Origin of the sequence: Tardiphaga sp. 866_E4_N1_4, from assembly GCF_052076075.1 — a bacterium.
GTDB lineage: Bacteria > Pseudomonadota > Alphaproteobacteria > Rhizobiales > Xanthobacteraceae > Tardiphaga > Tardiphaga robiniae.
In genome coordinates this window covers 6,479,232-6,594,574 of the sequence record NZ_CP197242.1, presented here as the reverse complement: position 1 = coordinate 6,594,574, position 115,343 = coordinate 6,479,232, and the positions used below count along the sequence as shown (strand labels likewise).

At 59.0% G+C, this 115,343-nt stretch carries 88 protein-coding genes and 6 pseudogenes; 43 read left to right on the top strand and 51 right to left on the bottom strand.

Going from position 1 to position 115,343, the window contains the following annotated elements; translation table 11 throughout:
- Positions 1-539 precede the first annotated feature (539 nt).
- Positions 540-977, bottom strand: a complete 438-nt coding sequence (locus tag AB8B20_RS31530) for a helix-turn-helix domain-containing protein (RefSeq protein ID WP_439071000.1) — start codon at positions 975-977, stop codon at positions 540-542.
- A gap of 191 nt (positions 978-1,168) precedes the next feature.
- Here AB8B20_RS31530 and AB8B20_RS31525 point away from each other — a divergent pair, with 191 nt between their 5' ends.
- Entirely contained in the window at positions 1,169-2,098 is a 930-nt protein-coding gene (locus tag AB8B20_RS31525; protein WP_439070999.1) for a glycosyltransferase family 2 protein, read from the top strand.
- 29 nt (positions 2,099-2,127) lie between these two features.
- On the opposite strand, the gene AB8B20_RS31520 is transcribed toward AB8B20_RS31525, so the two are convergent.
- The 5 genes from AB8B20_RS31520 to AB8B20_RS31500 form a co-directional block, all read right to left on the bottom strand.
- Positions 2,128-3,645 (bottom strand): tripartite tricarboxylate transporter permease, encoded by a 1,518-nt coding sequence (locus tag AB8B20_RS31520; protein WP_231077509.1) that lies wholly within the window; start codon positions 3,643-3,645, stop codon positions 2,128-2,130.
- Positions 3,646-3,655: 10 nt separating this feature from the next.
- The gene (locus AB8B20_RS31515; RefSeq protein WP_439070998.1) at positions 3,656-4,198 is read right to left on the bottom strand and encodes a tripartite tricarboxylate transporter TctB family protein; all 543 of its coding nucleotides are present in this window, start codon (positions 4,196-4,198) and stop codon (positions 3,656-3,658) included.
- 239 nt (positions 4,199-4,437) lie between these two features.
- On the bottom strand, positions 4,438-5,445 hold the full coding sequence (locus AB8B20_RS31510; RefSeq protein ID WP_439070997.1) for a tripartite tricarboxylate transporter substrate binding protein: 1,008 nt from the start codon (positions 5,443-5,445) through the stop codon (positions 4,438-4,440).
- A 191-nt stretch (positions 5,446-5,636) separates the two neighbouring features.
- Positions 5,637-6,434, bottom strand: coding sequence for an enoyl-CoA hydratase/isomerase family protein (locus tag AB8B20_RS31505; RefSeq protein WP_439070996.1), 798 nt, complete (start codon positions 6,432-6,434; stop codon positions 5,637-5,639).
- Positions 6,435-6,562: 128 nt separating this feature from the next.
- A complete protein-coding gene (locus AB8B20_RS31500; RefSeq protein WP_439070995.1) occupies positions 6,563-7,762 on the bottom strand; it encodes a pyridoxal-phosphate-dependent aminotransferase family protein in 1,200 nt (399 codons plus the stop codon).
- 233 nt (positions 7,763-7,995) lie between these two features.
- On the opposite strand from AB8B20_RS31500, the gene AB8B20_RS31495 reads away from it, so the two are divergent.
- The 7 genes from AB8B20_RS31495 to AB8B20_RS31465 all read left to right on the top strand — a co-directional run bounded on the left by AB8B20_RS31495 (position 7,996) and on the right by AB8B20_RS31465 (position 16,909).
- Complete coding sequence (locus tag AB8B20_RS31495) at positions 7,996-10,965, top strand: FAD-binding and (Fe-S)-binding domain-containing protein (protein ID WP_439070994.1); 2,970 nt, start codon at positions 7,996-7,998, stop codon at positions 10,963-10,965.
- Positions 10,966-10,977: 12 nt separating this feature from the next.
- The gene (locus tag AB8B20_RS31490; protein ID WP_439070993.1) at positions 10,978-11,409 is read left to right on the top strand and encodes a GlcG/HbpS family heme-binding protein; all 432 of its coding nucleotides are present in this window, start codon (positions 10,978-10,980) and stop codon (positions 11,407-11,409) included.
- Between the two features lie 7 nt (positions 11,410-11,416).
- Positions 11,417-12,382, top strand: coding sequence for a metallophosphoesterase (locus AB8B20_RS31485; protein WP_439070992.1), 966 nt, complete (start codon positions 11,417-11,419; stop codon positions 12,380-12,382).
- A 115-nt stretch (positions 12,383-12,497) separates the two neighbouring features.
- Entirely contained in the window at positions 12,498-13,511 is a 1,014-nt protein-coding gene (galE, locus tag AB8B20_RS31480) for a UDP-glucose 4-epimerase GalE (RefSeq protein WP_439070991.1), read from the top strand.
- A gap of 2 nt (positions 13,512-13,513) precedes the next feature.
- Positions 13,514-15,076 (top strand): hypothetical protein, encoded by a 1,563-nt coding sequence (locus tag AB8B20_RS31475; protein WP_439070990.1) that lies wholly within the window; start codon positions 13,514-13,516, stop codon positions 15,074-15,076.
- Positions 15,077-15,218: 142 nt separating this feature from the next.
- Positions 15,219-16,211, top strand: a complete 993-nt coding sequence (locus AB8B20_RS31470) for a glycosyltransferase family 2 protein (RefSeq protein WP_439070989.1) — start codon at positions 15,219-15,221, stop codon at positions 16,209-16,211.
- Positions 16,212-16,225: 14 nt separating this feature from the next.
- The gene (locus tag AB8B20_RS31465) at positions 16,226-16,909 is read left to right on the top strand and encodes a class I SAM-dependent methyltransferase (protein WP_439070988.1); all 684 of its coding nucleotides are present in this window, start codon (positions 16,226-16,228) and stop codon (positions 16,907-16,909) included.
- Here AB8B20_RS31465 and AB8B20_RS31460 read toward each other — a convergent pair whose 3' ends face one another.
- The 4 genes from AB8B20_RS31460 to AB8B20_RS31445 form a co-directional block, all read right to left on the bottom strand.
- Positions 16,910-18,301 (bottom strand): hypothetical protein, encoded by a 1,392-nt coding sequence (locus AB8B20_RS31460; protein WP_439070987.1) that lies wholly within the window; start codon positions 18,299-18,301, stop codon positions 16,910-16,912. It abuts the gene before it with no gap.
- Between the two features lie 156 nt (positions 18,302-18,457).
- Positions 18,458-19,237 carry an enoyl-CoA hydratase/isomerase family protein gene (locus AB8B20_RS31455; protein WP_439070986.1) on the bottom strand — a complete coding sequence of 260 codons (780 nt, stop codon included), beginning with the start codon at positions 19,235-19,237 and terminating at the stop codon, positions 18,458-18,460.
- Between the two features lie 44 nt (positions 19,238-19,281).
- Positions 19,282-19,932 (bottom strand): glutathione S-transferase family protein, encoded by a 651-nt coding sequence (locus tag AB8B20_RS31450; RefSeq protein ID WP_439070985.1) that lies wholly within the window; start codon positions 19,930-19,932, stop codon positions 19,282-19,284.
- A gap of 106 nt (positions 19,933-20,038) precedes the next feature.
- The gene (locus tag AB8B20_RS31445) at positions 20,039-20,317 is read right to left on the bottom strand and encodes a hypothetical protein (RefSeq protein WP_439070984.1); all 279 of its coding nucleotides are present in this window, start codon (positions 20,315-20,317) and stop codon (positions 20,039-20,041) included.
- A gap of 331 nt (positions 20,318-20,648) precedes the next feature.
- Here AB8B20_RS31445 and AB8B20_RS31440 point away from each other — a divergent pair, with 331 nt between their 5' ends.
- Together AB8B20_RS31440 and AB8B20_RS31435 are read left to right on the top strand one after the other, a co-directional pair.
- Entirely contained in the window at positions 20,649-20,816 is a 168-nt protein-coding gene (locus AB8B20_RS31440) for a hypothetical protein (protein ID WP_439070983.1), read from the top strand.
- Between the two features lie 2,113 nt (positions 20,817-22,929).
- Positions 22,930-24,039: a helix-turn-helix transcriptional regulator gene (locus AB8B20_RS31435; RefSeq protein ID WP_439070982.1), complete on the top strand. Its 1,110-nt coding sequence runs from the start codon at positions 22,930-22,932 to the stop codon at positions 24,037-24,039.
- A 62-nt stretch (positions 24,040-24,101) separates the two neighbouring features.
- Here AB8B20_RS31435 and AB8B20_RS31430 read toward each other — a convergent pair whose 3' ends face one another.
- The 3 genes from AB8B20_RS31430 to AB8B20_RS31420 form a co-directional block, all read right to left on the bottom strand.
- The gene (locus AB8B20_RS31430) at positions 24,102-24,722 is read right to left on the bottom strand and encodes a hypothetical protein (RefSeq protein WP_439070981.1); all 621 of its coding nucleotides are present in this window, start codon (positions 24,720-24,722) and stop codon (positions 24,102-24,104) included.
- A gap of 114 nt (positions 24,723-24,836) precedes the next feature.
- Positions 24,837-25,400: an acyltransferase gene (locus AB8B20_RS31425; RefSeq protein ID WP_439070980.1), complete on the bottom strand. Its 564-nt coding sequence runs from the start codon at positions 25,398-25,400 to the stop codon at positions 24,837-24,839.
- Between the two features lie 137 nt (positions 25,401-25,537).
- Positions 25,538-26,014, bottom strand: coding sequence for a hypothetical protein (locus AB8B20_RS31420; RefSeq protein WP_439070979.1), 477 nt, complete (start codon positions 26,012-26,014; stop codon positions 25,538-25,540).
- A gap of 672 nt (positions 26,015-26,686) precedes the next feature.
- Here AB8B20_RS31420 and AB8B20_RS31415 point away from each other — a divergent pair.
- Entirely contained in the window at positions 26,687-32,047 is a 5,361-nt protein-coding gene (locus AB8B20_RS31415; RefSeq protein ID WP_439070978.1) for a DUF4082 domain-containing protein, read from the top strand.
- Positions 32,048-32,121: 74 nt separating this feature from the next.
- On the opposite strand, the gene AB8B20_RS31410 is transcribed toward AB8B20_RS31415, so the two are convergent.
- The gene (locus tag AB8B20_RS31410; RefSeq protein WP_439070977.1) at positions 32,122-32,661 is read right to left on the bottom strand and encodes a hypothetical protein; all 540 of its coding nucleotides are present in this window, start codon (positions 32,659-32,661) and stop codon (positions 32,122-32,124) included.
- 218 nt (positions 32,662-32,879) lie between these two features.
- On the opposite strand from AB8B20_RS31410, the gene AB8B20_RS31405 reads away from it, so the two are divergent.
- The gene (locus AB8B20_RS31405) at positions 32,880-33,785 is read left to right on the top strand and encodes a metallophosphoesterase family protein (protein ID WP_439070976.1); all 906 of its coding nucleotides are present in this window, start codon (positions 32,880-32,882) and stop codon (positions 33,783-33,785) included.
- Positions 33,786-33,823: 38 nt separating this feature from the next.
- Here AB8B20_RS31405 and AB8B20_RS31400 read toward each other — a convergent pair whose 3' ends face one another.
- From AB8B20_RS31400 to AB8B20_RS31385, 4 genes are all read right to left on the bottom strand, one after another.
- Positions 33,824-35,137 (bottom strand): HlyD family type I secretion periplasmic adaptor subunit, encoded by a 1,314-nt coding sequence (locus AB8B20_RS31400; protein ID WP_439070975.1) that lies wholly within the window; start codon positions 35,135-35,137, stop codon positions 33,824-33,826.
- Positions 35,134-36,879, bottom strand: a complete 1,746-nt coding sequence (locus AB8B20_RS31395; protein WP_283808862.1) for a type I secretion system permease/ATPase — start codon at positions 36,877-36,879, stop codon at positions 35,134-35,136. Before AB8B20_RS31395 ends, AB8B20_RS31400 begins: the two co-directional genes overlap by 4 nt.
- A 329-nt stretch (positions 36,880-37,208) precedes the next feature.
- Positions 37,209-40,232, bottom strand: a complete 3,024-nt coding sequence (locus tag AB8B20_RS31390; RefSeq protein WP_439070974.1) for an Ig-like domain-containing protein — start codon at positions 40,230-40,232, stop codon at positions 37,209-37,211.
- A gap of 805 nt (positions 40,233-41,037) precedes the next feature.
- The gene (locus AB8B20_RS31385) at positions 41,038-42,102 is read right to left on the bottom strand and encodes a glycosyltransferase family 2 protein (protein WP_439070973.1); all 1,065 of its coding nucleotides are present in this window, start codon (positions 42,100-42,102) and stop codon (positions 41,038-41,040) included.
- A 572-nt stretch (positions 42,103-42,674) separates the two neighbouring features.
- Here AB8B20_RS31385 and AB8B20_RS31380 point away from each other — a divergent pair.
- Positions 42,675-43,283 carry a hypothetical protein gene (locus tag AB8B20_RS31380; RefSeq protein ID WP_439070972.1) on the top strand — a complete coding sequence of 203 codons (609 nt, stop codon included), beginning with the start codon at positions 42,675-42,677 and terminating at the stop codon, positions 43,281-43,283.
- A gap of 38 nt (positions 43,284-43,321) precedes the next feature.
- Here the strand turns inward: AB8B20_RS31380 and AB8B20_RS31375 are convergent, their stop codons facing one another.
- Positions 43,322-43,639 (bottom strand): hypothetical protein, encoded by a 318-nt coding sequence (locus AB8B20_RS31375; RefSeq protein WP_439070971.1) that lies wholly within the window; start codon positions 43,637-43,639, stop codon positions 43,322-43,324.
- 96 nt (positions 43,640-43,735) lie between these two features.
- On the opposite strand from AB8B20_RS31375, the pseudogene AB8B20_RS31370 reads away from it, so the two are divergent.
- The 9 genes and pseudogenes from AB8B20_RS31370 (at position 43,736) to AB8B20_RS31330 (ending at position 50,660) form a co-directional block, all read left to right on the top strand.
- Positions 43,736-45,086: pseudogene (locus tag AB8B20_RS31370) on the top strand (IS3 family transposase).
- Between the two features lie 73 nt (positions 45,087-45,159).
- A pseudogene (locus tag AB8B20_RS31365) lies at positions 45,160-45,519 on the top strand (transposase); the annotation flags it as partial.
- A gap of 377 nt (positions 45,520-45,896) precedes the next feature.
- Entirely contained in the window at positions 45,897-46,361 is a 465-nt protein-coding gene (locus AB8B20_RS31360) for a hypothetical protein (protein ID WP_439070970.1), read from the top strand.
- Positions 46,361-46,606: a hypothetical protein gene (locus AB8B20_RS31355; RefSeq protein WP_439070969.1), complete on the top strand. Its 246-nt coding sequence runs from the start codon at positions 46,361-46,363 to the stop codon at positions 46,604-46,606. Before AB8B20_RS31360 ends, AB8B20_RS31355 begins: the two co-directional genes overlap by 1 nt.
- Positions 46,607-46,753: 147 nt before the next feature.
- On the top strand, positions 46,754-47,770 hold the full coding sequence (locus tag AB8B20_RS31350; RefSeq protein WP_439070968.1) for a glycosyltransferase family 8 protein: 1,017 nt from the start codon (positions 46,754-46,756) through the stop codon (positions 47,768-47,770).
- A gap of 54 nt (positions 47,771-47,824) precedes the next feature.
- Positions 47,825-48,012 (top strand): annotated as a pseudogene (locus AB8B20_RS31345) (IS701 family transposase); the annotation flags it as partial.
- A 149-nt stretch (positions 48,013-48,161) separates the two neighbouring features.
- Positions 48,162-49,470: pseudogene (locus AB8B20_RS31340) on the top strand (IS3 family transposase).
- 73 nt (positions 49,471-49,543) lie between these two features.
- A pseudogene (locus AB8B20_RS31335) lies at positions 49,544-50,086 on the top strand (urocanate hydratase); the annotation flags it as partial.
- 274 nt (positions 50,087-50,360) lie between these two features.
- On the top strand, positions 50,361-50,660 hold the full coding sequence (locus tag AB8B20_RS31330) for a hypothetical protein (protein ID WP_439070967.1): 300 nt from the start codon (positions 50,361-50,363) through the stop codon (positions 50,658-50,660).
- 32 nt (positions 50,661-50,692) lie between these two features.
- Here AB8B20_RS31330 and AB8B20_RS31325 read toward each other — a convergent pair whose 3' ends face one another.
- The 5 genes from AB8B20_RS31325 to AB8B20_RS31305 form a co-directional block, all read right to left on the bottom strand.
- On the bottom strand, positions 50,693-51,418 hold the full coding sequence (locus AB8B20_RS31325; RefSeq protein WP_439070966.1) for a polysaccharide deacetylase family protein: 726 nt from the start codon (positions 51,416-51,418) through the stop codon (positions 50,693-50,695).
- Positions 51,415-52,476, bottom strand: coding sequence for a glycosyltransferase family 4 protein (locus AB8B20_RS31320; RefSeq protein ID WP_439070965.1), 1,062 nt, complete (start codon positions 52,474-52,476; stop codon positions 51,415-51,417). The genes AB8B20_RS31325 and AB8B20_RS31320 overlap by 4 nt, the downstream gene beginning before the upstream one ends.
- 185 nt (positions 52,477-52,661) lie before the next feature.
- Positions 52,662-53,639: a glycosyltransferase family 2 protein gene (locus tag AB8B20_RS31315; RefSeq protein ID WP_439070964.1), complete on the bottom strand. Its 978-nt coding sequence runs from the start codon at positions 53,637-53,639 to the stop codon at positions 52,662-52,664.
- 72 nt (positions 53,640-53,711) lie between these two features.
- Positions 53,712-55,124, bottom strand: a complete 1,413-nt coding sequence (locus tag AB8B20_RS31310) for an O-antigen ligase family protein (RefSeq protein WP_439070963.1) — start codon at positions 55,122-55,124, stop codon at positions 53,712-53,714.
- A 139-nt stretch (positions 55,125-55,263) separates the two neighbouring features.
- Complete coding sequence (locus AB8B20_RS31305; protein ID WP_439070962.1) at positions 55,264-56,271, bottom strand: glycosyltransferase family 2 protein; 1,008 nt, start codon at positions 56,269-56,271, stop codon at positions 55,264-55,266.
- Between the two features lie 853 nt (positions 56,272-57,124).
- Between AB8B20_RS31305 and AB8B20_RS31300 the strand changes: the two genes are divergently transcribed.
- Positions 57,125-57,433, top strand: coding sequence for a glycosyltransferase family 8 protein (locus tag AB8B20_RS31300; protein ID WP_439070961.1), 309 nt, complete (start codon positions 57,125-57,127; stop codon positions 57,431-57,433).
- A gap of 292 nt (positions 57,434-57,725) precedes the next feature.
- Here the strand turns inward: AB8B20_RS31300 and AB8B20_RS31295 are convergent, their stop codons facing one another.
- From AB8B20_RS31295 to rfbB, 17 genes are all read right to left on the bottom strand, one after another.
- Positions 57,726-58,679 (bottom strand): glycosyltransferase, encoded by a 954-nt coding sequence (locus AB8B20_RS31295; RefSeq protein WP_439070960.1) that lies wholly within the window; start codon positions 58,677-58,679, stop codon positions 57,726-57,728.
- Positions 58,680-58,753: 74 nt separating this feature from the next.
- Positions 58,754-59,893 carry a DegT/DnrJ/EryC1/StrS family aminotransferase gene (locus AB8B20_RS31290; protein ID WP_439072992.1) on the bottom strand — a complete coding sequence of 380 codons (1,140 nt, stop codon included), beginning with the start codon at positions 59,891-59,893 and terminating at the stop codon, positions 58,754-58,756.
- 182 nt (positions 59,894-60,075) lie between these two features.
- Complete coding sequence (locus AB8B20_RS31285; protein ID WP_439090634.1) at positions 60,076-60,567, bottom strand: glycosyltransferase; 492 nt, start codon at positions 60,565-60,567, stop codon at positions 60,076-60,078.
- A gap of 38 nt (positions 60,568-60,605) precedes the next feature.
- Positions 60,606-61,103, bottom strand: coding sequence for a UDP-N-acetylglucosamine--LPS N-acetylglucosamine transferase (locus tag AB8B20_RS31280; protein WP_439070958.1), 498 nt, complete (start codon positions 61,101-61,103; stop codon positions 60,606-60,608).
- Positions 61,104-61,414: 311 nt separating this feature from the next.
- Complete coding sequence (locus AB8B20_RS31275; RefSeq protein WP_439070957.1) at positions 61,415-62,275, bottom strand: glycosyltransferase; 861 nt, start codon at positions 62,273-62,275, stop codon at positions 61,415-61,417.
- A gap of 106 nt (positions 62,276-62,381) precedes the next feature.
- The gene (locus tag AB8B20_RS31270; RefSeq protein ID WP_439072991.1) at positions 62,382-63,377 is read right to left on the bottom strand and encodes an NAD-dependent epimerase/dehydratase family protein; all 996 of its coding nucleotides are present in this window, start codon (positions 63,375-63,377) and stop codon (positions 62,382-62,384) included.
- A gap of 76 nt (positions 63,378-63,453) precedes the next feature.
- Positions 63,454-64,563 (bottom strand): DegT/DnrJ/EryC1/StrS family aminotransferase, encoded by a 1,110-nt coding sequence (locus tag AB8B20_RS31265; RefSeq protein WP_439070956.1) that lies wholly within the window; start codon positions 64,561-64,563, stop codon positions 63,454-63,456.
- A gap of 143 nt (positions 64,564-64,706) precedes the next feature.
- Positions 64,707-65,213, bottom strand: a complete 507-nt coding sequence (locus AB8B20_RS31260) for an acyltransferase (protein WP_439070955.1) — start codon at positions 65,211-65,213, stop codon at positions 64,707-64,709.
- Between the two features lie 37 nt (positions 65,214-65,250).
- On the bottom strand, positions 65,251-66,723 hold the full coding sequence (locus AB8B20_RS31255) for an oligosaccharide flippase family protein (protein ID WP_439070954.1): 1,473 nt from the start codon (positions 66,721-66,723) through the stop codon (positions 65,251-65,253).
- A 26-nt stretch (positions 66,724-66,749) separates the two neighbouring features.
- Complete coding sequence (locus AB8B20_RS31250; protein WP_439070953.1) at positions 66,750-67,838, bottom strand: Gfo/Idh/MocA family protein; 1,089 nt, start codon at positions 67,836-67,838, stop codon at positions 66,750-66,752.
- A 237-nt stretch (positions 67,839-68,075) separates the two neighbouring features.
- Positions 68,076-69,254 (bottom strand): hypothetical protein, encoded by a 1,179-nt coding sequence (locus tag AB8B20_RS31245; RefSeq protein WP_439070952.1) that lies wholly within the window; start codon positions 69,252-69,254, stop codon positions 68,076-68,078.
- Between the two features lie 11 nt (positions 69,255-69,265).
- Positions 69,266-70,693, bottom strand: coding sequence for an HlyD family type I secretion periplasmic adaptor subunit (locus AB8B20_RS31240; protein WP_439070951.1), 1,428 nt, complete (start codon positions 70,691-70,693; stop codon positions 69,266-69,268).
- A gap of 2 nt (positions 70,694-70,695) precedes the next feature.
- The gene (locus AB8B20_RS31235) at positions 70,696-72,915 is read right to left on the bottom strand and encodes a peptidase domain-containing ABC transporter (protein ID WP_439070950.1); all 2,220 of its coding nucleotides are present in this window, start codon (positions 72,913-72,915) and stop codon (positions 70,696-70,698) included.
- Positions 72,893-73,231: a hypothetical protein gene (locus AB8B20_RS31230; protein ID WP_439070949.1), complete on the bottom strand. Its 339-nt coding sequence runs from the start codon at positions 73,229-73,231 to the stop codon at positions 72,893-72,895. The genes AB8B20_RS31235 and AB8B20_RS31230 overlap by 23 nt, the downstream gene beginning before the upstream one ends.
- A gap of 11 nt (positions 73,232-73,242) precedes the next feature.
- Complete coding sequence (locus tag AB8B20_RS31225; protein WP_439070948.1) at positions 73,243-75,912, bottom strand: DUF4082 domain-containing protein; 2,670 nt, start codon at positions 75,910-75,912, stop codon at positions 73,243-73,245.
- Between the two features lie 586 nt (positions 75,913-76,498).
- Positions 76,499-77,377 (bottom strand): glucose-1-phosphate thymidylyltransferase RfbA, encoded by an 879-nt coding sequence (gene rfbA, locus AB8B20_RS31220; protein ID WP_439072990.1) that lies wholly within the window; start codon positions 77,375-77,377, stop codon positions 76,499-76,501.
- A gap of 96 nt (positions 77,378-77,473) precedes the next feature.
- Positions 77,474-78,526, bottom strand: coding sequence for a dTDP-glucose 4,6-dehydratase (gene rfbB, locus AB8B20_RS31215; protein WP_439070947.1), 1,053 nt, complete (start codon positions 78,524-78,526; stop codon positions 77,474-77,476).
- Positions 78,527-78,860: 334 nt separating this feature from the next.
- Here rfbB and AB8B20_RS31210 point away from each other — a divergent pair, with 334 nt between their 5' ends.
- From AB8B20_RS31210 to AB8B20_RS31195, 4 genes are all read left to right on the top strand, one after another.
- A complete protein-coding gene (locus AB8B20_RS31210) occupies positions 78,861-81,155 on the top strand; it encodes a polysaccharide biosynthesis tyrosine autokinase (RefSeq protein ID WP_439070946.1) in 2,295 nt (764 codons plus the stop codon).
- A gap of 247 nt (positions 81,156-81,402) precedes the next feature.
- The gene (locus AB8B20_RS31205; RefSeq protein ID WP_439070945.1) at positions 81,403-82,539 is read left to right on the top strand and encodes a polysaccharide biosynthesis/export family protein; all 1,137 of its coding nucleotides are present in this window, start codon (positions 81,403-81,405) and stop codon (positions 82,537-82,539) included.
- 158 nt (positions 82,540-82,697) lie between these two features.
- Positions 82,698-84,692: a hypothetical protein gene (locus AB8B20_RS31200; protein ID WP_439070944.1), complete on the top strand. Its 1,995-nt coding sequence runs from the start codon at positions 82,698-82,700 to the stop codon at positions 84,690-84,692.
- Positions 84,693-84,815: 123 nt separating this feature from the next.
- Positions 84,816-86,273, top strand: coding sequence for an undecaprenyl-phosphate glucose phosphotransferase (locus tag AB8B20_RS31195; protein ID WP_439070943.1), 1,458 nt, complete (start codon positions 84,816-84,818; stop codon positions 86,271-86,273).
- A 29-nt stretch (positions 86,274-86,302) separates the two neighbouring features.
- Here AB8B20_RS31195 and AB8B20_RS31190 read toward each other — a convergent pair whose 3' ends face one another.
- Both AB8B20_RS31190 and AB8B20_RS31185 read right to left on the bottom strand, forming a co-directional pair.
- Complete coding sequence (locus tag AB8B20_RS31190; RefSeq protein WP_439070942.1) at positions 86,303-86,497, bottom strand: hypothetical protein; 195 nt, start codon at positions 86,495-86,497, stop codon at positions 86,303-86,305.
- A gap of 117 nt (positions 86,498-86,614) precedes the next feature.
- Positions 86,615-86,995, bottom strand: coding sequence for an H-NS histone family protein (locus AB8B20_RS31185; protein WP_439070941.1), 381 nt, complete (start codon positions 86,993-86,995; stop codon positions 86,615-86,617).
- Between the two features lie 488 nt (positions 86,996-87,483).
- On the opposite strand from AB8B20_RS31185, the gene AB8B20_RS31180 reads away from it, so the two are divergent.
- The 5 genes from AB8B20_RS31180 (at position 87,484) to rfbD (ending at position 93,507) form a co-directional block, all read left to right on the top strand.
- Positions 87,484-87,882 carry an H-NS histone family protein gene (locus AB8B20_RS31180; RefSeq protein ID WP_439070940.1) on the top strand — a complete coding sequence of 133 codons (399 nt, stop codon included), beginning with the start codon at positions 87,484-87,486 and terminating at the stop codon, positions 87,880-87,882.
- Between the two features lie 1,362 nt (positions 87,883-89,244).
- Positions 89,245-90,378 carry a PqqD family peptide modification chaperone gene (locus AB8B20_RS31175; protein ID WP_439070939.1) on the top strand — a complete coding sequence of 378 codons (1,134 nt, stop codon included), beginning with the start codon at positions 89,245-89,247 and terminating at the stop codon, positions 90,376-90,378.
- A complete protein-coding gene (locus AB8B20_RS31170) occupies positions 90,365-91,435 on the top strand; it encodes a nucleotidyltransferase family protein (protein ID WP_439070938.1) in 1,071 nt (356 codons plus the stop codon). Before AB8B20_RS31175 ends, AB8B20_RS31170 begins: the two co-directional genes overlap by 14 nt.
- Positions 91,436-92,042: 607 nt before the next feature.
- On the top strand, positions 92,043-92,600 hold the full coding sequence (gene rfbC / locus AB8B20_RS31165) for a dTDP-4-dehydrorhamnose 3,5-epimerase (RefSeq protein WP_439072989.1): 558 nt from the start codon (positions 92,043-92,045) through the stop codon (positions 92,598-92,600).
- A gap of 1 nt (position 92,601) precedes the next feature.
- On the top strand, positions 92,602-93,507 hold the full coding sequence (rfbD, locus tag AB8B20_RS31160) for a dTDP-4-dehydrorhamnose reductase (RefSeq protein ID WP_439070937.1): 906 nt from the start codon (positions 92,602-92,604) through the stop codon (positions 93,505-93,507).
- A gap of 49 nt (positions 93,508-93,556) precedes the next feature.
- Here the strand turns inward: rfbD and AB8B20_RS31155 are convergent, their stop codons facing one another.
- Together AB8B20_RS31155 and AB8B20_RS31150 are read right to left on the bottom strand one after the other, a co-directional pair.
- On the bottom strand, positions 93,557-93,793 hold the full coding sequence (locus AB8B20_RS31155) for a hypothetical protein (protein ID WP_439070936.1): 237 nt from the start codon (positions 93,791-93,793) through the stop codon (positions 93,557-93,559).
- Between the two features lie 1,574 nt (positions 93,794-95,367).
- On the bottom strand, positions 95,368-95,814 hold the full coding sequence (locus AB8B20_RS31150) for a class I SAM-dependent methyltransferase (RefSeq protein WP_439070935.1): 447 nt from the start codon (positions 95,812-95,814) through the stop codon (positions 95,368-95,370).
- A 910-nt stretch (positions 95,815-96,724) separates the two neighbouring features.
- On the opposite strand from AB8B20_RS31150, the gene AB8B20_RS31145 reads away from it, so the two are divergent.
- Entirely contained in the window at positions 96,725-97,087 is a 363-nt protein-coding gene (locus AB8B20_RS31145) for a hypothetical protein (RefSeq protein WP_439070934.1), read from the top strand.
- Positions 97,088-97,627: 540 nt separating this feature from the next.
- On the opposite strand, the gene AB8B20_RS31140 is transcribed toward AB8B20_RS31145, so the two are convergent.
- Complete coding sequence (locus tag AB8B20_RS31140; RefSeq protein WP_439070933.1) at positions 97,628-97,816, bottom strand: hypothetical protein; 189 nt, start codon at positions 97,814-97,816, stop codon at positions 97,628-97,630.
- 10 nt (positions 97,817-97,826) lie between these two features.
- On the bottom strand, positions 97,827-98,621 hold the full coding sequence (locus AB8B20_RS31135) for a Crp/Fnr family transcriptional regulator (protein ID WP_439070932.1): 795 nt from the start codon (positions 98,619-98,621) through the stop codon (positions 97,827-97,829).
- 714 nt (positions 98,622-99,335) lie between these two features.
- On the opposite strand from AB8B20_RS31135, the gene AB8B20_RS31130 reads away from it, so the two are divergent.
- The 4 genes from AB8B20_RS31130 to AB8B20_RS31115 all read left to right on the top strand — a co-directional run bounded on the left by AB8B20_RS31130 (position 99,336) and on the right by AB8B20_RS31115 (position 103,851).
- The gene (locus AB8B20_RS31130; RefSeq protein WP_439070931.1) at positions 99,336-99,533 is read left to right on the top strand and encodes a hypothetical protein; all 198 of its coding nucleotides are present in this window, start codon (positions 99,336-99,338) and stop codon (positions 99,531-99,533) included.
- Positions 99,534-99,897: 364 nt separating this feature from the next.
- Positions 99,898-100,155 carry a hypothetical protein gene (locus AB8B20_RS31125; protein WP_439070930.1) on the top strand — a complete coding sequence of 86 codons (258 nt, stop codon included), beginning with the start codon at positions 99,898-99,900 and terminating at the stop codon, positions 100,153-100,155.
- Between the two features lie 2,724 nt (positions 100,156-102,879).
- Positions 102,880-103,029, top strand: coding sequence for a hypothetical protein (locus AB8B20_RS31120; protein ID WP_439070929.1), 150 nt, complete (start codon positions 102,880-102,882; stop codon positions 103,027-103,029).
- A gap of 612 nt (positions 103,030-103,641) precedes the next feature.
- Positions 103,642-103,851 (top strand): hypothetical protein, encoded by a 210-nt coding sequence (locus tag AB8B20_RS31115; protein ID WP_439070928.1) that lies wholly within the window; start codon positions 103,642-103,644, stop codon positions 103,849-103,851.
- A 1,452-nt stretch (positions 103,852-105,303) separates the two neighbouring features.
- On the opposite strand, the gene AB8B20_RS31110 is transcribed toward AB8B20_RS31115, so the two are convergent.
- Both AB8B20_RS31110 and AB8B20_RS31105 read right to left on the bottom strand, forming a co-directional pair.
- A complete protein-coding gene (locus AB8B20_RS31110) occupies positions 105,304-105,597 on the bottom strand; it encodes a hypothetical protein (protein ID WP_439070927.1) in 294 nt (97 codons plus the stop codon).
- Positions 105,598-107,766: 2,169 nt separating this feature from the next.
- On the bottom strand, positions 107,767-108,075 hold the full coding sequence (locus AB8B20_RS31105; protein WP_439070926.1) for a PilZ domain-containing protein: 309 nt from the start codon (positions 108,073-108,075) through the stop codon (positions 107,767-107,769).
- 570 nt (positions 108,076-108,645) lie between these two features.
- Between AB8B20_RS31105 and AB8B20_RS31100 the strand changes: the two genes are divergently transcribed.
- Positions 108,646-109,017 carry a hypothetical protein gene (locus AB8B20_RS31100; protein WP_439090635.1) on the top strand — a complete coding sequence of 124 codons (372 nt, stop codon included), beginning with the start codon at positions 108,646-108,648 and terminating at the stop codon, positions 109,015-109,017.
- Between the two features lie 458 nt (positions 109,018-109,475).
- On the top strand, positions 109,476-109,802 hold the full coding sequence (locus AB8B20_RS31095) for a lipocalin-like domain-containing protein (protein ID WP_439070924.1): 327 nt from the start codon (positions 109,476-109,478) through the stop codon (positions 109,800-109,802).
- A gap of 441 nt (positions 109,803-110,243) precedes the next feature.
- On the opposite strand, the gene AB8B20_RS31090 is transcribed toward AB8B20_RS31095, so the two are convergent.
- Positions 110,244-110,507, bottom strand: a complete 264-nt coding sequence (locus AB8B20_RS31090) for a hypothetical protein (RefSeq protein ID WP_439070923.1) — start codon at positions 110,505-110,507, stop codon at positions 110,244-110,246.
- Positions 110,508-111,173: 666 nt separating this feature from the next.
- Here AB8B20_RS31090 and AB8B20_RS31085 point away from each other — a divergent pair.
- The 4 genes and pseudogenes from AB8B20_RS31085 to AB8B20_RS31070 all read left to right on the top strand — a co-directional run.
- Complete coding sequence (locus AB8B20_RS31085) at positions 111,174-111,542, top strand: hypothetical protein (protein ID WP_439070922.1); 369 nt, start codon at positions 111,174-111,176, stop codon at positions 111,540-111,542.
- Positions 111,543-111,838: 296 nt separating this feature from the next.
- Complete coding sequence (locus AB8B20_RS31080) at positions 111,839-112,771, top strand: hypothetical protein (RefSeq protein ID WP_439070921.1); 933 nt, start codon at positions 111,839-111,841, stop codon at positions 112,769-112,771.
- A gap of 259 nt (positions 112,772-113,030) precedes the next feature.
- Positions 113,031-113,297 (top strand): transposase, encoded by a 267-nt coding sequence (locus AB8B20_RS31075; RefSeq protein ID WP_439073081.1) that lies wholly within the window; start codon positions 113,031-113,033, stop codon positions 113,295-113,297.
- A gap of 49 nt (positions 113,298-113,346) precedes the next feature.
- Positions 113,347-114,377: pseudogene (locus tag AB8B20_RS31070) on the top strand (IS3 family transposase); the annotation flags it as partial.
- 166 nt (positions 114,378-114,543) lie between these two features.
- On the opposite strand, the gene AB8B20_RS31065 reads toward AB8B20_RS31070, so the two are convergent.
- Positions 114,544-114,705 carry a Flp family type IVb pilin gene (locus AB8B20_RS31065; protein WP_439070920.1) on the bottom strand — a complete coding sequence of 54 codons (162 nt, stop codon included), beginning with the start codon at positions 114,703-114,705 and terminating at the stop codon, positions 114,544-114,546.
- Between the last annotated feature and the right edge of the window lie 638 nt (positions 114,706-115,343).

Genomic DNA, 115,343 nt, shown 5'->3' with positions numbered 1-115,343 from the left:
GATCACCTCTGGCGCGACGCCCCGGTCAACAAGTTCGCGGAGCCGATCGTCGTCTCCTTTTGTCCATTGGTGGCGAATTTGACTGGGCATCCTGCTTCTCTAATTTTCAAGATGCGCATCTGCATAACAGGTGGGTCTTCATAGGCAAGTCTTTGGCTTACCTCTCATGACATGTGGAGAACTTCAAATGACAATCGCCGCACTCGTTTACGGGGAACGTCTGTCTCATCCGGCGTGGCCATGAAGAACTCGGCATCCAACGTCAACGCTGCATATGTCGGAATAGCTGGGCCAACGTGGGAGCTTCACTAGGATAGGCTGGCGTGAACGATGCGATGGTCCGCACCGACCCCCGAGGTGTCGCCGAGGAGTAGCTTCGGGAGAATATCAAGCGACTGCTTGACACTGACCCGCCCGATCGGAGCAACTGCGGGTAATCATGCATGAGGGTACTGCCTCGCCCCGCCATCGAGATTTGAGGAAACGCTGCGCTTGAAGAGCATGTCGATACGACGCACGGCCAAAGGCATCGGCCTGCATCAGGCCCACATAGCCGGCAAGATGGCCTCGCGCCGATGCAGGTTCAGCCGCATCGCGCCGATGATCGGCGCGAACAGAAGCCGCTCTCCATTCGACAAAGCCGAAGCTGGCCATCTTGTCATGGGTTTGAAGCGTGGGAATCCCGCCATCGAGCCGCGTTTTACGCGGCCGAAGAAGCCGGTCATGGCGTCATCGACGCGGGCGATGGCCCAGCGGGACAGTACGGGCATGGCCCGATGCGTCTCGCCTTCGGCTCGGATCTTCGTCAGGGACTTGTTCTGATCGATCTTCGAGATCGAGACCTTGGCCTTCCGCCACGCCTCGATCCTGTCCTGCAGGGATGCGTTGAACAGCAGACCCTGTGATTCAAGAATCCGATCCATGGCGCGATACTGCGCCCGGGTCGGCATGAGCTTGTAACAATAGGTCAGCAGCATCGCGACGACGGTTGTTCCTAAAACGTTCCTGGGAAAGAAGGCCCTGGAATGCTTTTAGGTGTCAACCAGCGTCAATCTTGATGACGGATGGCCGAAAATTAACGCCAGATGCTGCATTGATGGGATCGCATTTTCGTCCAAGGGCGGTCAATCGGAGATCGTGCTGCCCTTCGAACCCGCAGGAAGGCTCCATGACCGCCCCACCCCGCGTTGCGATCCTAATTCCCTGCTTCAATGAAGAGGTCGCAGTCACAACAGTCGTGAACGATTTCCGCAAGGCGCTGCCAGCCGCCAGGATCTTTGTCTACGACAACAACTCGACAGATCGCACGCGCGAAGTGGCGTCGCAGGCGGGGGCGATTATTCGCAGCGAGCCCCGTCAGGGAAAGGGTCATGTCGTCCGCCGCATGTTCGGTGACGTCGATGCCGATATCTATGTTCTCGTCGATGGCGATGCGACCTACGACGCGACATCCGCACCAGCCATGATCGAAGCGCTGTTAAACGATCGCCTCGACATGGTCGTGGGCCAGCGCATTGAACAGCAGGTCGCCGCCTATCGCCTGGGCCACCGTACGGGCAACTCACTGCTCACCGGCTTTCTGTCTATGACGTTCGGTCAGAACTTCAAAGATGTGCTGTCGGGCTATCGCGTATTCTCAAGACGCTTTGTCAAATCCTTCCCGGTGCTTTCCGATGGATTCGAGATCGAGACCGAACTGAGCGTTCATGCGCTGCAGCTCGCACTGCCGGTCGCTGAAATCGAGACGCCGTATTTCGCGCGGCCGCAGGGCTCCATCAGCAAGCTCAACACGTGGAAAGACGGCTTCCGGATCCTCGGCACGATCATGAAGCTCTATCGTTCGGAAAAGCCGCTGCGCTTCTTCGGCACAATTGGCCTGTTTTTCGGCATCGTCTCCATCGGCCTCGCGATTCCCATCACCGTCACCTATCTGGAAACAGGGTTTGTGCCTCGGCTACCCACCGCCGTGCTCTCGACTGGCCTGATGATCGTCGGCGTGCTCTCATTTTCGTCGGGCCTCGTGCTCGACACTGTCACCCGCGGACGCCGCGAGATAAAGCTGCTGGCGTATCTGGCGCAGCCGTCACTGCAGGCTTAGGCCTTCATCTAGCCAGATACGAGCACGACTTACGTCGTCACCGGCGTCGGCCGCCAGATGCGTGCAACGGCCGTAAAGGCACGATCGATTACCGGCCAGAACAGCAACGTAATCGCCAGCGTGGTGATGGTGCCGACGAGGCCATTGGACCAGAACACACCGACGCTGCCACCGGAGCCGATCATGGCGAGGCGGAACGCATCTTCAGCACGGCTGCCGAGCACCAGCGCAAGCGTGAATGGCGCGAGCGGAATACCGATCTTCTTGAACACATAGCCGACGACGCCGAAGCCCAGCATCAGCCAGATGTCGAACATGGCATTCTGGATCGCATAGGCGCCGATGGCACAGGATACCACGATCATCGGCGCCACTGCCGCAAACGGCACGCGCAGGATCGAGGCGAAGACCGGCACGGTCGTCAGCACGATGACGAGACCAACGACATTGCCGAGATACATCGAGGCGATCAGGCCCCAGACGAAATCCTTGTGCTCGACGAACAGCAGTGGGCCTGGGTTTAGGCCCCACACCATCAGGCCGCCGAGCAGGATCGCCGCGGTGCCGGAACCTGGAATGCCGAGCGCCAGCATCGGCAGCAGCGCCGCCGTGCCTGACGCGTGCGCCGCGGTTTCCGGCGCGAACACGCCTTCGATGCGGCCCTTACCGAAACTCTCGGGATCCTTGGAAAAGCGCTTGGCGAGATTATAGCCCATGAAGGACGCCGCAATGGCGCCGCCCGGCGTGATGCCAAGCCAGCAGCCGATCACCGAGGAGCGCAGCAGCGTCACCCAGTATTTCGGCAGATCCATCCAGACCTTCAGCACCGTGCGCAGGCTGATCTTGGCGGCGTGGCCGCGCAGCGCGAGGCGCTCTTCCATGGTGAGCAGGATTTCGCTGATGCCGAACAGGCCGATCACCGCGACGAGGAAGTTGATGCCGCGCAGGAGATTGTCCGAGCCGAAGGTCATGCGCAGATTGCCCGATACCGTGTCCATGCCGATGCCGGCGATCAACAGCCCCAGCGCCATCGAGATGACGGTCTTGTGCTTGGCCTCGCGGCCGAGACCGACGAAGGAGCAGAAGGTCAGAAGATAGACCGCAAAGAATTCCGGCGGGCCGAATTTCAGCGCAAAGGATGAAATCATCGGCGCCAGAAATGTGATCAGCATCACTGCCACCAGCGAGCCGATAAAGGACGAGGTAAACGCCGCCGTCAGCGCTTCCGCGGCCTTGCCCTGCTGCGCCATCGGATAGCCGTCGAAGGTGGTGGCCACCGACCACGCTTCGCCGGGGATATTGAACAGGATCGAGGTGATGGCGCCGCCGAACAGCGCGCCCCAATAGATGCAGGACAGCATCACGATGGCCGAGGTCGGATCCATGGTGAAGGTCAGCGGCAACAGAATGGCGACGCCGTTGGGGCCGCCGAGGCCCGGCAGCACGCCGACAAAGATGCCGAGCACGAGACCGACGACCATCAACGAGATGATCTTCCAGGTCATCAGCACGGCAAAGCCGTGCATCAACAATCCAAAGGCTTCCATCGTTAAAGTCCTAGCGACCGAGAGCCGATTCGATCGGCCCCTTCGGCATGATGACGTCGAACGCGACATCGAAGGTGACGAACATGATCGCGGTGAACACGAAGGCGGTGAGCAGCGACTTCCACAGCGCGATCTTGCCAACCATGCGCATGAAGCCGGCGATCAGCACGAAACTCGCGACATAGATGCCGAGGAATTGCGTGGCGAGACAAAACAGTGCGGTAGGAATGAACACCAGCCCCACGCGCCGCAATTGTGCGCGGGTGACGAAAGTGTCGGAACCGCCACTGCGGGCGAAGAACGTCGTGATCAGCCCGTAAAGGCTGGCGCCGCCGAGAATGACCGAGAGATAGAACGGGAAGTAGCCGGGCTGAGGCCCGGTGGAATCCCAGGCGATGCCGGTGCGCCAGTTGTCAAAGCCAAGAACGATGGCCAGTGCCAGCAGGACCAGCGAGACGATGATCTCGATGGTGCGCGTGCTGACGACGGAGGGCGAGTCTTCCTCCGGAGCGGTCGGATCTTCGACGATGATTTCGAGGTCGGTGTTGGACATTGGGTCTCGCATATGGGAGCTGGCGGAATGATGTGGTGCTAACCTCTCCCCGCTCCCGTGCACACCGGAGTTGTGCTAGGCGGGGAGAGGTCGAAGCCTGAGCGAAGCGACGGCTTCGGGTGAGGGGCGAGGCACGAACGCAAAGCAAATCGCCGAGCCTGCGGATCGAAGAGCCCCTCACCCCACCCCTCTCCCCGCAAGGGCGGGGCGAGGGAGAAGAGACGTCGCTTCGCAGTTACTTACTTCGCCACGAATCCCGCTTCGGTCATCAGCGACTTGTTGAGCGCATCGTCCTCTTCGAGGAACTTGAGCATCTCCGGCCCCTTCAGGAAGATCGGCTTCAGCGCCTGCTTCTCCATGTAGTCCTTGTATTCGGCCGTCTTGGTCACCTTCTCGAACAGGTCGACATAGAAAGCCTGCTGCTCGGGCGTCACCTTGCCGGGCAGGAACATGGCGCGCAGCATCAGATACTGCACGTCGAGGCCCTCTTCCTTGCAGGTCGGGATGTCGTTCCACGACTGCGTCTCGGTGACCTTGGTCTTATAGGAGATGCGTTCCTTGTCGAACACGCAGAGCGCACGCACCTGACCGGCGCGCCAGACTTCAAGATTCTCGCTGGGGTTATTGACGTTGGCTTCGGTGTGATTGCCGACCAGCTGCGTCGCCGCCTCGCCGCCCGACTTGTAGGGCAAATAGGAAAACTTGGCGCCGGTCTGCTTTTCCATGAACACCGTCAGCACATGGTCTTCACGCTTGGATCCGGTGCCGCCCATCTTGAACGGCGACGATGCAGCCTTGGCCGCCGCGATGAATTCCTTCACCGACTTGGCGCCTGATGCATTGTCCCACAGCACGAACTGGTCCATCGCGACGACGGACACCGGCGTGAGATCGCGCCAGTTGAACGGAATCTTCGCGGAAAGCGGCAGCATGTAGATCAGCGAATAGGCGATCAGCACCTTGTTGGCGTCGCCGTCGCTGGATTTCATGTAGATCAGCGCTTCCGCACCGGATGCGCCACCCTTGAGCGACACCACCACCGGCGCCTTCATCAAATTGTTCTTCTGGATGGCGGCCTGCATCATGCGCGCCATCTGGTCGGAGGCGCCGCCCGCGCCCGCTGCCACCACGATCTCGACGGGCTTCGTCGGCTCCCAGGCCATGGCCGGCGACGTCGCCGATGAGAGGATGGGAACGCTGGCAAGCACGGCCGCAAGCGCAGCTGTGGCCCTGATCGACTTGGACATTGGTTTCTTCCCTGTAGAGATCGGCGGGCGTTGGATGCCCGCCGTTTTTCATTGGTTCTATTGTGCGGGGTATTGACCCCGACTTCAAGCGCGTCCCGCGCATGCGAAGGCCGACTTTGGTCAGGGGCGGCAGCCCCGTCGAATAGCAGACGGCGGAATATCCGCCCGCCGCATTGCTTTCTTTTTCCTCGTTATTTGCCCTGCCAGTTCGGCTTGCGCTTGTTCAGGAAGGCGTCCATGCCCTCGCGGAAATCCTCGCTCATATAGGCCTTGAGCACGAGGTCCTTGCCCTCTTCGCGGGTCAGGGTCGGGCGCAGCCGGCGCACGGCCTCCTTGGTGACTTCGAGAGTGATCGGGGCGTGGCTGGCGACCAGTTGTGCCGTCTCCAATGCACGGCGCTGCAGTGTCTCGACATCGGGCACGATCTCGTTGATCAGACCCAGCGCCAGCGCCTCATCAGCCTCGATGAGGCGGGCGGTGAAGATCATGTCCTTGGTGCGGGCCGGGCCGACCAGAGCCATCACGCGGCTGATATTGGACATCGACAGGCAGTTGCCGAGGGTGCGGGCAATCGGGAAGCCCATGCGCGTGGCAGCCGTACCGATGCGCAGGTCGCAGCAGGCGGCAATGCCGGCGCCGCCGCCGGTGCAGGCACCGGCGATCGCGGCGATGGTCGGCACCCGGCAGGTCTCCAGCGCGGTGAGCACGCGGTCGATCCGGGCCTCGTAATCGAGCGCATCCTGCGCCGTCTTGAATTCGCGGAACTGCGAAATATCGGTGCCCGAGGCGAAGGCCTTGTCGCCGGTGCCGGTCAGGATGATCGCCTTGATCGAGCGGTCCTCATTGGCCGCCTGGCAGATCTCCGCCATTCGTTCATACATCGAGAACAGCATGGCATTGCGCGCCTGCGGACGGTTGAAGGTGATCTTTGCGATCCCGTTATCGACGGAATACAGCAGGTCTTCAGTGGCGGGCGTCGGCGCGTTCATGTGATTCGTCCTCTGGTGCAGCATTCCACCGCAACATGTTGAAAAGGCTGGAGCGATTATGCTCCAGCCTCCAGTAGATTGTTAGGCCTCAAAGACGGGAATTCGTGGGCTTCAGGCCATCGCCGCCGCTATGCAACGGCAGCCTTGGTCATCGGCACCACGCTTTTGCCGGTCAGCACATCCATCGCTGCCATCACGCCGCCGGCGCGGTGCGGGACCTTGGCGAGTTCGAGACCCATCTCGACGCCGGCCAGCGTGCCCATCAGCATCAAGTCGTTGAAGTGACCGATATGGCCGATGCGGAAGATCTTGCCCTTCCACTTGTTGAGGCCGGTGCCGAGCGACATGTCGAAGTTTTCGAGCACCACCTTGCGGAACTTGTCGGCATCGTGCCCTTCCGGCATCAGCACAGCGGTCAGTGCCGGCGAGTGATCATGCGACTCGATGGAAACGGTCTCGAGGCCCCAGGCCTTGACGGCAGCGCGGGCGGCGGCGCCATGGCGCTTGTGGCGCGCGAATACGTTATCGAGCCCCTCCTCCTCCAGCATCGCCACGCCTTCCTTCAGCGCATAGAGCAGATTGGTGGCGGGCGTATAGGGCCACGAGCCGAGCTTGTTGGCGGCGATGATTTCAGCCCAGTCCCAATAGGACCGGAACGAGCTGTTGGCCTTGGAGGCGGCCAGCGCCTTGTCGGACACGGCATTGAAGCCGAGGCCCGGCGGCAGCATCAGGCCCTTCTGTGAACCAGCGACGGAGACGTCGATGCCCCAGGCGTCATGTTCGTATTCCAGCGAGCCGAGACCCGAGACGGTGTCGACCATCAGCAGCGCGGGATGCTTCACGCGGTCCAGGATCTTGCGGACGTCCTGCGGATGGGTCACGCAACCGGTCGAAGTCTCGTTATGGACGATCATCACGGCCTTGATGGCGTGCGACTTGTCGGCAGCGAGACGCTTCTCGATCTCGGCGAGATCGGCGCCATGGCGCCAGTCGCCCGGCACGAAATCGATATCGAGCTTGAACTTCTCGGCGAGGCCACGCCACAGCGTGGCGAACTGGCCGGTCTCGGCCATCAGCACCTTGTCGCCCGGCGACAGTGTATTGACGATAGCGGCTTCCCAGGCGCCGGTGCCTGAGGAGGGATAAATGATGACCGGCTGCTTGGTCCGGAATACACGCTGCATCGCAGCGATGACATGGAGACCCAGTTCGGCGAATTCGGGACCGCGATGGTCCAGCGTGGGCATATCCATCGCCCGCAGCACCCGGTCGGGTACGTTGGTCGGGCCAGGAATCTGCAGGAAATGCCTTCCGGTGTGCACGGTCATGTCTCGTCCTTCCCAGGGAGTCCATTTTTAATTGAAACGCCCGGATAGCACCTTTCAAACGGCTTGTCCCGCGTCTGGTATACCAGAGCGCCGAAGAAAAGCGTGGGGCAGCCATGAGGATTTCTTATCCCTCCCGTATCCCCTCCTTGCCACCGCCGGAGCGCGGCACCTCCGGGTTGCCAAGCCGGAATCCGGATGCAAGACAGGGCGATAGAGGGATAAGGCTGGAATCCATGACGAAGGCGGCAATCATTCGGAGCACGGCTGCAGACAGCGCGCTGGCGGCAAAGCTCGCGCGTGAAGTCTCCGGCGACGTCTTCTTCGACCCGTTCAATCGCGGCCGTTATGCCACCGATGCCTCGTTCTACCAGATCGTACCGTTCGGTGTGGTCGTGCCGCGCACCATCGACGAAGCCTTGCGCGCGCTGGCGATCTGCCGCGACGACGGCCGCATCGTCACGCCGCGCGGCGGCGGCACCTCGCAATGCGGCCAGACCGTCAATGACGGCATAGTCATCGACCTCTCCAAACATCTCAACAAGCTCATCTCGCTCGATATCGAGAACCGCACCTGCATCGTCGAGCCCGGCATCGTGCTGGACGATCTCAACCGGCAGCTCAAGAAACACGGGCTGTGGTTTCCGGTCGATGTCTCCACCGCGTCGCGCGCCACCATCGGCGGCATGGCCGGCAACAATTCATGCGGCGGTCGCTCGCTGCGCTACGGCACCATGCGCGACAACACCATCGCGATGGATGCTGCACTGGCCGACGGCAACCTGCTGCATTTCGGCGAAGTAAATTCCGGGGACGATGCGCCTGCTTTGTTTCGCGACATGCTGGCGCTCGGCGAGCGTGAAGCCGCGGAGATCGCTGAGCGCTTCCCGCAGGTGCAGCGCCGCGTCGGCGGCTACAATCTCGATGCGCTGACGCCGCGCAACACCGCCAACAACCTGGCGCATCTCCTCATAGGCTCCGAAGGTACCCTCGCCTTCACGACGCAGATCGAACTCAAGCTGTGGCCGCTCATCGGCAGCAAGGCGCTCGGTGTCTGCCACTTCGGTAGCTTCTATGAGGCGATGGATGCCACCCAGCATCTGGTCAAGCTCAAGCCCATCGCCGTCGAACTCGTCGACCGCACCATGATCGCGCTCGGCCGCGACATCGCGATGTTCCAGCCAATCATCAAGAGCGCCGTGCGCGGCGATCCGGATGCTCTCCTGATCGTCGAATTCGCGGAAGAGGATCAGGCCGCCAATGCCGCCAAGTTGAAAGAGCTGGGCGCATTGATGGGCGATCTCGGCTTTGGCTGGAATAACCCGCCGCGCAAATGGGGCGGTGTCGTCGACGTCACCGAGCCAGCGCTTCAGGCTGGCATTGCCGAGTTTCGCGCGGCCGGCCTCAATGTCATGATGTCGATGAAGCAGGACGGCAAGCCGGTCTCCTTCATCGAGGACTGCGCGGTGCCGCTACCGCATCTCGCTGATTACACCGACCGCCTGTCCGCGATCTTCAGGAAGCACGATACGACCGGCACGATGTATGCACACGCCTCGGAAGGCTGCCTGCATGTCCGCCCGGTGCTGAACCTGAAGCTCGACAAGGACGTCAAGGCGATGCGCGCCATCGCCGAAGAGGCCTTCGCGATGGTCCGGGAATACAAGGGCTCGCATTCCGGCGAGCACGGCGATGGACTCGTGCGTTCGGAATTCCATGCGGAGATGTTCGGCGATCGGATCATCAGCGACTTTGCCGAAGTGAAGCATCGCTTCGATCCGCAGAATGTTCTCAATCCCGGCAAGATCGTCGATCCGCCCAAGATGGACGATCGTTCGCTGTTTCGTTACGCGCCGGACTATCGCGTCGGCGAATTGAAGACCGCGCTCGACTGGTCCGCATGGCCCGGCGCCGGCGGCGGTTTCCAGGGCGCCGTCGAGATGTGCAACAACAACGGCACATGCCGGAAGCTCGAGGGCGGCGTGATGTGCCCGTCCTATCGCGCCACGCGCAACGAGAAGGACGTCACCCGCGGCCGTGCCAACACGCTGCGGCTGGCAATCTCCGGCCAGCTCGGCCCGGATGCGCTGACGTCGGATGCCATGGCCGACACAATGAAACTCTGCGTATCGTGCAAGGCCTGCCGCCATGAATGCCCGACCGGCGTCGATATGGCCAAGATGAAGATCGAGGTTCTGGCCGCGCGCGCCGCGAAACATGGTCTCACCCTGCGCGATCGCCTCGTCGGCTATCTGCCGCGCTATGCTGCCCTAGCCGCACGCGCCGCACCGCTGGCGAATTTGCGCAACAAGAGCCCGCTGCTGCGCAACCTGCTGGAACGCTATGCAGGGATCAGCGCCAAGCGCAGCCTGCCGGAATGGCGCGGCGACGTGTTTCACAGGGATGCCGACGCCGTCGGCCCGACCGATGGCCGCGAAGTCGTGCTGTTCGCCGACACCTTCAACCGCGCCTATGAGCGCGAGAACCTCGACGACGCACTGCGCGTGCTCACCGCCGGTGGCTATCGCGTGCATCTGCCGAAGCCGGTGGATTCCAGCAGCCGCGCACTCTGCTGCGGCCGTACGTTTCTCTCGGCCGGCCTCATCGATCAGGCCCGCGCCGAGCTGGATCGCCTCGTTGCCACCTATGCGCCTTTCGCGGCACGCGGCGTCCCCATCGTCGGGCTGGAGCCGAGTTGCCTGCTGACACTACGCGACGAGCTACTGTCGCTACGTTCCGACGACAGCGCCAAAGCCGTCAGCGCGCACGCCATGCTGTTCGAGGAATTTCTGGTGCGCGAGGCCGAGGCCGGCCGACTGCAACTGCCGCTGAAGCCGATCGCGCCGAAGGCGATGGTGCATGGCCACTGCCATCAAAAGTCATTCGGTGCGTTCAAGCCGGTCGAACAGGCCTTGCGCCTGATCCCGGATCTGAAGGTCGAGACCATCGAATCCAGTTGCTGCGGCATGGCCGGCGCGTTCGGCTATGGTGCCGACACCTATGACGTCTCGATCCGGATGGCCGAAGCGTCCTTGCTGCCCGCCGTGCGCAATGCCGACGCCGATACGCTGATCGTCGCCGACGGCACATCCTGCCGGCACCAGATAGCTGACGGCGCCTCGCGCCATGCGCTGCATGTCGCGCGCGTGCTCGCCATGAGCCTCGACGGCGCCGCAACAAACGTCAATTCTTCCACGCTCAACTAGGAAACAACCGATATGGCCGACCTCACCCTCGACACAGCCCGCAAGATCATCGATGGCGCTCTCGCCAAGGTGATCGAGATGAAGTTCAAGCCGATGGTCATCACCGTGCTCGACGCCCGCGGCTGCGTAAAGGCCACCATCGCGCAGGATGGCACCAGCCTGATGCGCGGCGAAGTCGCCCACGGAAAAGCCTATGGCGCATTGGCCATGGGGCTCGGCTCGAGGGCTTTGTTCAAACGTGCCGAGGAACAGCCGTTCTTCATTGATGCCGTGAATACCATGGCGCGCGGCGCGCTGATCCCGGTGCCGGGCGGCGTTCTCATCCATGACGCATCGGGCAGCCTGCTCGGTGCTATCGGCATCTCCGGCGATACATCGGACAATGACGAGATCGCAGCCGTCGCGGGCATCGAGGCGGCCGGCCTCAAGGCCTCGACCGGCTAGATCGACATTGACTCAGCCACCGCATCCCCCGATCGACGAAAGCGCCCTACGCCCGCTGATCGACCGTATCGGGGATGCGCATGTGAATGCACGGCTGGAGATCGAGACCCATCGCGATCACCAGCTGTTCGGCCAGGGCCGCCTGTTCTTCAATCTGGAGAACTGGCTCACCGCGCCGCCGATCGTCCGCACCGCGCTGCAACTTACCGGCCTCTATGGCCGCGCCCGCCGCGAGGCCGACCGCGTGCTGGTCCGCGAGAATATCGTCGCCTCACCGCGCCTGCCCCCCGCGTTCGACGGCTTCACGATCCTGCATATCAGCGATCTCCACGTCGATCTCAGCGAGGATGCGCTGCGCCACCTGATCTCCTTCGTCGGCGATCTCGATTACGACATCTGTGTGCTGACCGGCGACTATCGCGGCAAGACCTATGGGCCGTATCAGCGCGCCACCGAAGGGGTCGGTGAACTGCGCGCGAGCCTGCGCGATCCCGTCTATGGCGTGCTCGGCAATCACGACAGCATCCGCATGACACCGGCGCTGGAAGCCATGGGCATCCGCATGATGTTCAACGAATGCGAGGTGATCACCCGCGGCGATGAGCACATCTATCTCGCCGGTGTCGATGATCCGCATTTCTATCTTGCCGACGATATCCCAAAAGTCGCGTCGCAAATTCCGGAGGATGCCTTCTCGATCCTGCTGTCGCACACGCCTGAGACCTATGCCGAGGCGGCCGAGCACAATTTCGACCTCATGTTGAGCGGCCACACCCATGGCGGCCAGCTCTGCCTGCCCGGCGGCTACGCTATCAAGCTGGAAGCCGTGCTTCCGCGCCGAATGGGCAACGGCGCATGGCGCCATGAAGGTATGGCCGGCTATACGTCCGTCGGCGTCGGCACCAGCCTGCTCCCGGTACGGCTGAACTGCCCACCCGAAGTGACGCTGCACCGGCTGAAACGCACCGGGTAATTTCTGGATAAAACCTACCAACCAAGGCGGCTATTGCCACGAACTGCCGTTTTATTAAGCTGACGGAGCTAGTCTCAATGCTCACCCGACCGCTTCCAGGCAGGACAATTCCGATATGACGGTGATGATTACAGGCGGCGCCGGCTTCATAGGTTCGCATATCTGCGTGGAACTGATCCACGCCGGTCGCAAGGTCGTGGTCTATGACAATTTCTGTAACGGCCATCCCGAAGTCATCGATCGGGTCCGGCGGATCACCGGCACGGCGCCGGAGGTCGTCAAAGGTGACGTACGCGATGTAAATACGTTGATATCAACCCTGTCAGCGCATGGCTGCAGCGCCGTCATTCACCTTGCCGGACTGAAGTCGGTTGCGGATTCCGTCAGCAAGTCGGCTGAGTATTACGATTGCAATGTGGTCGGAACGCTGAGGCTGGCGCAGGCCATGCAGCAGACCGGCGTGCGCAATATCGTCTTCTCATCGTCGGCGACCGTCTACGGCGAGCCGGAAGTGCTGCCGTTGCGGGAGGACCACAAGCTCGCACCGTTCAGCCCCTATGGTCGCACTAAAATGCAGGCCGAGGAATTGCTCATCGATATTGCCCACTCCCTGAGCCCATTGAATGTCGCGATTCTGCGCTATTTCAATCCTGTCGGCAGCCACGAAAGCGGGCTGATCGGAGAAGACCCGAATGGTGTTCCTAATAATTTGATGCCCTATATCTCGGGCGTCGCTATCGGGCGACTGCGAGAGCTCAATGTCTACGGCAACGATTACGCGACATCGGACGGCACAGGGATACGTGACTATGTCCATGTGGTCGATCTCGCGGCCGGCCATATCGCCGCCCTGGACTGTGTCGACAAGCAGAGGGTCCTTAAGGTCAATCTGGGAACCGGACAAGGCACCAGCGTGCTGGAGTTGGTTGATGCCTACGCGCGTGCGAGCGGAAAGATGATTCCTGTCACTTTTGCGCCGCGGCGCCCCGGCGATATCGCCAGCTACTACGCAAGCGTAGAGCTTGCTGCAGATGTTCTCGGATGGCGCGCAAAGCGCGGCATTGCAGAGATGTGTCGCGACGCCTGGAACTGGCAGCGGAACAATCCCGACGGCTATCTCGGCCGGTGAACATGACCACGCGGGACTTGAAGGCCATGCCTTCGCAGACGCAGGCAACATCCGACCGGTCCGCAGGAATCATCGTTTTTGTGCTGCTGACGGCAGCATCGCTTCTTCCCACAGTCCTCACTCCGATTCCGGCGATGGTGGATTATCCCAATCACCTCGCCCGCATGTATCTTCTGGCCCAGAACGGGGATCCCGGAGCCAATCCATATTACGAAGTCCGCTGGGCGCTGTATCCCAATCTCGGGATGGATTTACTCGTCCCGCGGCTAGCACAATGGGTGGGCGTCGAGAGTGCCACCCGGCTATTTCTGCTCTGCAGCCAAATATTGATTATCGGCGGCGCACTAGCCCTCGAACGAGTCGTGAAGGGCCGCGTTCAGATCGGCGGGTTCGTCGCGCTCTTGTTCCTCCACTGCCTGCCCTTCAGCTGGGGTTTTCTGAACTTCGAATTCGGTCTTGGCGTCTCGCTTTGGGGTATCGCGTTCTATCTGATGGTCATCGAGCGTTCGTTCCTGACGCGGCTCGTTGTCAACGCTTTCTTCGTCTCGGCGCTCTTCACGGTTCATTTCTTTTCGCTCGGCATCTACGGCGCAGCGATCGGTCTTTATGAGCTATGGCGCGCCCGACAACGGAGGGCGCCGTATCACGTCACCGCATTGCGACTGGTGCTTCTCGGCCTGCCGGTCGCTCTGCTGCTTCTGGTGATGCGCGCCACCGCCGGTTCTGTCGGCAGCGAGGGGACGGAGTGGCTGTTTCAGTACAAGCCGCTCTGGCTGTTTCGCATCATGAACGGCTATAATTTGACTGTGTCCGCCGCCAGCGTCCTGGTCTTAGTCATCTCGTTGTATTTCGCGTTCAAGCGCAACGTCTTGAAGATCGAACCGGTCGGCATTTGGCTCGCCGCCGGTTTTGCGCTTCTTTACCTCCTCATTCCATCGAAGCTTCTCGGCACGTCATTTGCCGATCTCCGGATTATCCCTGCCGCAATGATGATCGTTGCTGCGTTTTGCTCGCTATCGCTACCGAACCGGAAATGGTTGGCTACCGTATTGCTGGTCGTCAGCGGCGTCATCATCGCCAATCTCGCAACCGTATTTGCGGTCTGGCTCTCTTATCGCGCAGACTATGCGGCGCTGATCGCTTCGTTTCAAAAACTTGACCGCGGTTCGCGGGTACTGGTGGGGACAAGCGGCGATGGCGACGACCCCCCATTCAAAGACCTTACGCAGTATCCGATGGCCTATGCCCCGACGCTGGCCGTGCAATACGCGAATGCTTTCGTCCCCAACGTGTTCACTGAAATCGGCAAGCAGCCCATTCGTCCCCGTGCCGACATGCAGCGGCTCGCCATTCCATATGGCGGCCCCGTGCCGATGCGGCTGCTCAGCACGATTGCGGCCGGCGGTACGACAGCAGCCGTGCCGTCGTTCATCCGGAACTGGCACCGAGATTTCGACTATCTCTATGTACTGGGTCCCGCTTCGGCGAACCCGCTGCCCGGCAGACTGCAAGAGGTGGACAGGTCAGCACGATTTGTCCTGTACAAGATTGACAGGCGGCCATAGCCGCGCGGTCTGGTTCGCACCTGGGCCTGCCTGATAGAACCGCGCAAAGGCGGCTCAAGGCGCCTGATTTCAAGGCTCTTTGCAAGGCCGCCTTAACCATCAGGGTCTAGGATCCCGCCATTCAGCAGGGCGGAACTCCAGAATGGCGATTGATGGCGGGCAGATCATCTACAGCATCGTCGTGCCGGTCTATAACGAGGAGGCCGTGCTGCCTGTGTTGGTCCGCCGGCTGGGACTGCTGATTGACCGCCTTGGTGCACCCGCGGAAGCCATCTTCGTGGACGACGGCAGCAGCGACACCAGCCCCATCGTGCTGCAGGCACTCGCCAGGAGTGATCCGCGCTTCCGTTACATCGGCCTGTCGCGCAATTTCGGGCACCAGGTGGCCATCACCGCCGGCATGGACGCCGCGCAAGGCGACGCGATCGTCGTCATGGACGCGGATTTGCAGGACCCGCCTGAAGTCGTCGAACAACTGATCGCCAAGTGGCGCGAAGGCAATGACGTGGTCTATGCGCGCCGTCTGTCCCGCGCGGGTGAAAGCGCGTTCAAGCGCGCCACCGCCCATGTGTTCTATCGGGTGCTTGGCCGTATGACCTCGGTTCGTATCCCGGCAGACGTCGGCGACTTCCGACTGATCGACCGCAAGGTGTTGGACGCGTTGCGCCAGATGCCGGAGCGTGATCGCTTCGTGCGCGGTATGATCGCCTGGCTCGGCTTCCGTCAGGCCGAAGTGAGCTTCCATCGTCTCGAGCGCGCCGCCGGCGAAACCAAATATCCGCTGTTCAAGATGGCCCGGCTCGCCATGTCGGCCGCTCTCGGCTTTTCCGATGCACCGTTGCGGCTGGCGATCTGGTGCGGTCTCGCGGTGTCGGGCATGGCCCTGCTGTACGGCGCCTGGGTGTTGCTGCTGTGGATGACGAACGACCCGCATCTGGTTGCCGGCTGGTCGTCGATCATCGTTATCGTGTCGCTGCTCTGCGGGTTGAACATGCTGATGACCGGCATTGTCGGCCTTTATGTCGGGCGCATTCACGCAGAAGCGAAACATCGTCCGCTCTATGTCGTACAGAACCGCGTCGGTTTCGACCGCGATCAAAGCGAAGCATCTTACCGCACCTCGCGCAGCGCCTGACGGAGCGGATTGTCATGAGCCAGCTGTTCGACAGCTACCGCAGCAACTACCGCGACGTCGTTCAATCCTCGATCGACTTTTCCGGCCTGCCGCATAGCTTCTTCATGCGCGCAAAGGCCGATCTGCTGCGCGAATTGATCGCAGAGCGGCTTCAATCAAAAAAGCCTGACGTGCTCGATGTCGGCTGCGGCGTCGGCAGCTTCCATCCACTGCTGCGCGGCATGGTCGGCCAACTCAGCGGCATAGACGTATCCTCCGCCAGTATTGCGCAGGCACAGGTCGACAACCCCGATGTCGACTACCGGGCCTTCGACGGCAGCGTCTTTCCGTTTGCCGATGCCAGCTTCGAACTGATCACCGCGATCTGCGTCATGCATCACGTCCCGCCTGTGGAATGGGCGGGTTTCATGCGTGAAATGCGGCGCGTCGTGCGACCGGGCGGCGTGGTCTGCGTCATCGAACACAACCCGTTCAATCCGCTGACCCGTCTCGCCGTCGCGCGCTGTGAGTTCGATCGCGACGCGGTCTTGCTCGGCGCGGGCAAGACGCAAAGGATCATGGCGGGCGCCGGCTTCCACGACATCGCTTCGCGTCATTTCCTGCTGCTGCCCTGGGAAGCGAAAGCCGCGCGGCGTGTCGAAAACGCCTTCAGCGGCCTGCCGCTTGGCGCACAATACGCCGCTGTCGCCACTGCCTGATTACTTCGCCGTTGCATTCTGCCGCTTGTGGACCACCGCGACGTCGTCCCCATAGACGCGCTTCCAGTCCGGCAGCCGGTCGAGCAACGCCACCGCCGGAGTTTCCGGCTCCAGCAGCGTGGCATCTATTTTGTAATCGTCCAGCAGTTTCAAAAAATCATTCAGGTCCGCCAGCGAGAGGCTGCTGTTGTAGCGATGAAGAAATCTGCCGCCATAGAGTTCGCCGCGACCGTCGATGAACGTGGGAATTCCCGCGAAGATCAGATAGCCGCCAAACGAATAATCGTTCAGCACGCGGTTCGCCGCGGTCAGACCGGCGCCGGCCAGCGCGGCCTGCGGCGTGTTGCGTGCGGCAGGACTGATATCGCGCACCGAAGCGATCGCGGTCAGAAGGATCATGACGCCGACGGCACCGACCTGTAAGCTCCGGGCCGAGCCGCCCTCGTTGGATGCGGCCCAGCTGCGAAACTGCTGCGCGATCGGCGCAGCCAGATAGAGCGGCGCCAGCATGGCAAGCAGATCCGCGTTGCGCACCTGCGCCAGAGCAAAATGCAACAAGCCGATTATGACCAGAGACCGCACCACCGGAAGCGTCACACCGCGCGACAGCGCAAAGATTCCCGCCAGCAGCAGGATCTCAAATATCCCGATGCGGCCGAAATTCTGTGGCCGCCATTCGCCGATCCAGTTGAGCGCATCGCCAAGACCCAGCGTCGTCAGCGGCATCAACAGCGTGCCGTGCCCGTAAGGGGTCAGGCAGGATGCGGCAACAGCAAGAGCCGCGAAAGCGAACCAATGGAGCACTTCGCGAGGCCGCTCGCGGAGCTTGTCCCGTATGAGGACTTCGAGAATTGCGGGTCCGATCAACCCCAGTGCCAGGATGACGCTGCCATGGAGATTGGCCCACAGAACCAGTAGGGGTAACGCCCAGTAAGGCGGCGGTGCACGCGTATCCATGGCACGAACGAGCGCGGTCGCCCAGGTCATCATGACCGGCAGTGCCAATACATGCGGCCGCGCCAGCAGATGCGGCGCGAGAAGAACCACCACCACTGTAACGATGATCAATACCGGCTTCGCCGCAAGTTCGCGCAGCAGGAACCGGGTCAGAATCCCGACGGAAAGCGCGATGGCCGCGGCAGCGAGCGCCACGACGCCATGCCAGCCCGCATACGTATAGACCGCCCCGTAAATGACCTCGGAGAGCCATTCGAAGGCAAGCCAATGACCGCCATGCATGGAGAAGGAGAACGAGTCGGTCGACGGAATGACGCCATTCGTCAGGATCCAGCGGCCGATCGCGATATGAGAATAGCTGTCCGGATCGTTCAGCAGCTGCGGCCCGAGCGCCAGCAGCAGGCCATAGACGCACGCGCTCACCAGCAAGGGCATCGTTGCCCGCACCGGGAACTGTTTGGCTGGACTGCTGATGACCTGGTCGCTCACAAACTGCGAGGGTACGGCGACACTGTTAATTCCACTTTAAGGCTGACGATGCGCCCGCGCGCCGGCTCGATGGTCCGCCGCGGCGCGCCGCCGAGAGCCGCCCTATTTGCCTGGCCACACCGGCTTGCGCTTCTCGCCGAACGCCTTAAGGCCTTCTTTCGCATCCTCGGTCATCGACAGGATCGCGATCTGGCTTTCGGTATAGGCAATACTCTCGTCGAACGACATCGCGGCGACGGCGCGCATCGCATATTTGCCGCGGCGGATCGCGGTCGGCGACTTGTCGGTGATGCGCGCGATCAGCCAGTCGACCTTGCTGTCGAGCTCGGCCGCCGGCACCGCGTGATTCAGCAGGCCAGCGCCAAGCGCGGTCTGCGCGTCGAACGGCTCGCCGGTGATGCACCATTCGTTGACCAGGCGACGTGGCGCAATGGACTGCAGCAGCGCCAGCACCTGCATCGGAAACACGCCGACCTTCACCTCTGGCAAACCGAAGATGACGTTGTCCGCGGCCACCGCCATGTCGGTCATGCACAGCAGCCCCATGCCGCCGGCCATGCAGACGCCGTTAACGCGCGCAATGGCGGGCTTGGTGGCGTTTTGCGACAACCGCATCAGATCGGCGAGATCGCCGTTGGGCTTGGAAAAATCCATTGAGAAAGCCGCCCCCGCATTCGCCAGATCAGCGCCGGCGCAGAACGCCTTCTCACCCGCGCCGGTCAGAACGATGACGCGCACTTCCTCATCTTCATGAGCGGCGCGATAGCCATGGGCGATGCCGGCGATGACATCGCCATTCATGGCATTACGCTTCTCCGGCCGGTTGATGGTGATCCAGAGTGCGGCGCCCTTCTTTTCCAGGATTACGCTGTCATCGGCCATCGGTCTGCTCGCTTGGTTGAAGTTGATGCGGCTGGTATAGCCGCTCAGAAGCGGCGCGCCAAACCCAGCGCGTCGCCGGCGCGGTTCTCGGACTCAACCGCGCGCAGGTACCCCTCGCGCTGCTGCAATCGCGCCCAATAGGCTGTGACGCTCGGCCCGAATTGCGACGCAAGCCCGAGGCGGCTGGCCAGCATCAGCGCATAGCCGACGGAAATATCCGCGGCGGTGAAACGGCCGGCGCAGACATAGTCACTGCCGGTGGTGATGGTCTCGATCATACGCAACCGTCCGAGGAAGAATTTCGAATAGTCCTCGACCACCTGCGGATGACGTCGCTCTTCCGGCTCGAGTTTCGAATAACGCAGCACGAGTGCCTGCGGGAAGGTCAGCGTCGCCTCACCGAAATGCAGCCAGTTCAGGAACGCACCGTAGTCCGGCTCGTCGATGCCGACGGCGAGCGGCGTCGGACCGTATTTGGTCACCAGATATTGCGCGATCGCCGCCGATTCCGTCATGCGAGTGTCGCCATCGAGCATCAGCGGAATGGTGCCGAGCGGATTGATGCCGAGATATTCCTTGGCAAAAACACGCGGCGGGAACGGAAGCATCTTCAGCTCATAGGGCAGCCCGAGCTCGGCAAGCGTCCATAGCGGGCGGAACGAGCGCGCGCGGGCGCAGTGATAGAGCGTAATCATCGGGCGAGACCTCCAAGGCAGGCACGGACTGTCGCCGTGCTGCGGGCCAATGAGAAGCAGCGGCGGTGCTTCGTCAAGACTTGCCTTTTCGCTGCATGTTCTCGTGCTACGTGGTCTGGGCGAACCGGTTGCGCCTTTCCCGGTTTATGAGCGCCATCACCACGCGCGCGCTCCGAGGCTGAACCACTACGATGTCCCGCGTCCGTAGGAGCTGATGTAGCTGCACATCCTCGATCACCAGAAAAGCACCGGATTGATGGATCGCGGCAGGGCTCTCGCGCGCGGCGGCATAATCATCGACGCTCTCAAGCGTGAAAGCCGGTTGATCGCAAGTCACGGCACAGCCGAGCCTGGCGAAGTGATCGACGAGGTCGAAGAGGACCACCTGGATCGGCACACAAGTGAGTGACGGTTTGTTATGTCCGTCCGGAAACCTCGGACATCAGACTTGTATGAAGGCTCATTACCACCCCTCTCGCCGGGCACGCCCGCCCAGATCACGACCAAAAGACAGTGGCTACATAATACCTCTTCGAGTAACGCTTGAACGTGAATACTCAGTTACGCGCCCGGTTAGATCGATGGGCGCGTTGCCTTGATCATTACAAGGCGCGTAGCAGTCAATCTTGCTTCCTTACGGTGCGTTAAGCATCCGAAGACAGGCTGGGAACAATCGAAATTGACTCAACTTGTATCGGCAAGTGTGCGGGCAACAGATGACTAAGGCACAGTATCTCAGGGAACAGGCGATCCGCGCTGAACGGTTGGCACAGAACGTTCTGGATGCCGTCACCATGAAACGACTCATTCAAGCATCGCAGGACTACCGTCAGGAAGCCGATCGCCTCGAGCGACACTGCGTAAACGGCGAATTTGATCGCTGACTCAATCTCTGCCGCAAGAGTCAGCGAGGCTACGGTCTATGACGTATGTATGGAATATGCCTGTCTGATGCCCTCGGAGATGAGGCGCCTGCGTCGGCTTGGGAAGAGAACAGCAGGGGCTGGAGCGGATTGTCGCCTGCCTTGGACAATGCCACCTTCTGAACGTGCTCTTAGAACGCTCTGGGCCGGCCGAAAGCGCGAGCTTGCGGCAAGCTGCGCCGCGAATGGAAAGTGTCGATCCGGCGTGCCTGTTCGATCCTCCGCATCGATCGCGCACCTGATGTCTACAAGTCGAAGCGAAGCGATCAAGTCGTCCTTGCACACCGGATCACGACTTCGAGACGCGGATTCGCTACGGCTGTCGGCGCGTCCGCATCTCGCTGCAGCGTGACGGTCGGGCACTAATATCGAGTGCATCCAACGTCTCTGCCGCGAACGAAGCCTGCAGCTGCGGAGCAAAACGCCGAAGCGGTGGGTGACAAGCTGCGTGGCTGACTGCCGGGATGCCTCAAGATCCGTATGCGGGTAGCGTAGTACGCTCCGGCATTTTCATATCCGCGACAGGGCAAAGGACTATTTCCGACAGTTCCCGAAAAAGATGTGTACCAAACGGAGGTCGAATGCCCTGAAAGCTTGGCAGAGGAAAATAGCGTCGTCGTCGATGAGGCTAAGCGTGCAGACGAGCCGCCGTCGCCTGAATGAACAGTCAGCCTTGACGGATCTCTAAAGATTGCCTCTCGCCGCGCCAGGTCTTCCGGCTTTTCGAACGCATCGGACCCAACTTGTCAGCAGGGCGCTAAGTCATGCCAGACGCGCTTTTCGTTTCGACGATCTGCGTCTCAGCTCAGGAGCACGGCCATCGCGCCCGCGCCGACGCATCGCGGGGATGGGTCGACGCGCTGATTTTTGTAGTCCGCTGTCTCGACGAAGGAACCACGCCGGTGCACGAGCTGAGCGCTACATGCTGACAGGTCCCTGGTTATCCTATAAGGGGAATGTCCGGTCGCATTGCTCTGACCAAGATCAGCACGCCGGATGAACGACCCGGCGGGACCGGGCCCGAGCCGATCGTCGCCGCTCCGAGCCCAGACAAGCGAAATTAACGCCGCGCCTCAGCAGAAGGAGTTGTTGCATCTGAACTGCGAAGCAACGTTTGGTCTCTAATATTAATGTCAGACGCTCTTTCAATATTATTATTCTATATTCATCAGTGATCGACGCCGTGGAACGCACAACACACCTCACAAGTAAAACCTGAATTCCGAGAATAAAATAGAACTATAATCTCATTATTTCCGTTGATGGCCTTTTAAATAACAATGAGCCATCAGCCTTTCGGCGTAACCCAAACGGGCAGATTGAAACTCTAATAGCGATGAGCACGTATGTCACGAAAGGCTTCACTTTCCGACAGCGCGCGATAGTGCACATCTCATCTTGCATTCAAAGCTGACGGAGCAACCTTGCGCGTGGATCGTTGCGTCGCAAGCAATGATCGAGGCCTTCCCAAATTACGGTTCCGCCGTGCGGGATCGGGTCGTTCAATGCTCGGCGAGTAACCTTCAAAAATAAGGTTTGAAGCCGAGTGGCCTTTGAACGGCTTAACAAATCCGTGTTCGGTACTTATTCATGCGGTTGATTTCCGGTCTTCCAATGCTGTCACGAGTTGAAGAGTGCCACCGACAACTGAGGGTCTTGACCGAGCGTCGAGCGTCGATCGCTTATGAGTTCTTGCAGCTCAGGGAAGTACGGAGCGCCGTGGCTCAAGCGGAGGCACGATCACGACTACGACGGCAGCATGGTTCCGCGCGCTCATCGCGGCGAAGGCGGGCCACGTAACCCCGCCGACATCTTCAAACTCCGCAAATCCAGACCGGGTGTTCCGGAATATAACCTCGCCGAAAGCCTCGTGCGGCGACAGAGCCGGGACAGACTTCAAGGGGTAGCAGGTCGGAACCTCGGCTGATAACACGGGGCGCCCCAAGCTCACGCTTAGTTGTGTCAGTTGAGCATTGCTTGACCCTATGCGTTTCGTATGCTGCAATCAGTGTGGATGCGTTAATATTGTAAGCTTCCCTTAGTATTTTTAATTTCTCGTTGTGAGAATGCAGACTTGGATATTGCTAAGATCGAAAAGGCTTTTGCGGAGGCCGCCGTCGATCCGGCACAATGGGTCAATGCGCTCGAAATAGCGGCAATCGAAACCGGCAGTTTTGGAGCTCTTATCCTCCCTGTTTCCGGGGGAGGACCTGTTCCGGGATTGCCCTATACGGATTCGATGTCTCGAGTTGCGGAAGTATATTTTCGCGACAACTGGTTTGCACGGGACGCGCGATATCTCGGCGCACGCCATATGCAATGCCACGGCGTAGTTGACGATCTCGACATCATGGACATCGACGCGCTCCGCCGACATCCGTATTATCAGGAATTCCTAGCTCCGTTGGGCCTGCAATGGTTCGCAGGTGTCGGCATGATGGCCGGGAATGACGTTTGGTGCCTTTCCATTCAGCGCACGATGGCAAGCGGGCCATTCCCGCCGGATCAGAAACGTGATCTTGCGAGCCTTTCTGCACGCCTGTCATCCAGCGTCGCCTTGGCACGCGCACTCGGTCACGGCAGAGCGGCCGGAGCCTTGGCTGCATTTGAACTGTGCGGAACCGCTGTGGTTCTTCTCAATTCCTATGGAGAAGTTTTTCGCGCCAACCAGTGCGCTGAACGACTGTTTGGCGACGACGTCAAAATCGTGCAAAAGCGTCTTGTTTCCAAGAGTACGGTCGCAACTGCCGCCCTCGATAGGGCTCTGCGCGACCTCGTGTGGAGACGCGATTCGTCAGCCCTGGCAGCACCCATCCTCCTCCCACGCGGTCAGTACCGACCGCTGCTTGCCTGCCCGGTCAGACTTTCCAATTTCGCATCGAATATGCTTTCCGATTGCGAGTTTGCACTGGTGCTGATCGACTCTGAAAAACGCTCTCGCCCTGTCGAAATGCAGCTGCAGGCGCTCTTTCGTCTGACAAGCGCCGAGGCCAAGCTGGCCGCCCGGATCGCAGACGGCTCCGCGCTCGAGGTTGCGGCCTCAGAACTTGGGATAGCCAAGGAAACCAGCCGAAGTCAGTTGAAGAGCGTCTTTCGTAAGACAGGCACACACCGCCAGGCGGAGTTAGTGGCTCTCCTGATGCCGCTTATAAGACAACTGAATTCGGAATTACCGATGGAATAGCAGCCGACGGTCCGGTTCGTCGTCTCTCCGATTATGCCTCTAATAACGCCAACGCTCCGCGATCAGGAAGATCGGCTCGTAATCGCGAGGCTTAGCGATTTCAGCTCTGCGGACCACGCTCCACTCGCCATTACAAAGTCGCGCATGTCCTCATCAGCGAGGGGCGGTCCTCCTTGTCTGAAACCGCATACGCCAACCGTCACATCGACTGCAGCGCGCGGAGACCCCAGCCACAACGGCTTGAATGTCGATTGGAAGACTTCATAAGAAAGCTGGATTGAAACGTTGACAAAAGGCGACGCCCCGCTGGATGCGTCACCGCCATGAAACTCCACCGCCGCTCGGGTGGTGTCGGCGGATACAACGTACAGAAATGCTTTTTGGGCTCGTCCTAGAAACTGTTCGCCTTCAAAGCCGTATACATTCCGACTTCCAAAAGACATCTCTCCCGAAATCCCAAACCTGGTTGCGGAGGTCTCCGTCAGACTCACCGGCCTCAAAGTCGGCATCTCGATATAATTGGTATGCCGGACATATAGTTCAGGGCTGATCTTCTCGCCGCCGGCTAGCCAAACATTGTCAAAATCCGTGATCGTACGTAACACCAGATCTTCGCTTGTCCCGCGCAGATATTGAATAGTGCCGTCAAGCTCCAGGTCTCCCCAACGCTCGTGATCGCTCATAAGCAGCAGCCTGCTTCCATCGAGGCGACTGCGCGAAACTCCCTCGAACATCGGAGATTACCTTAATACGTCAAACGCATAGAAAACACGAATGTGCGATCGCAAACGGTCAAGTCAGACGCCCCGCTGGATGCGGGCCGGCGTGCCGAACGCCTTCTGTCCCTCGCCGATGTCACGGTTCACAAATGAATTCGCGCCGACGACTACCCGATTGCCGATCGTGACGCCCATTTGAATCACGACGTTCGGCCCGAGATAGACTCCGTCCCCGATCGTCGTCGACGCATAAGCGATCGGCTCGGCGCCCATCGACAGCGACCGATTCACCGTGTGATGCGTATAGATTTGCACGCCCGCCGATATGGAACAGTGATCGCCGATGCGAAGGAGACCGCCCGAGCCGTCGAGAATGCAACCCGGCCCGATCCAAGTATGGCGGCCGACTTCCACCTGCCCGAGAACGAGGACGTTGTCGTACATCGTCGTCCCCTCGCCGAAGCTACAGGCCACAGCGTTCTCCGCGCGTTCGCTGAGCAGGTCGCCGATCGAGACCCGGCGATTGAACCGCTGTTTCTTGCGAAGCGACAGCACGCGCAGATAACGCCGCACGCGCATCAGCCACTCATCGGCTTCTGTCTCGTCGGCCAGTTCGCGACCATTCGTAATGGGCGCATTCATCCAGACACCTCCTCCATCACATGCCGAGCAAACCGGCTCACGGCATCATCAATTCGGCGCATCGCACCCGCGAACCCGCCGACGCATGCATGGCCATCGTCGTTTTTCCTGTCTTGCGCAAACGGCGCGCTCGCCATTCAATGCGATGACGCGTCGGACCTTCCCAGCGCAACTTCAATATGGGCCAGGGTGTCCTGATCCTCCAAAAGCCGATTTGCTGCGGATGGCCGTACGGACGCATCGGATCTTTCGGTCGACGTCGTGCCACGGTCCAATTCGCGGTCGGCGCGTCTGATGGCATCAATCATCTGCGGCTTCGAATGCGTCAGAGCCACGATCAGTCCCTTGAAGTAGATCAGACGCAAGTCGGACTGCCTGGCCCCCCGCAGAGCTTCCGCCCGCAGCATCGCATCCAGCGCAGCCGGATAGAACTCTACGATATCGCGGGTCAGGGAGCGCGTCGGCGCGCGCGGCAAAGTCCCATGGTGCAGTATCCACATCACAGCGATCTCAGCGATGCTGAGGTCCAGTTGGTCATTGAGCCCGACGCGCCATGGCAACGGCACCTCCCGGGGATTGGGCCGGCGGCCCTCCTCGCGCGGCAAGGCGACCATGCCTTCGACACGATCGGGTCCCGGCGGCCTGCGTGGCTGGTCCTCTGGACGCATCTCAATCGGCTCTCGAAAGATCCGCCTCGGCAGATAGGCAGCCGATCGCGTTTCAAACCCACGTCATTTTTATTGCAACGTTCTGCTCCAAGGCCGTGTAACGACGCCTTGCCAGACGGCCGGACATGCCAGCCGATGGCCTAGAGCCGGACCTTTATGACATAAAGACATTTAATTTTAAATATGTCAATAAATGGAGCCGCCCGCCTTTTCTCGCATTCCGTTTTTACGAACGACGTGGAAGCATACGAGAATTCCGCGGCATAGCGGGCCTTGGGCGTTCACCGCCTGCAGGGCACAATAAATATGCACACCGCCCTAAATAATCGCGTGACAGATTTAATTTTTCAAATGATAGTTAAATTTATCGACATTAAATAAATCCTTCGGCACGAGGAGATCAAGATGGCGGGTCCCGTTAGCGCAAGCTCCGCGAACGCAAGCATCGATGCGTGGACCACGCAGTGGCAGCAGGCGGCCCTATCAACTCCTTGCGGGTCGTGTACCGGACGAGCCTGCACCGTTTGTTCGATCCGAGTCGGCGGATCCAGCAATGCCGACGGATCGCCATCGGGATATGCACCCAAGGTCCTTGAATACTACAACACGGCGAGCAGCATGCCCGCCGATATCGCGCCCCTCGCGCTCGACCTGACGGCGATGGCCGTGCAGAGCCGCACCGTCGATGCCGCGCCCCAGGGCGGGATGACAACCGCGCCGGAAATCTTCGCGGCGGCCGGCACACCGGCGCCCGCGCAGGCTGCGCTTAATCCCATCGTCCTCGAGAACATGAAGGCCGGCACCCCGGAAAGCGTCTGGCTGTTCGACCAAGCCGACGAGAGCATCGAGGGGTTTGCGGCCCAGTTTACGATCGACCACGGCCAGCGCGTCGATTTCAAGATCAACACCGACGCCGCCGACTACCGGGTCGATATCTATCGGCTCGGCTACTATGGCGGCGACGGCGCACGCCTTGTGAACAGCTTCACAAAGAACCTGTCTACGGCGCAGAATCAGCCCACGCCGCTGTTCGACCCGATCACAAAGCTGGTCGATGCCGGCAACTGGTCCATCTCAGCCTCCTGGGACATTCCGGCCGACGCCGTCTCCGGCATCTATATTGCCGAGCTCACAAGGCTCGACACCGGCGGCCAGAATATGATTCCGTTCATCGTCCGCGACGATGAGGCACCAAGCGATATCACCTTTCAGACCTCCGACACCACGTGGCAGGCCTATAACTGGTGGGGCGGCTACAATCTCTACGGTGGTATCGACGCAGCCGGCCATGCCGGCCGTGCCAGCGCAGTCAGCTACAACCGCCCGATCATCACGCGCGACGGTGGTTATTCGGCCGGTCCTCAGGATTTCATCTTCGGCGGCGAATATCCTGCCATTCGCTGGCTCGAGCAGAACGGTTACGACATCAACTACATTTCAGGCATCGATACGGCACGCGATGGCGCGCAGCTCCTCAACAGCAAGGTGTTCCTGTCGATCGGACATGATGAATATTGGTCGGCCGGCCAGCGCTCCAATGTCGAAGCCGCGCGCGGGGCGGGCGTCAATCTCGCTTTCCTGAGCGGGAACGAGGTCTATTGGGAATTCCGCTGGGAAAATAGCATCGACGGATCCGGTACGCCCTACAAGACGCTTGTCTCATACAAAGAGACGTGGTCGAACGACGACACCGATCCGGGCAATACCACAGGGACGTGGCGCGATCCTCAATATGGCGCCGGCCAGCCCGAGAATGCCCTGACCGGAACGATCTTTACGGTCGACGGCTATCGCCTTGACACCATCCAGATCCCCTATGACCTGTCGCAGTTTCGTTTCTGGAACAACACCGCGGTCGGAGATATCCAGCCCGGGCAGACCTATTCGTTGACGCCGAACTTACTCGGGTACGAATGGGACTCGGATCTCGACAATGGCTACCGCCCGGCGGGTCTGACCGCGCTTTCGTCAACCACCGTCGACGTCAACTCGCTGCTGCTCGACAACGGCAACACGACCGGACCCGGAACGGCCAGCCACAGTCTCACCCTCTATCGCGATCCCGTCAGCGGCGCACTTGTCTTCGGCGCCGGCACCGTCTACTGGACCTGGGGTCTGGATTCGCATCACGACAACGAGGCCACGCCGACCGATCCGAACGTCCAGCAGGCAATGGTCAATCTGTTCGCAGATATGGGCATTCAGCCGCAGACGCTGATGCAGAGCCTTGCCATAGCCTCGCAGTCGACGGACCACGCCGCGCCGACATCGACAATCACCTCGCCCACGGCGAGCGTCTCCTATACTGCCGCACAGCCGATCACGATTACCGGCACCGCCGTCGACAGCGGCGGCGGCACCGTCGCGGTCGTCGAGGTCTCGACGGACGGCGGCGTATCGTGGCACCGCGCCACCGGATTCGAAAACTGGACCTACAGCTGGACGCCGCTCGCCGGCGGCACCTACGACATCCTGTCGCGCGCCGTCGATGATAGCATCAACATGGAAGCTGCCAACACGGGCATGATGATCACAGTCGCCGCGGCCCCTACCACCACGCTATTTTCCTCCTCCGACGTGCCGGCAATCCTGGCCGACAGCGATGTCGGCTTCGTCAATCTCGGCGTACGCTTCACTTCATCTCAGGCCGGCACTATCGTCGGCATCAAATACTACAAGAGCGTAGGCGATGGTGGCACCCATACCGGCTCCCTGTGGAGCAGCACCGGGCAACTTCTCGCCACTGCCATATTCACACAGGAAACCGCGAGCGGCTGGCAGACGGTGACTTTCGCCAATCCGATCTCGATCGCGGCCGGCGTGACCTATACCGCGAGCTATCACAGCAATGGCCAATATGCCGGCACGCTGGACTATTTTACGGCGGCGCATTCGAACGGGCCGCTGACGGCTGCTGCGAACAACGGCTATTACATCTATGACCAAGACACGCTCTACCCGACCCAAGCATCCGGCGGCGCCAATTACTGGGTCGACGTCATTTTCAGCCCTATCAATACAGCCAACCAGGCGCCGGTCGGCACCAATGACAACGGTCTCACCGTTACGCGCAATACGGCGACCACGTTCACTGCGGCGCAGTTGCTCTCGAACGATACGGATCCAAACGGCGATATCCTGAGCGTCACCGGTGTCGGCTCCGCATCAGGCGGCACAGTCAGCTTCAACAGCCAGACCAACATCATCACGTTCACCCCGAACGCCGGCTATACCGGCGCCGCCATGTTCGGCTACGCCATTTCAGACGGCCGCGGCGGGACCGGCTCGGCGATCGTCAACATGACCGTCGTTCCGCCGGCGAACAACGTCACGTTGTTCAGCGCGTCCGATGTGCCGGCGACGCTCAGCGACGGCGACACTTTCCAAGTCAATCTCGGCGTCCGGTTCACCTCGTCGGCCTCAGGCTTCATCACCGGGATCAAGTATTACAAAGGCGTCAATGACACCGGCTCCCATACGGGATCCCTTTGGAGCATCAACGGCACGCTGCTGGCCACCGCGACATACATCAATGAGACCGCGAGCGGCTGGCAGACGGTGATATTTTCCGATCCCGTCGCGATCACGGCGCAGACAACCTACGTCGCCAGCTTCCACAGCAACGGTCACTATGCGTCGACCGGCAACTACTTCACATCCGACCATGTAAGCGGCGTTTTAACGGCGGCAGGCGGCTCAAACGGTGTCTATGCTTACGGCAACGACAACCTGTTCCCCACCAGCACCTTCGGCGCGACGAACTATTGGGTCGACGTGATCTTGAATTCGGGTTCGACCACACCGATAAATAATGCGCCGGTGGCGACGGCCGACAGCGGCTTCACAACGCCGCAGGGCACGCAACTCACCATCGCAGCCGCAGCCCTGGTCGCCAATGACACCGACGCTGATGGCGACACCTTGACGATCACCGGCGCGGGCGTCGGCGTCAACGGCACGGCAGCCTGGATTTCCAACACTAATTCGGTGACCTTCACACCGACCCCAGGCTATACCGGCCCGGCGTCTTTTACCTACGCTATTTCCGACGGTCATGGCGGCACGGCGAACGGCACCGTGTATCTTACGGTCACCGCATCGTCCAACAACCCGCCGGTCGCCACCAGCGATACCGGTTTCAGCACCGTGCAGAACACGGTCCTGAACATCGCCGCTGCCGCATTGCTCGCGAACGATACTGACCTGGACGGCGACACGTTGACCATCACCGCTGCCAATGGCGGCGTGCATGGCACGGCGAGCTTCAGTGCGCAGACCAACACCGTGACCTTCACGCCCACGGCGGGGTATACCGGTCCTGCGTCATTCGTTTACTCCATCTCAGACAGCAAAGGCGGCGTCGCCAGCGGCACGGTCAGCCTCAATATCACGGCGCCGCCTAACAACGCCCCGGTAGCAAATGGCGACAGCGGCTTCACTACCGTGCAGGGTAATGGCTTGACGCTCCAGGCCGCGATCCTGTTGGCCAATGACACCGACCCGGACGGCGACGCCCTCACGATCACCGGTATCGTGGCCGGCAGCGCGACGAATGGTACGGCGACCTACAACGCCCAGACGAATTCGATCTCGTTCGCCCCGACCATCGGCTATGTCGGCGCCGCGAGCTTCAGCTACAGCGTATCCGATGGCCGCGGCGGCACTGCAGCCGCGAATGTGAGCCTGAACGTCATCCCGAGCGCATCGGGCGTCAGCCTGTTCTCGAGCTCCGATACGCCTGCCACCCTGTCGGATTCCGACCCGGCGCAGGTCAATCTCGGCATGCAGTTCGTGACGTCGCAGTCCGGCATGATCACTGGCCTCCGCTACTACAAGGGTGCCAATGATACCGGCACACACACCGGCTCGCTATGGACCAGCTCAGGCACGTTGCTGACGACTGCGACCTTCACGAATGAGACGTCGAGCGGCTGGCAGACAGTGACGTTCAGCAGTCCGGTGACGGTAACAGCCGGCGCCACTTATGTGGCAAGCTATCACAGTAACGGCCACTACGCATCAACCGGCGGCTATTTCAGCACGGCCCAAACCAACGGACCACTCACCGCGCCTGCCTCAGGCAACGGAGTCTTTGCTTATGGGACTAGCAACCTCTTCCCGACGGCGACCTACGGCGCGACCAATTACTGGGTCGATGTGGTGTTCAACGCTGCGACCGGCGGTGCGAACCAGTCGCCGGTCGCGACGAGCGACAGCGGCTTCACCACCGCGAGGAATGCGACGCTCGCGATCAACGCTTCGGCGTTGCTGGCAAATGACAGCGATCCGAACAATGACACCCTCACCATCACTGGCGTCAGCAATGCGGTGAACGGCTCCGCGACATTCGATGCCCAGGCCAATACGATCACCTTCATTCCAACGACAGGCTATACGGGATCGGCCGCCTTCAACTATGCGATCTCCGACGGTCATGGCGGCACGGCCAGTGCCGGCGTGACCCTCAATGTAACCGATCCGACCGCCGTCGTGAGCTTGTTCAGCGCCAGTTCGACGCCCAGCACGGTCACCGTCAGCGATCCGCAAGCGGTCGAGCTTGGCTTTAAATTCCAAGCATCGGACAACGGCGACGTCACCGGCATCCGCTTCTACAAGGGTGCGTCCAACACCGGTACCCACATGGCGGATCTCTGGAGTTCCACCGGCACGTTGCTCGCCAGTGCGACCTTCACCAACGAGACGGCCAGTGGCTGGCAGCAGGTGCAGTTCGCAACGCCGGTGTCCATCACCGCCGGAGCGACCTACATTGCCTCCTACCATACGAACGGCAACTACTCTGCCGATCCGAACCTATTCGCCAATTCGGTATCGAACGGGCCGCTCACCGCGCCTGCTTCGTCGCTGATCGGCGGCAATGGCGTCTATGCCTACGGCAGCGATTCTCTCTTCCCGTCCAACTCCTACAACTCCACGAGTTACGGCGTGGACGTGTTGTTCAGGCCGCAACTGGCGGCCTGAGAACGCGAAGGCACAAGGCATCGACCACAGATCCATGGTCGGCGGTCGTTTTCCGCTGTTTGTCGGCGAGCTACCTACCGTTCGAGCGCTTGGGCGATGCTGCCAAGTACGTCCTCATCGGCGACATCCTTGCCTCCTGCAGGCTGCGACGACGGCAAGGCGGGATCCGGCGGCATCAATGCGCGCGCATCCAACTCGATGGAAGTCCTCGAATTCGCCTGCCGATCGACGCCGGCGCATTGCGAGGCCAGCTGCACCACATGGCGATGCAGATTGCCGAGCACGGATGCGAGTTCGTCGATCCGCGGCATCGCGTCGGTGGCTGCATAATCGACCGGAACCAGGGCGGCTCCTTGCAACATGGACCCCGCGATGGACGGCCGCATAAGATGGCTCCCGCACGAAGGATTGGGTGCTTCGAGCTCGGCGATACGCGAAGCCAGTTCGTGGGACAATCGCTCTAGCCGGCCGAGCATGGCTAGCATGGTGAGCGTATCGGACTGCTGCACGCGCCTCGCATAATTAGCGAGGAATGCGCGGCCCCGCGTCGTTTCCTTCACGGCAGCCTCGATGGCACCGAAATCCTGATGCTGTGCGTCAGATACTGTCGGCATTATCACACCAGTGTCCAGCGGTCGTTGTGACACGGCGACTATGGCAATCAATCCTTAACCGACATCTAAACGAACCATCGGCGTCGGAAATGACGCAGCCGGATATAATTAAATTACTTGAGATCGCCCCATATTAATATAACAATTAAATAACGCGCATTAATTATGATCGATCGCCTATCATGAGACGGACACCCCCGTACCGACAGGATCCGACCGTGTGGAAACCTTCGCATGACGCGAAATCACTGAGCAAAGCCAGCCTCCCGGATGGTATTCGCATCTATGCGATCGGCGACATCCACGGGCGCACCGATCTTCTCAGGCTGCTGCTCGCTCAGATCGAATCGGACGAGGCGCACTATCCCAGCACACGGTCGATCATCGTCTTCCTCGGCGACTATATCGACCGCGGACCCGACTCTCGAGGGACGATCGACCTGCTGTTGGCCTGCGCGCGAGTGCGAGAGGTCATCATCCTGAAGGGGAATCATGAGACCTTCATTCGGCGCTTTCTCGATGCGCCTGAAACTCTGAACGATTGGCGATCGCTGGGTGGTCTCGAAACGCTGGTTTCATATGGGCTGAGGCCGTCTCTCAGTCGCAGCCATTGCGACCAAGAGCGATTGTCACAGGAGTTGCTCGCCGCATTGCCGCCGGAGCATCTCGCATTTTTCGAAGCGCTGCCGTCGTCCTTCACCTGCGGCGATTTCGTCTTCGTCCATGCGGGAATTCGGCCGGGAATTGAGCTGCGCAAGCAGAAGGAAGACGATCTGCTCTGGATTCGCGAGGACTTCCTGCATCACAGCTTGCCGTTCGAGAAATTCGTTGTCCATGGACATACGCCGGTCAACGTACCCGACGTCCGGTCCAATAGGGTGAATATCGATACCGGAGCTTTCGCCACGGGGCGCTTGAGTTGCGTTGTGATCGAGGGGCGCGAAATCACGCCACTTGTCGATATCCGCGACTGGACTGCAGGTAACAGCACCCGAGTTCAAGATGCGCGGGCTAAGCACGACGACGGCATCGAAGCGATACATTGGAGTGGCCGCCGCCGGCGGAACCCGCAAGGAGCCATAAATCCAGGATTCATACATTCAGGAGCCACGCGCCCGCTTTAGTTAACGGCGGTGGCTAGAGTTATGAGGCCGACTTGATGTCACCGCTCCTTAAGCGCGCGCTCCGCCTGCTCCTTCAGCGGCTTGATCATATATGCAAGGGCAGTCCGACCGGGCGTCTGGATAAATACATCCACAGGCATGCCGGGGACCAACTTGGACTCTCCAAGTCGCGCGACCTGATCTGACTTCAGCGACACACGCGCGTTGTAATAGCTGGTGCCGGTGCGCTGATCCTGGGTCAGATCCGCTGACACGAGGACGACGTCGCCTTCGATCTCAGGTGTCGTCCTCTGATTGAGCGCGGCAAATCGCAGAAATGCCGATTGCCCGATATAGAGCTGATCAATATCGCGCGGCGTTATCTTGACTTCAACTGCGAGCGTGTCGTTGTCCGGTACGATGAGCATGATCTGCTCGCCTGGCGATATAACGCCGCCTACCGTATGCACCGCCAACTGATGAACTCGCCCGTTCTGCGGTGCGCGAATGTCGATACGGTTAAGCTGGTCAACCGCAGCCGTCCTTCGTTCGGAAAGTTCCGAAATTTTTGAACGAGTCTCGATCAGGTCCTTGCCGACTTCGGTTCGCAGATCCTGGTCAATTTGGATCGTCTGGAGTCCGATTTCCGAAATCTTGCCTTTCGCCTGCGCGACCATTCCGGACAGCTGGCTTCGCTCACCTTCGAGCCGCGCCGTATCGCGTTCCAGGGCAGTCAAACGCGTGATCGGCACAAGGTTCTTCTGCCAGAGAGTCCGGACGCCTTCAAGCTCCTGATAAATGAAGTTGACCTCTTTCTGCTTTGCTTCGAGCTGGCCGGTATATCCCTTTATCTCGTCCTGAAGCTGGGAGCTGCGTTCTCTGAGCTGGGACTTCTGTCCGGTGCGCGACAGTCGTCGGAGATCGAACAGGCTTCGCTCGGCGGTAATCGCGCGGGCAGCTTCGAATTTGGCATCCTTCGCGCGTTCAAGCAGAACGCCCGGAAATACGATCTGGTCTGCGCCGTCACGCTCTGTCTCCAGACGTGCCTGCCGCGCCTGCAATTCGTCGAAACTCTTTGTAATGATCGTTGCGTTTGCGAGCGTCAGGGTTTCGTCGAGGCGCACCACAATATCGCCAGCCTTGACGCGATCGCCTTCCTTCACGCGCAGTTCGCTGACGACACCGCCCGTCGGATGCTGCACCTTCTTTACGCTCGAATCGACGACGATGACGCCCTGTGCAACTACCGCTCCCGACAGTTCGGTGGTGGAGGCCCACCCGCCGATGCCGAAAGTAACCAGGACGACCAGGATTCCGCCGGTGATCATATAACGCTGGATCGAATGGAGCGCCGAGTTACTTGCATTGGTCATCCGCGATCTCCCACCACCTTCAACGGGGTCGCAGTCCGCAACACCTTCGTCAGCACGTCTTCCTTCCTGCCAAAGGACTGCACTTTGCCCTCTGCTATCACCAGAACATGATCGACCCCATCCAGCGCCTTCGGCCGATGCGCGATCACCACAACGATGCCGTTGCGGCGACGCACAGTGAGAATGGCTTCGGTCAATGCCGCTTCGCCGTCGGCGTCGAGATTGGACGTCGGCTCATCGAGGACGACGAGGAAAGGATCGCCGTAGAATGCACGCGCGAGCCCGATGCGCTGCCGCTGACCGGCCGAGAGCGCCATGCCGCCCTCGCCTATCTTGGTGCCGTAGCCGTCGGGGAATGACAGGATCAAGTCATGCGCGCCCGCCGCGCGCGCCGCTGCCAGGACCGCCTTCGGATTCGCATTGGGGTCGAAACGGGCGATGTTGACGGCGATGCTGCCGTCAAATAGCTCCACGTCCTGTGGCAGATAGCCGATATGCTTGCCGAGTGCTTCCGAAGACCATTGCCCCAGCGCGGCGTTGTCGAGAGTGATCCTACCGCGCATCTGCGGCCACACGCCGACGAGCGCGCGCACCAGCGACGACTTTCCGGACCCGCTCGGGCCGATGATTCCGAGGCCCTCGCCCTTCCTCAGATTGAACGAGACGTCGTGCAGAACGACCCGGTCAGATGCCGGCGCGTTGACATAGACATTTTCCATGGCAATCGCCTCGACCGGGCTCGGCAGCGCCAACGGCTCCTCCTCTTTCGGGAGCAACGTCAGGAGTTGTTCGAGCCGCTGTCTTGACTGCCGCGCGCTCACGAAGCCTTTCCAATTGGCGATCGCAAGCTCAACGGGCGCCAGCGCGCGGGACGTTAGGATCGAGCCGGCGATGATGATGCCTGCCGTCGATTCCTGATTGATGACAAGGTATGCGCCGACCGCAAGAACGCCCGACTGTAGGATCGCCCTGAAGGCTTTGGATGCGCCACCCAGACCGCTGGCGACGTCGCTCGCAGCTTCATTCGCCGCAAGATACTTCCGATTGGCTTCATGCCAGCGCGCAGCCGCCAGCCGCCGCATGCCCATTGCATGAAGCGCCTCGGCATTGCGTCGTCCCTCTGTCGCTACCGAATTGCGCACAACGGCGAACTGCGCAGAGGCCTTGGCGGGCCCTTGCGAGCGAATTTCGGTCAGCATCGTGATGGCGACCAGAACGAGGGCGCCGACCAATGCTGTCACGCCGATCCAGAAATGGAAAAGAAAGCAGATGCCGAGATAGACCGGCATCCATGGGATGTCGAACAGTGCAGATGGGCCGCCGCTCGCCAGAAAACTGCGCACCTGATCGAGATCGCGGACGGGTTGCAGGCCATCGCCGTCCCCGCGTGTCTTCAGCGGCAGGCGAATGACGGCATCGAACACGCGGCCGCCCAGCGTCTCGTCGAGATGGCGCCCCATGCGCGCGCTGATGCGGGTGCGGATGAGATCGAGGCCGCTCTGGAACAGATAAAGCAAGATCGCGAGCGCCAGCAGCGCAATCAGCGTCGGCACGCTCCGGCTTGGCAAGACACGATCATAGACCTGCAGCATGAAAAATGAGCCGGTCAGCATCAGGATATTGCTGACGCCGCTGAAGATCGCCATCGCCCAGAAAATCTGGCGGCAAGAACTGAGAAATCCTGCAAACTCCGACCGCGGTACAGCGTAATCGTCGCTTGACCTAGTTTTGCCCGAGAACATGGTCAGCCGGGCCGTCTCCACGAAATTAGAGAGCGTTTTTGGCGTCGAAGACGACTTGGCATTCAAGGACGGCTTAGGAATCGCTCCATTCGACGGCATCGGCTTCTTCGGATCGGTTGCCCGCTTCACGTCCGCTTTATTACCTATGCCGAAAAAGCGCGACAATCCCGCAAAGCTCGGAGCCTTGTTCAATCGTGCCCGCTCCGGCGGGGGTGTTTCCCCCCGCCTTCCAAAGTTAATCATTGTAGTCCCCCTCGGGACGCATCGATCCAGATCCCATTGGATCGATGCGTCAACTGGTCCATCGCGCACGGAGTGCGCCTAGGTCGTCAAGCGAAGTGGAAGTCCGATTTGTCCAGCGCGCCGATCTTCGTGTTCTTTAACGTGAGCGAATCGTGGCCCGACGCGATCACGACATCCTGACCACTTTGCGTGGCGTGAGACAGGACATCCGCGAAGTTGTCGAACATGCTCTTGCTGAATTGCACAGTGTCGTGCGACCAACCGCTGGCTCGAAAATCCTTAATCGTATCGTTTCCGAAATTCGGAGCGAATACGAACGTATCCGGGTGTCCGTTGCCGATAAAAATGTCATCGCCCGACGTCCCCTTGAGCGTATTCCCACCGGAAGTGCCAACAATTGCGCTTCCCGAACTTGACACGACCTGACCGGATTTATCGAGCTCCTTCGCAGAGAAGGAGTGTACCGAGCTCTGTGAAACCGACCCGGTCCAGTAACTCCAATCGCCATCCGCCTTCGCCTTGACCGAACCGATCTCCTTCGTTCCGTCGAAGATCTTGATCTGGCTATAGGCGTCGGCCGTTCCCTTGATGACCACCGAGCCGTCAGCGCCCTGATACACCTTGGTGAGGTCGATCCCTGCTGACGAAGCCGGAGAGTCGTTCACGGAGATTGCCTTGGCCACGGATGCGACGCCGGTGTTGCCGGCGGCATCCGAGGCGATCGCCGCGAACTTGTGATCGCCATTCGACAGGTGCCCGGGGTCGAAGCTCCAGGTGCCGTCGGCCTTGGCAGTCGCCTCACCGATCAGCTTTCCGGCATCGAAAAGCTTGACCAGACTGTTCGCCTCGGCCGTGCCCTTCAGCGTGACATCGGCGACCGTGGTCGGGCCGTTCAGGGCCTTGCCGTCCGCCGTGAAGACTCCCAGCGACGGCGCATCCGGTGCATGCGTATCGACGGTGACCTTTGTCACCGCGGACGCCGCGCCGGTCTGGCCCTTGCTATCGGTCACTTTGGCGGTCAGGCTGTGCGAGCCGTCGTTCAGCGCTGCGGTCGTGAAGCTCCATGCGCCGCTGCTGTCCGACTTGACCGTACCGAGCTTCTGCGCCCCGTCATAAAGAGTGACAGTACTGTTCACAGCTGCGCTGCCGTCCAGCTTCAGCGTGTTGTCGCTGGTGATACCGTCGCCCACCTTGCCGGTGTCGTTAGAGAAGGACGCGATCTTGGGTGCCGATGGAGGGACCGGGGTCGTGGTGGATGTAACGTTGACGGTCAACGCGGCGGATGTCGTGCCGATGTTGCCGGCCGCGTCGGTCGCCTTGGCTGTCAGCGTGTGGTTGCCGGCCGCGAGGCTGCTCGTGGAGAAGGTCCACGCACCGTCAGTGCCGGCTGTGACGGTCCCGATCTTGGTGTTGCCGTCATAAACGGAAACCGTGCTCTTGGCTTCCGCTACGCCCTTCAGGTTCAACGCCGAGCCGCTGGCAACGGATGTGGGCAGGCTCGCAGCCGCGCTCGCCCGCTCGCTCGCCGAGAAACCGGCGCCGATGGTCGGCGCGACTGGTGCTGTGGTATCGACCGTGATCGCCACCGCCGACGAAGCGGAGCTGGTCTGCCCCGAGCTGTTGGTCGCGGTTGCGGTCAGCGTGTGCTTTGCATCGCTGAGGGCCGGCGTGGTGAAGCTCCACGACCCATTGGCCGCGGCCTTCAACGTGCCAATCTGTGTCGCCCCGTCATAGACCTTGATCGTGCTGTTGGCGGCAGCGGTGCCGGTCAGCGTGATCGTGTTGTCGTTGGTGATGCCGTCGCCCTTCGTGCCGGTGTCTTCAGAAAAGGAGGAAATGACTGGCGCACCCGGCTTTGTTGACGTCGGCGGAGGCGTCGTCGTGTTCGAGATCGTGACCGGCACGGCAGATGACGCATTGCCCGTATTGCCGGCCGCATCCGTCGCCTTGGCGGTGAAGCTGTGGTTGCCGGTGGCGAGATTGGCCGTGGTGAACGTCCAGGCCCCGTTGCTGCCGGCGGTCGCGGTACCGATCTGCGTAGTGCCGTCATAGACCTTGACGGCGCTGTTGGCTTCCGCAGTGCCGGTAAGCACGGCCACATGAGAGGCAGCCAGTGCCGCCGCCGAAGTGGACACGGCCACCGTGGGCGCGTTCGGCGCCGCAGTGTCGACCACGACCGAGCGCACGGCCGAGGCGGGGCTCGTCCCAGTCGAATTCGTGGCAGTCGCCGTGAACTTGTGGGTGCCGTCGGCGAGCGCGCCGCTGGTGAAGCTCCAGTTGCCGCTGCTGTCGGCGGTCGCTGTGCCAACCAACTTGGTGCCGTCGAGAACCTTGATGGTGCTGCCGGCGGTCGCGATGCCCTTCAGCGTAATCTTGTCGGCATTGGTTGTGCCATCGCCGATCTTGCCGCTATCGGGCGACCAGGAGGTGATATCGGCGACCAGATCTTGCACCGGTGGCGGCGTCGTGGCGCCGCCTTCCACGGGGAACGGCGAAGCGATGAGCGCGCCCGGAACGAGCTGGCCATTCACGATGGTCGCGTAGCGCACGTTCTCCCACTGGGTAATGTGGATGTTGGCAGCGATCTCCTGAATAAGCAGAGGATCGTATTGGAACGGGCCGACGAAATAGACGTCCTTGAGGGACACAGTGATGTCCTGATTGTCCGCGGCAATGCGCAGTCCGATCGGGCCTCCCTCGAACACCACATTATTCAGCGTGACCGTCCCACCGTAATTGTCGGCGATGAAGAGACCGGCCGTTGCGTTCTGATTGTGGGATACGATCGTCGAATTAGTGATGGTCACATTGCCCGAGCTGCCCGGGCTATAGGCTTGAATACCATCGGCGTGGTCACCCGCCAACCCCGTGGTCTCGAGATATGAGTTATTGATCGTGATGTCGCCGCCGCCCCCGATGCGAACAGCTTCTCTTGAGCTGACGCGGACCGTGTCCAGCGTGAATGAGCCGCCACCGACGATCGACGTCGCGCCGCTTGTATCGGTGATGCTTCTGTTCGAGAGCGTCCCGCCGTCCTTAACTACAACTGGGCCCGAAGTGGTAACGCCACTAAAAATCGGGTCATTCCAGCTCAAAGGAATTCCTGCCATTCCAAATCTCCAAGTAGTCTCTGATAGTCCCCGAGCTCGCGACTAAGAGTCCCGAGGGACGATGCTCCACATGCACCCCAATGGCGCATCGTCAGGAATCGTCTTTGGTGGCTGGCAGAGGCTTTTTTGGGACAACATCACGGCCCACCCAAGGTGATTTTCGCGAACCCATTTAAACCCTCACAAAGCCTGTAAAATGGCGAAGTAATAAAATAGATCGCTATTCGCAGCACCGACGATGCCTAAAATAAACCTCCCCGATTGCCACGCAGTTAATTGGATCGCGAAAAAACGCCCCTTTCAGCCAGTTTTTCCGCAGAGTGAATACGGATTGAAGAGCACCATCTAAATATCAAGTGTCTTGCAGGTCGTTACTTGCATCGCAAGAACTCTCGACACGGTGACACGTGGTTTCACGCCTGAATAACAACGATATGAGTCGGCTAGCAGCCCGAGAACCAACTTGACGAAAAGCACCAGCTTGCAGATAGAACTTTGATAGCGAGTTGATGGCGCCGATCAATCGTCGGTAAATACCTTTTCTTAGGCATCGATTGAGCCGGAGGCAATATCTTCTTCATAATTCCGCCCATCAACCCGGCGCACTTCGGCGGCGTTATTTATTTCTTTTAATTAAAGCCGAGCCGGCCGATTTATCTATTTAATTGATGGGTCGATCTCGCGCCTGAGATCGTGAAAAATGACGGTCGTCATCGCGTCGAGGCAGGACTATCTCACCGCTCGGCGAGCGCAAATATGGCAAAAGAGATCAAATAGCGGCCACCGGGCGAGGGAGACCACGCCGTTAGCTCGCTCCGGGTACGACATCAGGCCGTCCGGTCTTGCCCCTCGCACCGTCCAGCAAACCAGCGAGCGCCACCTTCCCAGCGGTGGCTGATCCCTTGATCAGATAGCGCGCTGCATAGAGCAGACCAACTCCGAAATGGCAGACCCAACGCCAGCCAGCGAAACGCCGAGCATAGAGCACGCTGTTACGGGCAGACAGATAAATAGAGAGATAGGAGCGCTTCTCGACGGCCACGGCGGAGCCGATCGTCGTCCCGCCAATATGCCGGACAAGTGCCCTGTTCGCGATGCCGATGCGGTGGCTGCCCCGACGAAGCCCCCAATCCAGATCTTCCATGTAGAGGAAATAGTCTTCAGCCATGAGGCCGACATCGCGCAAGCATGTGCGCGTCAGCAAGACGCAGGCACCGCTGATTGCATCGAGCCTTGCAAGGTCTTCGGCCGACGGCGGGCTGCCGACCGGCGCATCACGCCCTACTGCAATGACGCGCCCCGTCATTCGCGACCAATGAAGGCCGTAGCTGATGATTTTGTCGGGGCTCGTATCGAACACCAGGCTTGCGCCGACCATGCCGAAACCCTCGTCGGATTTGGCCATCATTTCCGACAGCGCGGACGCATCGACCTCGGTATCGGGATTGAGGACGAGCACAGCATCCCAGCCGGGCGTGTCGAGGAGAGGCTCCAGCCAGGCGTTGACGCCGCCGCCATAGCCCAGATTGTCGGTAGCGAGCCCAATCCGGACTGCATTCGCACGACCCTGGAATTTACAGCTTGCCACAAACGCCAGCCGCCTCTGAGGAAGGTCGAGCATGCCCGCGGCCTCCGGCGACCGTTTCAGGATTCGATCTGCCCCGACCACACGCGACAGCAAATCCGTATAGGCCGCTTCCCCACCATTCTCACAGATGAAAACCTCGAATTGACAGAGGTCAGACTGCTCGAGTGACTTCAGGCAGCGATCAATGTCGTCGGCATTGCGGTACGCAACGATGATAACGGCAAGTTTGACGCTCTTGCGCGACGTGCCCTCGGAACGTTCCAACCTGTCCTCGATGATCATGCTTCAGTTTGAAACTGCAGACCGCAACACGACATCTGACGAATTCTCCCCGTAAGGCGCTCGACATGGTACCGCGAGTGATAATCCCTTGGTTTTGGGTCATAATCAAGCGTAGCCTCGTGGTGCGGATGTCAGGCCAACATGAATATACAGGAATCAAAGACACCGGGCTCTTGGGCGTCACGCGGCGCGCAGGGGCGCCTCGGACCCAGAGCACTTTGTATCGTATCGGCGCAGCCGACGCATTCGAACTGCCGCAAGGTAAGTGCGAGAGTCTCCCCCCTCTCGCATGTCGTCACGTCAAGGCAGGTTTAATGTATTCATATGCGGCGAAGCGACCGAGACGGACGAGATCAATGAAATCCAGCGACAGACCCCTTCCAAAAGCATCGGTGGGATTGCTCCTGATGCTGAGTTTGGTGCCGGCGGGAACAGCTGCAGCGCGACCGGGAGACACGTCGCCGCCGCTCCGCCCCGGCTACGTCCTTGCCGCGTCTGACCGCGGCGACGACAATGCAGCCCCGACACCCGGCGAGGCGCCCGATCAGTCGCAGCTTACGATCGATGCCCCATTGAGCTTCGACGATCCGATTTTCGTCAAAGCGAAGGCCGGCACGAGCACGATCAAGTTGCCGCCTGGATCGTCCGTCACGGACCTTTCGATCGTCGAGAATTCCGGCGAATCGACGATCACCTGCGGTTCCTCCTGCAGCCTCACGCGCGTACGGATCCAGTCACGCGAGGGAATTCGCTGCATCAGCGGAAACATCAATCTGACATGGGTCTATATCGCAGCCACCGGCTTGGGCAACGATCACGCGGATGGGCTGCAGTGCTATTCCCCCGGCTCGACAGGGATCATTACCGTCAAGAACTCGACGTTCAAGATGGCGGGGGCAACGACCGCCGGTTATTGGTCCGCAGACGATTGGCGGGGCGCGCACGTACTGGAGAACGTTTTGTTCGAGGGTGGGGCTTATGGGCTGCGGATCCCGGCAGACGGGGGATCTTCGGTCAGCCTCAAGAACGTCTATTTCGTGCGCGGCTCATTTCGCTACGGCGCCTTCTCCTTCGATGTGGTCAAAGGCCGGCGCATTAATATCGTCCAATGGGAAAATGTGCGCTGGGTCACTCGGCAAGGCGATCGCCTCATCGTCGGAAATCAGATCCCGCGGCCATAGCCGTATTGAGCACCGAACTGATCGACCAATGCGGATCGCTATCGGTAGCTCCAAAGCATCAGGTGCCGATAGATGCCCAACTTCGAACTGATCTGCCAGGCCATCCCGCGAATCGCATCGGGATCGGCCAGATGCACGCGCATCTGCTCGACAGCGAAATCGCTCGTCATGCAAAGGCGGGAATAGAGGAATGGTTCAAAGCCGCCATGATGTCCGAGCTGGATCGTATAGAGCTGGGTGTAGCCGGCCCTCAAGGCGGCCTCCCAGACACGCCGCGAGAAACGCCCGTATGGGAACGCGAACAACCCGACCTGCTGTCCCAACCGCTCTTCCAGCATCGATTTCGACACGTTCAATTCGCGCTCCAGTGTTCCCCGTCAGCACCCATGAGACAAATTGAGGGACTTCACGAAGGGAGGATTTCTGGTTCATCGTAGCCGTAAGGAGCGAAGATGAAGCAGAAATCCGGACCGGGCAAAGCGCCCGCAGAACAAGTGCTGAAGGACATCCGGCGTCAGACGCGTCGGCATTATTCGGCCGAGGAGAAAATCCGCATCGTCCTGGAGGGGCTGCGGGGTGAGGGAACATCTCCGAGCTCTGCCGTCGGGAAGGCATCGCCGCCTCGATGTATTACGGCTGGTCCAAGGAGTTCCTTGAGGCCGGCAAGCGCCGATTGGCCGGTGACACCGCACGAGCCGCAACGCCCGGCGAGGTGAAGGATCTTCGTCGTGAGGCCACCGCGTTGAAGGAGGTGGTGGCCGATCTGACTTTCGAGAACCGTCTGCTTAAAAAAAATATGAGCGGGGATGGGGAGGACGAGGCATGAGGTATCCCGCATCCGAGAAGGCCGAAATTATCGAGCTAGTGGAGCAATCGCATCTGCCCGCCAAGCGTACGCTGGACAAGCTCGGCATCCCACGCGCGAGCTTTTACCGGTGGTACGATCGCTACCGTGAGGGCGGGATCGAAGCGCTGGCCGATCATCGCTCCCAACCGGATCGCGTCTGGAATCGCATTCCGGACGACGTCCGCAGCCAGATCATCGACCTGGCGCTGCAGGTTCCTGAGTTATCGCCGCGGGAGCTGGCCGTGCGGTTCACCGACGAGAGAAGGTGCTTTGTCTCGGAGGCGTCGGTCTATCGGCTGTTGAAGGCGCATGACCTGATCACCAGCCCGGCTTATGTGGTGATCAAGGCGGCGAACGAGTTCAAGGACAAGACCACCGCCATCAACCAGCTCTGGCAGACGGACTTCACCTACCTCAAGATCACCGGCTGGGGATGGTATTATCTGTCGACTGTGTTGGACGACTTCTCGCGCTACATCGTGGCGTGGCGGCTCGGCCCCACTATGTGCGCTTCCGACGTCACGGCCACGCTGGACCAAGCTCTGGCCGCATCGGGCCTCGACAGCGCCACCGTTGTGCATCGACCGAGGCTGCTCAGCGACAATGGCGCGTCTTATGTTGCAGGCGATCTAGCCGACTGGCTCGAAGACAAGGGCATGCGTCATGTGCGGGGAGCACCTTATCATCCGCAGACCCAGGGCAAGATCGAGCGCTGGCACCAGACCCTGAAGAACCGCATTCTGCTGGAAAACTATTATTTACCCGGAGATCTTGACCGACAGATTGGAGCCTTCGTCGAGCACTACAATCATGTTCGTTATCATGAGAGCATCGAAAACGTCACACCTGCCGACGTTTACTTCAACCGAGCGCAGACGATCCTCGCAGAACGCAGACGCATTAAACTTGCCACCATCGCGAACCGACGCTTGCAGCACCGACTGCAGGCCGCTTAAACTCTAACCCTGAAGAGCCAGAGCCTCTCTTCTCGAAATGCCTGATCAGTCTCAAATTGTCTGACGACGGACAGTGACGGCCCTCACGTTCCGCCATACGATCGACGATCCGTCCCGCTTCCGGTCGGCCTCTACGCTCGGCGCCTATATCGGCCTTACGCCTCGGCGAAACCAATCTGGAGAAACCGACACTAGCGGCAAGATATCTCGATGGGGGGACCGTCTTCTCCGATCCTACCTGTTCGAGGCCGCGACCGTTCTGCTTTATCGGACCAAAAAATGGTCTTCCCTCAAAGTCTGGGGAATGAAACTCGCAAAGCGGATCGGTGTGAAGAAGGCAAAGGTCGCCATTGCCCGAAAGATCGCCGTCATCCTTGACTGCATTTGGGTCGATGGCACCTCGTTCGATTGGGGCCACGCCACACCGTCCTGACGCAAACTGACGCTTTCTGGCCCGGTTCGCCGGGCTGGCGATGTCCCGCTGTGACGGTGGTCGCGGTGACCTCGGTCAATCGGCTGGTGGCGGCTCGTCCGCACTCCGCTGTACACGTTGAGGCACCCGCCCCGGACATCATCATGAGGCGCTTGGCGACCTCGGAAAGGACCATGACCCTGGCGATGGCATCAGACCTAACGCAGTAAGATTTTTCCTACGGCAAAAGAAGATCCAGCACCGACCGCTATCGTATCGCCGGCCAATCAATCTTGCTCCATCTCCACGGCCCATCCAGATGCGACGGGGCGAGCGCTATAGCTTTGCTGAGGGCGGATTAAAGGAGGCTTGACAACAGATCGCAATTAAAGGGCCGATTGACATCGAACCGCGGTCACGCCGCCAGCGACCTGTTCAACGACTACTTCGATGCCATGCCCAACGTCGACTTCACGTCGCACGTCGTCCGCTACGCCTGTGCAACCTACGGCGAACGCGATCTCGGCTTCGCGAAATCCGAGGCCAAGCTGATTCTCGATCACATGGAGGGCGCTGAGCCGAACGACGTCACCGGCGCCTTCTACTCGTCCGACATCGCGATCGCCCGCAAGCGGCAGATGATGCACGCCTGGACGTACTGGTGCGAGAAGTGGGCCGCGGCGGCGATTGCCAATGATGAAAAACTGCTCAACCGCAACCACATGCTGCGGGCGTTCTACGTAGCGCGCTACGGCAAGCCCCAGCTACAGAAGCGGATCGCCCTGCATGAACGGCGCGGCTGGCCGCTGTGGTCGACGCCGGCGGTCCCTGAGGTCGACATGTTCGACCAGTCGGCGGAGTGATGGACGTCAACCACGCCAGCCCCCACGACATCCTCGCAGTCTGGCAGGCTGGCGCGATCACATGGAAGCGCGCCATGCGACTGACCGGAGCCGCCGACGTGGTGGAGTTTGGCGGCGGCGCGGTCGTCGGGCGTCGAAATCCTCGGCCTCAGCGATCTCGACCGGACCTGCTCGACCGCGCAGCGCGGCTGATCGGCAACCGGCTCGACACGGTAGTGTTCTGGCAGCGAGCGGACGGGAAATAAGAAACTCGACGCACCGTTCTTCTTTTGTTCTAATGTGGTTACTTACGGTCACCGTACTGATAACTGAAGTTGCTCGGTCGCTTAAAATCGGCGACCCTGCATTGAGTTGGCCCTGCCGGGCGATCGTTGTTTTACTTGGGGGGCGGCATGGCGTTTTCGACGCAATTGAAACTGGTACTCGCGGGCGATCCTAAAAGTGGTAGCGAGGTTACAGATCGCTTGGTTTTCTTTTCGACCGACGTGAACTATCTGCTGCCGACGTGTGTCGCAGCGTTGCAGGTCGCCATGCAGGACAAGGTCGCTGCAATCGCGGACATCATGATCTTCGTAATCGGCATGCCCGGTCACGACCTTGCCGAATTGGCGAGGACAATGGCGCCGGCGGGGATCAGTGTCGTCGCGATGGACGACGAGCAACTTGCGTTCGTTAAGCAGGCGCATTTCAACGAGACACATGTCTCGGTGGCGACGCTCGCGCGGTTGGTCATCGCCAGGGATTTGCCTCTGCGTTACGAGCACGTCATCTATCTGGATGGAGATATCCAAATCGTCGGCGATATACTGCCGCTCGTCTCCTGCACAGTCACGCCGGGGTGTCTGCTTGCTGCAGGCGACGCGACAATGGCGTCTTTAAAACCCAGTAGTCCAGCGGGTAAGGCATTGTCCGATTATCTTCGCGGTATCGGCGTCGTCTCGATGGGAGACTATTTCAACGCGGGTATCCTCGCATCTAGTCGCGCGACTTGGGTGCAAATATCTTCGGACGCGCTCGACTATTTTATCGCGAATAGCCGCAATTGTCGGTTCCACGATCAAAGCGCTCTGAACGCTGTTACGGTCGGGCGGCGAAAATTCATGAGCCAAGCGTATAATTTCACGCCGCTTCATCACGAACTCGGTCTCTCGGTCGCGCCTCGAATTGTCCATTTCGTAGGAGGAGACAAACCGTGGAACGCGGGGCCGGTCTTCTGGGATCAGCGATTTGCTGAGACATACCGCGATACGTTGGTGGCGCTGCCAGTGCTTGAACGCTATCGACCAAAACCGCCACGCCCAGATGCCGGCCGCGCGGCGAAAATTCATCCGCTAAAGCGGCGCTGGCGCAGGGTGTCCGGCCTGTGGCGCCTGAGGCGTAATTTGGCGCGCCATGCCTTCGACGTTTGAAATCGCTAGGATTGCAGTAGCGCATTGTGTGAAACTCTGAATCAATAGGTCTCCCTGGTAGGGAGGCCGTGGATGACGGGTGCAACCATAGAAGCGGCACTGGAGTCGTGGGCATCCTCGCTGGGGGACGTGAAGAGCCGCATGCGCGGGCTTTTCACGCAGGAGCGGGTTGCGACGTCTGCGAATCTGTTTCTGGATGGCAAGCTGAGCGACGAGCACGCAAGACGGGTTGGATGCGCGCTGGGTATCGCCGTCATCGACGATTGTTCCCCGTCAGCACCCATGAGACAAATTGAGGGACTTCACGAAGGGAGGATTTCTGGTTCATCGTAGCCGTAAGGAGCGAAGATGAAGCAGAAAATCCGGACCGGGCAAAGCGCCCGCAGAACAAGTGCTGAAGGACATCCGGCGTCAGACGCGTCGGCATTATTCGGCCGAGGAGAAAATCCGCATCGTCCTGGAGGGGCTGCGGGGTGAGGGAACATCTCCGAGCTCTGCCGTCGGGAAGGCATCGCCGCCTCGATGTATTACGGCTGGTCCAAGGAGTTCCTTGAGGCCGGCAAGCGCCGATTGGCCGGTGACACCGCACGAGCCGCAACGCCCGGCGAGGTGAAGGATCTTCGTCGTGAGGCCACCGCGTTGAAGGAGGTGGTGGCCGATCTGACTTTCGAGAACCGTCTGCTTAAAAAAAATATGAGCGGGGATGGGGAGGACGAGGCATGAGGTATCCCGCATCCGAGAAGGCCGAAATTATCGAGCTAGTGGAGCAATCGCATCTGCCCGCCAAGCGTACGCTGGACAAGCTCGGCATCCCACGCGCGAGCTTTTACCGGTGGTACGATCGCTACCGTGAGGGCGGGATCGAAGCGCTGGCCGATCATCGCTCCCAACCGGATCGCGTCTGGAATCGCATTCCGGACGACGTCCGCAGCCAGATCATCGACCTGGCGCTGCAGGTTCCTGAGTTATCGCCGCGGGAGCTGGCCGTGCGGTTCACCGACGAGAGAAGGTGCTTTGTCTCGGAGGCGTCGGTCTATCGGCTGTTGAAGGCGCATGACCTGATCACCAGCCCGGCTTATGTGGTGATCAAGGCGGCGAACGAGTTCAAGGACAAGACCACCGCCATCAACCAGCTCTGGCAGACGGACTTCACCTACCTCAAGATCACCGGCTGGGGATGGTATTATCTGTCGACTGTGTTGGACGACTTCTCGCGCTACATCGTGGCGTGGCGGCTCGGCCCCACTATGTGCGCTTCCGACGTCACGGCCACGCTGGACCAAGCTCTGGCCGCATCGGGCCTCGACAGCGCCACCGTTGTGCATCGACCGAGGCTGCTCAGCGACAATGGCGCGTCTTATGTTGCAGGCGATCTAGCCGACTGGCTCGAAGACAAGGGCATGCGTCATGTGCGGGGAGCACCTTATCATCCGCAGACCCAGGGCAAGATCGAGCGCTGGCACCAGACCCTGAAGAACCGCATTCTGCTGGAAAACTATTATTTACCCGGAGATCTTGACCGATAGATTGGAGCCTTCGTCGAGCACTACAATCATGTTCGTTATCATGAGAGCATCGAAAACGTCACACCTGCCGACGTTTACTTCAACCGAGCGCAGACGATCCTCGCAGAACGCAGACGCATTAAACTTGCCACCATCGCGAACCGACGCTTGCAGCACCGACTGCAGGCCGCTTAAACTCTAACCCCGATGAGCCAGAGCCTCTCTTCTCGAAATGCCTGATCAGTCTCAAATTGTCTGACGACGGACAATCGACGATCTCGTGTTGCGCCTGTTCGGCAACAACAACATCGTCTCGAACTGGATCAGGCTGGCGCGCGCGCATGTGCCGTTCGAGGGCCTCCCCGCCCGCATCGCTTGGCTCGGCCATGGCGAAGGCAGCGAACTGGCGCTGGCGGCGAATGCGCTGGTGGCGGACGGCTCACTGAAGGGACCGGTGGCATTCTCGCGCGATCATCTCGATGCCGCCGGCATGGCGCATCCCAACATCATGAAAGAGAACATGCGCGATGGCTCCGACGCCGTCGCCGACTGGCCGCTGCTCGACGCCATGGCGCTGTGCGCGTCGCAGGCCAATCTCGTCGCCGTGCATTCCGGCGGCGGCGGCCATGCCGGCTACATGACCAGCGCGGGCGTCACGTTGATCGCTGATGGCACGGACGCCGCGGCGAAACGTCTGGCGACGAGCCTCGACAACGACAACGACCTCGGCGTCATCCGCTATGCTGATGCCGGCTACGAGGATGCCATCGACGAGGTCGCACAGAACAACGTTCCGCATATCCGGCTGTGATCTGCAGATAACGCCGGCGCATCTTGCAAACAATGGCGGTCAATTCGGGCCAAGCGTCGTAGGCATTGACGACTGGGCCTGGCGCCGCAATCAGCGATACGGGACAATCATATGCGACCTTGAACGCCGGCGGCCGATCACCCTCCTGCCGGACAGGGTGTCAATCGGCGTTCAAATATTGCAGGCCGAATGACAGGATGACCATGCAGATGGGATGCAGTGCTACTCCCCCGGTTCGGTGGGAACCGTTACCGTCAGGAATTCGACCTTTAAGATGTCCGGGGCAACGACCGCCGGCTATTTCTCCGCGGACGACTGGCGGGGTGCCCACGTGCTGGAGAACGTGATGTTCGAAGGCGGCGCTTACGGGCTGCGGATCCCGGCAGACGGCGGCTCTTCGGTTAGCCTCAACAACGTCTATTTCGTGCGTGGGTCGTTTCGCTACGGCGCCTTCTCCTTCGATGTGGTCCAGGGCCGCCGCATCGATATCGTCCATTGGGAAAACGTGCGCTGGGTCCCCCGGCAAGGGGATCACTTTGTCGTCGGAAATCCGATCCCGTCGCCACAGCCCTAACCGGCGCCGCACTGATCGGCCAGTGCGGATCCTTACCTGTATCGCCAGTGCATCAGGTGCCGATAGAGTCCGAGCTTCGCGCTGATCCGCCAGGCCATGCCCCGCGTCGCATCGGGATCGGCGAGATGGACGCGCATCTGTTCGACATCAATGTCATTTGTCATGCAAAGACGCGAATAGAGGAACGGTTCAAAGCCGCCGTGATGTCCGAGTTGTATCGTGTAGAGCTGGTTGTAGCCAGCCTTCAAGGCAGCCTCCCAAACGCGCCGCGAGAAACGGCCGTACGGGAACGCGAAGAGCCCGACTTGCCGTCCCAACCGCTCTTCCAGGATCGACTTCGACACGGTCATTTCGCGTTCAAGCTCCGCATCCGAAGCGCTGGTGAGATCGATGTGAGCGAGGCCGTGAGAGCCAATCGTCACACCGGCCTTGCTCAGCTCTTCGATCATCCTCCAGTTCATGCGATCGGGTTGGCCGACGAAGTCGAGTGGGATGAAGGACATGAACCCCGGAATGCGGCCGGACGCGACATATTGCCCGTAGGCCAGCGTATAGTCCGACAGGAAGCCGTCATCGAACGTGATCAGCACGTCATCGCTGCGGTCGCCTTCCGGCGTATCGCAGCGCGCCAAAAACTCGGCGGGCGAGATGACCCGGTCGCCATAGAGCCCGAGATGCGCGTCGAACGTGTCGCGCGTCAGGCACCACCTGTTCGACGGCGGCTGTTCAGATAGCTGATGATAGTTGAGAATGATCATAGGTTCTGTATCAGCTCTGAAACCCGCTTGCTCCAGATCCCCCAGTTCAGCCGCTCCTCAAACGCATTGCGGCTCGCCTGTTTCAGACGCGCCAAATGATCCGGGTCGGCTAATATCTCAGAAATCGCCGTCGCATAGTCATTGCTGGTGGCCGTCGGGGGCAGCAACAGGCCCGTTTCGCCCGCACTCACGGCACCAGCCACACCGCCGGTCCTGGGGGCAATACTCGGCACGCCGTACGCCGCAGCTTCGCAAAACACGATCCCGTAGCAGTCCGCCTGCGTCGGCAGCAGAAAGATGTCCGCGTCGCGATAGAGCTGACCGATGCGATCGAGTTGCGCAGGATCGTTCTTGTCGAGATACGGAATGATCTGCAAGTTCTTCCGCACGATGGGCACAGGCGGCGTGCAGCCACAGATCACAAGTTCTGCGTCCACGCCCCTGTTTGTGAGCTCGGTTAGGGTCGCGACGGCCAGATCAGCGCCCTTCTCCTGCCAATTGGCGCCGATGAAGAGCAGCCGGCACGGCCCCTCCTTGCGCGGACTAAGCGCTGAGGCGCGGGACGGAGGATTTGCAAGATTTGCCCCCCACGAAATCACATGGACACGCGTGGGGTCTGCGCCATAGTCACGGATGGCAGAATCTGCGGCCCATTCGGACGGATAGAGCAGCAGGTTTGCGCGTGCGATCGTTTTGCGCTCCAGCTGCTCGATCATCGCGCGCGCACCAGGCGCCATGCCCCGGTAGTTCGGGTGATAATTCTCGACCAGCCGAAACGTGGCATCCGATGCGTAGACCAGCGGCGTGCCCGCCGGTATGGCCGAGGCAAACGAGGAACCGGCGGGAGCGAACACCACATCCGGTGCAATCGCGGCAACGCATTTCACCGCGTCGGCAGCGAATTGTGCGACCACCGGGCTCGCGTGAAACGGCGAAACCCGCTGCCCACGGAATACACGCCGAAGCCGGGAATACGCCTTGTACAGCGGCAGGATCGGCGCATTCAGCGGACCGGCATGGACGACGTCGTGCCCCATCGCCGCCAGCGACTTCGCCATATGGAATGGTGTGCCGGACCAGAAACCGACCTTGCGCGCGTCACCAATCGTCACGAACGCTATCCGTCGCAATGCGTGCTCCGCAGTCGCGTGACTATGTGTCATATCGCTGTCTTGCACAGGATCCACCCGTCATTCGCACCGACCACACCCGCGTCAACCCGCCCCGTCCCGCGACAATCACCTCAGGATTGCAGCCGACTGCCCGGCACGAATATCGACTTCAACCCCGACACCAGTTGCAGCGGCATCAGTGCGACCGCCGCCCGGACGATCAGCGGCACCTGACCGGTTTCAAAAAAACCGCGCAGATACGTCTCGATCGATTTCATTCTTCGGTCGGTATGAAGATAAATCCAGCCTAGGTCCTTGCTGTGATGATAGATCGCGCGATTGACGACCTGAAGCGCCTCGCTGTCTTCTACCAGCCGCTTCTTCTCGCTCATTGCGAGCGATAGCAACGAGGCCTTGTCTTGCTCCCGATATTTCGCAAGGGTCGAGTCCGCGAGAACCCTCATCACTGCCAGCTTGCGATTGACGTAGCCGAAGCCATATCGTTTCGAGATCCTGAGATAGAGCTCCCAGTCCTCCCCGGACCGCCACGCTTCATCATATCCGCCGATTTCGTCGAGCACCCTGCGACGCACGAGCAATGCCGTCGGCTTGATCGGCACTTCCTCCAGGAGACAGAGATACATTTCCCGGCGGCTGAACAGAAACTCATCCGACCTGGTGTTCCGTGAAGCAATCAGGTTCGGAAATGCCCGCATGCTTCCGACGATCGACGAGATCTGGGTTGCACGATGAACCTCGACGTCGCTGAATGCAGCAGCGACGCTATCGTTACGTTCAAGGATGGCGACGAGCCTGGCAAGCAGATCCGTCGACCATAGGTCGTCGGAATCGAGATGCGCGACGAATTCGCCGCGCGCAGCCTTGATGCCGGTATTGCCAGCAGCGCTGACGCCGCGATTTCGATCATGCCGGATATATCGGATCTTGTCGCTCCGGAAGCGCTCTACGACATCGGCGGTATCATCGGACGATCCATCGTCGACCACGATGATTTCGAAATCGTCGTACGTCTGGCGCAAGGCACTCTGTATGGCCTCGCCGATGATATATCCGCGATTGTAGGTTCGAATGATGATCGACACTTTCATTGGCCGGTCCCATGCATCCTTTGAATCCTGCTCGCGTCGCCGTCGTGCCTCATCTGACTTCCACGCCCCATCTTATGTTCGTCTCGCCATCGGAGCGCGGATACCTCGCGTGCCGGTCCATCCATGGCCGCTCGCCTGCAATCCCATTGCGGCTGCTTCGCATGAAGCATTCGACAGCCGCGCCGCCCTTCCACGAACGATAGCGGCCTCTGCGAGATGCGCGCGTATTCCCGCAAGGGCGGCAATGAGAATCCAGCAGATGCCCCAAAAGTGAACGATGAAGCCCAATACGACGGTCATTACGACGGTGATCCCGAGCGCTACGGACAACCTCCCCTCCTCACGCGTCAGGTAGGGTGACTTGTCCACCGAACCGAGCGTACAGGCGCCAACAATGGTCGCGAGTACCAGAAGGCTGGCCGGAATGCCGTAGGACATGGCGAAGGCGAGCCAGAATGCGTCCACGCTGTCGCTCACCAGTGCGCCATGGGACTGCCAGTTCCAGTCGCCATGGACGCCGATGCCAAAAAGCGGCGAGCCGAGCACCACCGGCGTTCCCACATCCCAGATCGCTTGGCGATACCAGGCCGATTCCGGATTGACGCCGACGAGACGCACGAGCGTTGCAATCGGGCTCCCCGAAAATATGAACACAGTCGCGAGCAACGCGGCTGTGCACAAGCCCGCCAGTTTCCATCGCGATTTAAAGTGCGGCGTGAGACTATAATAGACGGCCAGAACCCCTCCGATTCCGAAGGCGAGCATCGGACTCTTTGCCTGCGAAAACAGGATAGCGACAAGCGCAATGATCGCCATCATCCATCCAGAAGTCTTGTTCCAGAAGGTGACCAGCGCCGCAATTCCGAACCACGCACACACAGCACCGAAAAGAATCGAATGCTCCATCGACCCCATGGCGCGAATGGAGCCATCCCTGAACAATGTCTCCGCCTGCAGTATCAGCGCGCTCTCGTAGGCCGGCTTGTAATAGCCGGTAAGTCCCTTGACGAAGTCATAGGTGGCCAGCCGCCCGGTCAGGGGATCGAGCATTGCGACCGCGATGACGACAAGAACCACCTTGCAAGCGAAACGCATGAACCGAACGGAGCTGTTCACCGGTCCGAGCATGTGCCGGAATACGAGATAGGTACCACTGAATGTTATGGCGTCCATTCCGGCGCCCTTCAGTCCCGTGAAACCGTCGGTGAAGGTCGCAGCAATCATCATCCAGGAGCCGGTAATCAGGGCCATGGAATCTGACGGCACGTTGACCGTGCTTCGCCCATTCCCGCGCTGCGACAGCGCCATGATCGCGAAGACGAAGATCAACACCCGGGCGACGGACAGACGGAAATCGCCGATGAAGAATGACAGTCCTTCCGGCAGGAAAATGGCACAGATCAATAGTTTCAGCTGAGGCTCGTTGTTCTGGATCGCACCGGCTGCCGGAAAACCCACGCCAGGACCGCGCGCTTGCCTGGCCATAGACGGCCCACCGCTTCGAGTTCTCAATATCTGGCCGCTCAATGTCAGCCTCCCCGACTATCGGAGCTTCGCACACGCAGACGAATGCGGGCCCTTCCCAAGCCCGCCTCCTCGAGCACGTCACTGTGCACGACGCGCCTCATTTAACCGTCTCCAACGCGCCGGCAGGGTAATCGCGGCGTAGCTGTCTGGTGATGCCACGCGGGATCAAGGCATATGCAAGCGCCTTATAATAATGGGAATCCGCCGGATGCAGACATGCGCATTGCAAGCCGACCTTCAGCGCGGACCAGCGACGGTTAGATCGCCGCAGGTCCAATACGCTTTTCATGAAATGGGCGGCGATATTGTTATCCAGCATGGAGTTACGGGATTTGCGGTCGCTCGTCTCACCCAACGGTTCGTCATGCAAACCGCGGCGATTGCACGCCCGACGGAAGGCATCGACCTCCAGCTGCTTGCGCCAGAGCGGCGCGCGGCGCGTCAGCGAATTCGGAAGAATGCGGTAGCTGTACAGGCATTCACCCAGCACAATCATTGGAAACCGCTCGCCGATTCTCAGGATATAATCGTATGTCTCGGCAACCGGCAAAGACGTGTCGAAGCGCATGTCGCCCACCAGCGAGACCCGAAACATTCCCGTGGGGTCATGCGCAGGCATTCGAAACGCACTAATATAGGCGCGGCAATCTTCCTCGGTTTTCGGAGAGAATAGCGGGGCTATCGATTTGCCGTTGATGATGAGCTCGTTACCGCAAAACGCAGCAGCCAGATGCGGCTTGCTCAGGAGCGCAAGGACCTGCCGCTCGATCCGCTTCGGATGACTGATGTCGTCCGCATCCTGGATCGCGTAAAATTCCCCCCGTATCGTTTCGAGCGCTCGATTGACGGCCACGGGCTTCGTCGCATTTGCCTGGTGCGTGACGCGAATACGCTCGTCGTGCAACAGGTCTTGAACCGTTTCGAAGCAGCCATCCGTGCTGCCGTCATCAATAATGACGATGTCGAGATTTCGATATGTCTGATTGATGATGCTGAGCAACGACGGGCGCAGATATTCGCCCGCGTTGTAGACCGACATCACGATGGAGACGAGAGGACCTCCACCTGCCCGAACGCTTTCGAGCGGATGCATATTCGCCGTCATCACAGATTCCCGCGGAAAGACGGATCGAAGCCGATCGGCCATGCCTGGTGCCGAGCAGCCCCCTGCCCGCTGCGAAGGATTCCCCGCGAGCGCATGCCGGCCATGCCGCCCGCGCGCCGAATGGCATCTTGCTTCATCTCAGTTGAGTACCGCATCTGTCCGTCTCGCATGCGATCCGCTCTCTCACCAGGCCCGGCCTTCGCGAGGCTTCCTGCACGGGCAGGCTCGCTTAACGCTCATCGGGCGTCGTTCATGCATCACCCGCACGCGCCTGACCCTCGATCTGCGGTCCGGTCGCCCGACGAGCGGCACGATGAAATGCCGGCGCCTTAATATAATTCGAATTTATATTGGTGGACATATTATATTAAATCAAGACTTTAATTCGGCCTGACTCAATACAACAGACAGCCGCGAACGGGCAATCCCCTGAATTGATTGGACGATTGCCACAATAAAGGGCTCGACATTAATTAAACGCATTTAAGTTTTATTGTCCCTAGCTCAATTTATATGCACGGAATAATAATATAAACAAAGCGTCATACCTGTTCGATCCGCGCAGCGCATTTTGAGCGGGAGCGCGCTCAGTGCGGGACTCGTCCTGATAGGAACCAGACCAATGCGATGCCCCATCGTTCTTGCTTGCGACGGCCGATATGCCATGCCACTGGCGACAACGCTCCGGTCCGCCGTGGAGGCGGCGACGGCGTCACCCCATTGGAGTTCCATATCCTCGTGGACGGGGTATCTCAGGAACTCCGGCAAAGGGTTAGCGATTCCCTTCCGAAAGACTCCGCGTCAATCCAGTGGATCGAGGTGAACCTGGACAAGTTCCGGAATTTTTTCGACCTTGGGGTATATCTCCAAACTCACCTATGCGCGGTTCCTGACCCCGCAGATCTTTCCGGCCACCGTCTCGCGGGTGCTGTATCTGGATTGCGACATACTCGTGCTCGATGACCTCGGGAAGTTCTGCACGACCGACCTCGAAAGACATCTCCTCGGCGCGATCCATGACGGACTGGATGTTCAAATAAAGCGGAACGCGGTCCAACTCAATGTCCCGCGCGTGCGGGATTACTTCAATGCTGGCGTATTGCTCATCGACCTGGACCAATGGCGAGAGAAGCAGATCGTCGAGACGGCTCTGGATTTTTGAAGCGCCATCCGAACACTCATTTCGCCGACCAGGACTCATTGAATTATGCCTGCGGCGGCCTGTGGAAGCAGGTAGATCCGAGACGGAACTACCACGCTCACAGCGCGACGCTTAATATAGCGGAGCTGCCGGCCGACCGCCGGCCCGGGGTCGTCCAACACCTTGCGCGCCAGTTGGTCTCGCACGAGGACCTATCAGGAAGCGATGCGTCGATAGCCATCGATGCGGACCATCGCCGTCGCGAGCTTCGCGAAGAGAGGGCACGGCGCAAGCCTCCGAGCCTCATCGGATGCTACCGGATAAACGACAACGCCCACTGGCGCCCGTCTTTTCCTGGTGGTTTCAGCAGGCGCCAAAGCGGCGGCAGATACCGCAGCCGTCTGTCCATTGACATGGCCTCGTGGACAAGGGAAATGCCAGTCCGAAAACGGCCCCGTCGCAACAGTCTGATGCCGCGATTAAACACCCGGTTAGCCAGAGCAGAACGCGCCACGCCTCTAAGGTCGCGGGCGGCGCCGAGGCGGTCTTCGTGCTCGTCGAAAAAGGTCGTAAACGCGAGCTGGCACTGCCGGTAGTCGGAAATCATTTCGGCCAGATAGGTATTTGACATAGCGGTCGGGTGCTTTCGGTAGATCGCTTGAACGGCGTTGATATAGGCCACGGAGCCGCGCGCGGCGAAACGCAGCCACATCTCCATATCTCCGGCGTGCGGCAGCGACGGGCGATATCCGCCCACCTCCTTTTGAACGCTCGTGCGTGAAATCGCAGTCGGCGTCGAAACGAAATTGACCGACGTCGAGCACATTTCCTTCAAGAGGTCCTGGCGTTTCCAGCTGCAATCTTGCGCCTCCTGGACCTGCGGGATCGGGAGGTGGTCGTGCCAGCTCAGGGATCGTCCATGGGTCAGCACAACGTCTGGATTCTCCTCCATGATCGTGACGGCGCGCGCGAGCGCACCGGTGACCAGAAGGTCATCTGCGGACAGTAGGAGGAAATATTCGGAGGATGCCCAATCGATCCCCTCGTTATATGTTCTGATATGTCCTTTGTTGGTCGGATGCGCGATCACAGTCACGCGGCTATCCGCCGCCAGTTCCCTCGCGACCGAGAGCGAATCATCGGACGACGTGTCATCGATGATCAGCACGCGGACCTCGACACCCGACTGCTCAAGAACGCTGTTTACGCACGCTTTGAGGAAGCGGCCGTAATTGTAGCATGGAATAACGACATCAACTGTGGTCATCGGTCGGGTTCCGTGAAATTGCCTGAAACTCTCCGGCACCGTCCAACTCTAAAGGTGGCGGCGACGATATTTGCCTAGACCCGCAGCTGTCTCCGCAGCACATCCGCCACGCGCAACTGATCATCCTCTGTCAACTGCACATAGATCGGAAGCAGGATCGCGAGATCCTGCGCGAGTTCGGACTGGCGCAGGCTGTGCCGGCGCTCCCCGCTGGCATAGGGCGCCTCGCGGTGCGAGCACATGATGCCGCGGCGGGTCGCTATACCCTCGTCGAGCATGCCCTGCATCACCGCCTTCTGGTTCACCCGCTCGGGCAGGCGAACGCAATAGCTCTGCCAGTTCGAACGCGCCCATTCCGGCTCGAATGGCAAGACCAGCTCCTCGATATCGCCCAGCAGCTGCCCGTAGCGGTCTGCAACAGCACGTCGCCGAGCGACGATCTCGGGCAGGCGGAGCAGCTGCTTGCGGCCGATGGCGGCCTGGATATCGGTCATCCGGTAATTGAAGCCGACGCAATCATAGCTCTCGAAGATCACCTGCGCCGAACTGTGCCTGACAGTATCCGGCACGTTCATGCCGTGCTGGCGCCACAGGCGCAGCTTGCGATCAATCTCGGGGTCCGACGTGGTGAGCATTCCGCCTTCGCCGGTGGTGACCACCTTGCGCGGATGGAAAGAGAAGCAGGCGACCGCGCCGCGCGGCTTGCCCACATGTTCCCAGACGCCGGCCATATTGATCTGGCTGCCGATCGCGCAGGCTGCGTCCTCGATGACCGGAATTCCATGCTTCATTGCGACCGCGAGCAGCCCCGTTAGATCGCAGGGCATGCCCATCTGGTGCACTGTCAGAATCGCCCGCGTGCGATTCGTGATCGCTTCGGCAACGCAATTCGGATCGAGATTGTAAGTTGCTTGTTCAATGTCGACAAAGATCGGCGTCGCCCCGCAATAGCGGATGCTGTTGGCGGTGGCGATGAAAGAGTGGCTCGAGGTGATGACCTCGTCGCCCGGTCCGACGCCTACGGCGAGCAGCGCCAGGTGCAGCGCGGTGGTACAGTTCGAAACGGCGCAAGCATACCCTGCCCCCGTCATCGCCGCGAACTCGCGTTCGAAAGCGCCGACCTGCGCGCCTTGTGATAACCAACCGGACAGCACGGCTTCGCGTGCCGCGTCGGCCTCTACCGCATCTAGGAACGGCTTCGCGATCGGGATCATCGACGGAGCAACAAGAGACGTGATACGACGCCGACCCATGGTCCTGTCATCGGCATCCGAGAACGGCATCGCATCATTCATGGTCGGCTCTTTCGCTGGGTCTATCCGCGCCCTGCGTGCTGACACGCAGCGCGATTGACGTTAATAAATTAAATGATCAGATATTTAATCCGACGTCTACGCTATTCGGCATTGCCATTTTCAGCAGGTTTATAGCTGATCCTGTCAGCAACGGCTCGCCCGCTGCCGATGAAACCGCGGATGGTGGAGATAAGGTGCGGCGATGCCGGCGATGTGAGCCGCTCTGTCTCGTTCAGCGCCTGCAGCCGGTCCAGCCTCTCAATCAGATCCTCCTCGGTGTAAGCAACCGTGATGGAGCCTTGGTCCGCGAAGCGCTTCGCCGTCGCCAGCTGGTGGTCGTTGCGATGCTCGCCAAGGCCGGCACGGCGCGGCATCACGATGATCCGCTTACCGAACTCGAGCGCGGTGATTATGGAGCCCATGCCGGCATGGGAGATCACGAGGCTCGCCGCCTCGACGCGCTCGCGGAATTCGGTAGCGTCGATGAATCGCTCTGTGCGGATATACTCGGAGCGATAATCCGATGGACCCGTCTGCGCGAAGACGTCAGTCCTGCCATTGGCGCCCGCCCACCCGTCGATCGTGCGGATCAAGCGGTCAAAATGTCCTTGTGTTCCAACCGTAGCAAAAATCATAGTACGGCTCCCGTGTAATGCGGTCCATCGGGGCGCGCCAAGTGGGGCCACTGGGTCAACCAGAGATCGGCGCTACGACCGATGCGGTCGCCTGACATTGAAAGCTTCTCGGCATTGGCGATGCTGTCGAGCCAGATGGTACGTGCGCCCAGCAGTCGGCCGAACCGCAACGCGAGATATCCGGGCGCCGCCCCCGTCGAGATGACGACATCGGGCCGGACCGTCCAGACTATCCAGGCCAGTCGGCGCGCAGCCCTGAGCAGATCGAGCTTGGTTCGAATATTCGCATCGTTCACCAGATAGAATTGATTGTCGGGCACCTGCGCCCGATACGATTCATGCACCGTGACGAATGTCACGTCGCAGTCGTCGAATGCGTGCTTGATGCGCATCATCTGGACCCAGTGGCCGCCGCCCGACGAGACGGCGAGCACCTTCGGACGAACGCCACGCAACGGCACGCTGATCTCCGGCACCGAATTTCCGTCAGACATCGGGTCTCGAAGCATCTCGGCCTCCTCAACGGCTGCACGCTGTGCAATCCCCGCCTGCGGGTTGGACCGGGCATAAAAACGCCCGCCGCAGCCGATTTAATTTAATGCGGTAAACATTAAATACATTGCATTTAAAATCAAGATCTTTTTTTATTTAATGCAACATTCAAATCGCATAATTTCCATCGCAACCGAGGTCCGGCGACCTTCCGCGCGTTGATGCGCAATGCGTAGGCGCCGTAATGGAGATGCGAACCTCAGCTGGCGCGAACGCCGACGGATCGCGCGATGCGAGCAGCGCACCCACCGATTTATTTGCAGGAGTCAGCCGATAGCGCGACGCGAGAGGACTCATCGCGTTGCCACAGATGCGCGCCGCTTTGCACGTGCCTGATCGCCCTGCGCCGGGCGAAAAAGTTGACGCAGCAATAGATCATCAGCCCCGGCCACAGGAGCGGCTCCCTGAACAGCGCAAGGAGCACACGGCCATTCGACTCGCCGCTATTTGTCAGCAGTTCCGGAAACAGCCGGGCGAGTTCGAGTGTCCCCCGATGAACACGCGTTCTGACTGCGATCAACTGCGGCAAGCCGCGCGGCGGAAAGATCGTGGACCGCGCGTCCGGTAGCGTAACCCGCTCCCCGGGCGTGAATTGAAGACGCACATAAGTGTCGTCCGCCGTGACGGCTGGAAATTCGCCGAAGCGACTGCGTCCCTGCTCCGACACCGCGTAGACGCCTGAGCCGCCGACTCCCTCGCGCGCTGATGGCAGCAGGGAGCGAATTTTGTAATATCTACGAACAAGCCAGGAACAACCGGAGAGATCGATATCTGCCGTCGGCGCCGCCGCCAACACATCACCTCGATCAAGGCGTCCGGCGAGGGTCCGCATCGTGTCGATGCTCATCACAACGTCGGCGTCGACATAGATCCGCGGAAAGCCGCGGGCCGCCCGGTCGCCCAGATTGAGCGCGTCGGTCTTGCTGGCTACGTCCGTTTCGAGGACCTTGACTGCCGCACCAAACTGCCGCGCCACCTCGGCCGTGTCATCCGTGCACCCGTTGCAGACGACGACGACATCGAACTCGCCGGATTCAGCAGCGGCGATCCATTGGCGCAGCGTCCGCCCGATGACCGAGCTCTCGTTGTGGGCGGGGACGACGATTGATATCATGGCTCGCCGCGTTCGGGTGCTTCAAGATGGCAGGCATGGGCCGCGCCCAATGTCCGATCCCGCGCTGGAAACGCGCGGGGCTTCAATGGAATCGGCGACGCCCGGATTACGACGCGGCCGCCACCTTCTCGCCGGCAGCGGCGATCGCTTCGCGTTCCACCCGCCACCAGTCCACGAGTTCGGCAAGACCCTTCTCGAGCCCGATGGTCGAACGGAAGCCGAGCAGCCGTTCCGTTTTTTCCGTCGACGCGAGGCGGCGCGGCACGGGATTGATGGAGCGCTCGGGCGCGAATTCCGGCTTCATACCGGGATGGCCCATGACGGAGGCCAGCGTCGAGGCGAGCTGTGCGAGGCTGGTCTCGGTGCCGCTCGCGACATTGAAGACCTCATCCGTGGCCTTCGACCTCGCGGCCAAGATGTTCGCGCGGGCGACATCTCTGGCATGAACAAAATCCATCGTCTGCTTGCCGTCGCCGAAGATGATCGGCGGTAGCCCGGCATCGAGCCGCTCCATCCAGCGGATCAGCACTTCAGTGTATCGGCCGTGGATATCCATCCGGTCTCCGTAGACGTTGAAGTAGCGGAACGCGACATAGTCGAGCCCGTACATGTCGTTGAAAGAGCGCAGCAACCCTTCATTGAACGCCTTGGCGGCGCCGTAGAGGGTGCGGTTTCCGTAGGAGTTCTGCTTTTCCGTGGTCGGAAACTCATCGGCCATGCCGTAGACCGAGGCGGTGGACGCGGCAATGACCTTCTCTACATCGTGCTTCACGCAGAGTTCGAGCAGGTCGAACGTGGAGTCGACCATGACCTCCTTTGCGAGACGCGGCTCGGCAGCGCAATGGGTGATGCGCAGCGCAGCCTGGTGGAATACGATGTCGGCAGCCTTGACCAGCGCGGCCATCAGTTTGCCGTCGCGGATGTCGCCCTGCACCATGCGCACAGGCCCGCGGTCGAACGCCTGCCGGAGGTTTTCCGGCCGGCCGCGGATCATATTGTCGAGCGCAACGATCTCGACGCAGCCCTCGTCGCACAACAGGTCGACGATGTGCGAGCCGATGAAGCCGGCCCCGCCGGTGACCAGAATGCGTTTACCCCTCAGATCAGCCAAGACACTCTCCTGTTGTTGGCGACGCCGAAAGCCGGCGCACCGATGAGCCGTTCCGCACCGACGAGACCTAGGCTGCCTCGACGAGCTGGACCTTCTCGAGTTGCGAGACGACCTCGGCCACCTGCTCCGGCTGCAGCTCCGCATAGATCGGCACAGAGAGGAAATGGTTGGCCAGGCGTTCGGTAATGGGGAGGTCGCCGCTGCGATAGCCGAGGCCTGCATAGGCGATCTGCAAGTGGACCGGCACGGGATAGTGGATGCCGACGCCGATGCCGGCTTCCTGCAAAGCGCTCAACGTCTCGTCGCGCCGCGGCAGACACAGCGCATAGACGTGATAGACGTGGCGGCTGTGGCTCGGTGGCTGCGGCCGGATGATGGAGAGACTCGCAAGCCGGCGGTCATAGTCGGCCGCCGCCGTTCGGCGACCTTCCGTCCATGCTTCGATATACTTCATCTTGACGTTCAGCACGGCGCCCTGGACGCCGTCCATGCGATAGTTGTAGCCGGCGACCACGTGGTTATATTTGGCTTCCTGGCCCCAGTCGCGCAGCAGCGCCACTTTCCGCGCCAGCTCCGGATTGTTGGTGACGACCGCACCACCTTCGCCGTAGGCGCCGAGGTTTTTGCCTGGATAGAAGCTGAAGCAGCCGAAGTCGCCGATCGAACCGGCGCGGCGCCCCTTGTACTCGGCTCCATGGGCCTGCGCGGCATCCTCAATCACAACAAGGTTATGGCGGCGTGCAATCTCCATGATTGGGTCCATGTCGGCCATGAGCCCATGCAGATGGACCGGCAGGATTGCCTTGGTGCGCGGCGTGATCGCCGCCTCGATCAAGGCCGGATCCATCGTCCAGGTGACGGGATCGACATCGACGAAGACCGGCTTGGCTCCGCTATAAAGCACGGCGGCGGTGGTGGCGACGAACGTCATCGACACAGTGATGACTTCATCGCCCGCGCCAACCCCGGCCGCGAGCAGCGCCAGATGCAGCGCCGAAGTGCCGCTATTCACCGCGAGGCAATGGCCGACGCTGCAATATTCGGCGAATCTCTGCTCGAAGGCCGTCACCTCCGGCCCGAGCACATATTGAGTGCTCTCGATCGCGCGGAGCACCGCGCCGTCGACTTCCGACTTGATCTGGCGATACTGAGCTTTCAAATCTAGAAATGGTACCAATGTCTTGATCCCTGCACCGCGGCGCCCTGTCCGGCCGCTCGATTAATATATTAAATTATAAAATAAAAATTAAATCAATATAATTTTAAAGAAAATAATACAGGCGAGATATTTAATTGGACCGACGGCAGGGTCGCGCCGCTTCACGCGGTGAGGCGGGCGCCGGCAATCACGGCTTCGGCCTTGGACGGCGGCAGGATGCGCGCCGGCACGCCCGCGACGACAGCTCCCGCCGGCACATCCTTCGTCACCACCGCGCCGGCGCCGACAATTGCACCCGCACCGATATTGATACCGCACAAGATGGTCGCGTTGGACCCGATCGAAGCGCCTTTGCCGACGCGCGTAGGCTCCACCGTCCAGTCGGCGGGCCCTTGCGGCAGGCCGTCCGCCGTGGTCGCGCGCGGATATTTGTCATTGGTGAACATCACACCGTGGCCGATGAACACTTCGTCCTCGACGGTGACCCCTTCGCAGATAAAACTGTGCGAGGACACCTTGCACCGGGACCCGATATGCGCACCGCCCTGGATTTCCACGAAGGTTCCGAGCTTGGTATCGTCGCCGACCGAGCAGCCATATAGATTGACAAGGTCCGGATGAAAAATCCGCACGTCGCGACCGAGCTGCACGTCTTTTGCGATAGGCATTCTGGCTCTCCGGTTCTCACGCGCTCAATTGAGCATCTTAAATTAACGGCCGCCGAAACCGCGGCCTCACCAAATCTACGACGCCGGAAAGGGCGTGATACAGGTGATTGAGCATGGGATGCCGCGTCAGTACAAGTCCCAACCACCAGCAGAGCGCGGCGCAGGACGATCCGGCAATGAGACCGACAATGGGCTTTGCAGTGCCGACCTCAATCAGCAACGCACAACAGGCGGCACCGAGAGCAGTCGACACGGTTACGACGGCGCTCTTCTGGAGCGCCTCGATGATCTTCCCTCCGTCGATGCCAAGTCGTTTCCGGATGAAGTAGATCGTGACGACGGCCTGAAACGGCAGCGTGAGCAGAGCAACCGCCGCGACCGCGTGGACGTTGAAGAATGCGGCAGCGAACAACAGGCACAACGACGGCGGAAGGGAAATCAACGACGAGACGAGAGCATCGCGTACGTGGCCCGCTGCGACAAGCACGGGGTAGCTGAGGCACGCCGCAAACATCGCGAGATTGGCGGTACAGAGAATACGCACCAGCGGAACAATCTCCAGCCAACTCGGCCCTAGCCAGATCTCGATTAAGGGATGCGCCATGATCGCAATGAACGTCAGGCATGGCCACTGCATCACCGATAGAAGCTGTATCGCCTCGAGATAGACGCCTTTAAGATCTGCCCCCGATTTTCGTTGGGCGGCGACGGCCGGCATGATGACAGGGGACAGGACCTGGATCACTAGGCGATCGAAGATCTGGGTCAGGTTGATTGCGCGGCTGTAAAGGCCGACCGCCGCGAAGTCGAGAAGCTTTGCCAGAAACAGCTGCGGGGCAAGGTTGTAGAGGACGTTGATAAGGCTAACGCCGCTCGAATAGACACCGAATCCAACGATGTCCCGATAGTCCGCCAATGACGGGCGAAACAGCCCAAAGTCGCGGTGCCAGGCAAGCAAAATTAGCGTCAGAGTCACACAGTTCGCGAATCCGCCCCAGATCGGCGCCATATAGCTGAACTTGAGCATGGCAAGCAGGATCGAGACGACGGCGCCCGCAACATTGGCGACGAGATTGCAGATCGCGAGCTTGCCGAACGTCAGATCGCGACGGAACAGAGCTGCGATCGTCCCCGAGAATGGCACGAACAGGAAGCTCAGTGCCGAGACCGACAGACCGTTCGCAAGGCTGTCCTGCCCCATGAATCGGGACAGCACGCCGGACAGGACGAAGAACAGCGCCCCGATCATGATCGAGATTGCGAAGATGATGGTGAACGCCGTGCGGATGTGCCTTCGCGACAGCTCTTGCTTTTGAATGAGGTAGTTCGCCCCGCCGAATTCCTGAAACGAAACCGACACCACGGTAGTCAGGGCACTGACCACCGCAAAGGTGCCGAATTCGGCCGGCGTCAGCAACCGCGATATGATCGCGGTCGTTATTACGAACAAGGAGACGCTTGCGTAACGTTCGACGGCGGAGAAGACGATCGACCGCTGTACCGCACTCATGTTCTTGCCACCCGACCGCTCGGCAATCAGCAACTCCCGACTGCAGACACCACCTCGAGAGCCAGCTTCTGCGAACCGGGGGCCGTGAGGGGCTGCGTCAGCCAGACCGGCCGGCCGTGATCCGCGATCGAGCGCGACGCGGCCTCCAGCACCTCGATAACGCGCAAGCCGGAGTAGCCGTCAGAGACAGGCGTTGCTCCCGTGCGCACGCATTCGATGAAATGCCCGACTTCCGTTTGCAGGGCTTCCTTGGTGGAGATGTTGGGCGCCCACATATCGCCGGCACGATAGCCAATCCTGAACTGGTGCGCGTTCTCGGGTGACGCATTCAGGGTAATGCCTTTGTCGTACAGCTTGATCTTTTCGGTCGGCTCGAGATCGTTATACACGATCATCTTCTTGTTGCCGCCGATGAACGTCTGACGCACCTTGATCGGCGAAAGCCAGTTTACGCTGATATGGGCGACGCATTTGCTCTCAAAGAACAGCGTGATGTGCGCCATGTTCTCCGGCGATCCGGCTACGTGGCACGACCCTGTCGCCGAGACCGCAACCGGGTTCTCGTTGAGAATATATTGGATGATCGAGATATCGTGAACCGCCAGATCCCAGATCACGTTGACGTCACTCTGAAACAGACCAAGGCTCGATCGCGTGCTGTCGTAGTAATAGACATCACCGAGCTCGCCCGCGGTGATCAGCTCGCGAATCTTCTGCACCGCCGGGGTGTAAAGGAAGGTGTGATCGACCATGAGCGTCAGACCTCGCCGATCAGCCTCGTCGATGAGATGACGGACTTCATCCGCGCTTGACGCAAGCGGCTTCTCCACCAAAACGTGCTTACCCGCCTTGAGTGCGGCGAGCGCCAACTCGTAATGCGTGCGCACCGGCGTGGCGATCGCGATCGCATCGATCTGGGGATCCTCAAGCAAGTCATCGTAACGGTCGGTCACCGCCACCCCGGGGTAGAGATGCCTGCTCGCCAAGAGCTTTGCCGGATCGCGATCGGCAATGCTGACGAGGTGGGCGGACGGGTTGCTGACGAAGTTGCGCACAAGGTTCGGCCCCCAGTAACCGTACCCAACGACGCCTATTCCGACGCGACTGTGTGTCATGCGATTATCAGCCCTCTATTTAATACAACTCATTATTATATACTCGACGTTTAATAGCAACAGCTTTTAAATATTTAATTTAACATTATTAGACGGGATTTGCGTCTGGACCAGCCGTCGTTATCCGCCGTACTCCGAGGGAGACAAGTCATGGTATTTCTCACTATGCTGACGCGCTGGACTCACGGCAGGATCCGAGAAAAACAAATGCGCTGGTAAAGGCCTGCAAGCCCGCCTTCAGCGTAATGCGCGGCTGAAGACCAGGTTCTGCGTCAATTGCGGAAGATCGCTTCGCTCGCCGAACGACCACAGGATCCACCCGAGCTCGTAGCTCCGACACTCCGCCCTGAGCGCTAGTTTGGCAGGCGATACCAACTGAGCATTGCGGCCGAGATAGGCATTGGCGACAGAGCGAAGCATGCCCCGACTCCTCGAATGCATCTCGCTCTGCCGCACCTGCGAACGATAGCTCATCTGCAGCGACGGCAACAACATCGATCGTCTAAGTTGGTTTTCGCCAAAAATCCAAATGAAGCCTCTGACCAATGCGTCACGCGCGCCTTCCACATTGTGACGCTCTGCAAACTCAAGCAACGCCGGCGCCATTCCATACTGATGCACGGAATACACCTCGTAGAAGTCCGCCACCTCACCCCGTTCTACGTCGAAGAGCCAAGGCCATTCGCCCTGACGTCCCTGCAGCTGGATCAATCGACGTACGCATGCATTGGCCAACTCAATGGCCTCGGAATCGCCGTCAAATTCACCGTAGCTGTAGCACGCTAATGCGAGAAATGTCTGCGCCGCAAACGACGCAAATCGCCGCCGATAGCCGGTCGCCGTGTCGCGAAAGAGGCCGGACTCCGTTGTATAGGATTCATTCAGGAAGTAGAACAATGGAGCAGCGTGATGGACAAGCTCAGTCCTCCCTTCCGCCGCTTGCGCAATGATCCCCGTAAGTAGCATCCCCAGGTCCTGCGCCGTGAAATCCGTCCATTTGCCACGATCTTCCAGCAACTGCCGGATGATCTTCGACGCACCGAATGGCATATCGAGTTTCAATCTGGCAGCGACCCACAAAGCCAGGCCAAACCCATATTTTGCCGTGGGTTGCTGTGTTAACCGGTCTACGTTGGTCCAGAACACTTCAGAGACGTCGATATAATGTGGGACGGCACGAATACGTGACATTCCGAGCAGCACATTCAGCGAATAGAAGGCATCACTGTGAGGAACGGACTCGTTGGGAGCTTCTCGTCCATCGAGATGATAGATATGCGACCATCGTTGCAAGTCCGGAAGCCAGCAATTGTCCAAGCCGCCCAGCGCATAGTTAATCAGTGGCGAATTCGCCGCGGTTCGGCTTTTTGCAATCCACTTGGCGGCCGACACGTCCTGACTACCCGGGTTGCTCATGAGTCTCTCGTTCAATATTCACGGATGCTCTCATCCAGACCGCGGAGAAGCGGATAAAGGAAATAGGACATCACACGACGGTGCCCGACTTTCAGCTCGGCGGTTACGGCCATGCCGGAGATGAGCTGCACCTGCCCCGACGGGGTTCGCAACTTGCTGTCGGTCACGTCCACCAGAACGCGGTAATAGGGAGCGGGATTGCGCCGCACCGCGTCGGTCTTCGCGTCCGGGCTGAACGCGTCCTCACTCACGACGCGCACCACGCCCGTTGCCGTTCCATATTTCTGGAAAGGAAATGCCTCGAATTTCAGACGAACTGGCTGTCCGACGGTAATCTGGCCGATATCGCGACCCTCGACATTGACTTCCACCTGCAACGGCACGTGTCGTGGCACGAGGACAAACAACGTCTCCGCCTCTTTGACCACCGACCCAACGGTGCGGTTCGCGAGTTCCAATACAACCGCGTCAGCCGGCGCCGACAGAACGATAAGGTGCCTGCGCAGCTCCGCCTTCTTCAGGTCTTCTGCCGCACCGCTACGCTTGGCCAGCGTCTCGACCAGTTCCTGATATGTTGCGCGCCGGAATTCCTCGATGAATACCTGTCGGTCAGCGCTGGCCTTCTCGATCTTGTGCGCGGTGTCGACCTGGTTACCCCGTGATTTGGATAGGTTGCTTTCCACCTCGAGACGCGCATCCCTCGAAAGCAGGAAGTTCAGTCTGGATCCGACTTCCTTGTCCATCAAGGTAGTGCGCATCGATTCGATGGACTTCATCGTTTCGAGGCGCTGGGCCAGCACCGTTTCGTCGTCCTGGCCGGTCTTCAAATTCGCACGAGCGCTGGCGATTTGCGCGTCGAAAGTCGTCAACTGAGCACGGTAGAACGAGTTGCGTTGCGCGAACAACTTGCCCTGCAAGATCGCATCAGGGTTATTCGGGTCGGATAGAGCGTAGTCGCGCCCTTCAAGTTCGGCCCTGAGACGTTCAGTCGTCGCATCGAATGCCGCGACTTTCACGCGCAGCTGATCCAAGTCAGCCTGGGAAAATGTAGGGTCTAGCGTCGCCAGCGGGTCGCCCTTCTTGACCACGTCGCCGGCGCGAACATGCATCTGCCGAATGACGGACGTTTCGAGCGGCTGGAGGACAAGATTCGGGTGGGTCGTCGTGAGCTTTCCCTGCGCCGAGACGATCGTCTCGACGTGAGACAGAGAAGCCCATAGGATCGCGGCGAATATTAATGCGACCACGCAGTACAGTGTCAACCGAGCGACGCTTGGCGGCGTGCTCCCTTCGATCTCCACCGCGTCGGATTGGAATTCACGGACGATGGCCGGCTGGCGCAGCCTTACAGTACCGGAACCGAGCCGCTTGCGCCGCTCGGAGTTGACTGAACTGCCCCCTCGCGTTACCGGCGAGTTCACGTGCTCATCGACGGTCATTGTCAGGCCGCTTTCATCTGCTGGTTCCACAAATGCCGGTAGATACTGCACTTTGCGATGAGCTTGTCGTGACGGTCGAAATCGACGACCCGCCCGCCCTCGATCACGAGGATGGTGTCCGCATCCGCCAGCATCGACAGCCTATGCGAGACGATGATGACCGTGCGTCCGGCAGCGATACGACGCAGATTGCGGCGAATGATCGTTTCGCTCTCCGAATCGAGGGCACTGGTCGCTTCATCGAGAATGAGGATGCGCGGATTGACGATCAGCGCGCGCGCGATGGCCAGCCGTTGTTTCTGGCCGCCGGACAGATTGGACGCGCCCTCTTCGAGCAGAGTGTCATAGCCCCGTGGCATTCGCTGGATGAATTCGTCCGCGCCGGCGAGCCGTGCCGCCTCAACGACTTCGGCGAAGGTCGCATCGTGTTTGACACGTGCGATATTCTCCCGGATGGTACCGCGAAATAGGAAGCTGTCCTGCAAGACAACACCGAGATTCTTTCGCAGATGAACAAGATCGACTTCGCGCAAATCATAACCGTCGATCCGCACCAATCCCTGCTGCACAGGGTACAGACCTGACATCAGACGCGTGAGAGTGGTTTTCCCGGAGCCGCTGCGCCCGACGATTCCGAAGACCTGACCCGGAGCGATGGAGAAGGACACGTCATCGAGAGCCGCGGCTCCTTCGGCGCCATACCGGAAAGAGACGCCTTCGAACTCGATGCTCCCCTTGATGTCAGGTCGCAAGCCGGTGCGAAGCGCTTCGCGTTCCGGAGCCTGGTTCATGACTTCGCCAAGCATTCGAACCGCAAGCGCAACCTCCTGATACTCGTGCACCATGGTCACCATCTGCACCAGCGGCCCCGACACACGACCGGCGAGCATATTGAAAGCAACCAGCGCACCGATGGTCAGTTCCCCGCTGAAGACATCCAGGGCGCCGAGGCCGATGATGCCGAGCGTCATCAACTTCTCTAGGAATCCTGTCACGGACTGCGCCCCGGCGGAAATCTTCTCGACATGGAATCGCATTGAAACAGACTGGGCGCAGCTGTCGTCCCAGACCTTGCGCTGCAGCGGCTCCATGGCGAGTGATTTGACCGTCCGCATGCCATGGACAGTCTCCACCAACAATGCCTGCCGCGTGCCTTCAGCCTGGTACAGGCTGAAGAGGCGACGCCGGAACGGCCCCATCAAAAGCACCACGATCGTGCCGCTCAGCACGGTGAACGCCAGCACAAGTCCCGTCAGCTTGAGGCTGTACATCGCCAGCACAGGAATGAAGACGAACAGCGAAAGCGCGTCCAATAGTGTAAGAAACAGCCGTCCGGTCAGGAATTCCCGGATACGGCTGGCCTGCTGCATATGTTTTACCAATACGCCCGCCGAGATGTGCTCGAAGAACGTCACCGGTAAACCCAGCAGATGGCCGAATGTCTTGGTGGCCACGCGGATATCGACCTTGTTGGTCGCATACAGCATGAGATATCGGCGCAGGAAGCTGAAGATCGCGTCGAAGACCAGCGCGGCGATAGCTCCGGCCGCGAGCACATATAGGGTTGTGAAACTCTCATGCACCAGCACCTTGTCGATGACGAGCTGGAAGAAGATGGGAACTACAAGGCCGAGTCCGTAGAGCAGAATGGCCGCGACAGCGACATCGACAAACAGGCGCCGCTCGCGCAAAAGCTCGGGGACGAACCAGCGGAATCCGAACGTCTTCTCGGACGCCGGGCCCGTCTGATCCCGCTTTATCAGCAGAACGTCACCATGCCAGTTGGCGCAAAACTGTTCCTCGTTCACGAGCAACGGCTCGTCGCTCCGGTCCGCGAGCGGATCGATGACGCTGACACGCGGACCTTCGCCGCCGCCACTGGCGCTTGCGACCACTACCCAATTGCCGTTCGCGAGCTGAACCATCGCAGGGAATGCCTCCCCGAGGTTCACCAGAGCCTGCCAGTCGACCTTCGCCGTTTTGGCCCTCAGCCCGGCTTGTTTGGCCATCCGCTGGATGGCCGGCACCGCTAGCGCGGTGCCATCGACCGCATGAGCATGACGCAAATGTTCGACAGACAGATCAACGCCATGCCGCGCGGCAACGAATTCCAGGCAGTGCAATGCCGTCTGGACCTCGATACGGTTCTCGATGGCCGGTTCAGCTTCGATCTCCCGAGCAAGCTGCTGAACTTCGTCGTTAGCGGAAATTTGATGAAGCATTTGGATTCCGTGACGCGTTCGAGACTGATGCGGTCATATCTGCGCTGCCGGGGCTCGACGTCGATCCGTCCGGCGGCGATCTCGGATTGTTGCGTTTCACGACACCCGCATCGACCAGCCCCTGGAGCGCGTTCTGCATGACCTCGACGGAGTTGGCGAATGCTTCGATCGGAAATATCAGTCGCTGGCGAAAGACTTTCTTGGGCGCATTGTTCGCGTCGCGCTCATTTGGCGAAAGACTGACAATATCGACGCGAACGATCGACCCGCCGACCGTGATTTCGTCAATTCCGTCGGTGTATATTTCGGCATGCATCGCAGTTCTCCCTAGCCCGTGAGATTCGCCTTGAACAGGACATCGACGCCGTAGCCGGTGGCGTTAAAACTAGCGGTCGGAAATAGGCTCGACGAGCCATAGGCAAAGAGGCCGTTGCCACTGCCCGGGGCGTTCGCAGGCGCAATCAGCAGGCCGTTGTCGTGCGAGCTGGCAAAGAAGCCTGGATCTGCGGAGTAGTTGCCGTCGGTGTGATACGAAGCAACATAGGTCACGCCCGCGGTCAAAGAGACCGGGGCAGCGAACATCACCTGTTGCCAGCCATCGGCTGTTTCATTGGCAAACGTGGCCGTTGCGAGAATATCGCCTGTCGCGCTCCACAGGTTCGCGACATGAGGACCGGTGTTGTCGACGCCCTTGAAGAAGCGCAATCCGACCACGTCGCCATTAACCGTGCTCTGGAATTTGAAGCCAAGCTCGACGGAATTTGTGTCGTTCGCTTTCATGACGGTCGGCGTCGCCCCGGCGTCGAAGACCGTGGCCGGTTGTGTCCCCGCCACCCAGAGCTTCACATCGGCTGTCGCCGAGACGCCGAGACTGTTGGTGACCGTGTAGGAGAATTCGGCGGCGCCGGAATAGCCCGACGCTGGGGTGAATATCACGGCCTGCGTAAGCGCATCATACGAGACCGCTCCGTTGACTGCATTTCCAGCTCCGGTGATCGACATCGGAAGACCATCCGGATTTCGATCATTTGCAAGAAGCAGCGAAGACGCAATGGATGTCGACCGCCCGCCGCCGACAGCCCCGATGGCGTCGTCGAGCGCCTCCGGCGCCGCCGGCGGCCTGCTGTAGATGACATCGACCCAATAATTATTGGCATTGTGGTTGTTGGTGGGAAACACGCTCGACGAGCCGTATGCGTAGACACTGCCGATCGCGGTCAGGTCTCCGCGCGTCACCGGATTTGCGAAATAGCCGGGATCAGCGGAGTACAGCCCTTCCGTGTGATACGAAGCGACATAATTAACGCCCGCGCGAACTGCGACCGGGCTCGAAAACGCGACCTGCTGCCAACCGCTTTCGGTCTCGCCACTGAAGGAGGCTGTCGCGAGCAACGTGCCGGAGGCGGCATCCCACAGATTCGCCGTATGAACACCGACATTGTCTGCGCCCTTGTAGAAGCGAAGACCCGCAATCACCCCATCCGACGCGCTGACAAATCTGACGCCGAGTTCGACCGAATTGGGATCGTTCACCCGATCCAATGCCGGCTGAGCACCGGTGTCGAAGAGCGTCTCATCCGGCACCACGAAAAGCGTAACGGTCGCTTGCGCGCTGCGGCCTTCGTCATCCCTGACGGTGTAGGAGAAGCTCGCATTTCCGCGATATCCCGTAGTTGCGACGAAGGCGATCGCCTGGCTCGCCGCGTCGTAGGTAACGGTCCCATGCTGGGCCGAAAAAACTGCATCCATCGAAAGCTGGAGTCCAGGCGCCACCTTGTCGTTTGCCAGCAAGGCAGTTACCTGGATCGTCCTCTTGCCGTTCAGAACCAGATAGCCTCCGTCATCTCCAGCGACAGGTCGAATAGTTATGTACTGGGCATCATGGGGAGCCGTGGGCACTGTTGCGGCTGCTTGTCTGACGGCGTGCGGCGACGCGCGCTCCACCGGCGGCGTCCCGAGCGACCCCACTGCATCGAGGGCTGTGAGGCGTTCATCTCTGAAACCGACAGATGGCGGCTGCGACGGTGCTGTGAGTTGATGGAAATGCTCCACCGTCCATTTCGCGATGGCCGTCTCCCCGCCGTGCCAGACGTCGGGCGGGGTACCGGATCCAACCCAGCGTCGATGCGCATCAGGGCTGCGGATATCCTGCCCTTGATTCTTCGGGATGCTGCCCGTCACCGAAGGCTCGTCGGATGTCGAGTCCTGCGAAGGATCGTCGCCCTTCGGGGCAAGATCAGCATGCGCTTGGCCTTCAAGACGATCGCCCGCCGCGCCGCCATCGGGGGCGTGCGAAGGCAGCGCCGCCATAGGTGACGAAACCAAGGAGAGGGCTAGGGCCGTCGTAAGGCCGAACGTCAGCGGGTCCATTTCGACCGCCGTGACATTCCTCGGTCGCACCCGAACGGCGGGGCCCGATGCGCGGGCTTCGGCCGAAATCGTCACACGGACAACGACGGTTTCGCCATGGAGTCCGACGGCGCGCAATTCGAACATGGAGACCGCGTGCGTGGCATGCGCGCACGGTAAAAATTGCAACGAAGCCAGATCCTTGACGTAAATGATGTCTCCGATACCTAGATATTCTTGCCGCGCGGCGACCCTCATCCGGCCACCGCTCGGCAGCAAGGTTACCTCAAGCGTTTCCTCTGGCCCCATGCCGACGAGGGCGCAATCAAGCAGCAGGACCGTACTTGCATTCCGCGGCACGTCGACCGTCAACGAATAGACGACAAACTCCGCGGCGCGAGTCGAACATTTAATTTTATCTGTGCCCGCCGCGCGCACTGACCCGCCTACCGGCGCGCAATAAATCTCATGTCCGGGGCACTGCAAAAATTCGAACGTTTCGCCGCACACGTTTGAATTACATGGCGAATTCACCTCGCCGCCATGTTGAGACGTGGTTTCCCGCAGTGAAAGCGCTGTCGATTCCGGCATGACAAAAGGCTTTGCGAGCTGAAGAAAAAACAAACTTCGATTTGAATAAATAATCAAAAATTAATTCCAACGTCAATCGAATAAATAAAAATTAAATGGAATGATTAATGGGCATTGTCGTCCCGGCAACGAAACGCGGCCCACGGCCAGCGGTGTTTAACGGAAACATGAGGTTTGTACCGCGCTCTATCTGCGCTGAGGATTAAGTTAGTTTTTTCCGCGCACGATACTCTCATAGGTGAAGCGGGCCTTTCTTCATCTCCTCGGGGCGGTTGATGGTGCGCAGGTCGACGATGACGGGCTGCTTCATCTCCTGCTTCACTTGCGCGAGGTCGAGTGCGAACGCAACTGCGTCGGATGAACGCCAAGGTCCTCGGCAGTCTGACCGTAGGACGCCCCGATCCTTGATCAGCTTGACCGCCTCAAGAACTTCGCGCCGATGGCGTTGCTGTCGGCAGTCGCGCCTTCGAGATCATTGCGACATTCGCAAGCGTCGAAAGAAGTATTCCTCGGAATGAAAAACGATCACATCCCCAAAATCACTTTTGATCCATGTCGGCGGGCCGATATGGTGAATTCGCTCTTTGACGGCCGAGCGGCAAATAATGGCCAATGGGTGAGTCCATTTCCAGAGTAAAGCGCATCACACCGGATCGACGGTATGAGCGAGGTCGCGCAAGTAGACTCCGTAACCACTCTTCTCCAGACCTTGCGCCAATTCCAGCAGCTGATTGCGCCGGATAAAACCCTGCCGGAAAGCGATCTCTTCGAGACAGGCCACCTTCATACCCTGCCGTGTCTCGAGTGTCTGAACAAAGCTGCCTGCTTCGATCAGCGACTGAAACGTGCCCGTATCCAGCCAAGCGAAGCCTCGCCCCATGCGTTCGACCTGAAGAGCGCCATTCGAGAGGTAGCGCATCTGCAGATCCGTGATCTCAAGCTCACCGCGCGCGGATGGCTTAACGTCAGCAGCGTAGCGGACGACTTCATTGTCGAAGAAATACAGACCCGTGACCGCCCAATTGGATTTCGGCGAGATAGGTTTCTCTTCAACCCTCACCGGTCGATCGTCCGCGTCAAAAGTGACCACGCCATATCGCTCGGGATCCCGTACATGATAGGCGAAGACTGTGGCTCCGCGCTCGCGGCCCGCCGCGCGCGCCAGCAGTTCCGGTAAGCCATGACCAAAGAAAATATTGTCGCCCAGAACGAGAGCTACCCTGTCCGATCCGATGAAATCTCGACCGATGATGAAGGCCTCCGCGAGGCCAGAGGGTTTCGGCTGTTCGGCATAGCTAAGCCGAATACCCCACTGGCTGCCGTCGCCCAATAGTCGCTCGAACTGACTGCGGTCCGCCGGCGTTGTGATGATGAGGATGTCCTTAATCCCCGCCAGCATCAGCGTCGACAGCGGATAATAAATCATCGGCTTGTCGTAGATCGGCAGGAGCTGCTTGCTCACGCCAAGCGTGATGGGATAGAGGCGCGTTCCGCTGCCGCCGGCCAGCACAATACCCTTCAGCACGTTCGGCTCCGTTCCTATGAGTCAGGCGTCAGTCGGTTCGCCGCGCGCAAGGCGCTCGGGCGTTTCTCGGGCGTTTCGCGGCGAAGACGAGCATCATGCGCTAAGCAGACCTAGCCGTTTGCCGTCATAGACGCCGGAGCGCAGCACGGCCCACCATGCGCTATTGCTCACGTACCACGCGACCGTCGCCAGCAGCCCCTCCTCAAAGGTCTTGCGCGGCTTCCAGCCAAGTTCGCGATGCGCCTTGCCGGCGTCGATGGCGTAGCGCAGGTCGTGACCCGGACGATCCTGCACGAAAGTAATGAGCGAGCTGGTCGGCAGCGCCGGCGCTGCGATCTCGTCATAGATTTCGCTGATGCGGTTAACGACGTCGAGATTGCTGCGCTCACTACTGCCACCGAAATTGTAGCTCTCGCCGGCCCGGCCGTGGGTCAGCAGGCGGATCAACCCCTCTGCGTGATCCTCCACGTAGAGCCAGTCACGGACATTCGCACCGGTGCCGTATACCGGCAGCGGTCGCCCTTCGATGGCGTTGAGGATCATCAGCGGAATCAGCTTTTCGGGAAACTGATAGGGCCCGTAATTGTTCGAGCAGTTTGAGACAATCACCGGCAGGCCGTAAGTCTTATACCAGGCGTGAGCGAGGTGGTCGGACCCAGCCTTGCTTGCCGAATAGGGCGAACTCGGCGCGTAGGGTGTTGTTTCGACGAACAGCCCTGTCTCGCCGAGAGATCCGTACACCTCGTCGGTGGAGACATGGATGAAGCGGAAATTCGCCTGACGCTCGCCTCGCAGCCCCGAGACATATTCGCGCGCGGCCTCAAGCAGAGTATAGGTGCCGACCACATTCGTCTGGATGAATTCCGACGGCCCCGCGATCGAGCGGTCGACATGGCTCTCTGCAGCGAGATGAATGACCGCGTCGGGCTGATAGCTCGCGAGCACCCGGTCGAGTCCGTGACGGTCACAGATGTCGAGGCGCTGGAATCTGTAGCAGGGGTGGCCCGCGACTGGGTCGAGCGACCGAAGATTGGACGCATAGGTCAGCTTGTCGATATTCATGACGTCGGCCCTGTGCTCCAGCACGAGCTGACGACATACGGCCGATCCGATAAATCCGGCACCGCCTGTTACCAATACACGCATGCAACGCCCCACTTTAAATTTAAGCGAAGATCTTAAAACGCACGAAACGTCCCGCAAAGCAGATATGTCAAACTATCTCGACAAATCAATCAGATAAGAGCGAGATAGAATTAACCAAGAGTCTTCGCGACATCCGAATTAAATTATAGATATTTAATTTTTGCAACCGCTTTCTTTATTCTAAATAATGATATTAAATATCGGCGGGATCGAATGCCGGTCGCTGAGGGCGAAACCGGTATATTCAATATGAACGCAGTTCTTCCTCTACACTTTGCAGGGGTTTGGTGGGCTTCCGATGCTTCAAAGCAACATTCTACAGACGGAACGGATAATGCCGCTGTTCGACGGCCCTCCCAGCGGAGACGGCGCCGGTGGCGGCGCCGCTGGCAAGTTGATCGAATTCGTTACAGGCGTGCTCAGACGCCAATACGCCGTCATCATCTTCTCCACGATCCTGACGGCCACAATTGCCGGCATCTATGTTAAGACGGCGATCCCCACCTACACCGGGCAGGTCAAGATCCTGCTCATCAACGAGAAGGCTCCGTTCTTCCAGCAGCAGTCGTTGCTGGCCGAGGCCAATATCGATTCCGTGCAGATCGAGACCCAGCTTCAGGTCCTGAAGTCCAAGGCCGTGGCGACGTCGGTCATACAGAAGCTGAAGCTCTATGACGATGCCGAGTTCAAGCCCTCTTCGGCCCGCATGCATGCTTTCTTCCGCAAGATGCGCAGCTGGCTATCCATGGCGCCGCTGGACGAGAACGCAGACAAGGCAGCCACGGCCGACCAACTCGCGCTCGCTTTCGGCGATCGCCTCTCCGCCACGCGAGTGGGTATGAGCAATGTGATCGAGCTAAGCTACAATGCCAGCACCGCCGTGCGGGCGGCCGAAATCGCCAACGCCGTGGCCGACACCTATATACTCGACCAGTTGAATGCGAAATTCGAGGCGAACAAGAACGCCACCGCCTGGCTGCAGGACCGGCTGCGCGAACTCGGCCAGCAGGCCCTGACCGCTGAACGCGCCGTCAACGCCTTCAAAGCGGAGAACAACATCGTCGTCAGCGACGGCAAGCTGATCGACGACCAACAGATCGCCGAACTCAACAGCCGGCTCGTCGCGGCCCGGGCCCTGACGTCGGACAGCGTGGCGCGGCTGAACCGGTTCGACGAGGTGATACACGCCATCTTACCGGACAGCCTGACCCTCACCGGGATCGATGCGCCGGGCTCGGAAGTGCTGGCCAGCGGCATCATCAATACGCTCCGCCAGCAATATCTCGATCTTGCGCGACGCGAAGCCGACTGGTCAGTGCGCTTCGGCAAGAGCCACCTCGCCGTCATCAACCTGCGTAACCGCATGCGCGACATCCGCACCTCGATCGTGGACGAAGTCCGCCGCCTCGCGGAGACCAGCCGCAGCGACTACGAAATTGCCAAGCAAAAGCAAAAGCAGATTGAAGACCAGCTCGCATCCGCCGTGTCGCGTTCGCGCGGCTCCAATTCCGCAGAGCTGACTATGCGCGAGCTCGAGACCAGCGCGAAGAGCTATCGCAACCTCTATGATAGCTTCTTGCAGCGCTATATGGGCTCGGTGCAACAGGAGTCGTTCCCGAGCGCTAACGCCCGCATCATCGCCTCGGCCTCGCCGCCGCCCAGTAAAAGCAAGCCGAAATCGTCACTCATCCTCGCTATGGGCCTTGCGGCCGGCGTCGGCCTCGGCGTCGGCCTTGGCCTGCTGCGAGACGTGATGGACCGTGTATTCCGTACCTCGGCGCAGCTGGAGGCCGCGCTGCGCCTGCCATGCCTGTCGCTGGTGCCCCTGCTCACGGACCTCTCTCCGCCCGCATCGGCGAGCGTGCCTGCGCCGCCCGGCAACGATAGCCGGATGATCTCGCGGCGCTCTGCGGCCTATTGGGCAGCGACGACGATGCCGCTCTCGCGCTTTGCCGAGTCCATTCGTGCCATCAAACTGGCGATCGACCTCAACCAGAGCCTCTCGGCGAACAAAATCGTCGGCATCACTTCGTCGCTGCCAAATGAGGGCAAATCGACGATCGCCGCCTCCCTAGCCCAGCTGATCGCCCATGCCGGCAAGCGCGTCATCGTGGTGGACTGCGACCTGCGGAACCCGTCTCTCTCCATGAACCTCGCGCCCACAGCCACCAGCGGCTTGATCGAGATCATCTCCGGCGCCAAGCAACTCGAGGAAGTCACTTGGCACGACAAGAGCACCGGGCTTAATTTGCTGCCCATCGCGAAGAAGGGCCCGCTATTTCACACCAGCGAGCTGCTTTCGGCAGAGCCGACCCGGGCGCTGTTCGACAAGCTCAGGACCAGCTACGATTATGTCATCGTTGACCTACCGCCGCTCGCTCCCATCGTCGACGTCCGGGCGACGACGATGCTGGTGGATTGTTTCGTGCTGGTGGTGGAATGGGGTCGCACCAAGATCGACGTGGTCCAGCATGCGCTGCACACGGCGCCGAATGTGAACGAGGCCATCCTCGGCGCGGTACTCAACAAGACCGACATGAACTTGCTGAATCGCTATGACAGTTATCACAGCGACTATTATAATACCGAGCACTACGGCCGGTACGGCTATGCCGATCAGGGTAGCTGAGGGGCGCTGTACGGGAATTCGCGTAATTTCATGTGGCCGGGGGGCAACACTGCGAATCTCTATTTAAAAGCGAACAATAACTTACTAGTTTGAATCGACCAGTAATGCGAGTCTACGCCCCGAGTAAGTCGCGTCGTTGGGGGCTCTCCTGAACATTTTTCGGAATCATCTGGCGATACTTTCGATCGCAATCCTTTCGTTGGTCGGCGGGGGCTGTTCTATCATGCCGGCCAGCGGACCACAGGGCATGGATATCAGGTCCGGCCGGAACGCCGAGCCCGATAGCCTTCCCTATGCGTTTGTGCGTCTGAACCCCGAAGTTGTTGAGATATTGGGACGATTCACCCCACGGTTGTCCACTGCCTTCGCTAACCGGGCGCCGCCCAGGGCTTTCCGCTTTGGCATCGGTGACATCGTCAGCGTGACGATTTTCGAGGCGGCCGCCGGCGGCTTGTTCATTCCTGCGGAGGCCGGCGTTCGGCCGGGCAACTTTGTAGTCATTCCGAATCAGGCCGTTGACGACGGCGGCAACATCACTGTTCCCTATGCCGGAGCGATTAGAGCGAGTGGGCGTACCACAGCTGAGGTGCAACGCACGATCGTCGATGCGCTGAAGAACCGCGCGATCGAACCGCAGGTCGTGGTGTCAGTGGTTGAGCAGCGAACGTCGCTGATCAGCGTCCTGGGCGACGTGAAAGCTTCGGGCCGTTTTCCGGCTAGCCCCTCGGGGGAGCGTATTGTCGACGTCATCGCCCGCGCAGGAGGTCCCGCCTCACAGGGATACGATATGTGGGTCACCTTGGAGCGCCAGGGTCATAGGGCGAGCGTCCCGTTCGGTGCGCTCGTCTACGAGCCTGCCAACAACATCTTTGTGCTCCCGGCCGACGTCGTCTATCTATACAACCAAGCGCAGACCTTCGTCGCTTTCGGCGCCGCTGGCAATCAGGGGCAGTTCAAGTTCGACGCATGGCGCATTTCGCTCGCGGAGGCGGTGGGCAAAGTCGGCGGCCTGACCGACAATCAGGCAGATCCGGGCTCGATATTCCTCTATCGGGGTGAAACCAAGGACGTCGCCCGCCAGATCGGCGTCGACGTCTCTCGTTTCGAGGGCCCCATCGTGCCCGTGATCTATTCAGCCAATCTTCGGGATCCCGGAGGGTATTTTCTTACGCAGTCGTTTGAGATTCGCAACAAGGACGTGATTTTCGTCTCGAACGCGGCTTCAGTCGAAACGACCAAGTTCTTGATCTTCCTGCGCACCATCATGGCGACCGCGAATGACCCGATCCTTTATGCGACCAACGGATACGCGCTGAAGGCTGCGATCAACGGCGGTGCATCGACGATTATCACCACGCCGACTCCGATCACCGTCGCACGCTAGTCAGGGTTTCTATCCAGATCATGGTTTTCAGTGCTTACCGAGCGGACCAATTGTCCGCCCGGATTTGCGCACGCCCATTATTTCGTATTATATACATTTAATTATTAAATAATATGGCGAGCAAACCCGCCGGTCTCATTTAGATTCACGGAGCGGGCATGAGTGCGACCGTTGTATTTCTCCTGTACTGCGGCCTGATCGTTTCCGTCCCGGCGCTGCTGTTTTTCGAGAACGTCGTCGCTGGCGGCATCGTCTCGATCGTCGCCGCGGTTTGCACTGTCATTGTTGCCGTCACAAACCTTTTTGGAGACCAACACAGACTGCCGCGCCTTGTAAGTCCCGTTATTCTGGTCGGGCTTGCCGGCGTCCTTTTTGTCATGCTCATTCAGATCGTGCCAATGCCGGGCGGCCCGCTGATGAATCCGATCTGGAGCAGCGCCGCCGCAGCCTTAGGAGAAAAGCCGGCCGGCTCTGTCACGATCGATACCGGGATGACCGTGCTGGCAATTTGCCGCCTGACCTGCATCTTCGCGATCGGCCTGCTCGCGGTTCTCATCGGGAAATATCGTCGGCGTGCCGAAATGCTCTTGTCGGTGCTGGCAGCGATCGCAACATTGGTGTCGCTGGTGCGGATCGCAAGTTCATTGTCACCGCCGGAAGCGTTTCATTTTCTTCCGCCGGCGGCGCAAAGCACCGCAGGGACCATCAGCATATTCGGTTTCGTTCTGACCGCTGCGGCGATCGTCCGGGGATATGAGCGATCGCGCTCAAGCCGATCGCAAAGCAGGAAGCTCAGCGCATCCGTCGCCATCGAGGTCGCAGCTGCACTCGCGGCATCGCTCATCAATCTAGCTTCGGTGGTGTCCAGCGGAGATCCCACCGCACTGTTTGCTGCCCTGTTTGGTGCGGGCCTCCTGCTGGCTGTCCTTGTTATTCGCAAAGGTCGTCTCGGTGCCTGGGGGCAAGCCGGAACCGCCGCCGTACTCGCGCTTGCGGTTGCAGCCTTCATTGCATTCATGCCTGGTCGCGCCGAAAATGAGCTGATTACCCGGATGACCGACGACGCCAGACCACTGGGCGTCGGCGCCGGAACGCTTACTGCGCTTGCGCCAATCTATGGTGACTGGCCAGCGATCCCTGCCCCGGACATTTCGGCTGCCGCGACGGTGACGATCGAAATGGGGCGACCGTTTCTGTGGTTGATGGTGCTTATCGCCGTAACATGGGCGGCCATCCTGCTGAGAGGCGCTCTGCAACGCGGCCGGGACTTCGTTTACTCCGCTGCAGGGGCCGGCTGTATCGCCGCGCTGCTCATCTCGGCATTGTCGACCGGAGGAGGATTCTCGCTTGCGTCATCAGTCATCCTGAGCGCCACGCTCGGGCTTGCCGTCGCCCAGAGCAAGGGCGAGACATCCTCGGCGCCCGCCGTCTCCGCACCGCGACAATCGTCCGCTGCAACGCCGGAACCCCGCTCGTTCAATTGGTGCCGTTATGGCGCAATGGCGGCGCTCGGACTGCTCCTGACAGCACATGGGGCCTGGATCCTGTTGCCCGAAGTTTCTCGCCCGGCCCAAATCGGCTTCCCTAGTGATCAGCGGCATGCCACCGTCGCACGACTAGATCAGGAGAGGGCAAACAGGTCTGCGGTCCTGGCGGCCGTGCGAGGTGACCTGTGGGCAGAGAGCGCATTCACGTATGCAAGCATGCTGTGGACCGACCAGGCTTTAGAGCTTGAGGAAAGCGGCGACCGAAGCGCCAGAGCCTTGGTGAGTCTGCTCAAGACTTTGCACTACGCGCCTCACCGCGGGGACGCGTGGCTGATGCTGGCTTCCACCTGCGAACGATTGAAGATGCAGGCCTGCAATGTCGGCGCGCTGCTAAAAATGTCGTACTACACAACACCCGATCAGGCCGGACTGCTGCCTTTGCGACTGGCACAGGCGCTACGCTCGAATGAAATCGCCGGAGACGATGAACTCGCTGACATGGTACGCCGCGACATCCGGTTCGTGCTCACGCGGTCGCCTGAGCTGCGTCCTGCCCTGATCGCTGCCTATCGATCGGCGTCCTCAGCGGGCAAGCGTCTGGTCGAGCAGGCCGTCACTCCGGTCGAGCCCGGTTATCTGACCGTTCTCCGCGCCAAGCTTACCTAAGCCCGCGCCGGAATGGCCCAAAACATTTAATTTTACGTCGATATATTTAATAAATTCCTTGCAAATTAACTCCTCTCGGAGAATTATATTTAATAGTTTAATTTATAATAATCGGCGGCAGTCATGCATACGTTGAGGCGACGCCTAGAGTTCCACGCTGCGTCCATTGGGGGGCTTACCAGCACTCCGCCCCGGGACAAAAAGTGGCCGGTTCAGTACGATTCAGTCGAGTTACTGGCGCTGCTGGCTGATATCGCGACGATCTTTGTCGCGAGCTTTGTTGCTGCATTAGCGCACATGCTTTTGCTCGGAACGCCGCAGGAAATTACGCGGCTGGCCGGCGTGGCCCTACCGACTTCGGTCGTGTTCGCTGCAGTTGCGAAATCCTTCAACATTTATCTGCCCAAGGCGCTGCTCGAACTGCAGACTCAAGTTCGCGCCGTCTGCGCAATCTGGCTTGGTGTGTTCGGGCTCCTCGTCGCCACCACCTTCACCCTGCAAATGAAAGGTGAAATCCCCTGGGATTTCGCACTCCTCTTTGGGGTCATCGGGCTGACAACCTTGATCGGCCAACGCGTGCTACTCCGCGACGCGTTGCGAAAGGGGATCGCAGAGCGGCGCTTCTCAGGCCGCAAGATTGTCCTGATCACCGACGAAGCTGGCTGCGACCTCGTCAACACGCTGAGCGATCTCGGCTTCTTTGTCGAGAAACACTTTAAAGTGCCCCTGTCTCGCTCGTCCCAACGTCGGCAGGAAGAGCTGATCGAAAAAATCATCGACCAGACCCGCGACGCCGAAATCCGCGAGATCTTCTTTGGCGTCAGCCCTGACCACTGGCTGCGTCTGAGGCGTGTCGTTGCGGCCCTCAGGGTGCTGCCACTGCGCGTTAGGCTGGTCCCAACGGGGGCTAGCTCGGACCTCTTCTACAGACCCTCCACGGAGCTCGGCAGCGCGCGTTGCGTCGAACTCCAGCATGTGCCGTTGTCACCGGCGAAGCTGTTCGCAAAGCGCACCTTGGATATATGCCTGTCAGCCACAGTGCTTGCGGCCCTGTCGCCTTTGCTTCTGATCGTCGCGATTGCCATCAAACTCGAATCTCGCGGTCCAGTCCTATTCAAGCAACAACGCTGCGGGTTTAACGGCCGTCGATTCACGATCTACAAATTTCGAACCATGTCGGTTCTTGAAGATGGGCCGACCATCGTCCAAGCGAAGGCCAAAGACACGCGACTTACGCGTCTCGGCGGATGGCTGCGCAGAACGAGTATCGACGAAATTCCGCAGCTTATCAATGTGCTCGAGGGCAGTATGTCCGTTGTGGGGCCACGACCTCATGCCATTGCCCACGACAATGAATTCGACAAGGCGATCCGCAACTATGCCTATCGGCGCAGAGTGAAACCCGGGCTGACCGGCCTCGCCCAGATCAAGGGCTTCCGTGGTCCAACGCCGACGGCCGCTTCGATCGAACGACGCGTGAAACAAGATCTGCACTATATCGACAATTGGAGCCTGGGCCTCGACCTTATGATCCTCCTGCAGACGCCGATCGAGCTGATCCGCGGGCGAAACGCCCTCTAAGGCCCAGGAGCTGCAGGACCGAACCGGCTTCAAATGGACGGATCAACGCGGTCGGCAAGCGCTAGAGCGATATGCTCAAGCAACGCGTCGTTGCTTTCAGTATCAGAAATAGATTGCAATGGACGATGGTCCGGCTCGGCTTTGGCATGCTCCGCAGTCGCGGATCCGTTATTCCGAGGAGCCGTCAATTCGATTCGAACCCGATGCCAATCGGAATGGGCCATCTACATTCTCCGGTGACGAACCGAAGCAAACATAGGGCCGTTCTGAAAAAAGCAGGCGGAAAACTCGGCGGTTGGTTAATGTCTGAGTACGGCCGCTGACAGAAACGCTAACTGAAATCAGGCTCGCTGGCGCCGCCCTTTAGCAATCGCTTCGTCACGAATGCGAAAATCGTCAATCTTGCGACCCGATTTGATTGCTGCGACCAACCATCGCGGCTGCTTGCCCCGACCGGACCAGGTCTCGGACGGTGTGGCCGGATTCCGGTACTTGGGAAACACCCGCGGATATTTCCTCCTAACTTTATCATGCGCATCAAAAGAGCCGACCGAATCGCTGCCGCCTATCGCATTTCGCCCACGGTTCAGAACTGCGAGGCGCTTCTCAAGTTCTTGTTTTTCAGACGTTATCCGGGTCGACAAGATTCTGCTGATCTTTTCGTGAAGCGACCATAGGTCGTCAACCGACATAGACTCCAGCTCTAGTTTCTTCGTAGACATCAGATTTCGCCCTAATTCGGTATCTAGCAAGCGTCGTATTACAGCAACAATAATTCCCGAAATAAGGCTATTCGCCGAGTCTAACAAGCCCCAATTGAGAATTATCGGGCCGCGAGTATGCAAGATAAATCTCGGTATAAAGCCAACCGCATAGAAACATTGAGCTTTCCCGAGAAGCGCCGAAATCATTGTCAGGGACATGTGCACACGAATTCCCTGGGCGCTTGGATAGACGAATGGGAGCTGGCGCCGGATGGGTCGCCGGCCCTGTGCGGTCGAGTTAATCGCATCAAGAGCTTGTCCAATTATCTATTTAAATATACAACCCATTAAAATAAGCGGAGATTTTTATAGATAATATTAAAATGCTGCGCTATTATAATGCTGGCTCAAATTAGCGTTACTAATCACGGCACGCCAAGGATTATATCCTCCACGCATGCGACTCACTGGGCTGATCCGTTTCGACTAAGGATGTTGATAAATAAATGTCCAAGCCAGACCTGCCAGATTTGGACGCTTTGCAATTCGACGAGCTCTGGACCATCCATGAAGAGCTCACGAAGATTCTGTCCGATCGCATTCTCGGGGAGAAGCGCGAACTGGAAAAGAGGCTTGCGATATTGAACCAGACCGACTCCTTCGGAAATGACGGCCGTGGCAACGACCTCCGAAATCGTCCTTTGCGCCGCAAATACCCCAAAGTGCTGCCGAAGTACTTCAATCCCTCCTTGCCGAATGAGACATGGTCGGGTCGGGGAAAGAAACCCCGATGGCTGATCGTCGCTCTGCAAAAGGGCCATGTTCTTGAAGAACTTAAGATCAAGAGAGGGGACCGTGACAGCGTTGATGAATTGGTAGCTGATGAGAAGCCGTCGTCGCGGTGATTACTAGACGATAGGCGCCATAGGCCGCCCGCGATGCGCATGCGACGATAACCGCCTAAGACTTTGATCAATCTCTTCCACGCTGTTGATCAACTCATCGTAAATATCAATCCGTGCCTTGATGGTGAATCTGTCCCGCGGCTGCGGCAAGCGCGCCAACCCTTCCCTCCCCTTCCGTAAGCAGACAATCGACACGGCTAATCTATCGGTGGACGTTGCAATCGTCGGCATCGGCTGGCGCTCCCCTTCCAATTCGGTCGATATCCATTTGGATTGTCAACCGATCAATAGGTTCAACGCGAAAATGATACTTTGAAAAGAAAACAAGCCTTTGACGAACATGTGACCGATACGATCAAATCCGTGCAGGCATTCTCAAAATGCCCCAATTTCACATCCACCGCCGTACGATTAAACGCGGATTTCATCGGAAGCAGTTCCAGCATGTCGCCGTTCCGCGTTATGGATAGTTTGGCAAGAAAAACGGTGCCAGTTTTTCTCCACAACGGGGAAGCGATCGATCATGATCTTGCGCTCTGTTGCGTCGCTGAAGAGACGATCGCGTGGATCGTGCGTCGTGGAACGCGGCAACCAATATACCCGCCGCCGAGCCGTGCGTCGAAGTAAAGCGCTGATTCGTCCCAGTCGATTTGACCCGAGATTCTTTGTTCAACCATCCGGCTGCCCTTCGCCGGAAGATGCAGTTCAAACCGTGCCCAACGAAATCTTGTAATGGTTGATCGTGCGGTGCCTGGTGAGAAGAGCACGGCAGCGCAGTCGCGGGAACAGCAAGCTCGGTTCGCGCCCACGCACGCCGTGACATTCCAGCGCCTACCGACCGATTGCGCGTCGTGGGAAGCCCGGCCAATGCCACGGTATGTCGCGCTTCGCCACGCGATCGCACCGCGCAACGCAGCTCAATAGAAAGGCCGCTGAACGGGCGCTCACACGCGGCAGCAAGTTTGTGCGCCGGGTCAGAAGAACTTGCTCAGAAACCGCTCCAGCCATTCGAGCAAGTCACGGTCCCGGCCGCCTCGCGGCGGGCCATCGCGCGGCGGCCCATCACGCCCGCCGCCCGACCGCGCAACGGCCTCCGAATTCAGCGATGTCGACAACAGAATCGTCAACGCCGGCGGAGTAACTACGGCGAATTTCCCGCATGCAGCGAGAAATTTGCGCCGATCCTCGTCTGGGGGATTCAGGCCTTCGGCTCTGGGATTTTTTTCTACTGCCATCGGAAGCGCCCTACATTTAATTCTATATTCGATTGCGATTTAATTAACTACCGTTTATATATAATGTCAAGCGGGGGAATTAAGCTGCTTCCTCTCTTTGAAGTTTCGTCCACCGATCCGGTCCATTATGAACTTCGCGTCTCCAGGTTCTCAGTCGCCCTTCGGAATTCTTCGACCGTCCATCGGTACGTCGTTCGCGCTCGTCGACCATTTGCCCGTGCTGTTTAGCGAGGACGAGCAGAAACTATTCGAACTCAATGACGTCGCGGCCTTCATCTGGTGCAGCATGCTGGATGCCACGCCACTCGAAATCATCTCCAATCAACTGATCGACCGTGGCCTGAGCCCGGCCGGCGCGCGCGAATGCGTGCGGGATGCCCTCAATCAGTGGCTGGTTGCGGGATTGATTGTCCCGCACCGCGCCGCGGATTTCGGCTTCAACGCAGTCGTCGGGCAGACATTGATTGAAATCCGCGCATCGGATGTTCAAACCCTTCGTCACCTCCGGTCGCTTTTCGTCGCAACGACTGCCCCAACTGGCGACGCGCAAGTGACTTTCACGGTTTATCAGATCAGCAATATGTCGATCGTGATGCGCGACGACCGCAGGATTCTGAGTTGCACGTCGAACGAGCTCGCACCCACATTCAAAGCCTATATCATCGGGCGTCTCTTGCTCGCCCGCGACGCGCGTGACGTCATCTTCCACGCTGCCGCGGTCACGTCTGGTACTCATGGCATGCTGATCAGCGGCCCCCCCGGTACCGGCAAAAGCACACTCACGATGCATCTGCTAAATGCAGGCTTCGGATATTCGACCGACGATATCGTGACCATCAGCCCCGATGGCGCGATCCGGGGAGCACCATTTTCGCCGACACTCAAAGCTAATTCCTGGTCGCTGATCGAGGAAATTAGGCCCGATGTGAATGGCGTCCCGATCCACGACCGCCTGGATGGGCTTGCGGTCCGCTACCTCGATGTGGAATCCACCCTTCACAAAGGAGCCCTTCAGATTGATTGGATCATCTTTCTCGAACGCGCGTCGGAATGCGCGCTGCCAGTACTGACCGAGTTGAGCGAGCTCGACACCATCAAGCGCATCATCGACGCGTCGTTCGCTACCCATGGCAAACTGACCAGCGAAGGCTTCCAGACTCTGAAAAGCGTGGTCTCCCACACGCGGTCGTTTGTTCTCCATTACGCAGAGGCTGCGGACGCGACCCTCAAGCTAATCGATCTCCGCAATGGCAAACTTTAGCCGCGCCTTGCTGCCTCTCTGTGCCTGCTTCCGCGGTGAATTTCCTCCGCGCGCCGACTGGACGGCCCTCATCGCCCTTGCGAACCACACCTTGACGACGCCGGCATTAATCGCATTTGTCAGATCGCATCGCGCCACGATACCCGAGGACGTTGCCGCCTATGTCAAAGAGTTGCACGATCGGAACGCGATCCGAAATGATCGCCTGAGCGCTCAACTTGAGGAATCCGTTCTCGCACTTAATAGAGTCGGGATAACCCCGCTCCTCGTCAAGGGAGCCGCGATGCTCGCGACCAGCCGACAGTCCGATCGCGCACTCAGATTGATGTCCGATCTCGATCTGATCGTGCGCCCCGACCAGATCCAGACTGCGATGACCGCGTTGGCGGCTATCGGATACAGCGTCGAGTTCGAGACCGACGCACGCCACAAGAAATGGTACGCCGATCTCAAACGTCCTCTCGACGTCGGCATGATTGATTTGCACAACGAGTTACCCGGCCATTCCTTTCTCAATCAGGCACGGGACGGCCTTCGGTCGCAGTTGCGGATGATCCACCTGGGCGCCGCCAATGCCCTGGTCCCTTCCCCGGAACTCCAGGCGCTGGTGCTTGTGATGCACGACCAGTTCCAGGATTACGGCTATTGGACGGGCAGTATCGACCTCAGGCATCTCTTGGATCTGAGGGCGTTCGACACCGCTAGCGAGGGTATCCGATGGGATGTCCTGATGACGATGGTATCGGGCGCCCTTGTGCGGAATGCGGTCGAAACGCAATTGCTGCTCCTTAAAACGCTCTTCGACGTGGGATGGCCGGCTCACCATCCGAAGCGACTGGTGCCCAAACTGCAGGTCTGGCGCCAATTGCTGCAGGCTCGGTTTCCGCAGACCCGCTCCCTCTTGCTCCCGATGGGATTGCTCGATTTTAGAAGCCATCACCGCGCGCCGGCGCGATCGCATGCGCCGAGCCAACGGAAAAGGCGCTGGTTTCCCAAAATAAGTACCTTACGCTTTCTGGCGTCGCTCTCGCGCCGATATCGCGCCGGGAAAATCTGAGGACAGGGCGAATTACTCCATATGGGTGAGACGTCCATACCACATCGTCACTCTATCGTCCGTCGACCAGGAATTAATAGAAATTTCCATTTATATCTTAGGGAGAATTCAGTAATTACAACTTGCAGTGCAACATATCGCTGTTCAAGAAATTTAACTCATAGCTAACTCATTGATCGATAAGCAGAGTTTACATATCGGTGACAACCGTGAAATCATTTACGCGTATTACGGATGCGACCCGGCGTTTGGCTGATGTTTCTGCCCACATGCAGGACCTCATGAGCAATCTCCATGAACTTCGCGAAAGCGTCGCCAGGGCAGAGAACCGACCGACAAGCTCGGTATGGCAAAGGCAGGCCGCGAAGCCTCCCGCGTCACGCCGGGTCCGCCTACGATAGCCGGTATTCCCGAGACGCTGATCCGCCGGCAAGCGGCACAAGGAAAACCGCTGCCGACCGGGCCGCGCACTGACTTTTCGCCCACGAGCCCAAATCCAGCTCCTTCGTGGATTTATTTGAATTTACTGCCGTGAATTAAATATTTCCTGTACTGTTCCGGTCGCTATCGCGCAGCTTAGACACCGGCAACGAGATGATTGATCCAGATGCACGTCAGCCCGACAGAGATTCCGGACGTCCTAATCATCGAACCTAAACTGCATGGCGATCAACGTGGATTTTTTCTCGAAATGTTTCAGACGGAGCGTTACGCCCCCGCGGGCATTCGGCGCGCCTTTCTGCAGGACAATCTGTCACGATCGGTGCGCGGGGTCCTGCGTGGGTTGCATTTACAGAATCCCCGATCTCAGGGAAAGCTTGTGACCGTACTTCGCGGCGAGGTACTCGACGTCGCTGTCGATGTGCGCGTTGGCAGCCCGACCTTCGGACGTCACGTGACCGCGCTCCTGACAGACGAAAATCGCCGGCAATTCTGGGTGCCGCGGGGCTTTGCGCACGGCTATGCGGTTCTGTCGGAAAGCGCAGACTTCTTCTACAAATGCGATGAGTTCTACAGTCCGGAGAACGAGACCGTCATCGCGTGGAATGATCCGGAAATTGGCATCAAATGGGGCGTCGACGCGCCGACCTTGTCGGCGCGCGATGCAGCAGGCGTTCGATTGAGGGACATTACGGCGGCGCTACCAAAGTACGGATCAGTCTGAAATGCGCATTCTGTTGACGGGTGCCACCGGACAGGTCGGCGGCGCATTACAACGCCCCCTTGCAGCGATCGGTGATCTTCTGACGGTTGACCGCCGTGCACTGGATCTGTCGCATCCCGAAGCCATTGCCGCCGCTCTCGATCAGCTACGGCCGCAGCTGATTGTCAATCCCGCGGCCTATACTGCAGTGGATCTTGCCGAGGACGAGCGCGACCTGGCACTTCGCATCAATGGTGACGCCCCGGGCGCCATGGCTCGCTGGGCCGCTGCTCATGGTGTGCCCCTCGTCCACTTTTCCACGGACTATCTATTCGACGGTTCCGGCCATGCGCCGTGGCTTGAAGACTCTCGCCCCGCGCCGCTGTCAGTCTACGGCACGAGCAAGCTCGCCGGCGAACAGGCGATCCGCGACGCCGGCTGCCGCCATCTGATTGTGCGGACGTCATGGGTCTATGCCTCAGAGGGACGTAACTTCCTGTGCACGATAGCCCGCCTAGCTCGTGAGCGGCAGGAATTGCGGATCGTCTCCGACCAGTACGGGGCGCCGACATCGGCGCGGGTCGTCGCGGACGTCGTCACATCCATTCTTCAACGGGAACTCGCCGGCGATCCTTTCGTGGACAGCCGCGGCCCGCTCAACGTGACAGCGACAGGCGTCACAAGCTGGCACGGTTTCGCGACAGCGATTGTTGCCGGGCTGAGGCAGCGCGGTGCGGATCTTGCGATAAAGGATCTCATACCTATCAAGGCAGTAGACTACCCAACCAAGGCGATCCGGCCGCTCAACAGTCGACTTGACCCTCGCCGACTTAATCGGTTGTACAAGATTGAGCCACCGTCATGGCAGCGATGCTTGGATGTTGAACTGGACGCGCTCCTGCAGGTCGCACCGAGCGAGGCGACCTAGCTCGCTCTCGCAGCACGCACGCCAGCACAGAGTCAAAACCCGCCACAGATTAAGCCGATGCAGGCGGCCTGGCTATTCGAGCCTTGGTGCAGGCGACACGGCGGGCGGTCTGGTTCGCCGTGCCCTTTGTACGAGGCCGGGCAGCGGTCCTCGAGGAAGTTGCTATCACGTGCTCGGCGGAATGCCTTGCAATGATCTTACGTAGCGCGATCAGCTGCCTCGTTTCCATCGCCAGCAATTCAACGATGTCCGCCATTGCCGTCAGCTGCTTGAGCGAAACACTCATAGCCTCCTCCTACCGGACGATGGTCCGTCCCATGAATAGGTCTAGGCGCTGTTTGATTAGGTTCAAAGTTCCTTTGCGCTGACTATTCTCTGCTGTAGGGGAGCTGACCTGTTCATCACTTTATCTAAATACCTTAACGCGCCGCGGTGAGTTCCACCTCCCCAGAGCTCTCAACTAAAAACGCCCTTTAATTTGATGAAACAGTATCGATATAATGCAGCACGTTTACTGAGCCCTCATTAAGTACTTCCACTTCAGAACAAAAAGCGTTTTAATTAAAGTTGTGCAATGGCCGGGGCCTACGTAGTGCTTCTGCGGAGGCGAAATGTTCCGTCGTGGGGAAACAAATATTCGCATTTCGACGGAGCTCGATTATCAGTGGCTAGTATTTTAACGCCCTCTTCCTATGGCGACGCGAGCATCCATCGACAACTACCCCCGGAATCGTCATTAGAAGGAGCTTCGGCATCTGTTTCGTTGGTTTGATCCTCGGGACGCAGCGCAGCTGACGCTGCTTGAGGAAGGTCTCGTCCTGTTGGGCTATATCGGCACCTATGTTGTCACCGCGTATTTACAGCAATTGAGCAGATCGCTTTGCCTTGTATTTTTACAGTCGATATCGACGGAAAACCCACTACGGTCATGAACGCGCCGAACGCCAGCCAAGCGCGGGCGATCTGCGCGCTTCCAGACTTCCGATCAGACCTGAAAGGACTGACGTCGGAAGGAACTCAGATTTGCACCGATGCATCATGCATCACCGTGCGAGTTGCGAATGATGTGGAAATTGCCGCATTTGAATTCGCGACGAGAGACGCCCCCGTTTCCGATACAATAGTTTTCGTTTTTCTGGTTGAAGTGCATTGCTTAGTCGCTGACGTGATGGCCACCCAGTTACAAGAACGGAATAGGCGCTAGGCACACTGCGATGGCAAAGAAGAACGCGTAGGCGTCGATCACGAAAGGCGACATAGACAAGCCGGTCAGCCAAAGGACATTCGGCCTCGGCGCCTTGAACTGTCGGTTGACGTGATCCAGCAGACATGGTGCGGTCTGACCGATTTGCCGCAGATGACACCGCGCAGACCGCGCGGCACCGTGCAAGCTCGCCGTTTTGGCAACATGGCCTGCTCGGTCGACGGAGCGATCCGCAAGACCTTGAAGATCGGCTCACCCCTACGAGCGTCACGAGATCGTTGACGAAGAAGAAAAACGATACCGGCAGCGGTCAGGAGATCGGCCTTCCGTGTGATGGCCGACGCGCAGAAGGCTCTGGAACGGGAGATGACCCCGTCGTGCAGCATCTGCGGCGTGCTGCCGACCCTGGTTACAATCGAATATCCCTGCCGGCCAGCGCGACGATCGCGCAGGATCTCAGAACCATCAGAACCGCACCTGCGCGGACCCCGGTGAAAACTTATTCGTCGTCTCGCTCGTCTTGCCTCCATCCATTGGAGTTCGAGCGCTCGATCAACCCGGGGCGGTTCAGAATATTTGTTCTGCCTAAACAAGAATGTCCGGTCGGGGAGCCGCTATACGAGCATGAGGATAGAGAACAATGCCAACACCCGCGTTTAGACTCTTGACTGTTTAAGTACGGTGCATAGCCAAGACATAGGTCCTTGAGTGGTCTTCGCCTCGTCGACGACTTCGAATGCTCGCTTCGCCTCCCGTAACACTGCAAGTGATCGCCGCGACGCGGTGTACGTTGAGATAATGATGGAACCGCCCGGTTTGAGCGACTGCGCGTAACGCTCAAGCGACCGTATAAGATTTCGTAAGTAGTAGAGAGATTCGTTGAAGACAATTACATCGAAACGACCGGTCGGCTCGTGCACGTTGCCGTCGGCTTGTATGAAGTTGGTGCGATCGTCGTTATAAGTGCAGAGCCTGTCGATCGCTACATCAGAAATATCGATTCCGACATAGCGCTGATAACCGAGCAACTTAAAGCGTTCGAATAGTACGCCATCCCCACAACCGACATCTAGGTACTCGCCGCCGCCTTTGAACGAATGCATGTAACCGATCAGTGTCCATTAGCGACTGTTCTCGTGCAACTGTCCGATATACGACCACCGTCCGTCGCTGTACTCGGCGTCCCACGCAGACTTTTCTTTGGGGCTGTCACCAAATCCCTGCGCGATCTCCCACTCGTTAACAGCGCGTTCTAATGCGCCTCCAAAGGGCAAGCGGGCAAGTCCGAGCGCGTAATGCGCAGCCCGTAAACGTCGCCAAGCGTGATATCGGAGCGTCGTATGCACAACCAAACCTTGTCACTGCTGTCCTCTACGTGGCAAGCCCAACTCGGACAGTTCTTGAGCGACAGCATGACGCACCGGCACGCTGCTGCCAAAAATGCTCACGATTAGTTTTTCGCTATTTTTATCGCTTGGGCGAGAATTAAATACCGCGGCACGAACGAACGGTGAATTGAGCGCACAGATTCTCACTTAACGAGAAGACATATTTAATTCGGGCACTCCTTGCCATAACCAAATAGAACGCCAGACGCGTGATGATCGCCGTAAGCTCGCCGGCTTCATGCCATTGTCTCAAGGCCCGATTGAGATTCCCCGGCTTCTCCGATCATAGTCGAAAATGCCGCTGCCGATATCACCGTTATCTTCATTCGTGGTGGTCGTCAGGTCGGTCAAAGCTAGACTCTGTCCTTCACCGGTCCGCGTAACGGCGCCCGCGGACAACCGACAAGCTCCTCACGGCACAGACTATGTCTCCAGCCGATGAAGCGCCGAATTGTCACAGCGTTTCGCTTACGATCGTCTACGCAGCTGCTTTTTTGCCTCGTGCTGCAACCAACGGGGCTCGCGGATGTTGCAACATTGCTGGGTGGCCGTCCATAGGAGCGCATCCATGTGTGATTAAAGCCTGCACGCGGTCGCTAACCGTCTCGCCGAGGTGGCGGATAGGTTGGTATCGGCAAAATTTCCTTCGACGACAACTAAAGGGTTCGCAAGCTTCGACGATCCGAACGTTGCGGCATGCCTTCGTCCTGGCACCGAAATCGCTTTTGAGGAAAACGCCCGAGTCGATGGATGGGTGTTTCGCCGCAACGTCAACGATCGACTAGCCCGGTTTCGTCAAATTGACATGGGCCAGTATCACAATCACCACGACGCGCTGGAATTCTCAAATGGCAGGATTGTTCTCGTCACAGACCTGACGCCCGGGCAGAAGGCAATCGTGCTGCAATTACCGGTCAGCCAGGCAATCCAGAAAACCAGGACCGCTGCGCCTGCAGCGACGCCGCGGGCCGCTCGGACCACTCCCTGACGAGCCGTATCGCCAGTAGGCGGAAGAAACCCGCCGGCGCAGCTCGGCGGGTTTTCATTGCATTGGTAGGGTCTTGGCTATGCTCGACGTCTCGCGGCATATCGCCGAACCGCAGACCGCCATAACCCGCTCGATACCCGCGGGCGTTTTTTCTTTGGCTCCCTTGAACCTTTCAGCCACGTCCATCGTACCAATTTGAACTGGGGATTTGAGGGCCCAGTGTTTAGCCAACGTCGCCGGGGCGATCATACTCCGCTCGGGGCGGCGTTGCGCGTGCGGTCTCCACCGCCCTCGCCCGCGGGCTTTTGGGGGCGCACGCGATCGGGTAGAGTGGCGGGATGACGAATACAAAAGCATGGCAGTCCAAACTGCTCGACGAACCCAGGATCGGCTTTGTTGAAGAGCACGGTTCGCGCGCGGCCCATGCCGAGCGCGCCATGGTCGTCGAGCGCCGGCACAAACCGACGGCATCCCCTCGGACGACGACGAAACACGATCCTCTGGCGAAGATCCTAAACGAACCGCGCGTGGGCTTCGAGACTATCCATCGATCCGCCTCAAGGCCGCCAAAATGAAAGAGCCGCCCACTGAGGCGGCTTTACTGCTTGGATTGCCGACCAGCACTGTAACAGCCAGCAGCACAACGACGCCATAGAGGACAAACCGCCCGAGCGTGAGGCGCCGGTAAATGCGGCGATAGGTTTGCTCCAATTCGTCGACGGGTGTCATGCCGAATAGCTTACGATACCCGGCCACTAATGGACCAAACACCAACCAAGTCGTGTAAATCGCATCGCACCTTGAGCGGGCTCCTCGACACATCAGGGATTGCGGGCTCGGCTTCGGCAACAGCCGCTAGCGCTTTCGGCTTGAGGAGGGCGATGCTGCCGGACTCAAGGCGAATCCATCCTTTCAAGGACCAGGTACGAAGTTGTTTGTTGATGCTTTCCCGGGTCACTCCGACCATCTCGCCGATCTCTTGTTGGGTGACGATAAACGGACGACCGACGTCGGCGGGCTCGTGCTTCGTGGCCAAACCAATCAGCAGGTTCGCCAACCGCGCAGGCAGGTCCTGCAGAATGACATGTTCTACCTGCTCACTGGTCCAGCGCAGACGAGCGCAAAGCCGGTGAATGAATTTCATGGCAAGCGCCGGTTGGGATTCGATGAACGGAAAAAAGTCGCGCCGGTCGATTACAATGAGCTCGCAATTAGTGTGCGCAATCGCATCGGCCGTTCGCGCAAGCCCGTCGAGCAACGCGATCTTCCCGAATATCTCACCTTCTGTCACAAGATTGAGGATGGCGCTGCGTCCCTCAAACGAGGCGACGCTCATCTTGACAGCGCCACTCACGACGACAAAGAGACAGTTGCCGGGATCTCCTCTCATAAACACAGTCGCCCCGCGCCTCAATTTTCGGAAGCTCGCATACTGGCATAGTTGATCCAGCGCCTTGACGTCGAGATCAATGAAAAATGGATGACTGCGTAATATCGACAATCGAGAACTGAACTGAGAGACGCCTCGTTCCATCACAAGTGCTACTCCAGCCAGAAAACCGATTGGTGACGGTCGCTTCGGATCCGGCTCGGAAACACGTTTGTCACCGGTAGGCGCGATCGGGGTAGGAATAGCCGGACCACTCCACATGATGCAGCCAAGAGCACTCGGGCGCGCGTATTCTCAGTCGTGCGGCTCGGTGCATTCGTCGATAGCGACGATCAGCTGAAGGATGTTGTCGGCAAAAAAATCCCTGAGGAGATCGTGGGTATCGATTACTCGAACGAGATAGGGGTATGCCGTCTTACCGGCCCCGGCAAGGTGTCCCCAAGCGAACTATGCCTCCAGTGAGCTCCGAAGTCTCAGAGCCGATGAACGATAGCGGTGACTTAGATTTAGCCACGTCTTTCCTGTCCCTCCTTTCTTCCGTTCGCGCCTGATGCGCAGCAAGATTTGCATGGAGCTCCGAAATTTCTTCGAGGTCGGACAACATTTTGACTGCAACCCGAGCAGCCTCGGCCGCACGATCAACGGAGATACTCATGACCCCTCCTTAAAAAAATAGGTCCTCCAAACCGCCTCAATTCTGGCAAAAAGATTCGAGGTTGAAAACTTAAAACTGTGGTCAAAAGCAGAGCGCGGCCCTTTTTTTTGAGGCCCAAGGAACTTGCAATCCTTAGTTCTCACGCAGCGGGAAGTTGAAGAGATTTTCTGCGTCAGCGCACGCGTCACGGAGAAGCGACGCCGATGAAGCGGAAAGAGATTGAAGCCACGGCACAAGTTGTGGCCCCAGCATTCAAGCGATACCGTTGTGCCATCCCGGACACTGAACCTGCGCGCGATGAGTATATGACGCTAGCCAAAGAGGTGGCCTACGAGCGCAATCGCCAGACGCGCCGCCGCCATCAGCTAAACTGGTGGGATATCGACGCGACAGCATCTTGAAAGATCTCTAGCATCCTCATCGCCTGTCCCTAGCGACTTTTCGATCGCTCGACTGCGGCCTATCGTGCCGTCATGGAGGCGGACGCCTTCGCCTGCCAGGCCGCATTGGCTGCAGGCGGCCTGCCCCAGCCCTGCCGGACACTGCCTGGACGTTTGGTGCTTGTCAGGCGATCATGAGCAGGCCGAAGTCGACAACCAGCTAGGAGCTTGAACGGTATATGCGCTGCTGTTCGGCGGTGCGCTCATATCCACACAGCGTGGCGTCGCGGCAGGTTAAAATCTTTCCACCGTCGGTCTGGAGGCCTGGAGAGCGCCGACGGAACCAAGTGACATAATGCGTGCTTGTCCGTTGCAGCGAGGCGCCATGAGCGACAATCTTACCAACGATGGGACTATCTTCATTAATGATGTCGAGGCCGGCACAGTCTTTTACTGGCTGACCCTCGTAGAAGAGCCGGGGTCGGTAATCGCTGAAGGCTGCATCAGCGCTTCAGAGGAGTTCATGCTGCAGATCGCAGGTTCTGAGCGGGTCAAACTCCAACTTGATGATGGGCCGACCTTCGCCTTGGAAATTGAGGGCGGTGCCAGCGGCACACGATGGATCCGGCTATCTAAGCTCTGAGCTGAGGATCTGACGCAGTTGAATCCGTCGTTCAGTTGCGGAGTAGATTGATGGTCCGCTCGGTTTCCAGAACCTATGACCCTGCCTACCGGCGCACGCCGGCCACGCTGCAAATGCGGGCAAGCATGTCACCCGCCTGCCAAAGCAGACGCACGACGCACGACCGTGGCAGATACACGTTGATCCAAGCCGCCGAGTATGGCGGGCGATCGAGTTCGCGCGCTTCGGTACTGCAAGCACTCTTTCCCAAAGGCACTCCCATCTACCAGTCGGCCGAGAGCCGAAGTTGCGCAAACATCGCGGACCAGAAGCTCACTCCGTATACTGCCAGCTCATTCTGGCAGATTGTGATCAAACACGGCCACATGATCCTGAGCAGACAACTCAGGAATTGCGGGACTTACTGAACCGGACGACGTGGTTGAGGCCGTGGAGCAGCGCGTGGGGCTGCGCCTTGCCGAGTGGCCGCCCGATTTCAGATCTGGTGGAGCACCTATGTGCGGGATCGACTATCAACAAGGCAAGACGCTCAGCCAATACTGCACGGTCACATCGAGCCGGGACGATGCGATCCAGAGGCGATCTTGCAGCTGATGCTTGAGATACTGACCGTGAACATGTGGTACCCGCGTTGAGCGCTACGTGCGGACAGCTGCGCCTGGAGGCAATAAAACCGGCTCACGGCGCCCTCCGCTCGATTTCACCCATATGGGTTACGTGACTGCGGCGGTAGTATCAATTACCGCGAGTTCCTTGATACGAAGCGCCAAAACGCGCTGACGACCGCTGGACCTTTGCCTGAGGTTCTCTTTCTAAGCGCTCCCGAAGGGCAATCAATTCCCTTAGCTCAATTGCGAGCCTCTCAGCGGTCGTCGCCATGATAGCTAGCTGGACTACGTCGATACCCATGGCACCCCACTTCACGTTCTGTTTGAGCGGCTACACATCTTCTCGCGTAAACTCCGCGTTGTGAGTGAGCTGGATCACATTGCCCTGCCAGATTTGCGCGAGATTGTGGGCGGCTCGCCCGGGAGAGAGAGCGGTCGGCTTTCGAAAGGCGCGAGTTTCAACTGGCGATTGCACATGCGAACGGCCGTCGCAGACTCTTCAACGGGAGATAAGTCATTATCGTTACCGCGCTGCTTGCTAGCGCCGCTCCAGTTTTTGCCAAGGCGGAGGGGTGGCGGCGGCAGCGCCTGATGTGCGCATCGTCAGAGCCCGAAACGTCGATCGGCAATAACAGCTCAACATCAGGTACATCCATCGGCACCAACAAATTGTGAATCCTCTGTTGCGGCATTAAATAACGCTGAAGAGGCTAGACTGCCGAATTGTCGTCCACGACGACTGCAAACGCCGCAGCAAACCTACTGAGCTCCACAAATACCGGGCGTCACGCCAGCAGCACCAACCAACAATTCGGCCGAACAAATGGCGCGCAGTGCCCGTGCAGCAAAGTAGCAGCGCGTCGCGAGATCGGGCTGGTCGCGCGATGCCGATAACGCAGGTCATTGTGCGAAATTACGGTCCGTCGTAACCTCATCCCTCGGAGGGCCCGAGCATGGATGCGGATCAAAAGCAGCTTCTGTTTGGTACCGTCGCTTTCGCGCTGTTGTGCGGCGTTCTAACTCTTAGACATTGGCTCTAAAATAACAAAATCACCGCTGCGCGGAGCAGCTGGACGGCCAGGTTTCGGAGACAAACAGGACCGGGTCATCCGGTCGTCCTTCCGAAATCTGATGGGCCGCAGCTCCGGCCTCATGGTACGTCCAGCGAAGTTTAATCCACAAAAGTTACAAGCCTGCCCGGGCAAAGGTCTATCACCTTGTCCAAGTGCCGTGGCTGTTTTCAAACTAGACTACTTCGACAGGCGTCGCCGGATACCTTCTTGGTATTCTTTTCTAATAATGGTCGCTTAAGTTCTGCTTGGCATTCTTCCCAGCTATGCTCATGTCTGAAAGACCAAAAGCTACAATCAAGGGAGGTGAACTTGTCGTTAGAGCAAATCATCGGTGCCGTGCCTGAAGGCTGGCGGTCTTTCGACTTGGAGGTGCTGGGCGCGAGCGTGCTTATGTTTGGAATTAGCGTAGGGCTCGTGATCTGGCTATTCGAAATCCGATCGCACGCATCTCATCAGTGAACAAAGATGCAGCAGCGGGCAAAAAAATCCACCAAGCACTTCAGCAGGTCTTCGCATTCGCAGCAATAATACGAAGACCACCTGGAATGCTCTGCGCCCCCAAATCTTAATGAAGCGTACCGACCTCACCTCCGCCGATCTAGGCTTCATCCAATTGAGTTACTCGTTTCGTCAGTCGAGCGGCAACGTGCCTTAGGCGCCACTCAATACTGAGAGCCTTTGTCGAGCAGGCATTTCTCGCTCGCCGCCGCACCTATACTTGTCGAGGAACGTCACGGCAGGCATCGGTCGGGCAGCCGCGGCCGTGCCGTGCGTCTTACGGCCAGCAAAATTCCGGTCACCATGACGTGCCTTCGCGCATTTTCGCTCTCAATTTCAGCGAAAACATAAGTCACCGTTGCGCTAAAGGTTTTCCACGGTTGGAAGCTCCAGTGATGGAGCCGGATATATCACCTTTGCCCTGCTTCGACGTTGACGATAGATTTGGCCAGGGCGGTCATCCGTCATGCTTGAACACATGAGCTTTCAGCTTGCGAACTGAGGACAATGCCCCAGATACGTACCGAATTCATCAGATTGGACCGATGAGAAACTGGAAAGACGGTATCGAGCTCGACTGTACAGTCCGCGATATCTACCGCCGCCGCCTAAAGCTGTCGCCGATCACGGAAGACCAACTGAACGAACTGCAGGAGATGGGCCTCGTTGAAGTCATGCACGACCAAGTCAACTAAGACGCATACTACAGCAGAATCTAGTGACCCATTTGTGCCGCCTTTAGCTACTACGTCTGCCGCACCGTCCGCGAATACAAAGCATTGCGCTTCTGTTCATATCGATTGGGATGTCGAGTTCGTCTGCACGCCGCGGCGCGTCTGATCGACTCGGCTAGCGCGACCCGTTCACGAAGTCTCAGCAGATCCGTCAGGCTAGCAGAAAGTAACTTAGCAGCCTCCACGGCCGCGACAGCCCGCTCAGTACTCAAACCCATTTACGCCCCCGGCTCTCTGTTTATCGCGAGTTAGCGATGCAACTACCACGCCACAGAGAAACGAGAATACCCCGTTTGGGTGATGCGGAGGACCTTCATGGTGGATGGTTACTGCGGATAGTCCTTCATCTGGTCTGAGTGAAGGGAGAGCGATCAGTCCGATGGTCTCGACGAAATCCCTGGACAAGCTTAAGCGACGGTTGGAATGAACGAAGGAGGCCTTCAAGTGCGCCACCTAAATACCACAATCGACAAACTAGGAGATGGCACAGAGATCGTAGTTGATCGGTTGGCAGGAATCAGAACTTTTTGCGAGCGGGCGCGGGCGTGAACTTAGCATGAACCGGGGACATGCATGACCCGAACGGAAGTCGAAGCTGTCGCAAAGGTCCTGTGGCTTCAGACCGACGGCAGTAATGAGCTGCCGTTCCCTGAAGCGGGGGACGAGCGCGAAAATCTTCTGAAAAGGGCTAGAGAAATTATCTATGCCCTGCAGACCACTCGATCTCCACCGCAACGTCATCCGGTGGGACATCATTCGCGTTTGCGTGAAGCAAATGAATAACTACTAAATTATTAGCGGCCCCCGACAGAGTGAATACGCGGATCGCGCAAAGCCGCGCGATCCGTATCCATTGGGTTGGGCCTCTTCCATAGCTTGCAACAATCTGAGAGGTCGCTCAGGTCTACTAGCTGCTCCAGTTCGGCCGAAAGTCGTTCTGCCGTTTCGGGCGCTGACATAAGCTTGACGATTTGCATCTGCATATGCCGCCCTATCCCGCTTGCGGGTTGAAGAATGCCTCAGTGTGCTCGAACGCGTGAGTGCCCGAATGCGCACCGAGTTGCTGCAGGTGCGACGAAAGCATCTAGCATGCCGAATATGTAACAGTGAGGGGAGCAGTCCCCTATCGGATCGTTGAGAGCATGCGCCGGGTGACAGAATAGGCCTGATGATCGGCATCGGCTAAATTGGTGGACGGGAACGATCTGCGAGCTGACCGTCATCCGCCGGGAAGCCGAGGTCTGGGGCAAAATTGCAGCTGACACAAGTCGCGGACCCGGATCTGTGCGCGTTCGCCCTCACCCAAAAGGTGGATTGCCGGCCCCGCTAGAGTGGTTCAAGTTCGCATCCCTCTCGACTGAAAGTGAGGGGCTGGCAATGAGAATAACTCTCGATCAGGCGATCGCGGCGCTCGAAGCCGCGGAAACCCTTCGATCCCAGTTTAATGAGCTTATGGCTCTGAAGCAGCGCATCGCTGCCCATCCACCCAGAGCCCTCAGGCGGCACCGCCGCAAGTTAGCGCGAGGGCGGATTGCAAGACCTTAGCGGTCCGTGAAGGAAAGACGCGCTCTCCCGTCAAAAAAGTGCTCCGCCGCCTGCCACAAGGGCAGCGATCGCGGGAAGTATTGCGCCGGTGCGCGATACGACTCTTGATGAGCGAGATTTGGCAGGCGTAGGATTCAGCATCGGAGAGACCGCCGATGTGCATTATTGAAAAATTACTGATCGCGTTTGGGCTGGCGGCAGGCATCAGCGCTGCGGCATCGGGCATGCTCATGGCGCTTGCCCTTTACGCCTAACGCTCTCAACTCGTCTTAAGTCGTGCATGACTGCCCGCCCACAGGGCGCCTATTTACCGTCGCAATTGCTCAGACTCACCCGACTAGGGGATGGATTGGCGTCTGCTCGCGAGCAAAGGTTGGGCGATGAAACCTGCCCTGATCCTCATATCGCTTACGTCGCTGTCGGCCTGACGATAGGCTACTTTCTTTTAATGTTGGAGCTGTTTGAATAGGCCACACCCCAGGGTCCGCCCGCCACAAGAGCAGCAATGTTCAGGGTGGCTCTCCTGGAGGTTGCGTGTTGTCAGGTTGCCTGAAATTGGCGAGGGCAATCGATGCCGAGGTCGGGCTTGGACCGAGCGACTTCTTGCCCTGGCGTTGTCTCAGCCAGCGCTCGTTTCGCGGTTCACGGTCTCTGACAAGCTGCTGATCGTGGATTGGACACAACGCGTCCTTATCGACGGAGCCGATTGACCTCGCGTTGCCGCACCAGAATCACCACGCCGCGAATTACCGGCGCGGCGACCAGCCCTATGTAAAGCGTCGGCGCGGTGGGCGCAGCCGACGGCCGCATAAATCGGACCAGCAATGGGATGGTCGGTGGCGTCAGGGCATCGCTGTAGTGCGCATTGTTGACGTCGACGTCCCCCTCAATTGCAAGAGCGTCGACGATTGGGTCTACGCCGGCGTTCAGTTGGGCAGCGCCATTAGCTTGCCTTGGCGCCAGCACAGCCCGCAGGAAAGCCAACGCCCCTCAGGTTCAGCGCCTTCACCTCCGGACGCCAATAGATGCCGCGGATCTCGCCGTCGACGATATCGCGAAGATGCCTTCTCCCGCATGGCGTGCGAGTTCGCACGAACGCCCTTCAAACAAGGGCCGTTAACCCGCCGGCGCGCTATTAACGTTACATCTTCAGTATCTTCGCCAACTATGATCCCCCCGCGCAGGTTCGTACCGTCGATGTCTTGCTGTCGCGTGTTAATCCGCCGGCAACTCGCAGCAAGCGGGGCCAGGGCGGTAATGAAAATGGGCGAAGAGCAGGCATTTGCGGCCTTGCTGGCTGCCGAAGAGCTAGCAGTAAACGTGCGTGAGCTACTGGCTCTCAGAGAGCGCGTGTTGCTCCTTGAGGCGAAGCCGGCGCAGCAGGCACGCAAGCGCGCTCGAAGCGGCGAACGTGCCGGTGCGAAACGCAAACGCTGAGCTCTCGAGTGGATACCTCCGCAATAGGGCTGGCAGCTTCGCCAGCGACAGGCGACCACCCTGAAGCATCGATGTGATTGTCGATGCGGCGTGGACCTGTGTAGGCCCCGGCGCTTCGGAGCTTTCCCGGCGTAACCAAAAGCCCATTCCCAATCCACATCAGCGCGACACGCCGCCACCTGCGTCGAGATGTTGAACAACTGCTGCCCCAAAATGAGTCCCCTGCACGAATTGTAACAGTCCCAATTCAAGACACAGTGTCGCCATGAACGGCCGACACGTTCGCCACGCGCGGTGGGGACGTCGCGCAGCGGGGAATTTAAATGCGCCAGACACTGAACACGAACTCCCAAGAGGGATACACGTTCTACTTTCAAATGTCGGACGGGGACGGCAGGTTCACTTGTGAAGTCACTGTCGCATCGCAATCGCGCGACCAAGCTGAAACTCTCTTCCGCGAGAATTCCACAACGATCGTCGAGAAGGCGCGCGATAACATCTCGCGCGGATTGCATAAGGACCCGCCACTTAGGCTGAGTTTTCCTTAGTACCGGCGTTGGTGCGTGAAGCGCGACAGGGCTTTTTGTATCACCCGTCTTGCCGACCTCCTCCCTTACAACTGCCCGGAGGCGAAGACGGGATAATTATGCTTGTGCTTCAGCGGGTGGGTCGGGCTCGAACGCCATGCAACTGATCGCTAATGACCAGGGATACACAACGCCTGCCGACATCAAGGTTGGACACTTCGGCTTTGCGCAAGTGCTCGCGATAGCTGCGGGGTCCTGTGGATCTGTTCGCGGGTAGAAATTTGGGCTGAAGGCCAACACTCCCCCGCAGAGACAACCTTGGATCAGTAAGAATGGGCGCCCCGATGATCTATCAGGGACAGCGCAGGCACACTTAAATGGAGCGGTTATGCCGCTCTATTTGCGTCAAGTGCGGCGATACTACAGGCCCTTTGGACTTTTTTTCAGGAAGATGACGTGCTTCCCGCCATTGGGTAAAATGGCGAAATGGGAACGTTACGATCGGCGAGCCGATCTCTCATCCTTGCGGCAAGGTGCGGCCACAAGGATGCTCCAATGCCAGCCGATCAAGAAACAGCCGTCGCCCCACATGAAACTGCACAGAACGATCACACCCTGTCCCCGCCAAAATCCTGACAATCGGGCTGGTCGTCTGGCTGCTAGTAGGCGGGCTAGCGGTACTAGGCGTGTACGCCATTCTCCTTCGAGGATGACCACGCCTTATCCTCGACCGATAGCCAGAGCACGAATCATCGCCGTGCTTATTTCCTGTCCTGCTGGCGTGGGAACAAAATTATGTGAGACGCTGCTGAGGCTTGCTGCCGCGGCAGGGATTTGACGATTGTGCGTTGGCCGAAAAGACTTCGCCGGGACATGAGCTGTGCGTGACATTTCTTGGCCCACAATAAGCGAGCCACCTGGCATACAGCCAGCCAATCCCATTCGGGTGCCGAGTAGCGGTATCTGTCCTTTGTCCCATCACCCAGCGCGGCACCCTAAGGGGCTGCTTGACGCGTGTGGGCTTCGAGATAGCGCATGTGACGCGTAATTGCCTATTCGACAGCGACAAGCGATTCCTTACGCCTTGGCACACCATCAGCTCGACCGCTTCCACGAGCACTCTGCTGCACTTTTCCAGATCATGGATCTCACCCGAGCGCTCCAGCGATTAAGGCGGAATCTCGCTCGATTAGTCAGGCTTGTCTGCTGGCCGCGGGGACTTCCTGCCCGGCCGCAAGAAGTTCACACCTAGTTGGTCGCCATTCACCCAAGCCAATTCACAGCGGCGAAAGGCGAGACCTGTAGTTGAAAGCAGAAGGAAGAACTCTTTCAGGTTCAGGCCGCCAATGGAGTTCTTTGTAATCAGCTGAGCACCAGTTTCGGATGCGTCCTTCATGACGCATTCCCGTCGCCATGTACCGTCAATAGCCATAATCCAAACGTCGAATCCGCGAGCAAATATCACGCGGGCCTCTTTCCGATGCTCGTCGGTGGCCATGATGCAATGCCTCAAATGTGCAATATGGCACCCATCGCACTAACAACCTCTAAAATATTACTACCAAGCCATACCAGAACGGTCCTTTTTATCACTGGAATGGCGGGCATGCCGGCCGCTCAGACGGACGTGATGCCCTGATCAGGCAAGCGGATCGTCTCCTCTGCAAAAGCTGGAAACCTCACCTCAACTATCCGACTTTTCGTTGTGAACCATTTCTGCCGCCAAATGCCGATTTGCGACTAGAACCAGTGCTGGATTGGCAGAAAAGCCCGTCCTGGAGGGCGGGCCTCTCGATGGTTGCCCAATTGCTTTTCCGGATGACCGGAGCCAGCTCACGGGCTGTCTTTGCTGTTTTGCCATCGCACACGCACATCGGGCAGGTTTCTCGCATATGCGAGGCTATCGATCATGAACGTTAAGCCAAAGTTCGATCGCCGTTATAGCCCGCACCCACTCGGTAGAGCCTTGGGACGCGCTTCTTCCATGCCGATACTTGCCAAGCTCTCGAATGTTGGCCAAAGCGGCTCTCTCTGCCTGAGCCATGGGAGCGGACGTGTTGGAGGTTGGTTGCTCGGTGCCCAGACCGTCCAGAAGGCTCCGGGCTTCCTGCTCGGTACTGATCGCAGCTACCTTCAAAATGGACTTGCAATAACGTGCCTTAATGAGGCTCTGGTCGTCGCTCATTTAATTGAAGTCATTCATCATGTTCACAATGCTACCATGGTTGGTCGGGCCGTAGAACAGGCGAAGTACGATTTGGTTCCGGGGATAAACGTGCAAGTCCGTCCAATGTCAGTCGCCGGTCAGCTCATATTTCTGCCGAAGCTCAGGGATGAAAGCGCCAACGATACGAGCGCACGTAAAATCGGTGCCTGCCTTTTCTTAGTAACCTTAGCAGCAAACGGCGGCAGCCGGCGGTATAAGATTCGCACGACTTGAGTCAGTTTCCTTTCAAATTGTAGCGCACTCGCAGCTGCTTCTCGATACGTGCGACAGCCTTTGCGGTCCAACTGCGTGACGCTGCCCCACCATCGGCCAAAAAAGTGTTAGCACAATCTCCAGAATAGCTCGGAGCCTTTCGGCCTTTCGCCTTTTTTCTAACGCATGCCTGCGATTTGGTGTGGCCAATCAATACTGGCCGATCGTCCGCGCCGTGTTGTGCCCTGGCACAGTGATTTTGAAGCTCTGACCAACAGAAAATCGGAGGGTGCACGCATGAAAGCACTATTCATAATTCCGATAGTCGCAGCTCTTACATGCTGCACGTTGTCCGCGGGAGCAGCAGAGCCGCTCAAACAGCAGCTGGTAGGCACTTGGAGCGTCATTTCATTTGTCAACGAGAATGAAAGGACCGGGAAAACAACCAAAGTATTTGGTTCGGATCCGAAGGATATTTCATGTTCGATGCAGCAGGTCACTTTTCAATCAATCTCATCCGTGCGCGACGACCAAAATATGGCAACCGCGACTTTCCGACTGCCGGCGAAGGCAAAGCCGCTCTAGAGGGGATGATTGTAATGTTCGGCGACTACAAAGTGAATGAAACTGACAATTCAACATCCTTGCACATAATCGGCGGCAGCTTCCCCGCGTGGGACAACACAAATAAGAAGCGTGTCGTCGCGATTAGCAACGATGAGCTCACGTATAAGAATCCCACACCGGCAACCGGTGGGGGTACTGCTGTGGTGACTCTGAAACGCGCGACAAGCGCAACTGAGTGATCTTTTTTGATGCTGGCAATACGCTCTTGATGAATGAATGCACATCCGCTTCGCTAATGCGCGTGCTTTCAATGACGATAGCTGCGGTGACGGCTGTAGTATTGATTGCAACCGTAGTATTCCTGCTATCGGTCGCATGGCTTTAGACACCAAATAACACCGGCATGCTGATCACCAACAGCAGCAGGGCGAGGACTCCTAATCCCAACCTAGCTTCGTCTCCTAACTCTTGGGGGACTTTTGACCCGCTTCGCTCGCCGTTGCGCGACATTTTTTAGCCTCACAGTAAGCGAGCCATCTGGCATACAGTCAGCCAACCCCAGTCAGGTGCCGAGTAGCGGTATCTGTTCTCTGGGGGGGCGACCTCACTGATTGAATGTGAAGTTACCAGAAACGTTCCGGGGCGCGAACAGCGATCCTCCATGCCGCCGCCGTTCAGCCTTAATGCCGCTCGGAGAGACGATCGTGGTTTTCTTTCACGATCGCTCTGAGGTCAGCGCAGACGGCTGAGTGGGATGACCCGGCCGCAAGATCTAGGAACGCTTGACCGAACGCTTTTGTCTTTTCACGGACCATCAGATCAGCTTCATCCCATGCGGCCGTCCCCCCAAGCATGAAAACTTGCATACGTAATGCGACGACTCGGCTCGCTTCGAAGCCGAGGAGGGAAGCTTCGTTCATTGCTACGAGAGTAGATGCAAACATGATGGCTCCAATGGCGATAGCCGCGGCTCTAAACGGACGGCATCACCTTGGAACACCGCCTATCGAGCATCGTTCCCCGGCAGGTCCGTAAGTTGCCCCGCCGCTGCAACGTCGCGCGCCGCGTTCAGCGCTGTAACTGCGATTTCTCGAAGCCGATCCCGCGAAAAGTTCAGCCGAAGCATGGCTCGGAAGCCGAGTTCGTAGTTTCCCAGAATCTCCTGCTCGAGCACATGCGCGATCGCTTCTGAGTGTCGGAAGGTGTCGGATCTGGAACCCCTACGGGCAACGCTTTGATGGTGTGGCCTGCGGCGAGGACCGTCTCAGCCATTAAGACACCTATTTGAACGTTCAGCGCGCTTGGTTTCAGCAAGCCGTCGACATTCGCGAGCGGGATGGTAATTCATCTGTCTACCAATGGCGCCGTCCCTCCATTGCAGCCCCGTTTGGCGAACCCGAAGGCCTGACTCAATCCTGACTTGGTCTGCCCGGCTCAATCGGCGATTGTGGTCTATCAAAACAATTTTGGGCAGGCCGTCATTCGCCAGGATCGCGCGCGGGACAAAGAGGATGACACCTACGTCACCACTTCGAAGCATTTCCTGCAGGACGTCATCGACCGTCTGCAGCGCATTCTCAGTTCCGACAACAATTAAAGTGGAGCAGAAGATGGACGAGCACACGAAGGAGCTAGGCGAAGCGCTTGGCCGAATCTTGGATGCCATCATGGCGAACGAACTACAGCGCGCAGAGGATCCGCTGTCTGCAATCGGGGACAAGCCCGTCACCATGACAATGGACGATCTGATCGACGGTCTAGAGCGAGGTGACGATTGGGTCCGAGATCCAATTGGGCAGTCGCTTCGCGCTGGCCTCCGCAAGGTCGGGACGATCCTCGCGCAGAGCAAAACCACCTCTCAAATGAAGGAGGTGGTTGATCACGTCTCAAGGAAAGACGACGGAGCTTGGCGCAGCTACATGCTCGACAAGCACTGGGACGGCATCACGAACAAGGATGGCGATACGTGGATTTCCTGAGGCAGGCGCTTTCGCGTCGGAAGTGGATTGCAGGCGGCCCGCTAAATGTCAGCGGCGCCGCCTCGATCCAGCCCGCTTATGCGCGCGGTGACGTATCCGCTTTCGCGCAATCGGTGCCTGTGCCATTAAGAGCACTACACGTCTGCGCAGAGCGATCAGTTCGCGCAATTTTGCAGCAAGAGTTTCCACTGCTTCTAGCGCGCTCAAGAACTGCTTTTCCTGCATGTTCATCCGCCAATCCACCCTCGCTTCATGCGAGTATCGATCAGCCTACGCGCGAACAGATGCGCTAGAGGATGGAACCCGTTGTAACCTTAATAGCGCGCATCCAGGTTAACCGGCGCTGGGCAAGCGAGATCAGCAAATGGGTGCTGACCATCCTAGAATTTCCCCGCATGACGCGCGCACGATGTCTATCCGTCCTGAACTTTCAACCAAAGTTCGATGGCCCGCATCGCCCGCAGCCACTCGGTGGAGCTCTGGGACGCGGCTCTTCCATGCTTATATTTGCCAAGTTCTCGGATGGTGGCCAAAGCGGCCTTCTCTGCCTGAGCCATGGGAACAGACGTGTGGGAAGTCGGTTGCTCGGTGGCCAGACCTTCCAGCAGTATGAGGGCTTCGTGTTCCGTGCTGATCGCAGCAACTTTCAGGATCGATCGGCAGTATTGGGCCTTTATGAGGCTTCGCTCATCGCCCGTTTGTGCGCTCTGTCACTCAGTCGTATTGGTCAAGCTGCCGCCTTGGTCGATGGGACGTTAAAACGAGCCTCTGCCGGCTTAGTTCCTGCCGGTAAAACGCAGATCAAGCCGGCGCTATTTCGTGCAGACGAGCCTTGTGGTCATTCTTGGACAGTTGATAACGATCGCGCCGCTTCCTATGGCCGGAGGCTGGAAGATAGGCACAGTAGACGGCCCTTTGCTCCCGATCGGAACGCAAAGCGCGCTGGCCACGGTCTCGTCGGCTTCGCAGTTAGCGGATCCAATTTTCTCAACAATCCTGAAGATCGTCCCGTCCTTGCCGGGCGCTCCATCTTTCCCCTCCTTGCCAGGGGCGCCGTCGCGACCGTCTTTGCCGTCCTTTGGTGGCTCGCTGCCACAACCGGAAAGAGGAACGTTAAGCAAAGCGATGCATGCGAGCGCAAGTATCGATTTCATATAGTGCTCCCGATCTTCGACAGGATCCTGCCAGCGAAGATGACAGCTAATGGCCGACTCGCGGAGGTATCATGACTGAAGAGGTTCGGCGGCCGAGAGTGCCCGCTGCGTCCGCTCTGAATGCAGCAAAGGCTCCCCTCTGATCAAAGGTGGCAGCCAATCGCGGATTTCCCGGACATCTCGCGGCGCAGACAGAAAATCAAAGTCTCGGTTCCGCGGACCATGTTATCGACGCGTACTCGGCGAATCTGAAACACCCTCATTGAGCCTGTGACCTGAGCCCCTGAACTTCCGGCAAAAATGGGTAGAACCCGTCACCTGAAGGGAGACGGAGATGAAGCAGTCGAGGTTCACGGAAGAGCGGATCATCGCGATCCTGCGGGAGCACGAGGCAGGCTCGACGACCGGGGACGTTTGTCGCAAGCACGGGATCAGCAGCGCGACGTTCTACAAATGGAAGGCGAAGTATGGCGGGCTCGATGTGTCCGAGGCCCGCCGCCTGAAGGTTCTGACCGATGAGAATGCCAAGCTAAAGAAGCTGCTGGCCGAAATGATGCTCGACAACGCCATGTTGAAGGATCTCAATTCAAAAAAATGGTGACGCCCGTCGCGAAGCGACAAGCTGTGGCTTACCTTTGTTCAAGTTTTGAGGTCAGCCAGCGGCGGGCGTGTGCGGTGATCGGAGCGGATCGAACCTCGGTACGCTATCGCAGCATGCGGGCCTGATGCCTTCAGAGATGAAGCGGCTGCGCCAGCTCGAGGACGAGAACAGCAAGCTGAAGCGGATCGTCGCCGACCTGTCGTTGGACAGGGCCATGCTTCAGGATGTTCTGTCAAAAAAGCTCTGAGGCCTGGCCGCAAGCGCGAGCTTGTCGACAGGGTGCGGGGCGACTGGAAGGTCTCGATCAGGCGGGCTTGTTCGGCTCTTCGCATCGATCGCGCACTTTACGTCTACAAGTCCAAGCGTGGCGACCAGGCCGCCCTCAAAAGTCGGATCAGGGACATCTGCGAGACAAGGGTGAGATACGGATATCGCCGGGTTCATGTCCTGTTGCAGCGTGACGGCTGGGACGTCAACGTCAAACGCGTCTATCGTCTTTATAGGGAGTTAAGCCTGCAATTGCGCAACAAAACGCCGAAGCGTCGCGTGAAGGCCAAGCTGCGCGAGGATCGAACCGATGCGGTCCAGGTCAACGAGACCTGGGCAATGGATTTCGTTCACGACCAGCTTGCCACCGGCCGCAAGATCCGCGTGCTGACGATCGTCGATACCTTCAGTCGCTTCTCGCCGGCCGTCGATCCGCGCTTCAGCTATCGAGGCGAGGATGTCGTGATCACATTGGAGCGCATCTGCAGGACCATCGGCTATCCCAAGACCATCCGTGTCGATCAGGGATCGGAGTTTATCTCCCGCGATCTCGATATCTGGGCTTACCAAAAGGGCGTCGTGCTGGACTTCTCGCGGCCAGGCAAGCCAACGGATAATAGCTTCATCGAATCCTTCAACGGCAAGTTCAGAAGCGAATGCCTGAACACGCACTGGTTCCTGAGTCTTGACGACGCACGGCAGAAAATGGAGGATTGGCGTAGAGATTACAACGAAGTCCGGCCACATAGCGCAATCGGTAACAAGACGTCGATATCGCTGTTGAATGGCTCATCGGCGCCCCCGCCGGCTTGAGCCTAACCCCGGAAAATTCCAGCGCTGGCTGGCCTAGTTTCGGGGGGCACTTCAAATGATCGATGGATTCTTCCCGTCGCTGGATGAAGCTTGGGGCTCAGGTCAAAATGATACCGCACGGCTCTACGATGCGTCTGCCGGTCCCTAGACCGTGGTTATCAAATACTTATTTGAGCGATGCATTGATCGACGTGAACTTGCCGTTCAGCTTTGTGCCCATGCCATTGACGACCGCGATTATCGCTAGCGCTATGCCAGCAGCAATAAGGCCGTACTCGATGGCGGTGGCGCCGGATTCGTCTGCGATGAACGCTTTGATGATTTTCATAGTTCGACTTTAAAGCCAAACGCCTTACTGGTAGTTAAATCCGTCTCGTATATCTTGGCTCATCGGGAACTGACCGACGGCCGGGTTGTCCCGCATGCCTTTTCATAGTCTCAGGCTATGTAACTTCCCTTGTTGACTGCCCTCATGTTGCGAATCGCCTTCGCTCGCCAAATCGCCAAACTCAGTTCGGCTTCATCTGCCTGTGCAATCGTTTGGGCGTCACGAAACAGATGAGATATTTTCCATCCCTCGATGTTTCCATGCCTGCTTGTCGAAAACTGTCGTAGCTCCGTGGCAACCCCAGTGAGCCAAATCTTTCGCTCTATATCGATTTTATGTGAGGCGTTCATTGATCGCCGCTCCAGGGTCGGCTTTAAACAAGTGTCTATGCGCCCAAAGGTTGCATGTCCGGATATGATCCTACTCAAGCTAGTGTCGCGCGGCGGAACGTTAACCTCGGTGCGAGCAAGATAGGGCTTAACCCTGAGTTGATTACTGCCGACGTGGGCACATACGAGTCTTCGGCTGGACCGTGTTCTCGGCATGCACGATTGCTGCTTTTTGCTTTTGAAGATGCAAAACCAAATCGTAAATGCGCCCTCTCGTTAAAGCGTCTACGCCCCTGGCAAGGCCAAGAT

Coding starts and splice junctions, on each gene's coding strand:
- AB8B20_RS31530 (WP_439071000.1), bottom strand. CDS start 977: ATGCTGCTGACCTATTGTTACAAGCTCATGCCGACCCGGGCGCAGTAT.
- AB8B20_RS31525 (WP_439070999.1), top strand. CDS start 1,169: ATGACCGCCCCACCCCGCGTTGCGATCCTAATTCCCTGCTTCAATGAA.
- AB8B20_RS31520 (WP_231077509.1), bottom strand. CDS start 3,645: ATGGAAGCCTTTGGATTGTTGATGCACGGCTTTGCCGTGCTGATGACC.
- AB8B20_RS31515 (WP_439070998.1), bottom strand. CDS start 4,198: ATGTCCAACACCGACCTCGAAATCATCGTCGAAGATCCGACCGCTCCG.
- AB8B20_RS31510 (WP_439070997.1), bottom strand. CDS start 5,445: ATGTCCAAGTCGATCAGGGCCACAGCTGCGCTTGCGGCCGTGCTTGCC.
- AB8B20_RS31505 (WP_439070996.1), bottom strand. CDS start 6,434: ATGAACGCGCCGACGCCCGCCACTGAAGACCTGCTGTATTCCGTCGAT.
- AB8B20_RS31500 (WP_439070995.1), bottom strand. CDS start 7,762: ATGACCGTGCACACCGGAAGGCATTTCCTGCAGATTCCTGGCCCGACC.
- AB8B20_RS31495 (WP_439070994.1), top strand. CDS start 7,996: ATGACGAAGGCGGCAATCATTCGGAGCACGGCTGCAGACAGCGCGCTG.
- AB8B20_RS31490 (WP_439070993.1), top strand. CDS start 10,978: ATGGCCGACCTCACCCTCGACACAGCCCGCAAGATCATCGATGGCGCT.
- galE (WP_439070991.1), top strand. CDS start 12,498: ATGACGGTGATGATTACAGGCGGCGCCGGCTTCATAGGTTCGCATATC.
- AB8B20_RS31475 (WP_439070990.1), top strand. CDS start 13,514: ATGACCACGCGGGACTTGAAGGCCATGCCTTCGCAGACGCAGGCAACA.
- AB8B20_RS31470 (WP_439070989.1), top strand. CDS start 15,219: ATGGCGATTGATGGCGGGCAGATCATCTACAGCATCGTCGTGCCGGTC.
- AB8B20_RS31465 (WP_439070988.1), top strand. CDS start 16,226: ATGAGCCAGCTGTTCGACAGCTACCGCAGCAACTACCGCGACGTCGTT.
- AB8B20_RS31460 (WP_439070987.1), bottom strand. CDS start 18,301: ATGCCCTTGCTGGTGAGCGCGTGCGTCTATGGCCTGCTGCTGGCGCTC.
- AB8B20_RS31455 (WP_439070986.1), bottom strand. CDS start 19,237: ATGGCCGATGACAGCGTAATCCTGGAAAAGAAGGGCGCCGCACTCTGG.
- AB8B20_RS31450 (WP_439070985.1), bottom strand. CDS start 19,932: ATGATTACGCTCTATCACTGCGCCCGCGCGCGCTCGTTCCGCCCGCTA.
- AB8B20_RS31440 (WP_439070983.1), top strand. CDS start 20,649: ATGACTAAGGCACAGTATCTCAGGGAACAGGCGATCCGCGCTGAACGG.
- AB8B20_RS31430 (WP_439070981.1), bottom strand. CDS start 24,722: ATGAGCGATCACGAGCGTTGGGGAGACCTGGAGCTTGACGGCACTATT.
- AB8B20_RS31425 (WP_439070980.1), bottom strand. CDS start 25,400: ATGAATGCGCCCATTACGAATGGTCGCGAACTGGCCGACGAGACAGAA.
- AB8B20_RS31420 (WP_439070979.1), bottom strand. CDS start 26,014: ATGGTCGCCTTGCCGCGCGAGGAGGGCCGCCGGCCCAATCCCCGGGAG.
- AB8B20_RS31415 (WP_439070978.1), top strand. CDS start 26,687: ATGCCCGCCGATATCGCGCCCCTCGCGCTCGACCTGACGGCGATGGCC.
- AB8B20_RS31410 (WP_439070977.1), bottom strand. CDS start 32,661: ATGCCGACAGTATCTGACGCACAGCATCAGGATTTCGGTGCCATCGAG.
- AB8B20_RS31400 (WP_439070975.1), bottom strand. CDS start 35,137: ATGACCAATGCAAGTAACTCGGCGCTCCATTCGATCCAGCGTTATATG.
- AB8B20_RS31395 (WP_283808862.1), bottom strand. CDS start 36,879: ATGTTCTCGGGCAAAACTAGGTCAAGCGACGATTACGCTGTACCGCGG.
- AB8B20_RS31390 (WP_439070974.1), bottom strand. CDS start 40,232: ATGGCAGGAATTCCTTTGAGCTGGAATGACCCGATTTTTAGTGGCGTT.
- AB8B20_RS31385 (WP_439070973.1), bottom strand. CDS start 42,102: ATGATCATCGAGGACAGGTTGGAACGTTCCGAGGGCACGTCGCGCAAG.
- AB8B20_RS31355 (WP_439070969.1), top strand. CDS start 46,361: ATGGACGTCAACCACGCCAGCCCCCACGACATCCTCGCAGTCTGGCAG.
- AB8B20_RS31350 (WP_439070968.1), top strand. CDS start 46,754: ATGGCGTTTTCGACGCAATTGAAACTGGTACTCGCGGGCGATCCTAAA.
- AB8B20_RS31330 (WP_439070967.1), top strand. CDS start 50,361: ATGTCCGGGGCAACGACCGCCGGCTATTTCTCCGCGGACGACTGGCGG.
- AB8B20_RS31325 (WP_439070966.1), bottom strand. CDS start 51,418: ATGATCATTCTCAACTATCATCAGCTATCTGAACAGCCGCCGTCGAAC.
- AB8B20_RS31320 (WP_439070965.1), bottom strand. CDS start 52,476: ATGGCGAAGTCGCTGGCGGCGATGGGGCACGACGTCGTCCATGCCGGT.
- AB8B20_RS31315 (WP_439070964.1), bottom strand. CDS start 53,639: ATGAAAGTGTCGATCATCATTCGAACCTACAATCGCGGATATATCATC.
- AB8B20_RS31310 (WP_439070963.1), bottom strand. CDS start 55,124: ATGGCCAGGCAAGCGCGCGGTCCTGGCGTGGGTTTTCCGGCAGCCGGT.
- AB8B20_RS31305 (WP_439070962.1), bottom strand. CDS start 56,271: ATGACGGCGAATATGCATCCGCTCGAAAGCGTTCGGGCAGGTGGAGGT.
- AB8B20_RS31295 (WP_439070960.1), bottom strand. CDS start 58,679: ATGACCACAGTTGATGTCGTTATTCCATGCTACAATTACGGCCGCTTC.
- AB8B20_RS31290 (WP_439072992.1), bottom strand. CDS start 59,893: ATGATCCCGATCGCGAAGCCGTTCCTAGATGCGGTAGAGGCCGACGCG.
- AB8B20_RS31280 (WP_439070958.1), bottom strand. CDS start 61,103: ATGTCTGACGGAAATTCGGTGCCGGAGATCAGCGTGCCGTTGCGTGGC.
- AB8B20_RS31275 (WP_439070957.1), bottom strand. CDS start 62,275: ATGATATCAATCGTCGTCCCCGCCCACAACGAGAGCTCGGTCATCGGG.
- AB8B20_RS31260 (WP_439070955.1), bottom strand. CDS start 65,213: ATGCCTATCGCAAAAGACGTGCAGCTCGGTCGCGACGTGCGGATTTTT.
- AB8B20_RS31255 (WP_439070954.1), bottom strand. CDS start 66,723: ATGAGTGCGGTACAGCGGTCGATCGTCTTCTCCGCCGTCGAACGTTAC.
- AB8B20_RS31250 (WP_439070953.1), bottom strand. CDS start 67,838: ATGACACACAGTCGCGTCGGAATAGGCGTCGTTGGGTACGGTTACTGG.
- AB8B20_RS31245 (WP_439070952.1), bottom strand. CDS start 69,254: ATGAGCAACCCGGGTAGTCAGGACGTGTCGGCCGCCAAGTGGATTGCA.
- AB8B20_RS31240 (WP_439070951.1), bottom strand. CDS start 70,693: ATGACCGTCGATGAGCACGTGAACTCGCCGGTAACGCGAGGGGGCAGT.
- AB8B20_RS31235 (WP_439070950.1), bottom strand. CDS start 72,915: ATGCTTCATCAAATTTCCGCTAACGACGAAGTTCAGCAGCTTGCTCGG.
- AB8B20_RS31230 (WP_439070949.1), bottom strand. CDS start 73,231: ATGCATGCCGAAATATACACCGACGGAATTGACGAAATCACGGTCGGC.
- rfbB (WP_439070947.1), bottom strand. CDS start 78,526: ATGCGTGTATTGGTAACAGGCGGTGCCGGATTTATCGGATCGGCCGTA.
- AB8B20_RS31210 (WP_439070946.1), top strand. CDS start 78,861: ATGCCGCTGTTCGACGGCCCTCCCAGCGGAGACGGCGCCGGTGGCGGC.
- AB8B20_RS31205 (WP_439070945.1), top strand. CDS start 81,403: ATGGATATCAGGTCCGGCCGGAACGCCGAGCCCGATAGCCTTCCCTAT.
- AB8B20_RS31200 (WP_439070944.1), top strand. CDS start 82,698: ATGAGTGCGACCGTTGTATTTCTCCTGTACTGCGGCCTGATCGTTTCC.
- AB8B20_RS31195 (WP_439070943.1), top strand. CDS start 84,816: ATGCATACGTTGAGGCGACGCCTAGAGTTCCACGCTGCGTCCATTGGG.
- AB8B20_RS31190 (WP_439070942.1), bottom strand. CDS start 86,497: ATGGCCCATTCCGATTGGCATCGGGTTCGAATCGAATTGACGGCTCCT.
- AB8B20_RS31185 (WP_439070941.1), bottom strand. CDS start 86,995: ATGTCTACGAAGAAACTAGAGCTGGAGTCTATGTCGGTTGACGACCTA.
- AB8B20_RS31180 (WP_439070940.1), top strand. CDS start 87,484: ATGTCCAAGCCAGACCTGCCAGATTTGGACGCTTTGCAATTCGACGAG.
- AB8B20_RS31175 (WP_439070939.1), top strand. CDS start 89,245: ATGAACTTCGCGTCTCCAGGTTCTCAGTCGCCCTTCGGAATTCTTCGA.
- AB8B20_RS31170 (WP_439070938.1), top strand. CDS start 90,365: ATGGCAAACTTTAGCCGCGCCTTGCTGCCTCTCTGTGCCTGCTTCCGC.
- rfbC (WP_439072989.1), top strand. CDS start 92,043: ATGCACGTCAGCCCGACAGAGATTCCGGACGTCCTAATCATCGAACCT.
- rfbD (WP_439070937.1), top strand. CDS start 92,602: ATGCGCATTCTGTTGACGGGTGCCACCGGACAGGTCGGCGGCGCATTA.
- AB8B20_RS31155 (WP_439070936.1), bottom strand. CDS start 93,793: ATGAGTGTTTCGCTCAAGCAGCTGACGGCAATGGCGGACATCGTTGAA.
- AB8B20_RS31150 (WP_439070935.1), bottom strand. CDS start 95,814: ATGCATTCGTTCAAAGGCGGCGGCGAGTACCTAGATGTCGGTTGTGGG.
- AB8B20_RS31140 (WP_439070933.1), bottom strand. CDS start 97,816: ATGACACCCGTCGACGAATTGGAGCAAACCTATCGCCGCATTTACCGG.
- AB8B20_RS31135 (WP_439070932.1), bottom strand. CDS start 98,621: ATGGAACGAGGCGTCTCTCAGTTCAGTTCTCGATTGTCGATATTACGC.
- AB8B20_RS31130 (WP_439070931.1), top strand. CDS start 99,336: ATGAAGCGGAAAGAGATTGAAGCCACGGCACAAGTTGTGGCCCCAGCA.
- AB8B20_RS31125 (WP_439070930.1), top strand. CDS start 99,898: ATGAGCGACAATCTTACCAACGATGGGACTATCTTCATTAATGATGTC.
- AB8B20_RS31120 (WP_439070929.1), top strand. CDS start 102,880: ATGAGAAACTGGAAAGACGGTATCGAGCTCGACTGTACAGTCCGCGAT.
- AB8B20_RS31115 (WP_439070928.1), top strand. CDS start 103,642: ATGACCCGAACGGAAGTCGAAGCTGTCGCAAAGGTCCTGTGGCTTCAG.
- AB8B20_RS31105 (WP_439070926.1), bottom strand. CDS start 108,075: ATGGCCACCGACGAGCATCGGAAAGAGGCCCGCGTGATATTTGCTCGC.
- AB8B20_RS31095 (WP_439070924.1), top strand. CDS start 109,476: ATGTTCGATGCAGCAGGTCACTTTTCAATCAATCTCATCCGTGCGCGA.
- AB8B20_RS31090 (WP_439070923.1), bottom strand. CDS start 110,507: ATGTTTGCATCTACTCTCGTAGCAATGAACGAAGCTTCCCTCCTCGGC.
- AB8B20_RS31085 (WP_439070922.1), top strand. CDS start 111,174: ATGGACGAGCACACGAAGGAGCTAGGCGAAGCGCTTGGCCGAATCTTG.
- AB8B20_RS31080 (WP_439070921.1), top strand. CDS start 111,839: ATGGAACCCGTTGTAACCTTAATAGCGCGCATCCAGGTTAACCGGCGC.
- AB8B20_RS31075 (WP_439073081.1), top strand. CDS start 113,031: ATGAAGCAGTCGAGGTTCACGGAAGAGCGGATCATCGCGATCCTGCGG.
- AB8B20_RS31065 (WP_439070920.1), bottom strand. CDS start 114,705: ATGAAAATCATCAAAGCGTTCATCGCAGACGAATCCGGCGCCACCGCC.